The sequence below is a fragment of the Clostridium sp. AF29-8BH genome (assembly GCF_003478145.1).
Classification (GTDB): Bacteria; Bacillota; Clostridia; order Lachnospirales; family Lachnospiraceae; genus Otoolea; species Otoolea fessa.
In genome coordinates, this window is record NZ_QUEL01000001.1 from 1 (window position 1) to 115343 (window position 115343).

The 115343-nt window shown below is 47.1% G+C and carries 91 protein-coding genes, 1 tRNA gene, 5 pseudogenes and 1 riboswitch (1 of these 98 running past the window's edge); of the genes and pseudogenes, 86 read left to right on the plus strand and 11 right to left on the minus strand.

The window, feature by feature from the left end; genetic code table 11:
* The first annotated feature begins 240 nt into the window (after positions 1–240).
* The 6 genes from DWZ16_RS00005 to DWZ16_RS00030 all read left to right on the plus strand — a co-directional run bounded on the left by DWZ16_RS00005 (position 241) and on the right by DWZ16_RS00030 (position 9287).
* Positions 241–711: a hypothetical protein gene (locus tag DWZ16_RS00005; protein ID WP_118522050.1), complete on the plus strand. Its 471-nt coding sequence runs from the start codon at positions 241–243 to the stop codon at positions 709–711.
* 22 nt (positions 712–733) lie between these two features.
* Positions 734–4402: a phage tail tape measure protein gene (locus tag DWZ16_RS00010; protein ID WP_182427266.1), complete on the plus strand. Its 3669-nt coding sequence runs from the start codon at positions 734–736 to the stop codon at positions 4400–4402.
* A gap of 209 nt (positions 4403–4611) precedes the next feature.
* The gene (locus DWZ16_RS00015; protein ID WP_118522052.1) at positions 4612–6435 is read left to right on the plus strand and encodes a hypothetical protein; all 1824 of its coding nucleotides are present in this window, start codon (positions 4612–4614) and stop codon (positions 6433–6435) included.
* Positions 6436–6833: 398 nt separating this feature from the next.
* Positions 6834–7301 (plus strand): hypothetical protein, encoded by a 468-nt coding sequence (locus DWZ16_RS00020; protein ID WP_118522053.1) that lies wholly within the window; start codon positions 6834–6836, stop codon positions 7299–7301.
* A gap of 542 nt (positions 7302–7843) precedes the next feature.
* On the plus strand, positions 7844–8839 hold the full coding sequence (locus DWZ16_RS00025) for a hypothetical protein (RefSeq protein WP_118522054.1): 996 nt from the start codon (positions 7844–7846) through the stop codon (positions 8837–8839).
* Positions 8840–8891: 52 nt separating this feature from the next.
* The gene (locus DWZ16_RS00030; protein WP_118522055.1) at positions 8892–9287 is read left to right on the plus strand and encodes a hypothetical protein; all 396 of its coding nucleotides are present in this window, start codon (positions 8892–8894) and stop codon (positions 9285–9287) included.
* 427 nt (positions 9288–9714) lie between these two features.
* Here DWZ16_RS00030 and DWZ16_RS00035 read toward each other — a convergent pair.
* Positions 9715–9785: transfer RNA gene (locus tag DWZ16_RS00035), tRNA-Trp, on the minus strand.
* Positions 9786–10277: 492 nt separating this feature from the next.
* On the opposite strand from DWZ16_RS00035, the gene DWZ16_RS00040 reads away from it, so the two are divergent.
* Together DWZ16_RS00040 and DWZ16_RS00045 are read left to right on the plus strand one after the other, a co-directional pair.
* Entirely contained in the window at positions 10278–10520 is a 243-nt protein-coding gene (locus DWZ16_RS00040; protein ID WP_107000009.1) for an HPr family phosphocarrier protein, read from the plus strand.
* Positions 10521–10875: 355 nt separating this feature from the next.
* The gene (locus DWZ16_RS00045; RefSeq protein WP_118522056.1) at positions 10876–13314 is read left to right on the plus strand and encodes an ATP-dependent DNA helicase; all 2439 of its coding nucleotides are present in this window, start codon (positions 10876–10878) and stop codon (positions 13312–13314) included.
* Here the strand turns inward: DWZ16_RS00045 and DWZ16_RS00050 are convergent.
* On the minus strand, positions 13250–14173 hold the full coding sequence (locus DWZ16_RS00050; protein WP_022359290.1) for a LysR family transcriptional regulator: 924 nt from the start codon (positions 14171–14173) through the stop codon (positions 13250–13252). The genes DWZ16_RS00045 and DWZ16_RS00050 overlap by 65 nt on opposite strands.
* 139 nt (positions 14174–14312) lie before the next feature.
* Between DWZ16_RS00050 and DWZ16_RS15705 the strand changes: the two genes are divergently transcribed.
* The 13 genes from DWZ16_RS15705 (at position 14313) to DWZ16_RS00100 (ending at position 28051) form a co-directional block, all read left to right on the plus strand.
* Positions 14313–14450, plus strand: coding sequence for a hypothetical protein (locus tag DWZ16_RS15705; RefSeq protein ID WP_243021869.1), 138 nt, complete (start codon positions 14313–14315; stop codon positions 14448–14450).
* 80 nt (positions 14451–14530) lie between these two features.
* Positions 14531–14866, plus strand: coding sequence for a sigma-70 domain-containing protein (locus tag DWZ16_RS15710; protein ID WP_243021870.1), 336 nt, complete (start codon positions 14531–14533; stop codon positions 14864–14866).
* 6 nt (positions 14867–14872) lie between these two features.
* Positions 14873–15529 (plus strand): histidine phosphatase family protein, encoded by a 657-nt coding sequence (locus tag DWZ16_RS00060; protein ID WP_118522057.1) that lies wholly within the window; start codon positions 14873–14875, stop codon positions 15527–15529.
* 139 nt (positions 15530–15668) lie between these two features.
* Positions 15669–19433: a phosphoribosylformylglycinamidine synthase gene (locus DWZ16_RS00065; RefSeq protein ID WP_118522058.1), complete on the plus strand. Its 3765-nt coding sequence runs from the start codon at positions 15669–15671 to the stop codon at positions 19431–19433.
* A 376-nt stretch (positions 19434–19809) separates the two neighbouring features.
* Positions 19810–20913: an N-acetylmuramoyl-L-alanine amidase family protein gene (locus tag DWZ16_RS00070; protein WP_118522059.1), complete on the plus strand. Its 1104-nt coding sequence runs from the start codon at positions 19810–19812 to the stop codon at positions 20911–20913.
* Between the two features lie 235 nt (positions 20914–21148).
* Positions 21149–21550, plus strand: a complete 402-nt coding sequence (locus DWZ16_RS00075; protein WP_243021871.1) for a hypothetical protein — start codon at positions 21149–21151, stop codon at positions 21548–21550.
* On the plus strand, positions 21529–21648 hold the full coding sequence (locus DWZ16_RS15715) for a DUF3783 domain-containing protein (protein WP_243015286.1): 120 nt from the start codon (positions 21529–21531) through the stop codon (positions 21646–21648). Before DWZ16_RS00075 ends, DWZ16_RS15715 begins: the two co-directional genes overlap by 22 nt.
* 52 nt (positions 21649–21700) lie before the next feature.
* Positions 21701–23209 carry a polyphosphate:AMP phosphotransferase gene (pap, locus tag DWZ16_RS00080; protein ID WP_118293202.1) on the plus strand — a complete coding sequence of 503 codons (1509 nt, stop codon included), beginning with the start codon at positions 21701–21703 and terminating at the stop codon, positions 23207–23209.
* A gap of 178 nt (positions 23210–23387) precedes the next feature.
* Positions 23388–23522: a hypothetical protein gene (locus tag DWZ16_RS16370; protein ID WP_270228412.1), complete on the plus strand. Its 135-nt coding sequence runs from the start codon at positions 23388–23390 to the stop codon at positions 23520–23522.
* Positions 23523–23635: 113 nt separating this feature from the next.
* Positions 23636–24901, plus strand: a complete 1266-nt coding sequence (locus DWZ16_RS00085) for an NAD(P)/FAD-dependent oxidoreductase (RefSeq protein WP_118522154.1) — start codon at positions 23636–23638, stop codon at positions 24899–24901.
* Positions 24902–24924: 23 nt separating this feature from the next.
* Entirely contained in the window at positions 24925–25602 is a 678-nt protein-coding gene (gene cmk, locus DWZ16_RS00090; RefSeq protein WP_118522060.1) for a (d)CMP kinase, read from the plus strand.
* Positions 25603–26242: 640 nt separating this feature from the next.
* On the plus strand, positions 26243–26470 hold the full coding sequence (locus DWZ16_RS00095) for a hypothetical protein (protein WP_118522061.1): 228 nt from the start codon (positions 26243–26245) through the stop codon (positions 26468–26470).
* A 189-nt stretch (positions 26471–26659) separates the two neighbouring features.
* Positions 26660–28051, plus strand: a complete 1392-nt coding sequence (locus DWZ16_RS00100) for an RsmF rRNA methyltransferase first C-terminal domain-containing protein (RefSeq protein ID WP_182427267.1) — start codon at positions 26660–26662, stop codon at positions 28049–28051.
* Here DWZ16_RS00100 and DWZ16_RS00105 read toward each other — a convergent pair.
* A complete protein-coding gene (locus DWZ16_RS00105) occupies positions 28048–28935 on the minus strand; it encodes an RluA family pseudouridine synthase (RefSeq protein WP_118293609.1) in 888 nt (295 codons plus the stop codon). The genes DWZ16_RS00100 and DWZ16_RS00105 overlap by 4 nt on opposite strands.
* Before the next feature lie 212 nt (positions 28936–29147).
* On the opposite strand from DWZ16_RS00105, the gene purE reads away from it, so the two are divergent.
* The 8 genes from purE (at position 29148) to DWZ16_RS00145 (ending at position 36719) form a co-directional block, all read left to right on the plus strand.
* Positions 29148–29660, plus strand: a complete 513-nt coding sequence (purE, locus tag DWZ16_RS00110) for a 5-(carboxyamino)imidazole ribonucleotide mutase (protein ID WP_022359211.1) — start codon at positions 29148–29150, stop codon at positions 29658–29660.
* 38 nt (positions 29661–29698) lie between these two features.
* Entirely contained in the window at positions 29699–30730 is a 1032-nt protein-coding gene (gene purM / locus DWZ16_RS00115; RefSeq protein ID WP_118522062.1) for a phosphoribosylformylglycinamidine cyclo-ligase, read from the plus strand.
* Positions 30724–31317, plus strand: a complete 594-nt coding sequence (gene purN / locus DWZ16_RS00120) for a phosphoribosylglycinamide formyltransferase (RefSeq protein ID WP_118522063.1) — start codon at positions 30724–30726, stop codon at positions 31315–31317. Before purM ends, purN begins: the two co-directional genes overlap by 7 nt.
* Before the next feature lie 10 nt (positions 31318–31327).
* A complete protein-coding gene (gene purD / locus DWZ16_RS00125) occupies positions 31328–32602 on the plus strand; it encodes a phosphoribosylamine--glycine ligase (RefSeq protein WP_118522064.1) in 1275 nt (424 codons plus the stop codon).
* A gap of 190 nt (positions 32603–32792) precedes the next feature.
* The gene (gene rbr, locus DWZ16_RS00130) at positions 32793–33332 is read left to right on the plus strand and encodes a rubrerythrin (protein WP_107000364.1); all 540 of its coding nucleotides are present in this window, start codon (positions 32793–32795) and stop codon (positions 33330–33332) included.
* A gap of 567 nt (positions 33333–33899) precedes the next feature.
* Positions 33900–34973, plus strand: coding sequence for a C40 family peptidase (locus tag DWZ16_RS00135; RefSeq protein WP_182427268.1), 1074 nt, complete (start codon positions 33900–33902; stop codon positions 34971–34973).
* Positions 34974–35009: 36 nt separating this feature from the next.
* Positions 35010–35465, plus strand: coding sequence for a ribonuclease Z (locus DWZ16_RS00140; RefSeq protein WP_118522066.1), 456 nt, complete (start codon positions 35010–35012; stop codon positions 35463–35465).
* 165 nt (positions 35466–35630) lie between these two features.
* Positions 35631–36719: a DNA/RNA non-specific endonuclease gene (locus tag DWZ16_RS00145; protein ID WP_118468083.1), complete on the plus strand. Its 1089-nt coding sequence runs from the start codon at positions 35631–35633 to the stop codon at positions 36717–36719.
* Positions 36720–36811: 92 nt separating this feature from the next.
* On the opposite strand, the gene DWZ16_RS00150 is transcribed toward DWZ16_RS00145, so the two are convergent.
* Positions 36812–37729: a helix-turn-helix domain-containing protein gene (locus DWZ16_RS00150; protein ID WP_118467825.1), complete on the minus strand. Its 918-nt coding sequence runs from the start codon at positions 37727–37729 to the stop codon at positions 36812–36814.
* A 124-nt stretch (positions 37730–37853) separates the two neighbouring features.
* Here DWZ16_RS00150 and DWZ16_RS00155 point away from each other — a divergent pair, with 124 nt between their 5' ends.
* From DWZ16_RS00155 to DWZ16_RS00200, 9 genes are all read left to right on the plus strand, one after another.
* Positions 37854–38825: a DMT family transporter gene (locus DWZ16_RS00155; protein ID WP_118522067.1), complete on the plus strand. Its 972-nt coding sequence runs from the start codon at positions 37854–37856 to the stop codon at positions 38823–38825.
* Between the two features lie 312 nt (positions 38826–39137).
* Positions 39138–39485, plus strand: a complete 348-nt coding sequence (locus tag DWZ16_RS00160; protein WP_117796340.1) for a TnpV protein — start codon at positions 39138–39140, stop codon at positions 39483–39485.
* Positions 39486–39737: 252 nt separating this feature from the next.
* Positions 39738–40142, plus strand: coding sequence for a DUF1016 N-terminal domain-containing protein (locus DWZ16_RS00165; RefSeq protein WP_118522068.1), 405 nt, complete (start codon positions 39738–39740; stop codon positions 40140–40142).
* Between the two features lie 262 nt (positions 40143–40404).
* On the plus strand, positions 40405–41004 hold the full coding sequence (locus DWZ16_RS00175) for a hypothetical protein (RefSeq protein ID WP_182426629.1): 600 nt from the start codon (positions 40405–40407) through the stop codon (positions 41002–41004).
* Between the two features lie 126 nt (positions 41005–41130).
* The gene (locus DWZ16_RS00180) at positions 41131–41790 is read left to right on the plus strand and encodes a TetR/AcrR family transcriptional regulator (RefSeq protein WP_233430187.1); all 660 of its coding nucleotides are present in this window, start codon (positions 41131–41133) and stop codon (positions 41788–41790) included.
* Between the two features lie 192 nt (positions 41791–41982).
* Positions 41983–43737, plus strand: coding sequence for an ABC transporter ATP-binding protein (locus DWZ16_RS00185; protein ID WP_118293602.1), 1755 nt, complete (start codon positions 41983–41985; stop codon positions 43735–43737).
* A gap of 1 nt (position 43738) precedes the next feature.
* Positions 43739–45478: an ABC transporter ATP-binding protein gene (locus tag DWZ16_RS00190; protein WP_118467829.1), complete on the plus strand. Its 1740-nt coding sequence runs from the start codon at positions 43739–43741 to the stop codon at positions 45476–45478.
* Between the two features lie 254 nt (positions 45479–45732).
* A complete protein-coding gene (locus DWZ16_RS00195) occupies positions 45733–46584 on the plus strand; it encodes a tyrosine-type recombinase/integrase (RefSeq protein ID WP_243021872.1) in 852 nt (283 codons plus the stop codon).
* Positions 46585–47028: 444 nt separating this feature from the next.
* On the plus strand, positions 47029–47493 hold the full coding sequence (locus DWZ16_RS00200; protein ID WP_118293600.1) for an Hsp20/alpha crystallin family protein: 465 nt from the start codon (positions 47029–47031) through the stop codon (positions 47491–47493).
* 150 nt (positions 47494–47643) lie between these two features.
* Here the strand turns inward: DWZ16_RS00200 and DWZ16_RS00205 are convergent, their stop codons facing one another.
* Together DWZ16_RS00205 and DWZ16_RS00210 are read right to left on the minus strand one after the other, a co-directional pair.
* The gene (locus DWZ16_RS00205) at positions 47644–48213 is read right to left on the minus strand and encodes a hypothetical protein (RefSeq protein WP_118293599.1); all 570 of its coding nucleotides are present in this window, start codon (positions 48211–48213) and stop codon (positions 47644–47646) included.
* Positions 48214–48430: 217 nt separating this feature from the next.
* Positions 48431–49681, minus strand: a complete 1251-nt coding sequence (locus tag DWZ16_RS00210) for a cell wall hydrolase (protein WP_243017089.1) — start codon at positions 49679–49681, stop codon at positions 48431–48433.
* Positions 49682–50084: 403 nt separating this feature from the next.
* On the opposite strand from DWZ16_RS00210, the pseudogene pfkB reads away from it, so the two are divergent.
* The 9 genes and pseudogenes from pfkB to DWZ16_RS00260 all read left to right on the plus strand — a co-directional run bounded on the left by pfkB (position 50085) and on the right by DWZ16_RS00260 (position 61350).
* Positions 50085–51003: pseudogene (gene pfkB, locus DWZ16_RS00215) on the plus strand (1-phosphofructokinase).
* 93 nt (positions 51004–51096) lie between these two features.
* A complete protein-coding gene (locus DWZ16_RS00220; protein WP_118467831.1) occupies positions 51097–53106 on the plus strand; it encodes a PTS fructose transporter subunit IIABC in 2010 nt (669 codons plus the stop codon).
* A 93-nt stretch (positions 53107–53199) separates the two neighbouring features.
* A complete protein-coding gene (locus tag DWZ16_RS00225; RefSeq protein ID WP_118467833.1) occupies positions 53200–53457 on the plus strand; it encodes an HPr family phosphocarrier protein in 258 nt (85 codons plus the stop codon).
* Between the two features lie 80 nt (positions 53458–53537).
* A complete protein-coding gene (gene ptsP / locus DWZ16_RS00230) occupies positions 53538–55163 on the plus strand; it encodes a phosphoenolpyruvate--protein phosphotransferase (protein WP_118492003.1) in 1626 nt (541 codons plus the stop codon).
* Between the two features lie 80 nt (positions 55164–55243).
* Positions 55244–55990 carry a DeoR/GlpR family DNA-binding transcription regulator gene (locus DWZ16_RS00235; protein WP_117796346.1) on the plus strand — a complete coding sequence of 249 codons (747 nt, stop codon included), beginning with the start codon at positions 55244–55246 and terminating at the stop codon, positions 55988–55990.
* A gap of 420 nt (positions 55991–56410) precedes the next feature.
* Entirely contained in the window at positions 56411–57226 is an 816-nt protein-coding gene (locus tag DWZ16_RS00240) for an AAA family ATPase (protein ID WP_022359195.1), read from the plus strand.
* Positions 57216–58409, plus strand: a complete 1194-nt coding sequence (locus tag DWZ16_RS00245) for a vWA domain-containing protein (RefSeq protein ID WP_117796347.1) — start codon at positions 57216–57218, stop codon at positions 58407–58409. Before DWZ16_RS00240 ends, DWZ16_RS00245 begins: the two co-directional genes overlap by 11 nt.
* A 90-nt stretch (positions 58410–58499) precedes the next feature.
* Positions 58500–58584, plus strand: a riboswitch (NiCo riboswitch).
* 105 nt (positions 58585–58689) lie between these two features.
* Entirely contained in the window at positions 58690–59580 is an 891-nt protein-coding gene (locus tag DWZ16_RS00250) for a cation diffusion facilitator family transporter (RefSeq protein WP_118467837.1), read from the plus strand.
* A gap of 408 nt (positions 59581–59988) precedes the next feature.
* Entirely contained in the window at positions 59989–61350 is a 1362-nt protein-coding gene (locus tag DWZ16_RS00260) for a L,D-transpeptidase family protein (RefSeq protein WP_118522156.1), read from the plus strand.
* A 443-nt stretch (positions 61351–61793) separates the two neighbouring features.
* Here the strand turns inward: DWZ16_RS00260 and DWZ16_RS00265 are convergent, their stop codons facing one another.
* Entirely contained in the window at positions 61794–62417 is a 624-nt protein-coding gene (locus DWZ16_RS00265) for a hypothetical protein (RefSeq protein ID WP_118482364.1), read from the minus strand.
* Positions 62418–62956: 539 nt separating this feature from the next.
* On the opposite strand from DWZ16_RS00265, the gene DWZ16_RS16375 reads away from it, so the two are divergent.
* From DWZ16_RS16375 to DWZ16_RS00305, 9 genes are all read left to right on the plus strand, one after another.
* Positions 62957–63091, plus strand: coding sequence for a hypothetical protein (locus DWZ16_RS16375; protein WP_412693966.1), 135 nt, complete (start codon positions 62957–62959; stop codon positions 63089–63091).
* Positions 63088–64581 carry an L-glutamate gamma-semialdehyde dehydrogenase gene (pruA, locus tag DWZ16_RS00270; protein ID WP_412694249.1) on the plus strand — a complete coding sequence of 498 codons (1494 nt, stop codon included), beginning with the start codon at positions 63088–63090 and terminating at the stop codon, positions 64579–64581. Before DWZ16_RS16375 ends, pruA begins: the two co-directional genes overlap by 4 nt.
* Before the next feature lie 659 nt (positions 64582–65240).
* Complete coding sequence (locus DWZ16_RS16380) at positions 65241–66629, plus strand: dihydrofolate reductase (RefSeq protein ID WP_412694250.1); 1389 nt, start codon at positions 65241–65243, stop codon at positions 66627–66629.
* Positions 66630–66720: 91 nt separating this feature from the next.
* A complete protein-coding gene (locus tag DWZ16_RS00280; RefSeq protein ID WP_118491812.1) occupies positions 66721–67611 on the plus strand; it encodes a sulfide/dihydroorotate dehydrogenase-like FAD/NAD-binding protein in 891 nt (296 codons plus the stop codon).
* Positions 67611–69008: an NADPH-dependent glutamate synthase gene (gene gltA, locus DWZ16_RS00285; RefSeq protein ID WP_118482366.1), complete on the plus strand. Its 1398-nt coding sequence runs from the start codon at positions 67611–67613 to the stop codon at positions 69006–69008. Before DWZ16_RS00280 ends, gltA begins: the two co-directional genes overlap by 1 nt.
* A 20-nt stretch (positions 69009–69028) precedes the next feature.
* Complete coding sequence (locus tag DWZ16_RS00290; RefSeq protein WP_333489810.1) at positions 69029–70375, plus strand: MATE family efflux transporter; 1347 nt, start codon at positions 69029–69031, stop codon at positions 70373–70375.
* A gap of 114 nt (positions 70376–70489) precedes the next feature.
* Positions 70490–71182 carry an iron-sulfur cluster assembly scaffold protein gene (locus DWZ16_RS00295; protein ID WP_022359683.1) on the plus strand — a complete coding sequence of 231 codons (693 nt, stop codon included), beginning with the start codon at positions 70490–70492 and terminating at the stop codon, positions 71180–71182.
* Between the two features lie 174 nt (positions 71183–71356).
* Complete coding sequence (locus DWZ16_RS00300) at positions 71357–72367, plus strand: GGGtGRT protein (RefSeq protein WP_022359682.1); 1011 nt, start codon at positions 71357–71359, stop codon at positions 72365–72367.
* A 230-nt stretch (positions 72368–72597) separates the two neighbouring features.
* Positions 72598–72921 carry a DUF3870 domain-containing protein gene (locus DWZ16_RS00305; RefSeq protein WP_022359681.1) on the plus strand — a complete coding sequence of 108 codons (324 nt, stop codon included), beginning with the start codon at positions 72598–72600 and terminating at the stop codon, positions 72919–72921.
* 149 nt (positions 72922–73070) lie between these two features.
* Here DWZ16_RS00305 and DWZ16_RS00310 read toward each other — a convergent pair.
* Positions 73071–74476: pseudogene (locus DWZ16_RS00310) on the minus strand (amidophosphoribosyltransferase).
* 444 nt (positions 74477–74920) lie between these two features.
* On the opposite strand from DWZ16_RS00310, the gene DWZ16_RS00315 reads away from it, so the two are divergent.
* From DWZ16_RS00315 to DWZ16_RS00370, 11 genes are all read left to right on the plus strand, one after another.
* Positions 74921–75871 carry a polysaccharide deacetylase family protein gene (locus tag DWZ16_RS00315; protein WP_107000344.1) on the plus strand — a complete coding sequence of 317 codons (951 nt, stop codon included), beginning with the start codon at positions 74921–74923 and terminating at the stop codon, positions 75869–75871.
* 71 nt (positions 75872–75942) lie between these two features.
* The gene (locus DWZ16_RS00320) at positions 75943–76833 is read left to right on the plus strand and encodes a S8 family peptidase (protein ID WP_022359678.1); all 891 of its coding nucleotides are present in this window, start codon (positions 75943–75945) and stop codon (positions 76831–76833) included.
* Positions 76834–77195: 362 nt separating this feature from the next.
* Complete coding sequence (gene recA, locus DWZ16_RS00325; RefSeq protein WP_022359677.1) at positions 77196–78272, plus strand: recombinase RecA; 1077 nt, start codon at positions 77196–77198, stop codon at positions 78270–78272.
* 65 nt (positions 78273–78337) lie between these two features.
* On the plus strand, positions 78338–78976 hold the full coding sequence (locus DWZ16_RS00330; protein ID WP_147353394.1) for a regulatory protein RecX: 639 nt from the start codon (positions 78338–78340) through the stop codon (positions 78974–78976).
* 220 nt (positions 78977–79196) lie between these two features.
* Positions 79197–80744, plus strand: a complete 1548-nt coding sequence (gene rny, locus DWZ16_RS00335; protein WP_107000340.1) for a ribonuclease Y — start codon at positions 79197–79199, stop codon at positions 80742–80744.
* 597 nt (positions 80745–81341) lie between these two features.
* On the plus strand, positions 81342–82139 hold the full coding sequence (proC, locus tag DWZ16_RS00345; protein ID WP_118522157.1) for a pyrroline-5-carboxylate reductase: 798 nt from the start codon (positions 81342–81344) through the stop codon (positions 82137–82139).
* A gap of 55 nt (positions 82140–82194) precedes the next feature.
* Positions 82195–82767, plus strand: coding sequence for an NUDIX hydrolase (locus DWZ16_RS00350; protein ID WP_118293596.1), 573 nt, complete (start codon positions 82195–82197; stop codon positions 82765–82767).
* Between the two features lie 165 nt (positions 82768–82932).
* Positions 82933–83541, plus strand: coding sequence for a hypothetical protein (locus DWZ16_RS00355; RefSeq protein ID WP_118523674.1), 609 nt, complete (start codon positions 82933–82935; stop codon positions 83539–83541).
* A gap of 316 nt (positions 83542–83857) precedes the next feature.
* Positions 83858–84751: a site-specific tyrosine recombinase/integron integrase gene (gene xerA / locus DWZ16_RS00360; RefSeq protein WP_333489811.1), complete on the plus strand. Its 894-nt coding sequence runs from the start codon at positions 83858–83860 to the stop codon at positions 84749–84751.
* A gap of 135 nt (positions 84752–84886) precedes the next feature.
* Complete coding sequence (larA, locus tag DWZ16_RS00365) at positions 84887–86212, plus strand: nickel-dependent lactate racemase (RefSeq protein WP_118491860.1); 1326 nt, start codon at positions 84887–84889, stop codon at positions 86210–86212.
* The gene (locus tag DWZ16_RS00370; protein ID WP_227589629.1) at positions 86212–86625 is read left to right on the plus strand and encodes a sodium:solute symporter family transporter; all 414 of its coding nucleotides are present in this window, start codon (positions 86212–86214) and stop codon (positions 86623–86625) included. The genes larA and DWZ16_RS00370 overlap by 1 nt, the downstream gene beginning before the upstream one ends.
* 40 nt (positions 86626–86665) lie before the next feature.
* Here the strand turns inward: DWZ16_RS00370 and DWZ16_RS00375 are convergent, their stop codons facing one another.
* On the minus strand, positions 86666–87151 hold the full coding sequence (locus DWZ16_RS00375) for a hypothetical protein (protein WP_118522069.1): 486 nt from the start codon (positions 87149–87151) through the stop codon (positions 86666–86668).
* Between the two features lie 150 nt (positions 87152–87301).
* A pseudogene (locus tag DWZ16_RS00380) lies at positions 87302–91556 on the minus strand (acyl-CoA dehydratase activase-related protein).
* A 351-nt stretch (positions 91557–91907) separates the two neighbouring features.
* On the opposite strand from DWZ16_RS00380, the gene DWZ16_RS16385 reads away from it, so the two are divergent.
* The 17 genes and pseudogenes from DWZ16_RS16385 (at position 91908) to DWZ16_RS00460 (ending at position 110241) form a co-directional block, all read left to right on the plus strand.
* Entirely contained in the window at positions 91908–92201 is a 294-nt protein-coding gene (locus DWZ16_RS16385) for a hypothetical protein (protein WP_412694251.1), read from the plus strand.
* Position 92202: 1 nt separating this feature from the next.
* Positions 92203–92748, plus strand: coding sequence for a hypothetical protein (locus tag DWZ16_RS16390; protein WP_412694252.1), 546 nt, complete (start codon positions 92203–92205; stop codon positions 92746–92748).
* A 178-nt stretch (positions 92749–92926) separates the two neighbouring features.
* A pseudogene (gene pyk, locus DWZ16_RS00390) lies at positions 92927–94362 on the plus strand (pyruvate kinase).
* 411 nt (positions 94363–94773) lie between these two features.
* Entirely contained in the window at positions 94774–96039 is a 1266-nt protein-coding gene (locus DWZ16_RS00395; protein WP_118467901.1) for a diaminopimelate decarboxylase, read from the plus strand.
* 169 nt (positions 96040–96208) lie between these two features.
* The gene (locus DWZ16_RS00400; protein WP_118472097.1) at positions 96209–96649 is read left to right on the plus strand and encodes an RbsD/FucU domain-containing protein; all 441 of its coding nucleotides are present in this window, start codon (positions 96209–96211) and stop codon (positions 96647–96649) included.
* Positions 96650–96663: 14 nt separating this feature from the next.
* Entirely contained in the window at positions 96664–97755 is a 1092-nt protein-coding gene (locus DWZ16_RS00405) for a sialidase family protein (protein ID WP_118472096.1), read from the plus strand.
* 499 nt (positions 97756–98254) lie between these two features.
* The gene (locus tag DWZ16_RS00415) at positions 98255–98986 is read left to right on the plus strand and encodes an MFS transporter (protein WP_118481821.1); all 732 of its coding nucleotides are present in this window, start codon (positions 98255–98257) and stop codon (positions 98984–98986) included.
* Between the two features lie 404 nt (positions 98987–99390).
* The gene (locus DWZ16_RS00420) at positions 99391–99933 is read left to right on the plus strand and encodes a TRAP transporter small permease (protein ID WP_118467909.1); all 543 of its coding nucleotides are present in this window, start codon (positions 99391–99393) and stop codon (positions 99931–99933) included.
* Entirely contained in the window at positions 99926–101221 is a 1296-nt protein-coding gene (locus DWZ16_RS00425; RefSeq protein WP_118467911.1) for a TRAP transporter large permease, read from the plus strand. Before DWZ16_RS00420 ends, DWZ16_RS00425 begins: the two co-directional genes overlap by 8 nt.
* A gap of 50 nt (positions 101222–101271) precedes the next feature.
* Positions 101272–102360, plus strand: a complete 1089-nt coding sequence (gene dctP, locus DWZ16_RS00430; protein ID WP_118467912.1) for a TRAP transporter substrate-binding protein DctP — start codon at positions 101272–101274, stop codon at positions 102358–102360.
* Between the two features lie 128 nt (positions 102361–102488).
* Positions 102489–103010, plus strand: coding sequence for a PfkB family carbohydrate kinase (locus tag DWZ16_RS16395; RefSeq protein ID WP_412694253.1), 522 nt, complete (start codon positions 102489–102491; stop codon positions 103008–103010).
* Complete coding sequence (locus DWZ16_RS16400; protein ID WP_412694254.1) at positions 102956–103390, plus strand: PfkB family carbohydrate kinase; 435 nt, start codon at positions 102956–102958, stop codon at positions 103388–103390. The genes DWZ16_RS16395 and DWZ16_RS16400 overlap by 55 nt, the downstream gene beginning before the upstream one ends.
* A gap of 29 nt (positions 103391–103419) precedes the next feature.
* Positions 103420–104256 (plus strand): sugar phosphate isomerase/epimerase family protein, encoded by an 837-nt coding sequence (locus tag DWZ16_RS00440; protein ID WP_118467916.1) that lies wholly within the window; start codon positions 103420–103422, stop codon positions 104254–104256.
* Between the two features lie 168 nt (positions 104257–104424).
* Positions 104425–106488, plus strand: a complete 2064-nt coding sequence (locus DWZ16_RS00445) for a hydantoinase/oxoprolinase family protein (protein ID WP_118467918.1) — start codon at positions 104425–104427, stop codon at positions 106486–106488.
* 1 nt (position 106489) lies between these two features.
* Positions 106490–108268: a hydantoinase B/oxoprolinase family protein gene (locus DWZ16_RS00450; RefSeq protein WP_118522070.1), complete on the plus strand. Its 1779-nt coding sequence runs from the start codon at positions 106490–106492 to the stop codon at positions 108266–108268.
* Positions 108265–109263: an SIS domain-containing protein gene (locus tag DWZ16_RS00455; RefSeq protein WP_118472095.1), complete on the plus strand. Its 999-nt coding sequence runs from the start codon at positions 108265–108267 to the stop codon at positions 109261–109263. The genes DWZ16_RS00450 and DWZ16_RS00455 overlap by 4 nt, the downstream gene beginning before the upstream one ends.
* Positions 109264–109503: 240 nt before the next feature.
* Entirely contained in the window at positions 109504–110241 is a 738-nt protein-coding gene (locus tag DWZ16_RS00460; protein WP_118467923.1) for a GntR family transcriptional regulator, read from the plus strand.
* Positions 110242–110486: 245 nt separating this feature from the next.
* On the opposite strand, the pseudogene DWZ16_RS00465 reads toward DWZ16_RS00460, so the two are convergent.
* Positions 110487–111514, minus strand: a pseudogene (locus DWZ16_RS00465) (3-deoxy-7-phosphoheptulonate synthase).
* Positions 111515–112062: 548 nt separating this feature from the next.
* Between DWZ16_RS00465 and DWZ16_RS00470 the strand changes: the two are divergent.
* Both DWZ16_RS00470 and DWZ16_RS00475 read left to right on the plus strand, forming a co-directional pair.
* A complete protein-coding gene (locus DWZ16_RS00470; RefSeq protein ID WP_117796365.1) occupies positions 112063–112551 on the plus strand; it encodes a TRAP transporter small permease in 489 nt (162 codons plus the stop codon).
* On the plus strand, positions 112552–115343 hold the 5' portion of the coding sequence (locus tag DWZ16_RS00475) for a TRAP transporter large permease subunit (RefSeq protein ID WP_118472093.1). 571 nt of this gene lie beyond the right edge of the window; only the first 2792 of its 3363 coding nucleotides appear in the window; the start codon lies at positions 112552–112554; its stop codon lies off the right edge, out of view. It begins immediately after the preceding gene.

Sequence of the window (115343 nt, forward strand, 5' to 3'; positions counted from 1 at the left end):
GTAGTTGATTTTTTAATACCCAAAAACAAGGAATAACAGGAACGAAAGGAATTAAATAGAATCAAATGGAGTTAAATCGAGGAAATATAATTAAATACAATAACACTTTATATACAGTTGTAGCAGTAGTATTCAAAACTGCATATCTTCAAAAATCAAATTCCACCAAGGAACAATACGACTATACATTAGAAGAAATAAAAGAGTTCTATCATGTGGAATTTTTCAAGGAAAATAAAAATGTCAAATCTAAAAGTACAATTAAAAAATCTGAACATATCTAAGTTAAAAACTTCCAATGGAATCACGGTTAAATCAGAATTACAGAAACACGCCCGTATTTTAGCAGATTGTATCATGCGTCAATTAGATGCTGTCTATGATTCATACAATCCGAAAATATACCAGCGTACCTATGAACTGTACAATTCTATATACATTGATGATCGATTATTTGTTAAGGTATCATCCACAGGAGCATCGTTATCAATCCGTGTTGGTTTTGATGATGGGGCATGGCATACGGGACTGGATGGAAAAGATGTAAATACCGCTGTTCTTTTAAATGAGGGATGGCAAACTTCCGGCAAATTTAAAGATGTTCCATATTTCGGGTACAGGAAAGCAACCCATTTCATAGAAAAAGCGGTGGAAGAGTATAGGAGAAGTGTTCAGAATCCATTTAACGTAAAAATAAATAAAGAATACTGATACAGTAGAAAGGATGGTAAAAATGAGTAATGTTGATATTGAATTATCGACTGGTTTGAATATCGATCAATCAGTCCAACAGATTAAAACAGATATAGCATCTGTTCAAAAACGGTTAGATTCAGCCGGAATAAAAATATCTTTAAAAGCAGAAATCCTCGATGAGGAATTAAAGAAAAGTCTTAGCAAGATTGGAAATATGAACGAAACGGCGGTCATTGGTAAGAAGATGGGCGATAACCTTGCTACGAACCTTATCAATGCGTATAATATCAAGTCCAAGGAAGCTACAGAACAGGCGAAACAATTTAATTCTTCCTTATCTAATACAGGAGCGGCAAAGAAGCTAGATCAATATTTAAAAGAACTTCCGGCGGATCTTGACTATCTGGAATCTAAATTCCAAGGTGCTAAATTCAAAATGCCGGAAGAAACAGTACAATCCTTTGCTTCTATGCGTTCTCTGCTATCTCAAATCAACCAGACAGATGATCCGACACAGAAGATTGCCCTGTACAATCAGTTGTCAGAACAGCTCAATAAGACAACACAACAGTACAAACAGCTTACACAGGAGCAGAAAAACTCTGCATCTGCATCGAAATTACAGGACAGCAAGAATCTGTTTGGAACCAAAGTTAATACTTGGATGAACCAGAACACGGCTGCTGCCAAAGCGTTCTCTGATAGGCTTTCAGACCTTAAATCTAAGCTATCCAGCGCCGATTCTACAGAGTTTACCCATTTAAAGGCAGAATTTCAGTCTATTCAAGCAGAAGCAAAGCAAATGGGTCTTACAGGCTCTAAAGCGGCACAACAAATGAAATCGGAATTTCAAAGCGCGGTAACGAGTGTTATATCACTGACTGCGGCGTTCCAGACATTCAAACAAATGGTTGGTACTGCAAGAAATATTGACGATGCTCTGTTTAATTTGCAGGTTGCGACAGGTCAGACCAGAGAAGAGACAAAAGGACTGATTGATACATACAATCAGATGGCGAAAGAATTAGGTTCTACCACAACACAGATTGCTGAAGGTGCGGATGCTTGGTTAAGACAGGGTAAAAGTATTGAAGAAGCAAATATTCTTATCAAAGATTCTATGATTCTCTCTAAAATCGGTATGATTGACGCGTCCGATGCTACGGAAGATTTGACCGCTGTTCTGAATGGTTATAAAATGTCTGCTGAATCTGCATTAGCGGTTGTTTCAAAGCTAAGTGCAGTAGACCTCGAATCAGCTTCCGATGCAGGAGGACTGGCAGAATCAATGAGTAGAACTGCTACGTCTGCGAGTCTGGTTGGAATATCACTGGATCAGCTGATCGGTATCATTGCAACACTGAAGGACGTTACACAATCAGGGGATGAAGAAATCGGTAATGCGGTTAAATCCATTGTTGCAAGGTATTCCCAAATCAAAGCAAATAAATTTGTGGACTATGAGACAGGAGAGGATCTGTCAAATGTAGAATCTGTCCTTGGGAAAATCGGTGTGAAGATTCGTGATAACCTCACTGATTATCGTGATCTTGGGGATGTACTACAGGATGTGGCAGAAAAATATTCTTCATTGAATGACGTGGAGAGAAACGCTGTCAATACAGCAATGTTCGGTACATATCAGCAAAATAAAGGTGCAGTCCTTCTTTCTAACTGGGACAAGGTGCAGAAACTTACACAGGTATCGGCAAATTCCAGTGATGAAGCATTGGAGAAGTTCTCTGCATATACCGATACCGTTCAAGCGCATATCAATTCTCTGACTGCCTCCTATGAACATCTGGCATCTGTGATTGCAAATAGTGAGTTCCTTAAAGGTGCGACAGATGCGGCATCTGGATTCTTGGATGTAATTTCTGCGTTGATTGACAAGCTGGGTCTGTTATCCGTTGCCACAGGAGCAATTACAGGTGGTGCGGCATTAAAAGGTATCAATCTGGGAGCATTTGATAACAATGGTTCTGGAATTACATTCCTTGGTAAGACAATGGAAGAAATGCAACAGGCATCAGCGGCAGGAGAGAAATTTGGTGGTATTTTCACATCTAAAGTCAAAGAACCAATCGCTAATGCTCAATCTGTTATTTCCAATTATAATATGCTTGTTCAGAAACAGTGCGTCAGTCAAGAAGCGATCAATAAGTTGACCGATGATATGGATATGAAGAAATATCTTTCCAGTCTGAAAGGCACAGAAGCCGGTATGGAAGGATATACCAATGCACTGAATATGACAGCGGCGGCAAGTCTGAAACTGAAATTACAGACGGTTGCTTTAAATATGGCTCTGAATATGGGGCTCACAGCGGCTATCTCTGCGGCAATCTGGGCGATAGGTACTGCGTATGATGCAGTTGCCAATAGGACTGAAAATCTGAAAAATGCGGCAAATGAAGCATCCGATGAGTATGAGGAACTGAAATCAGATGTAGAATCCATCAATGATAAACTGAAAACCACGGGTTCACGGATCGATGAATTAAATAGTAAGGATCATCTGTCTTTCACGGAGCAGGAAGAACTAGATCGTCTGAAAGAAACCAATGAGGAGTTGGAACGGGAGCTTCGGAATAAGAAAGCATTATTGAATATCGCGGAAGATGATGCACATGATAAGGCGGTCAATTATTTCAATTCCAAGCCAAAAGGTATGACCCGTTATACAGGATGGGATGAAACACAGGTTGAAGCTGGAAATGAGAGATACGGAACGGCAAAAGAAGATGTTTATTCTGGTTCACAATTAGACGTTGCGAAACAACAGCTTGAAGATTATAAATCCTTATTGGAAGAACAAAAACAGGTAGAACAGGAGATTCTTGATTTCCAGACAGAGCATCCGAAAGATTATATGAATATGGATGCCTATACCGATTTGGAGATGCATTCCAAGTATGTGAAAGACCAGCTTTTTACTCTTAAATCTACCCTAAGTGATACCATGACCGATTTTCAGAAGTTTGATGGTAGTCTGGATGTAGAAAAAGATAAGGAATTACTGGGTATTTTGAAAGAAATATCCACGCTATTTCAGCAGTTATTTGGTGGAGTATCACCAGAAGAAGGGTTCAAATCTGTATGGGATAGTGATTCTTTCCGATCCCAAAAAGAAGAATTGGAAAAGATGGCGAGTGCTGGCACACTGGATGAATCTACCTTATCTAATAACGAACGATATCGTCAGTTGTTGGATGCTACGGGTAAGACAGCCAAAGAAACGTGCGACCATATCTATTCATTGGTTCAAGCGGAAAAAGAACAGGGCAATGTAAGCGCACCATTTACTAAGTCAGAAATGATTTCTCAAATCAATAGTCTGTCAGAGGGATTCGAAGAGCTTGATAAGGTTATGACTTCTATCAAGAAGAAAGATGATGTATTTGATTATTCTATTCTTGATAATAAGAATTTCAAAGAAAATTTTTCTGGTTTCACAACAGAGTATAATGATTTTGTCAATACGGTTTCTGAAAATCCTAAAAATATTCAAGCCTGTCAGGAGGCATTTGATAATCTTGCTACTGCTTTTCTTTATAATTCTGATGTATTAGATGGATTAAGTGATGATACGGCTAATGTAACAACTAAGTATCTGGAACTTATGGGGGTTCAAAACTCCGAGGAGATCGTATCTGCAAATTTGGCAGCTACTCATGCCGAGCTGCTTGGAATGCACAAGATTTAACTAATGCTACAGCGGAAGAAATTCAACAATTAGCTGCTGAATCAGAACAGACGGAGGTAGGAAGACAAGCTTTTGCTGCTTATATTGCTCAAAAATTAATTAATAGTGTAATTGACACCTCTGGAGATATTTCAGCTTTAGCCGCAGAAGTTTCTCAATTAGGAATTAGCATAAATGCATGGAGACAATATTACGCTGCGAAAAAAGATATGGCTGCATTAGCTGGCGCAACACAGCAAACGGATGCATCTGGTTATAAAAGCAAATCTGTAATGGTTGATAGAGCTACTGGTAATGCATTAACTTTAAAAGACGGAAAATATTATAATGCCGATGGAACATTACATAAAGGTGCAAAATATAGTCGTGTTATATCCAGTTTAGCAGAAAAGCAAATCCAAAAAACTGCGACCAGTTTTGAAAAAAATTTACTAGCTGATATTGCTCCTGTAAAAGGATATACTGGACCAAAATCTACCAATCCAAGTGTAAGTAAAGGTTCTGGTGGTGGAGGTAACAAAGGAAAATCAGATCCAAAAGAAAATTCTACAATCGACTGGATTTCCAGAAGTGCAGAACTACTAGAACGTAAGAGCGAAGAATTGAAAACTGCCATTTCCGATACATGGACTGCATATACAGGACTATCAGAAGAAGATATCAAACGTGTACAGGAGTTGTTCTCTCTTCCATTTGATCCTAACTCAAATGAAGCGCAGGAACTTTTAGATTATGCAAATAGACTAGGTATCAGTCTGGAAGAACTAAAAAATCTTTCTGAAAACAATGGACTGGAAAGCAGACAGAGCCTTTATCAACAGTTGATGGTAGTGGATCAATCCCGTTTAGACCAAGCAAATCAATCACTTGACTATTATAAGCAGTCTTATGAAGAGCTGGTTTCTAAAGTACCAGAATACAGAGATAAGATTGAGAATGGTGGTATTGATATTGAATCCATGACAGGGGATCAGAAAACAAATGTCGAAAATGCCATGAAAGCATATGACAGTTATCTTGATTCTCAAAAGAATGCCAAGGAGATTCAGAAACAACTTCGTGAAGATAAGAGCAGTTATTATGAACAAATCATTGAACAGGCTACCAAAGAGAATGAACGCCTAAGTAGCAACAATGATTTAATTCAGAAGCAGATTGATTTACTGAAAGCACGTGGAAATATTGTCGATGCGTCTACCTATGAGACGATGATCGGCAATACCAGAACACAGATCGGCAATACCAAATCTGTTATCAAATCCCGTAAGAAAAAGCTAAGTGCGGCTATGGATGAAGGTCTGGAAGTCGGGGACGAAGAATGGTATGAACTGACAAAGAGTATTTCGGATGCAGAAGGAGAGCTTCTTGATCTGGAAGAACAACAGGCGGAATACAATAAGCAACTCAAAGAAATGCCTATTACAAATATGACAACCGTCATTAATATGTATAAGGATATTTCTACTGCTATTCAGAACTGGGGTGCTGAATTAGAAGCATCTGGTACTGCTCTTACAGCAGATTATTACCAAGAACTTATCAAGAATGGTTCCACTATCATCAGTGAGTATAAAGAACAGGCTGGAATTATTAAAGATGTTATGGATACTTACGATGTTGGTTCTGATAACTGGAATGAGTTATACAGTCAGCTTCAGAATGTCAACGGCGAAATGTCATCCATGATTCAAAATCTGAAAAAATGGAATGAAGAATTACTTCAACTTCCATTAACTAAGATTAGCAATTATTCTTCTGATTTGAATACAGTCAAGGATGCTCTGACTGCTTTACAAGATGATTATACAACTGTCATTAGTGCTGTTACAGGTGCGATTGACGATGAGACAAAAGCCATCCAAGACCAGCAAAAAGAGTTCCAGAAGAACATTGAGAAACAGAAAGACGCTATTCAAGATAAGATTGATCTGTTGGATAAGCAGAACACGAAACTGCAATTACAACAGGATTTAGAACAGAAACTCTATAATTTACAGATTGCTAATACGCAGAAAACGGAAAAGGTGAAATGATTGCCTTCTTTCACAGTAATGTGATTGCAATAAAAATAGCTATAACGGTTAATATCCGATGGGACGGACAAGACCGTGGAAAGATTGAATTTAGATAAGAAAAAGCATAAATATATATATTCTCTCAAAAATGGAATCGAATATACGTTTTGTGGTTTACAAATCCAAATTATTGTGTATAATAAAGGTAAGAATTAGTTGATAGTTCTGGTAAGCCGTGGATAACGGTTAGAATATTATCCAACTGTATGTTTGTCTCCGTGAATGACGGGACTAAAATGTAGAATATCATTCAACTGTATGTTTATCTCCGCGGATAACGGGATGTAAAAGTAGAATATTATCCAACTGTATGTTAGAAGGAGCCTTGATTGGCTCTTTCTTTTTAGGAGCAAAAGATGAGATTAGTAAAAATATCAGACAGTTTCTTTAATGAATGTAAAAAACATAGCGTACATAAAGAATTATTATTTAATGAAGATGGTCGTCCAAGTGTTTTACTTATTAGCTTAAAATATAAAGAACAATATAGGAAATTTGTTGTACCAATGCGTTCTAATATATCACCGACTACTCCTAAAAATCAATACTTGCCATTACCACCTAATTCAAAAACAAAGTTACATCATTCACATGGAATTCATTATATTAAAATATTTCCAATCATAGATAAATACGTTCAAACATATTTGATAAGTGAACCATTTGATTTAATGATAAAAAATAAAATTGATGATAATGAACCTATTATTGTACAAGCTTGTCAAGATTATTTGAAACAATGCGAAAATGGCAATAAACATTTTATGACTCCTGACATAGATGGAATAATTCATATGCTCGATTCTCAAGAAGACACCAACTAAGGTGTCTTTTCTTATGTCTAAATTCAAAATCCTTAGAGACTGTAACGGTTGCATGAGTAATCATATAACCTTCGCTATTCCCCTACTCTTCTAAGAAGACAAGAGGGTGAAGATCCAGTCCGATCTCACAAAATAATCCCAAATAAAAGAAATGTGAGAATACGCCAGAAATGACGTATCGCCATATTAATATATGGTCAGTAGGTCGATGACCGAAAGTAACAGAATGAACCCGTAACGGCGAGATTGTCTACGAGACGAACACAGACAATATTCGTAACGCACAGAAAGAATTCCAAGATGCTGAATTTGCAAAAACAAAGAATGATCTGCAAGAAGAGTTAGATGCTCTCAATAAACAACTGGATGATTACAATGATAAGGTTGACGAACAGCTCGAAGCCTTAGACAAAATCAAAGATAAGTGGTCTGAGATTGCCGAGAATGTAACCAAGGCTCAAAATGCTACTCTTGCTACTGATTATCTTGGTTCTGGTTGGAAAGATAAGGTTCTATCTGGTAATGATAATGACATTTATACTGTGTTTAAGAATCGGTATGAACAGAATGCTTCTCAACTGAAAGCGTATGAGGATCAGATTCAGTCTACAGAGAGAATCTATAATCTTCTGAATAGTTATATTGAAGCGTATAAGGCTGGTACTATTACAGCGAATGAAGCACAGACACAGATTCAAATACTTTTAAATCAACTTAATAAAGGTCTGATTTCTGCTGATGCTAATCTTATGAATGTCCTTCAATACAGCAAAGATGTAACGGGTGCTTCTGGTTCCAGTGCGGAACAAGTTCTTGCTGGTATTAAAGATGATTTGAAAACATCTGGACAAGATTTACTTGCTTCTCTACGTCAGTATGAAGAAAATTCCAAATTAATTGGAGAACAGACTACCAGTTGGCAACAACTTACAAAAGATGTATCTGAGATGTTGAGCGTTCTAAAAGATGTTAAGAAAGCACTAAAAGAATCTGAACGTGATGATGATGACGAAGATGAGGATGACGATTCTAGTTCCAAAAAGAAACATCATAGTAAATCTGATGGACCTGGAAAGAGCGCTTGGTCTAATAAGGACGAAAACAATGGACCCGGTGCAGAAATTAATCGTAAGAAAGCTGGCATCGCTCACAGTGGTTTGGAAGCTGGTGTTGTAGGAAAAAGTACCGAGGACAGTGAAGAAGCATGGATGAAGTCTATGGGATTGAAAGCACTTGATCCTAAAGAGTATCCATACATCCTCAAGGCTGGTGAACAGATTGTAAATGCTGAACAGCGTCATAGATTGATTTCAAATGTGGATAAAGGATATGGACAAGCCTACGCAGATGGATTGAAGAGGGGCATAGAAGCTATGTCCAAGAGCAGTACACAGGTCAATAATGCGTCCTACACTGTGAATGCACCGATTGATAAAATTGTACTTCAAAACGTGCAAGATCCAGATGGATTTGCCAAAGCATTGTATGAAAATTTTAGTCTTGTAATGGCACAACAATTTTCAAAGTTTAAATTTTAGTTGATAGGTGGTGGGGATTCTTGCCACCTTATTTATATAGGAGGAAAAAATCATGGGTAAAATTGAAATGATTCCATGTATGGAATATACAGAAAATAATATGACAGAGCGTTTCTGCAAGGGCGATATTGTCTATTGCGGAACAGAGGACAGGGAATGTCTTGGAACAATCATTGAGATAGGGTTAATACCAGAAGAAGAGGACGGCGAGAAAGCAATCATGGTTGTAATTGATACTTCTTCGGGCAAGTGGAGCAGATCGTATGAATATGTCAAGCCAGAGGAGATTGTGTTCATGAGAAGAGTGACGCTGGATGAAGAACAGAAGCAAGAAGAAAAAGTAGAAAAAAAGCCATGCTCACTGATTGGGTCTATGAGAGGGGCTTATGGCAGAGATGAAAATTATCGGAATGGGCTAATGGATAATTTGCTAGGTATAAGAAAATAGTAATTGTAACAGGGCAGGAGTGGAGAAATGCTTCTGTCCTTTTATAATAAGTAGAAACACCTTTTTTACAGTATAATGATGTACAGGAGATTTTATCTTGTAGAAAAGTGAAAGTCTATGATATAATCAAACAGAAGTTCGTTTCAAAAAACATGATAGGAAAATCAGTGACAAATCAGTGACACTTCAGTGACAAATCAGTGACATTTTAATACTAAAACAGATAGGATTAAGTGGTATTAGATAAGAAAGATCTCAAGAATGACGAGCTGAAAATGATTACAGGATGTGCGCTTAGATGACAAGAAAACGTTGAAAAGCCTTTATTTACAAGCAATCACGCGCCAATCTCACGAACGTTCGACTTGAATGTTTAAAAAACAAAAACGCCAATGACTCATCTCTGAATCACTGACGCCTTTAGAAGCAGGGGAAGAGGGATTCGAACCCCCATTAACGGTTTTGGAGACCGTTGCTCTGCCATTGAACTATTCCCCTTCGCTGCTGACTCAGTTATGATATCATAGCCATAACGAAAAGTCAACAATTTTTTTATAATTTTTCATTTTTTTGATTTAATATATTTTTTTCCATTTATTAAGTATCATTCATCATTTTATATGGAAACTAGAGATCAGGATAATTTGGTAAAAGAGAATTTGTGTGCTCATGCTGGGTGGAAAATCACAATGAATATTTAGTTCAACTGCCCAAAAACAATCCGCTAAACCATTTGATGTATATAAATAATGACAATATATCATGAAATGAATACGACGATAGTTCTAGACGTCGGAATATTTTACCAAGAAACACGCTGCTTTTTTGGTAAAAATCATGTATTAAAAATATGCGGTATAAAAGAAATCAAATTGACATTCGACAAAAATCATGCTATAAACACTGAATAAATCTTTATGGTTTTAAATGTGCCTAAAAAACGGAGGGAAAAATTCTGTTGGTACATTCAGGAAAAAGGAGTTGTTTATTATGAAACAGAGAAAAATTATGCTGAAAACGATAGAAGATGCAAAGAAATTTGTCAATGCTTCTATGAAATGCGATTTTGATATTGATGTTTTTTATAACCGTGTTGTCATTGACGCCAAGTCGATTCTGGGAGTTATGAGTTTGGATCTGACACAGATTCTGACCGTTGAGTACACGGGCGAGGATGCAGAGTATGAGGCGTTCCTTGACACGATGGAAGCGGACAATGTGACAGCGGCATAAAAGGGCTGGAAGGCTGGTTCAAGTGGAACATAGATATCATAGATATTTTGGAAGGATATGTATGGCTCGAATCGGCATGATGAAAGAAAAGTTGATAGTACGAAAATAAAGAAAGACTGCGGGTGCCGGAGAGAAGATGGTGTCTGCAGTCTTTTTGATAGACATATATATGTACTCTCGGAGTCTTTCTGCACGTGCTTTTGTGGCTGATTTTCCGCCAGCCGCACCCGAATTTCATCAACGTACGCACCGCGTACGCCTCAGAAATTTGGGCACAACTGACAAAAAATCATTTCACAAAATCAAGCACAGAAAGATTCCGAGAGTACATGTACGGGGAAGGGAGGAACCACACATGGAGCTGACCGGCAGGCAGATACGGATCTCCGTCCGCAATCTGGTTGAGTTCGTTCTGCGTTCGGGGGATATTGATAACCGGCGCACGGCGGGTGCACAGAAAGAGGCGATGTTAGCTGGAGGACGGATGCACCGGAAGATACAGCGGCGGATGGGATCAGGGTATCAGGCGGAGGTGTCGCTGCGCCATTCGGTGGAGGAGGACGGATTCCAGATCGTGGTCGAGGGGCGTGCGGATGGAATCATCCGGGATGGAAAAGATGTCACGATCGATGAGATCAAGTGTGTTTACCAGGATGTAAACTGTCTGGAAGAAGCGGTTGGCGTGCATATGGCGCAGGCGCGCTGTTATGGCTATATCTATGGATTACAGGAAGCGCTGGACGAAGTGACACTGCAGCTCACCTACTGTAATCTGGAGACGGAGGAGATCCGCCGCTTTCAGGAGATCCAGACGATGAACGAACTTTCTGAATGGTTTGCTGGTCTGATCCATGAATATGTCAAATGGGCGCGTTACCTCTATCACAACGGGCTGCGACGTGATGAATCAATCAAAGCGCTCGAATTTCCCTATCCGTACCGGGCGGGACAGCGGGAGCTGGCTGTGGCGGTTTACCGGACGCTGGAGCGCGGGCGCAGGCTGTTTGTCCAGGCCCCGACCGGGATTGGAAAGACACTTTCGACGGTATTTCCGGCGCTTAAAGCGATCGGGGAAGGACATGGGCAGAAACTCTTTTACCTGACGGCGAAGACGATCACGCGGACGGTGGCGGAAGAGGCGCTGGCGATTTTGCGGGAACGCGGGCTGTATTTTCGTTCGGTCACGATCACGGCAAAGGAAAAGTTGTGTATTTTGGAAAAACCGGTGTGTAATCCGGAAATGTGCCCGCGTGCGAAAGGGCATTTTGACCGTGTCAACGATGCGGTGTATGAAATTTTGCATCAGGAATTTGGAATTACGCGTTCGGTAATTTTAGAGTATGCGGAAAAATTTCAGGTCTGCCCGTTTGAGTTCTGCCTCGATATTTCTTCGTTTGTGGATGGGATCATCTGTGATTATAATTATGTCTTTGACCCGGATGTGCGCTTGAAACGTTATTTTGCGGATGGGGCGGAGGGGGACTATTTCTTCCTGATGGATGAAGCCCACAATCTGGTATCGCGCGCGCGGGAAATGTATAGTGCTTCTATTATAAAGGAAGAAGTGCTTTTGACGAAAAAGGTACTGGGACATCGTGCGCCGGCGTTGGGGCGGCAGCTTACAAGGTTAAATAAGGCGCTTCTGGGGATGAAGCGGGAGTGCAGCGGCTACCAGGTGCTCAAGGATGCCGGACATCTGGTTTCAGTGTTAAACGGTGTTTTTGGAGAAATGGAAAAGTATCTGGAAAAGCCGGGCGGGGAAGATGGGCGGGACACGATTCTGGATTTTTATTTTTCGGTGCGACATTTTTTAAATATGTATGAGCGGGTCGATGAGCATTACAGGATTTATACGGAACTTCTGCCGTCCGGCGAATTTGTCATCCGGCTTTATTGTGTCAATCCGATTGAAAATCTGGCGCAGTGCCTGTCGCAGGGGAAAGCGGCGGTCTTTTTCTCGGCAACGCTTCTGCCGCTCCGGTATTACCGGATGCTTCTGTCGGATCAGGAGGAGGACTATACGGTCTATGTGGCGTCCCCGTTTCCGCAGGAGCGGCGTCTTCTGCTGGCGGCGACGGATGTGACGAGCCGGTATACGCGGCGCAATGAGACGGAATACCGGCGGGTGCTGCGGTACATCCAGACGATGGCAAGTGTGAAAAAGGGCAATTATATTGTGTTTTTTCCGTCGTATCAGTATATGAACCGGGTACGTGAGGTGTGTGAAGGGGAATATGCGTATCAGAATGTTGAATTGGATGATAATGAAAAAATGAAAAATCATTCCGGGAAAAACGGAAAAAGCATGGAAATCCTGGTCCAGGATTCTCACATGACCGAGGAGGAACGGGAAGCATTTTTACAGAAATTTTCTCCCGAACGAACAGCTGAACGTGATACCTCCCTGGTGGCGTTCTGCGTGATGGGCGGTCTGTTTTCGGAGGGAATCGATTTGACAGGCGATCGGCTGATCGGCGTGATCGTGGTCGGAACCGGGCTCCCGATGGTATGCACGGAGCAGAAAATTTTGCAGGGATATTTTGAAGAAGAGGGAAAAGATGGATTTGCATATGCCTACCAGTATCCGGGCATGAATAAGGTACTCCAGGCGGCAGGGCGGGTCATCCGGACCGCGTCCGATCAGGGCGTCATCCTTTTACTGGATGACCGGTTCTGGCGTCGGGAGTATCGGGAATTATTTCCAAGGGAATGGAGCGATGTCAAACGGGTCAGTCTTTCGTCTCTGGAGCAGGAGCTTCAGGCATTTTGGAGCCGTTTTCCAGAAGTTCAATAAATTCACGCGATGCCTGTGAGATCGGCATTGTCTCATTGTGGACGACGACGAGCTGGCGCGGCGGCAGGGCTTCAGTCAGGGTCAGGGCATAAAGTTCTTTTTCGCCAGCCGGGAGACAGAAATCCGGGACAAATGCGATGCCGAGACCGATGCGCGCCAGATCGATGAGCAGATCGTTGCTGCTTAATTCAATCTCCGGTACGAGGTCGAGCTGGTGCTTCTGGAACATGTTGTGCAGAAATTCGCTGGTGGTACTCTTGCGATCCAGCATGAGGATTGGGAGTGCCTGCAGCTCGCGCAGTGTAACCGGGCGGTCTTTCATCGGAAAATAGGTCTCATTGGCGACGAATATATCGTTGAATTCGCGCAGCACATGGATATTCTGCGTTCCACCGAGCCCGGAGTTTGGATAGTTCGTCAGAATAAAATCGACCTGACCGTTGTCCAGAAGCCGCGCACATTCGATGGAGGTACGGTTGGTAACCTTGATGTGGATATTCGGGTAACGCTTGTGAAATTCGCTTAAAAATGGCACCAGATAATAGCGGCAGATCGTATCGCTTGCGCCAATGCGTAGCTGACCGCCGTTTAAGCTGTTAGAGTCGAGCAGCTGGTTTTCGCCCTGACGGATCAGGTTCATCGCCGGTTCTACGTGCTTGAGTAGGATCTCGCCTTCCGGGGTAAGCTGTACTTTTTTTGTGCTGCGGATGAAAAGAGTCTGGTTCAGTTTCTTCTCCAGTACCTTGATCGACTGGCTGACCGCCGACTGGGAGATGAAAAGCTGCTTAGATGCCTCGGAGAAACTTAACGTCGAGGCTACGTGGTAAAATACTTTATATAATTCATAGTTGATATCCATTTATTAGTCCTCCTTATAGAACTGTATTCAGTGTAACATGATTGGAGGGCGGAGTCAATAATGATTGTATCTGTGTCTTGTTTGTGATAAAATGACGGAATCATCTTAGAAGTATGTATTTTTTAGGAGGGAATACCACATGGAATCTAATACATTTTATGATATTTACTTAGAGGAACTGAAAAATCTCCCGCAGGGCACGCCGGAGGAGGAAACAGCGCTTCTGAAAAAACTGACGGAGGGGGACAAGACAGCGGCTTCCCGTCTGACGGAGTAAAACTGGCGAAGGCGGTTCAGATCGCGGAGGAGTACCACGATCGGGGACTTCCGGCGGGCGATCTGGTGCAGGAGGCAAATATGGCGCTGTTTCTGTTCGCAAGCGAGTACGAAAACGGTGATTTCGACGCGCAGATGGAGAAAAAGGTGCGTGCGGCGATCGAGGATGCGCTGCAGATTCAGAACCGCGAGACGAAGATCGAGGAGGAGATGGCGGCGCGTGTTAATGTCCTCAAGGATATTTCTGCGAGCATGGCGCGGGAGCTGGGACGTGAGGCGACCCTTGCGGAATTGGCGGAGCGCATGAAGATGAGCGAGGATGAGATCCGTGACATCATGAAGCTGACGATGGACGCGATGAAGGTCAGCGGTCAGGCGGCAGAGATGGCTCAGAAAGAGATAGATGAACAGGAGTAATAGAAAATGCTGTTTTATTTGGTACGCCACGGTCAGACCGACTGGAACCGGGCGGGAAAGATACAGGGAACGACGGATATTCCGCTGAACGAAACAGGACGGCAGCAGGCGGAGCAGCTTGCCACTGTCCTGAAAGAAAGGAGCGGCTATCCGGCGGAAACGCGGATCGATGCGGTCTATGCCAGCCCGCTTGCGCGTGCATTCCAGACGGCGGAGATCCTGGCAAAGGAAGGAAAATTACCGCTCCGCCGCCTGACGGGGCTGCGGGAGCGCGATTTTGGATGCTGGGAAGGCAAAAGCTGGCAGCAGGTGGAAGCAGAGTACCCGGATGAATTTCATCTGTGGAGGGAACAGCCGATGGTCGGCATCCCGTCCGGCGGAGAATCAAGAAAATCCTGCGAGGCGCGGAGTGAACGGGCGATCCGACAGATTTTGGAGGAGACAGCCGGGGATGCGGTGATCGTGGCGCACGGTGGGATCCTCGTCTTTTTGATGAATTATCTGCTCCGTTTCCATCGGGATCCGCAGGAGATCATTGTGGCGAATGCCAGTCTGTCGGTTGTTTCGTATGACCGTTCGACGGGGATGGGAAAGCTGCTTGCACTGAATGAGACAGGGACGTTGGAACAGCAACCAATAAGATGTGTTAATAAAAAATATTAAATATATTAATTTTACTAATCTATAAAAATTGTGTATGATAAAGGCAGATGCTAGAAGAAGGCATTTGCCTTTTATGCTAAAAAATGAATGTATTTTACAGAACATGAAACATTAAAATACGAAAAAACAGGAGGAAAACATGAGCGTAAGACGTATTTTCGTTGAGAAAAAACCGGAATTTGCCGTATTGGCTCACGATCTGAAAGAGGAGATCGCAAGCTATCTGGGGATCGACACGATCACCGATGTCCGCGTACTGATCCGCTATGATATTGAGGATGTATCGGAGGATGCATATCAGAAAGCGCTGATTACGATCTTCTCTGAGCCGCCGGTTGATTTTGTCTATGAGGAGGCATTCCCGTCCAAGGAAGGCGATACGATCTTTTCCGTTGAGTTCCTGCCGGGACAGTTCGATCAGAGAGCCGATTCCGCAGAACAGTGTGTGAAACTTCTGAATGAAGAGGAAAATCCGGTGATCCGTTCCGCGACAACTTATGTTATTTCCGGAACACTGACCGCGGAGCAGATCGAGGGCATCAAGTCCCTGTGCATTAACCCGGTGGATTCCCGTGAGAATAACAACGCAAAGCCGGAAACGCTGGTAACGGTATTTGAGCAGCCGGAGGATGTCAAGATTTTCGATGGCTTCTGCGGTTATGGCGAGGCAGAGTTAAAAGAACTCTACGATTCCCTGAACCTTGCGATGACGTTCAAGGATTTCGAGCATATCCACAACTACTTTAAGAACGAAGAGAAGAGAGATCCGTCTGTGACCGAGATCCGCGTGCTGGATACATATTGGTCCGATCACTGCCGTCATACGACCTTCCAGACTGAGTTAAAGGACGTTACCTTTACAAAGGGCGATTACAATGAGCCGATGGAAGCTTCTTACAAACAGTACCTGGCAGATCGCGAGGTTCTCTACAAAGATCGCGATGACAAGTTTGTCTGCCTGATGGATCTGGCTGTTCTCGCTATGAAGAAGCTTCGCCGTGAAGGCAAGCTGGAGGATCTGGAGGAGTCTGAGGAGATTAATGCGTGCAGTATCGTAGTTCCGGTTACCATCGACGGCAAGGAAGAAGAGTGGCTGGTAAACTTTAAGAATGAGACCCACAACCATCCGACCGAGATTGAGCCGTTTGGCGGCGCTGCCACCTGCTTAGGCGGTGCTATCCGTGACCCGCTTTCCGGACGTACCTATGTATATCAGGCTATGCGTGTGACTGGTGCGGCTGATCCGACCCGTCCGATGTCGGAGACACTGCACGGCAAACTTCCGCAGAAGCGCATCGTAAAGGATGCAGCACATGGCTACAGCTCCTACGGTAACCAGATCGGTCTTGCTACCGGCTATGTAAAAGAGATTTATCATCCGAATTATGTGGCAAAACGTATGGAGATCGGTGCTGTTATGGCAGCAGCTCCGCGCAAAAACGTCATCCGTGAGACTTCCGATCCGGGCGATGTAATCATCCTGATGGGTGGACGTACCGGCCGTGATGGTATCGGCGGCGCAACCGGTTCTTCCAAGGTACATACCGAGGAGTCCATCGAGGTCTGCGGCGCAGAGGTTCAGAAGGGCAATGCACCGACCGAGCGTAAATTACAGAGACTGTTCCGCCGCCCGGAGGTCAGCCGTCTGATCAAGAAGTGTAACGACTTTGGCGCCGGCGGCGTGTCGGTAGCGATCGGTGAGTTAGCTGACGGACTTCAGATTGACCTTGACAAGGTTCCGAAGAAATATGCAGGTCTGGACGGAACGGAGATTGCGATTTCCGAGTCACAGGAGCGTATGGCTCTGGTGGTAGACCCGAAAGATGTTGATAAGATGCTTGCTTATGCAGCAGAAGAGAACCTGGAGGCAGTTCCGGTTGCCGTTGTTACCGAGTCCCCGCGCCTGGTTCTGAACTGGAGAGGCAAGACGATCGTAGATTTAAGCCGTGCATTCCTGGATACCAACGGTGCTCATCAGGAGACAACCGTTACCGTTGAGGTTCCGACCAGGGAAGGCAATGTATTTGATAAACAGGAAGTAAAGGATGTCAAAGAAAAATGGCTGTCCATGCTTTCTTCCTTAAATGTATGCTCCCAGAAGGGTCTGGTTGAGATGTTCGACAGCACCGTGGGCGCAAGCAGTGTATTCCTGCCATATGGCGGCGTTCACCAGATGACCGAGACACAGGCGATGGTGGCAAAACTGCCGATGAGCGAGGGCAAATGCGATACTGTTACCATGATGAGCTACGGCTATGATCCGTACCTGTCCAGCTGGAGCCCGTACCACGGCGCTACTTACGCAGTGCTGGATTCTGTTGCTAAGATCGTGGCAAACGGCGGTGATTTCCACAAGATCCGCTTTACCTTCCAGGAGTACTTCAAACGTATGACGGAAGATCCGAAGAGATGGGGCACACCGTTCTCCGCTCTGCTCGGTGCTTACAGTGCGCAGCTCGGATTTGGACTTCCGTCCATCGGCGGCAAGGACAGTATGTCCGGCAGCTTCTATGATGAAGAGCACGGAGAAATCGATGTACCGCCGACACTGGTTTCCTTTGCAGTTGATATTTCCGATACCAAACACGTGGTATCTCCGGAATTTAAGAAAGCGGGCAGCAAGATTGTTCTCTTTACCATCGAGAAAGATGCACATGACCTGCCGGTTTACAGCCAGATCATGGATGGTTACGAGAAAATCTACCGCGATATGGAGTCTGGAAAGATTATTTCCGCATATGCGGTTGAGGGTGCTGGTGTGGCAGAGGCTGTCAGCAAGATGGCATTTGGTAACCGCCTGGGCGTAAAGATTGAGCACAATGTAGATCCGAGAGACTTCTTCGCCGCTGGCTGGGGCAATATCGTCTGCGAGGTTCCGGATGGCAAGGTAGGCGAGCTGTCCATCCCGTACACTGTGATCGGTGAGGTAACCGACAAGGGAACCTTCGAGTATGGCAGTACCATGATCTCTATGGAAGAGGCTCTGAAAGCATGGACCGGAACCCTGGAGAAAGTGTTCCCGACCGCTTCCGGCGCACCGATGAAGGCAGCAGAAGAGACACTTTACAATACCGATAAGGTATATGTATGCAAACATAAAGTGGCAAAACCAACCGTATTTATTCCGGCAATGCCGGGTACCAACTGCGAGCTGGACAGCGCGAAAGCGTTTGAGGCAGCCGGAGCGGAGACGATTGTGCGTGTATTCCGCAACCAGAATGCATCCGATATCCGTTCTTCCATCGAGCAGTACAAAGAGGATATCAAGAAATCCCAGATCATTATGTTCCCGGGTGGATTCTCCGCAGGTGATGAGCCGGATGGTTCGGCTAAATTCTTCGCTACGGTATTCCGCAACGAGGCGATGATGGAGGAGATCGACAAACTGCTTCATGACCGGGATGGCCTGGTACTGGGTATCTGCAATGGCTTCCAGACATTAATCAAACTGGGACTTTTAACCGGAGGCAAGATTGAGCCGCAGAAAGCAGATTCCCCGACTCTGACAACCAACAACATTGGACGCCACATTTCCCGCATGGCATACTTAAAGGTTGTATCTAACCTGTCCCCGTGGCTCAGAAAAGCAGAGCTGGGAGGCGTATACTGCAATCCGATGTCCCATGGTGAAGGACGTTTCGTAGCCAACGAGGAGTGGCTTGCAAAACTTCGCGCAAATGGTCAGATCGCGATCCAGTACAGCGATCCGAACGGAAACTTATCCGTCAGCGAGGAGTGGAACCCGAACGGTTCCTACCAGTGCATCGAGGGTATCACAAGCCCGGATGGACGTATTCTTGGTAAGATGGGTCACAACGAGCGCTGCTGGAGCGATACAGGCATGAATATCTATGGAAATCAGGATATGCAGCTGTTTGCTTCAGGTGTGGAGTATTTCAAATAAAATGAACACCTGCTTTTAAGCAAGGTAGAAATAGACCGGACCGCAGAAATCTGCCCCGGTCTATTTTTTGTGCGATAGAAAATTCCTTGGAATTCCCCATCACACAAAAAGGTACATTCTTTTTATGTCACAGAAAATAGCAATTATGATATAAATTTTATCATTGACGAAAATGTCAGAAAACCTTAAACAAAAAGTTATTCTCAGGTAATAAAAGTGTGCTATCCTGTCAATAACAGAAAACAGACATTTACTTCAAAAAACAAGGTAAAAATTTTGAAAATACCGACAGTTTATTTTGACGCAGGCAGATATGTTTGTTATAATGGAAACAAGAGTTTGTACGCGAGAGTACATTAAAAAAGGAGGATGGGATATGAGACATAACCTGAAGGCAGCGGCGGTTTCCGCTCTTGCTATCATGGCGGCACTGGCGATGAGTATTCCGGCATACGCGGCTGACAAAAAGATCTCGGAAGTTAAGTTCCGTGTCAATGCGAAACCGGAAGCGGGCGACAGCATCGGGGATCCGGATGTACAAGTTACGAAGGGTAATGTTGAGATTACCGAGCAGGAGTTTGACAATGACGACAGCGAGTGGGAGAGAGGTGATAAGCCGGTCATCTACCTGACGATCGAGGCAAAGGACGGTTATCAGTTATCCGGCACAAAGCTTTCTGCAACCAAGTCGGCTTACAAAGTTACGAAGCGATCTGGCGATAAGAGCGAGTGGAAAGTTAAGATTACGATGTCAGCTGTTGACGGCGATTTGGATACGGTCGAGGATCTTAGCTGGAGCAATCGTACCGCAACCTGGGACAGTGTATCGGATGCAAGCAAGTATGAAGTTAAGCTGTACCGCAACAGCTCTACCGTAACGACTGTTACAACCACAGGCACAAGCTACAATTTCTACCCATACATGACGAAATCCGGCGATTATACCTTTAAGGTACGCGCGGTTGACGGAAGCGACAAGGGTGAGTGGAGTGATGAGTCCGATGAATATTATATGAATTCTTCAGATGTGTATACAGGTACACCTCCGACCGATAATTCTTCTGGTGGTTCCACTCCGGCAAATGCGAATGGTCAGTGGGTAAACAGCATTTACGGCTGGTCTTACTACATCAATGGTGTACCGGTTAAGAATAACTGGGTATATGTTGATAATGAGTGGTATCATCTGAATGCAAACGGCTTCATGGATACAGACTGGATCTATACTGATAATAACTGGTTCTATTTAAACCCAGTATCCGATGGTACGAGAGGCAAGATGCTGACCGGCTGGCAGCAGATAGGGCCGTACAAGTATTATCTGAATCCGGTATCCGACGGCACCCGTGGTGCAAGAAAGACAGGCTATCAGTTCATCGATGGCGCATGGTATCTGTTTGACCTGAATAGCGGAGCACTCTGGACAAATATGGTAGCTCCGAACGGTATGGTAGCGGATGCAAATGGTGTTCTTCACTAAGGAGCTATCTGGCAGCAGACCGGAAGAGGATCTGAAATGCGGAAACATACATAAATGAAACAAAAATCAGACAGCGGCAGACAGCGGACGAGCGAAAGCAAGTGGCTGATGCCGCTGTTTTTTTGTTTTTCTTGCACAGAAGGGGAGAAAAAGGATATAATAGAGAATCATATTGAGAAGCCGGAGAATTGATGAGGCGGGAATAAGAAACAGAGAGGAGAATCGATAAATTACGATGAAACCAACTGTATTATTGTATAATTTTACTGATTCCAAAAGAAAAATGAAGGTGCAGCAGGCGCTTATGCCACTGGGATTCCGTTTAAGGGCAGTGAAAAAGGAGGAGTACGGGCTGCCGGTGGGCGTGCTGGCTGGCGTGAAAGGACTGGATGAGGATGTCCTCAAGGAAGCCGGACAAGCAATAGAGGCTGTGGAGGAAACGCAAAAAGAAGAGTCCGCTCAGAAACTGGCAGACGGGAGGCTGCAGCGAGAAGTGCCGGAGAACGATTCTTCCAGGAAAATGGATTTCTCAGATGAGATGGCGATCATGGCAGGCTTTTCTTCCGCCAGATCGATGCATTTATCCACGCACTCCGAAAAAAGGGAGTCGGACGGATCGATTATAAAGCAGTCCTGACACCGTATAATATGAAGTGGGATTCGGTACAATTATATGAAGAGATCAAAAAAGAGCATGAGATGATGACGGGGAAAGGTAAAGACGAAGCATTGTGATGCCATGGGATTGGTGAAAGGTCATTTTACTGCTTGATGTGGAGGTGGAAAGATGCTGGAAAAAGTTGATTTGAATAAATCAGTGGATAAGGAAAACTACAAGAAGCTTCGGGAAGAGATGGATGTGAAGCTGGGAGAATTGCAGCGCGCCTGTAAGGAGGAAAAGATCCCGGTTGTCATCGTATTTGACGGATTCGGGGCAGGCGGTAAGGGAACGCAGATCAACCGCCTGATCCAGCCGCTGGATCCGCGCGGCTTTGATGTTTATGCGAGCCGGGAGACGGGGGAGGAGGAACGGATGCGTCCATTTCTCTGGCGGTATTGGACGAAGACACCGGAAGATGGACGTATGATGATCTTTGACAAGAGTTGGTACGATAAGGTTACCGTTGACCGGTTTGACAAAGAGACGAAGCGGCAGGAGCTAAACGGGGCGTTCCGGGATATCCTTTCATTTGAAAAGCAGCTGGCAGATTCCGGCATGATTCTGATCAAATTGTTTCTGTATATTTCCAGGGACGAGCAGAAAAAGCGCTTTAAACGGCTGGAAGAAAGCAAAGAGACTGCGTGGCGTGTGACGGAGGCGGACTGGAAGCGCAACAAGGATTACGATACATTTCTGGAGATGAATGAGGAAATGCTGCAGCGGACGGATACCGGGTACGCGCCGTGGACGATCGTGGAAGCGACTGATAAAAATTATGCGGCAGTCAAGATTTTATCCACCGTCACAGACCGGCTGGAGTATGAGCTGAACCGCCGCCGAATGGAACGCGAGGAAGGGGCGGTGCATCCGCCGGTCAAACTTCCAGATGAGCGGTTTAAAAATGGCGTGCTTTCCGGCGTGGATCTGACGAAAACGCTGACACGCGAGGAATATAAGGAACGTTTGGATAAGCTGCAGAAAAAGCTGGAGGTGCTGCACGGCGAGCTGTACCGGCTGCGGATTCCGGTGGTGATCGGCTTTGAAGGCTGGGATGCGGCGGGAAAAGGCGGTGCGATCCGGCGCCTGACAAGCCACCTGGATCCACGCGGCTACAAGGTCAATCCGACGGCGGCACCGAATGATGTGGAGAAGGTACACCATTATCTGTGGCGTTTCTGGCGGGAGATGCCGAAAGCGGGGCATATTGCGATCTTCGACCGCACCTGGTACGGGCGTGTGATGGTGGAGAGGATCGAGGGCTTCTGCAGTGAGGCGGACTGGAAACGGGCGTATCAGGAAATCAATGAGATGGAAGAGCACATGGCGAATTTTGGCGCGGTGATCGTGAAATTCTGGATTCATATTGATAAAGATGAGCAGGAATGCCGCTTTAAGGAGCGCATGGAGGATCCGGCAAAACAGTGGAAGATCACGGACGAAGACTGGCGCAACCGTGAAAAATGGGACGCATACGAGCAGGCAGTCAATGAGATGCTGGTGCGGACCTCTACCACCTATGCCCCGTGGACGATCGTAGAAGGAAATTCCAAATATTACGCGCGCGTCAAGGTGCTGGAAACGGTTGTGGAGGCCATGGAGGAGAAGATCCGTGAGGTAAAAAAGCTGCGTAAGTGATAGAAAAAAGCGGGCTGTCGATTTGGCAATCATGTGTGGAAATATGCAGAAGCGCGGTTGCAATTCTTCGTAAGATACAGTAAAATCAATATTTAAAGAAAATAGACGGCAATTTAAAAAATACAAACATTTGTCTAAACTTTGCATTAAGTGTAACGATAGAAAGGAAGCGGACAAAATGGAGCAGACAGCAAAAGAAAGCACGCTTGCAATTATGGCAGAGCATGCCGGGGATCCAACTCCGATGGAATTATTTCATATGCATGTGAAGCATGAGGGAATCAATACAAAATCGAAAGACGAAGCGCTTTGATGAGCAGGGACGCTGCATTTTCGCCTGTTTTAAAGAAGAAGTCGGCGGATTTGCGATTCACCTGGTACAGGATTGATAGCACCAAGCGATATAAAAACGAAAAGGATAGCAATATGAAAAAAATAATCGTGATCGGCGGCGGGGCAGCCGGTATGGCGGCTGCGATTGCGGCGGCGGAAAATGGCTGCGCGGTAACGATCTATGAAAAGAATGAGAAACTGGGAAAGAAAATCTATATCACGGGAAAAGGGCGCTGCAATGTGACGAATGACTGTGATATGGAAGGGCTGTTTGACAGTGTTGTGACAAACAGCCGCTTTTTGTACAGTGCATTTTATGGTTTTACCAATCAGGATATGAAGGATTTTCTGGAGGCGAACGGCTGTCATGTTAAGGTGGAGCGCGGCAGCCGTGTCTTTCCGGTGTCTGACCGAGCGTCGGATGTGACATCGGCGCTTGCAAGACGGCTGCGGGAACTGCGCGTGAAAGTAGAATTGAATCAGGGAGTCCGGGAACTGTGGCTGGAGGATGGTGTATTAAAAGGTGTGATTCTGGCGCAGGGCGGTAATGAGCGTGGAAAAAAGGACTCCTACATAGCTGCGGATGCGGTGATCGTGGCGACGGGCGGTCTGTCCTACCCGACGACCGGCTCAACCGGCGATGGTTACCGGTTTGCGAAGGCAGCAGGGCACAAGGTAACGGAACTTTCGCCGGCGCTTGTTCCGTTTGAGACGAAGGAAGATATGAAAGAGCTGCAGGGACTTTCTCTGCGGAACGTGGAAGCTGCTGTTTTAAATGGAAAGAAAGAGGTTTACCGTGAATTTGGCGAGATGTTGTTTACCCATTACGGCGTTTCGGGTCCGGTACTCTTGAGTGCCAGCAGTTATGCGGCGAAAAAACTGAAAAAAGGTCCGCTGACTCTGATGATCGATCTGAAACCGGCGCTTTCCATGGAACAGCTCGATGCACGGATTCTGCGCGATTTTGAGACGGAGAAGAATAAACAGTTTAAAAATGCGGTGAACCACCTGTACCCATCAAAACTGATACCGGTCATAATTCGCCGCAGCGGCATTGAGCCGGACAAGCAGGTCAACGCCGTGACGAAGGAAGAGCGGAGACGGCTGGCGGAGGTGACAAAGCATTTTACCCTGACGCTGACCGGGCTGAGGGGTTTCAATGAGGCGATCATTACCCAGGGCGGTGTGACGGTAAAAGAAGTTAATCCATCCACGATGGAGTCAAAGAAGCTTCCAGGGCTTTATTTTGCCGGGGAAGTGCTGGATCTCGATGCAGTCACGGGTGGCTACAACTTACAAATTGCGTGGTCGACCGGCGTTCTGGCAGGACGGAGCGCAGCGGAAAATCATGAATTATAACGATATGAAAAAGGGGAAACGAAATGCCGATTAATATAGCGATTGATGGACCAGCCGGGGCTGGGAAGAGCACAGTGGCAAAGAAGCTGGCGGAAGATTATGAATATATTTATGTAGATACGGGGGCGATGTACCGGGCGATGGCATTGTATTTTCTGCGCCAGGGCATCGACAGCCATGATGAGGCGGCGATCGGACGCGCCTGTGAGACGGTTTCTATTTCACTGGAATATGAAAATGGGGTCCAGCAGGTTTATTTAAATGGGGAGAATGTCAGCAGCAAGCTTCGGACGGAGGCAGTTGGAAATATGGCTTCGAATACCTCTGTCTATGCGCCGGTCCGCAAAAAACTGGTGGAGCTGCAGCGTGAATTAGCCGGACGCCGGGATGTCGTGATGGATGGCCGGGATATCGGAACGGCGGTTCTGCCGGATGCGACCCTGAAAGTATATTTGACCGCGAGCAGTCATGTGAGAGCCGAACGCCGTTATAAAGAGCTGAGCGAACGCGGGGAAAGCTGTTCCCTGGAGGCGATCGAGCAGGATATCATCGAGCGCGATTACCGCGATATGCACCGGGAATTGTCGCCTCTCAAGCAGGCGGAGGACGCCATTTTACTGGATACTTCTGCGTTGAATTTTGAAGAGGTAATGCGGGAGATGGAGAAGCTGGTTGAGGCGGCAAAGAAAAAGCAGGCATAAGACTTTAATTTAGAAAATGTGTAACAGTTCAGTAGGTCTGCGCATTTACTGCGCTGACCGTACGAAAACATGGGCCAGCAGGCAAAAATCCCATTGCCGTAGGCAATTTTTGATGGATTTTTGCGCGTGACTGTGAAGGTACTGAACAGTTACGTCCTATGAAACAAAATACGCTCCGCGAGGATGCACAGTGATTCTGTATGGAATATGTCAGCTTCGCTGATCAGAATCACGCACCAGGTCTCACGGACGGTTCACTGATCTGTGGATATTTTGATATGGGGATGTTTTAAAATCATAAAAGGGAATGCGGATGATTCGGTGCAGGGCGGAATGAAGGAAAAAACAGCCAGAACAGTACGCCAGCGGTTAAGGTCAGGCAAATTTCCATGGCACTGTTGATGATTCCCGATAAAATCCAGCTGTCCAGACAGAAGACGGATGAAATCCAGAGGAGCAGAAGGCAGAGACGCCCACGGGTAGCAGGAGAATCCAGAGAGTGAGTCAATTTGCTGAAAAAGGCAGTATTGGAGGTCCTTTGGGAATAACGGACAGGAGCTGGGGACGAAAAATAGAGCTGCAAGCTTAAATAAAACAGATTATAAAGAAATAACAGCGCAGCCGCCAGCGCCAGAAGCGTGTGAAGGATAGCACAGACTGGGAGGTGCTCCGGGGCATAGGGCAGCAGGGCAGCGGCAGTGAGGAGAAGCAGGCAGCATTTTGCCTGGCGGGGGCGGTACAGGGAGAGTTGGGAGTAGAAAAAGCCGCCGCAGAGCAGGCACCAGAGAAAAAATTCCCCACGCCGGTGCAGTGCAATGCTGATGCTGGAAAAATTGGAGGAAAACAGATTGCATCCGCGTGTGAGTGAGAAACTAAAAAATGGGAGGAGAACGAACGTAAATATCCATCGAATCATGAGGATAGTGTGGGAAAATGGGGCGGAAAAGATACTGGAAAGAAGAGGCAGAAATAGTTGACGGAATTGCTGTTTATGTAATAGTATTATTATTTAGGAAAGATGAATTATATGTTTGATTAAGAAGGATAATACAAAACCATGATAAATTTACCAGCAGCATTTACTGAACGTATGAAACAGATGCTCGGCAGGGAGTACGATGCGTTTATCGCCAGTTATGATAAGGAGCGCTCACAGGGACTGCGCGTGAACGGACTGAAAGCGGATCCGGCTGAATTTGCTAAGACGGCTCCATTTTCTCTGAATCCGGTTGCGTGGGCGGCGGAGGGATTCGCTTATGGGGCGGAGGAGCGTCCGGGGCGTCATCCGTACCACGATGCGGGCGTTTACTATATTCAGGAGCCGAGCGCGATGATTGCGGCTTCGCTTTTAAACCCGCAGCCGGGGGAAATGATTCTGGATCTCTGTGCGGCACCGGGCGGAAAATCGACGCAGGCGGCGGCGAGATTGGGCGGAGAAGGACTTCTGGTGAGCAATGAGATCCATCCGGCGCGTGCAAAGATTCTCTCGCAGAATATCGAGCGCATGGGAATCCGGAATGCGGTTGTGACAAATGAAGATTCCGGGCGGCTGACGAAGTATTTTCCGGCATTTTTTGATGGGATCATCGTGGATGCACCGTGTTCCGGCGAGGGAATGTTCCGCAAGGATGAGACGGCGGTCACGGAATGGAGCCCGGAGAATGTGCATCGCTGTGCTGGGCGGCAGCAGGAGATTCTTGAAAATGCGGCGATGATGCTGAAACCGGGCGGACGGCTGGTGTACTCCACCTGTACGTTTGCGCCGGAGGAGGACGAGCAGGCGATCGGACGTTTTTTAGAGGCACATCCAGAGTTTGCGCTAGAGGAAACGCCGGACTATCCGGGACTTTCGCACGGCGTTCCAGCCTGGGGGGCGGGCGTGACGGATGGAATCGAGAAAACGGTCCGTATCTGGCCGCACCGGACCGAGGGAGAAGGCCATTATGCGGCACTTCTTCGAAAAACGGGCGAGCCGGAGAGCGTGAAGCGTAAATATCCGGCTTCGATGAAGGACAAGAAGCTTCTGGCAGTCTATGAGGATTTCTGCAAAGAGATATTTATTGAGCCGAAGAAATGGACAGCGGACAGTACGATGACGATGTTTGGCGATCAGCTTTACCGGACGCCGGAGGAGATGGTCGATTTTAAGAGGCTGCGGGTGCTTCGCCCGGGGCTTCAGATGGGAGAATTTAAGAAAAACCGTTTTGAGCCGTCCCACGCGCTGGCACTTGCCCTGCATCCATCGGAGGTAAAACAGAACGTGAACCTGTCTGCCGACGCGCCGGAGACGGCGGCATACCTGCGCGGCGAGACGATCCAGCTTTCTGAGGAAGACGCCGGAAAAGGCTGGTGCCTTGTGAGTGTGGACGGGTATTCGCTCGGATGGGGCAAGAAGAGCGGCGGGACGCTGAAAAACCATTATCCGAAGGGACTGCGGAAGCAGTATTAATAGAAGAAGGAAAAATCCTCCGGCATCGGAGCCGTAAACTCCATTGCTTCCCCAGTGATCGGATGCCGGAATGCCACCGTATAGGAGTGAAGCGCCTGCCGTCCGATGAAGCGGTAATCCGGGTTGTATAGAAAATCCCCTAAAAGTGGGTGCCCGATGGCTTTCATGTGGACCCGGATCTGGTGGGTGCGCCCCGTTTCCAGGCGAAGCCGGACGAGGGAGCAGCCGAGATCGTCCCGGTAATCAAGACACCGGTAATGGGTAACGGCGTGTTCCCCATGATCCATATCGATGCAGCGTTCGATGGTGGAACCATCTTTTCGGGCGATCGGCAGATCGATAGTGCCAGATTCTTCTGGTTTACCGGCAACAATCGCGAGATATTCGCGGCGTATCTCTTTTTTTGCAGTCATGGCGGAGAGAAATGCGCCGCTTATTTTATGTTTGGCGATCAGCAGAAGACCGGTGGTGTCTCGGTCTAAGCGGTTCACGGCACGGAACACGAAATGTTCGCCGCGCGAGGCAAACCGGTACGCGAGAGCGTTTGCCAGCGTATTTTCATGGTGTCCCTGGGATGGGTGGACAGGCATTCCGGTGGCTTTGTTGAGTATTATGAGATCTTCGTCTTCATATACTATATCGATCGGAAGATTGACCGGAAGAATATCTGAAGAAACGGGTTCGTCCGGGAGAAAGAGCGTCAGGGTGTCTCCGATCTGAAGCGGTGTGTTCAGCCAGGACGGTGTTCCGTTCAGGCAGATCTGCTCAGGGTTCTGTTTGAGCTCGATGAGGATGCGGCGGGAATATCCGGCATCGCGGAGGAAGGCGCCGATGGTGTCAGCTTTGTTTTTATTTGTAATAGTGTATGATAATGTCCGTTTCATTTAGGGAACCTCTTTGTAATCATTGTGATGCCAATAAGGATAACATAAAAGCAAGGAGGCTGCAATCTCATAGTATTTTTTGAAGGATTCTCGAAACCCTATTGACTTGCGATCAAAAACCTAGTATCATTACTAATAAGTAAAGCTGTTTTTATTCAAATTACTTATAAGTAGAACTAATAAATATAATGCAGAGAAAAGGAGAATGAACGATGGCAAAAGTAGGAATTGTAATGGGAAGCGATTCGGACATGCCGATCATGGCACAGGCAGCAGATTTTCTGGACAAGATGGGGATTGATTATGAAATGACAATCATTTCTGCACACCGTGAGCCAGACATCTTTTTTAACTATGCAAAATCCGCTGAGGAGAAAGGCTTTAAGGTTATCATTGCAGGTGCTGGTAAGGCAGCGCATCTGCCGGGTATGTGCGCGGCACTGTTTCCGATGCCGGTGATCGGTATTCCGATGAAAACCTCGGATTTAGGCGGAGTTGATTCTCTGTATTCGATCGTACAGATGCCGTCCGGTATTCCGGTTGCGACGGTAGCGATCAACGGCGGCAAGAATGCGGGTATTCTGGCAGCCAAGATTCTGGCAACTTCCGATCCGGAGCTTTTAGCAAAATTAAAAGCATACTCTGAGGAGATGAAGAACGAAGTGGTCGGTAAGGATGAGAAATTACAGAAACTGGGACATAAAGAGTATCTGGCACAGAAATAAATATTAAAAATATAAACAAGGACATACGGAGGAAAACCATGGATTACAAGAATTCCGGAGTAGATATTGAGGCTGGTTATAAGTCGGTAGAACTGATGAAAGAGCATGTAAAGAAAACGATGCGTGAGGAAGTGCTGGGAGGTCTGGGCGGCTTTGCCGGTGCATTCTCCCTGGCAAAGATTAAAGAGATGGAAGATCCGGTTCTCTTATCTGGTACGGACGGCTGTGGTACCAAGGTAAAACTGGCGATCATCATGGACAAGCATGACACGATCGGTATCGACGCGGTTGCGATGTGTGTCAACGACATTGCATGTGCAGGCGGCGAGCCGCTGTTTTTCCTGGACTATATTGCCTGCGGCAAGAACTATCCGGAAAAGATCGCGGATATCGTAAAAGGCGTTGCAGAAGGCTGCTTACAGTCGGAGGCAGCTCTGATCGGCGGCGAGACAGCCGAGCATCCGGGACTGATGCCGGAGGAAGATTATGATCTGGCTGGTTTTGCTGTCGGTGTGGTTGATAAAAAAGACATGATTACCGGCGAAAACCTGAAACCGGGTGATGTACTGATCGGTATGGCATCCACCGGCGTTCACAGTAATGGTTTCTCCCTGGTCCGCAAGGTATTTGAGAAGGAACTCAACAAAGAGGGACTGGAGACCTACTATGAGGAGTTGGGAACCACGCTTGGCGAGGCACTTCTGGCACCGACCCGTATCTATGTAAAGGCGCTGAAAGCAGTGAAGAATGCAGGCGTGACTGTGAAAGCGTGCAGCCATATCACTGGCGGCGGCTTCTATGAGAATGTTCCGCGTATGCTGAAAGACGGCGTCCGCGCAGTCATCAAGAAAGACAGCTATCAGATTCCGCCGATCTTCGGTATGCTGGCGAAGAAAGGCGATATCGAGGAGCACATGATGTACAATACCTACAACATGGGTATCGGCATGGTCGTAGCAGTCGATGCGGCTGATGCAGAGCGCGCGATGGAGGCAATGAAGTCCGCTGGCGATACACCGTACATCATTGGTTCTGTTGAGGCAGGAGAAAAGGGAGTAACATTATGCTAAGAGTCGTTGTAATGGTGTCTGGCGGCGGTACAAATCTGCAGGCAATCCTGGATGCGGTTGATAACGGCAAGATCACGAACGCAGAGATTGCAGCGGTTATCAGCAACAATGAGGGTGTTTATGCGATTGAGCGCGCGAAAAAACACGGTGTCCCGGCGTTTGTTGTGACTCCGAAGGCGTATGAGACGCGAGATGCATTCGATGAGGCGCTTTTAGAGACCGTCAAGGCGTGTAAGCCGGATCTCATCGTTCTGGCTGGATTTCTTGTGAAGATTCCGGCGGCGATGATCGAGGCATACAGAAATAAAATTATCAATATCCACCCGTCCCTGATTCCGTCCTTCTGTGGCGTCGGCTATTATGGACTGAAGGTGCATGAGGCGGCACTGGCGCGCGGCGTCAAGGTGACGGGCGCGACGGTTCACTATGTGGATGAGGGAACCGATACCGGTCCGATCCTCTTCCAGAAAGCCGTAGAGGTGCAGCCGGATGATACGCCGAAGACGCTGCAGCAGCGCGTGATGGAACAGGCAGAGTGGGTACTGCTTCCGCAGGCGATCGATGCGATTGCAAACGGAAGAATATAAGGAGAAGAACATGAAAGTTTTAATCGTTGGCAGCGGCGGACGTGAGCATGCGATCGCATGGAAAGTAGCTCAGAGTCCGAAGGTAGATAAAATTTATTGTGCACCGGGCAATGCGGGAATTGCAGAGTATGCAGAGTGTGTGCCGATCAGTGCGATGGAATTTGATAAGCTGGCGGCATTTGCAAAAGAGCATAAGGTTGACCTGACCGTGATCGGCATGGACGATCCGCTGGTTGGCGGTATCGTGGATGTGTTCGAGGCACAGGGACTGCGTGTATTTGGACCGAGAAAAAACGCGGCGATTCTGGAAGGATCAAAGGCATTTTCCAAGGATCTGATGAAGAAATACAACATTCCGACCGCAGCCTATGAGACTTTTACCGATCCACACAAGGCGCTGGAATACTTACAGACCGCTAAGATGCCGATCGTTTTGAAAGCAGATGGTCTGGCACTTGGAAAAGGTGTTCTGATCTGCAATACTTTAGAGGAAGCAGAGGCAGGCGTCAAGGAGATCATGGAGGACAAGAAGTTTGGTTCTGCCGGCAATCAGATGGTCATCGAGGAGTTCATGACAGGACGCGAGGTTTCTGTCCTTTCCTTCGTCGATGGCGATACGATCCGCATTATGACCTCCTCCCAGGACCACAAGCGGGCGCTGGACGGCGATCAGGGCTTAAATACAGGCGGTATGGGAACCTTCTCACCAAGCCCGTTCTACACAAAAGAAGTAGATGAATTCTGCAAAAAGTACATCTATCAGCCGTCGGTTGACGCGATGAAGAAGGAAGGACGTATCTTCAAGGGAATCATTTTTTTCGGTCTGATGCTGACCGAAGATGGTCCGAAGGTGCTGGAATACAATGCTCGTTTCGGCGATCCGGAGACACAGGTTGTCCTGACGCGCATGAAGAACGATATCGTGGAAGTCTTTGAGGCATGTATCGACGGAACCCTGGATCAGATCCAGCTGGAATTTGAGGACAATGCGGCAGTCTGTGTTGTTCTGGCGTCGGATGGTTATCCGGTGAAATATGAAAAAGGTTTCAAGATTCACGGTCTGGAGAAATTCAAAGACACGGACGGTTACTATGTATTCCACGCGGGCACGAAGTTCGATGAGGACGGCGACATCGTGACAAACGGCGGTCGAGTGCTGGGCGTTACTGCAAAGGGCAAAGACCTGAAAGAGGCGCGCGCCAACGCATACAAGGCGACCGAGTGGATCAATTTTGCTAACAAATATATGCGCCATGATATCGGGCATGCGATTGATGAGGCGTAAGGGAAGCGGAAGGTAGTAGATTCCTATTTAGAAAAGAAACGGGGATATCAGATTTGAACGTCTGATATCCCTGTTTTTGTCTGGATGTTGGAAAAAAATGCTTTTGAAAAACATATTAAAAACATTCAATCGTGATATAATAGAAAGAAAAGATGATCTGTTTTCATGCAATTAAAAGGAGGACAACGCAATGGCTAATAAATATGCAGGAACCCAGACGGAAAAGAACCTGAGGGAGGCTTTTTCCGGCGAATCACAGGCGAGAAATAAATATACCTATTTTGCATCCAAGGCAAAAAAAGAGGGATTTGAGCAGATTTCCGCCCTTTTTTTAAAGACCGCAGACAATGAGAAAGAACACGCAAAGATGTGGTTTAAGGAATTAGACGGCCTGGGAAATACCGCAGAGAATCTGGCATCTGCTGCAGACGGCGAGAATTATGAGTGGACAGATATGTATGATGGATTTGCCAAGACGGCTGAGGAAGAGGGCTTTCCGGAGCTGGCAGCGAAATTCCGTATGGTAGCGGAGATCGAAAAACATCATGAAGAGCGCTACCGTGCCCTGCTTCACAATGTGGAAGCGCAGGAAGTATTTAAGAAGAGCGAAGTGAAGGTATGGGAATGCCGCAACTGCGGTCATATCGTAGTAGGCGAGAAAGCACCGGAAGTTTGTCCGGTATGCGCGCATCCGCAGGCTTATTTCGAGGTTCATGCGGAGAATTACTAAATCTGGGGACTCAATCGTGGAAGCAGATGCCTTTTGTGGGAATGTGAGACGCAAGAGGTAGTTCTGGATTTGGTATGTGATTGAGTATAAGTAATGTGAGTTAGAGTGGATATGCCATGGACGGCGAGGATCTGATGGATTTGCTGGTCAGTCAGCTGGGGCACTTTCGGAAACGACGAGACGCCAGCTGAGGGTGCTGCCGATTCCTTATTGTGTATAAAAAAGGAAGATGCATCATATAAAAGATACGAAAATTAAGCAGGCTGTTTTGGAACAGTTCATATGAGATCGTCTTTTTTATCATTCGCACCAGATGTTTCGAAGGAACAATGCCGGGTAGAACATTGGATTGACACAGGAAATGCGCCAGGAACAGTAAAAATGACGCCGGAAGAAATTGAAAATTTGAATGCACGGATTTTACGGACATCTGGAACGGAAATGCATGATTTGAAAAATGAAGCCTTTGCCAAAGAAGAGAGAGTTGTTTATGATAAATGGTGTGGAAATTTCTTATCATTTGGGATACAGGGGATAAATTGGACTGTGCGTGATGCTCAAAATTGCGTGAATAAAAATGTTCATATCAAATATGGAATCGCGACTTCACAGGGGTTGATCAAACAGTTTCCGATGGAGACTTTTTTAGCCGATGAGGAGGATCCATCCGATCCGGAGTGGGATGAGGCAGCACTTTGTCTCTGTATGGTCGGGGAACCGCTTTTGATTTTGGGTTCGGTGCAGGAGGAGAGTTATCTGTATGTCCGGAATGAATGCAGCGAGGGCTGGATATCGGCAGAGTCGGTGGCAGTCTGTCGGAACCGGGCGGAATGGCTGATGGCGGCATTTCCGATCCATCCGTTAGTAGTGACAGGGGACATGGTCTGGCTGGAAGCAAGTGCGGTCTATCCGGGAACCAGTGCATACCGGCTTCGGATGGGTACGGTGTTGGAATTGTGCGTGGAAGAAGGAATCCCAGAGATAAAAGAAACAATAGAAACAAACAGAATAAAAGGGACAGGAGCGCTAATAGAGACAACAGAAGCACAGGCAGAACAGAGGGTACAGAACAGACTGTCTTGGAATAATTACATCGTCTGGCTTCCATGCCGCGCTCCGGATGGCAGTTTCTTCCGGCAAAAAGGATTGATTCCGATGAGCCGGGACGTATCGGTGGGATATTTGAGCTTGACAAATGAGGAGATTATTAAACAGGCGTTCAAGTGTCTGGGAGACCGCTACGGCTGGGGCGGAATGCTGGAGAGCCGGGATTGTTCTTCCTATATCCGGGAAGTGTACCGCTGTTTTGGATGGATCCTGCCTCGCAATACGACCGGTCAGCTGCAGATGCCAGTTAGAAAAATAGAGCTGGCGGGGCGGCGCTGCTCAGAAAAAAAGCAGATTTTAAGAGCATTAGAACCGGGCACACTTCTATATTTTCCGGGACATGTGATGATGTATCTGGGATATGAGAATGGCAATTTTTATGTCATAAACGATGTGAGCAGGCTGGTGAAAGAAGGAGAAACGATGCCGGTGCGTGTACGATCGGTGATTGTCAACACGCTGGCAGTCAGGCGTCCCAATCTGCGGACTTGGATGGAGGAGCTGACGCTTGCTTTGATTCCTTGGGAAACATGAAACGTACAGCAGATAGAAAAAGGGAGAAAAAGAGAGATGAAGATAATTGTATGTGTGGATAATCAGAACGGCATGATGTTCAATCACAGACGGCAGAGCCAGGACCGCGTGCTTAGAAAGCGTATTATGGAGCTGACAGGTGGGAAAAAACTGTGGATGAATGCATACAGCCAGAAACAGTTTTTACAGGTGAATGGAAATATGCCGAAAGAACAGGAAAAATCCGGGCAACTGGGGCAATCTGGGCAGATTCAGGCAGATGAAGCGTTTTTGGAAAAGGCGGGGCCGGGAGAGTACTGTTTTGTCGAGAACAAGGATGTTGTTCCGTATGAGAGCCGGATCGAAGAAGTGATTCTTTGTCATTGGAACCGGGATTATCCGGCAGATATGTATTTTAAGATGGATCTGGGCAGCTGGAAGCTGGCAGAAACGCAGGAATATGCGGGTTCCTCGCATGAGAAAATCACAGAAGAGCGGTATGTGCGCAGGTAAAAAATATACATAAAAAGTAAGTACAATATAAAAGAGTAAGAAAAACATAAAAAACAAGTCAAATATAAAAAAGAGCCGGTTCTGCACCTGAAAACCAGGCGCCAGAACGCGCAAATCTACATGGCTCTGAAAGGGATAGGCTTAAACGGAAAGGCAGAAATTCATATGAGAAAATTGAAAATGTGGCTTCTGGGGCTGGCTGCAGCGGCGATGCTGTCTGTTTCAGCGTGCGCGCAGGAGATTCCAGAGGAAAGTCTGAATGGAAACGGAAGTGTCAGCGCGGAGGAAAATCAGGCGGAAAGTGCGGACGGAGATTCGCAGGCGGTGTCATCGTCAGAAAATGGTGGAAACCGTGTATCTTCTGCTTCGGGAACGTCATTTAATCTGGCGGATGTACCGGCATATTCTGGTCAGCCGTATGTGGCGGTCAATGGAAATGTGCCGTATTTTACCGATGCGGACCTGACGGATGTATCATTTGAGAGTTACAGTGATCTGGACAGCCTGGGGCGCTGCGGCGTGGCATATGCCTCGGTTTCGCAGGACACGATGCCGACGGAGAAGCGCGGCTCGATCGGGGAAGTCAAGCCGACGGGATGGCATACGGCGAAGTATGACAATGTGGATGGAAAGTATCTCTATAACCGCTGTCATCTGATCGGCTACCAGCTTACGGCGGAGAATGCCAATGTCAAAAACCTGATTACCGGAACCCGCTATCTGAACGTACAGGGAATGCTGCCATTTGAAAATCTGACAGCCGATTACGTGAAAGAAACCGGAAACCATGTCATGTACCGCGTGACACCGGTTTTTGAGGGCAATAATCTGGTTGCCTCCGGCGTCCTGATGGAGGCGGAATCCGTCGAGGATCAGGGCGAGGGAGTGCTGTTCTGCGTGTACGTCTATAATGTCCAGCCTGGTATTGCGATCGATTATGCGACAGGAGAAAGCTGGGCGGACGGTTCTGGAAGTGCGGGAAGCACAGCCGGACAGGGAACGGCTGGAAATGGCAGCAGCCAGAATCAATCGGCTGGATCGGGAGCAGCTGGTTCGTCGGGAGGCGGCGCTGGATCCTCTGGAAGCAGCGCGACGGTTCAGACCTACATTCTCAATACCAACTCGAAAAAATTTCACCTTCCAAGCTGCACATCTGTCACCCAGATGAAGGCGGCAAACCGGCAGGAATTTACCGGTACGCGCGATGAAGTGATTGCACATGGATATGAACCATGTAAGAACTGCAATCCCTGATAAAACAGGGATGCAAAGTGTCTCGTTTGTGCTGTGTATGGAAAGAATCGGATGAGAACACGGTTAAGGAAGTTTCAAGAAGAGGCAATTCCTTAAAGAAAAGTTATAAGAGAAATTTTCCGCTTACGATACGCCCCCGGTGTACATCCGGTCAGGCGTTTGAAACAGGAAGAATAGTAGCTTTGTGTTGTAAAGCCGGAGCTTTGGGCAATTTCCGCGATAGATAGGCGGGAGTTGTTCAAAAGCTCCTGGCTTTTTTTGATCCGGTATTCAAGGAGATACTGGAAAATCGTGATGCCAGTCATCCGTTTGAAAAAACGTTCACATTCTTCCGGACAGAGGCAGACTGCGTCAGAGATCTCGCGCAGGGTGATTTTCTGCGAGTAATGCGCCTGCAAGTAGTGGAAAATCTCTTTCAGGCGGCTGTTGGCGGCAGAAGTATCGCCGCGTTTATTGAACGTGGATTCGTCTTGACGGAGAAAGCGCCAGGCGATGATCCAGAGGGAAAACAGGATACCATATACCTGAAACGAGCTTTCAGGTGTGTGATTCTCTGAAAGCTGTAAAATACGGCAGATGGAGTCCGTCAGCAGAGAACCGTCGGGTGTGAGGGCGTCAAACTGGAAAAAAGACAAGGTTTCCTCATTCAAAAGGGGCAGAACCATCGCATCCGACAAAGCAGCCCCGCTGGCAGCAGTCAGAAGCGCCGGGGAAAAATTGATGCAGTAGTAGGAGGAATCCGGCGTCAATGGCAAAGCGCTGTGGACGAGCCGTCGGTTTAAAAAAATACCGCAGCCGGACGAAATCGGGAATCTGGAACCAGGCGTCTGAAAACAGACCTCGCCGCGCTCGACCAGGCAGAACTGGAAATCTTCATGCCAGTGCCAGCTCACAAGCTGATAAGACGGATCGGAAAAGTCGGTTCGGTACACCGAAACCGGAAAATCCGGGAAAATACGAATCAGGTTTTCCTCCCGGTCAGAATTTATGGAAAGATAGTTTGTAATCATAATAACCTCAATATAATGAAAAAACAAGCCGATATTTTTATATATAAATAAAGATAATACCGATATAATGATAAAGTCAATGAAAAAGAACGAAACTCATAAAAGAATAGTGGAGAAATGAAAGATGTTAAAAAGGAATAGAGATGGAAAGAATCAAATGAACATCAAGGAGTCGAATCATGCCACAGAAAAACAGGCATCAAATTCCACAGAAGTTCCTTCTTCGTCTGCCCGCCTCGGCGCTCTCTGCTGCATGATCGGCGCGACTAGCTGGGGATTTTCGGGAACATGCGGGGAGGCACTGTTTTCATCCTACCCGATCGATGCGGCGTGGGTGACGGCGCTTAGAATGCTGGGGGCGGGGACGATTCTTCTGCTTGCTGCCGCTGCGAAGGGAAAATTGCCGGTGCGGGCACTGGTTCAGGATAAGAAAGCGATGGCTCAGATGGTGCTGTTTTCGTTTCTGGGATTGGTGCTGTCCCAGTATGCGTACTTAAATGCAATCAAATGGACCAATTCGGGAACGGCGACGGTGCTGCAGAATTTATCGATTATCTTCGTGGCGGTCTTTGTATGCGCGGCAGAACGTACATTGCCCACGAAACGGACGTTTTTCTGTATCTGTCTGGCATTCTTTGGAGTCTGGCTGATCGCGACGGGAGGAAGACTGGACGGCATGGAACTGACGGCGAAGGGACTTTTCTGGGGAATCATGGGAGGTGTCGGCGCAGCTGCGTATTTCCTGCTTTCAAAAAATCCGGTGAAGCAGTGGGGAAGTATTCCTGCAACCGGGACGGGAATGTTTATCGGCGGCGTGCTTTTATCGGGAGCCGTCCGCATTTGGGAAGTTCCGGCGGGGCTGGACGGTCATGCCGCATTTTATCTGGGTGTGCTTGTGATACTGGGAAGTGCGGTTGCGTATACTCTTTTTTTAAAGGGAGTTTCTTTAACGGGACCGGTGCGCGCTTCGGTGCTTGCCTGCCTGGAACCGCTGACGGCGGCGTGCCTGTCAGCGGTCTGGCTGAATTCCGTTTTTACACCGGCAGAGTTGATTGGATTCGTCTGTATTCTGGCGACGGTTTTGATTATGAAATAGTATAAGAATAATATTAGAGATTTACTTTTTTAACAACACTTTGCAAGAATTCTCCTATCCTCTTTAGTGTGGCAGTATCGATAGAGAGAAAAAGGATTGATAATTTCACAAAATATTCACAAATAATTAGCACTCACCTATTGATAATGGAAGTCGATTTTTGTTCTGTCTTGTGTATCCTAGAAGTGCCTGTTTTACAGGCTTTCCGGGGCATCAGCCATTTTGTCTGGTATTGTAAAGCAGTGTCAGATTTGTCGTAAATGTCGTAAATTTGTGGTCAAAAAAAGATGAGAAATGGAGAGTGCTAATAAAATGAAATTAACGTATACAAATGTAAATGGATATCTAATCCCGAATCTCACCTATAAATCCGGTGAACAGATGGAGCAACTTGGCAAGTATGGTTTTCTTCGCAGAGATTATCTGAAAAACCATCGAAATTCAACTTATCAGGTGATGCTTCTGCAGGACACCATTGGAGAGCATCTTCTGGAAGTGGACAAGGCAGCCAGAGAATGGGAAAAGGTAATTCTGAAGCAGTTAGAAGAAAAAGAACCACTGCCGGATAAAGAAGCAGATCAGATGACCTGGGTAAGAGCTGTTAATCAGCACAGAGCGATTGCGGAAGAAATTATTCTCAAGGAATTGATTTATGTTTAAATGAAGGTGATGAGGTCGTGGAATGCGACCTCATTATTATATGTGACCATGAAAAAGCAGTAGGCAGAATGAGAAAAATAGGGTAATATAACAGTAAGCAGTTGGGACAGTTTTGAAATGCCAATTTGGCATTTCAAGTTATAGAAGGGGATCGATAATGAAAAAAGAGATATTAATAGCAGATAATATTGATAATATTTATGATGAAATAAATGCGTTAATCAGGGAAAAGAAAACTAATGTAAAAAAGTTGTGAATGATGCCATTATTTCTCTTAATTGGGGAATTGGAAAAAGACTTAGTGTGGAGTTAACTGGAAATAATAAGCCTGAGTATGGAAAAAAGGTTGTTGCAGAAGTCAGTAAACGGCTGGAACAGGAGTATGGTTCGGGATTTGATAAAACATCAATTTCAAGAATGATTAAGTTTTATCAGGAATTTCCTGACTTCGAAAAAGTTGCGACATTGTCGCAACAATTGACCTGGTCGCATTTTGTAGAGATTCTGCCAATACAAGATGAGTTAAAAAGAGATTTTTATGCTGCAATGTGTATGCAGGAAAACTGGTCAGTGCGAACACTGCGTGAAAGAAAAAAATCCATGCTTTATGAACGAACTGCAATATCGAAGAAACCAGAAGAAAGGAAAGAAGAATAGAAATTTTCAATTTAATAATGAAGTGCAGAGAAAGGCGTGAGTCATAGAAATGTGGCTTGCGTTTTTTTCTGTCTGGAAAGGAAGTGAGATAGAATGGCACAGATTTTTCGTGTAGAGAGAACTAAGAATTTTACGGTAATGAGTAATCACCATTTCAAGAATAAGAAGCCAGATTGAAAAAGGGGAAGTCATTGCATGGAGCAAAGATAAATATAACCTGTTCCATCAGCAGGTGAAAGACAGCTTAGTAGCGGATTGTGCAATGGCAGTGTTAAAAGCACTGGAAAATTGTATCAGCAAAGAAAAGTTTAAGGAAAAAATGAAACAGTTTGGATGGAATGTAAATTGGACAGAGAAACGGAAGCACATTACTTTTCAGAACCAGGATGGGAAGAAGGTAAGAGACAGCAATCTGTCAAAAACATTTCATCTGGATATCAGCAAGGAGGGACTAGAGAATGAATTTGATAGAAATAGGAAAAAATCCAGAGATATTGAAATCAGAGAAAGCAGAGCAGCCGAAGAACTTACAAATTATTACAGAGAACTTGACACAGCCATCGCAGCTGCCGGAGGAATCACCGATCAAGCTCAAAGTAGAAAAAGATCTTCTAATGCAGAGTTTCGAGAGAGCGAAAGAGTTCATGCGGACACAGAAAAAGCAGATACAGATGCTGGAAGAAGAGAAACAGACGATCTTGTCCGACAGGCAGAGATTGCGAGAAGAAGTTCGGAAATCAACCGTAGGAATTCAGTGTCTGACAACCGAATTGTCCGAAACGCAGAAGCTGAATCAATCGCTTCAGCAGAGCAACGACGATCTGAGGAACAGAAAATCTGTCTGAATAGAACAGACTTGTAAAACTGCAGAAAGCATCTGCGGAGTGGAAACTGAATACACGAGGAAAATAAAAAATTGAAACACCAAGACTTGACAAATTCCTGTAATGAGTTAAAATATAACAGTGTTATATAGCGCTGTTATATTTTGAAAAGAAGTTTAGAGGATACGAAAAGAATGTCGACGAAAGCAGAAGATACACAGAAAAACATATTAGATACAGCCAGAAAACATTTTCTGAAAGATGGTTTGACAGGAGCATCTTTAAGAAATATTGTAAAAGATGCAGGACTTACTACTGGCGCATTTTACAAATATTATCCGACGAAAGAGGCACTTTTTGATGCACTGACGGATCCTTATATGGAACATATTTATCAGATTTATGACCAGATCGTTGAGGAGTTTGAAAAGCTTTCTGCCAGTGATCAGACAAGGAATATGTCGGATACATCCAGTGATGGGATGGAGCAGATGGTTGATTATATCTATGATCATTATGATAATTTCAGATTATTGTTGAAATGCGGAGACAGTGGAAAATTTGAATTATTCATACACAATATGGTAGAGCGGGAAATGAAGTCCAGCCTGAATTATATGGAAAAGATGAAAGAGAACGGTGTAAAAATACCGATTGTAGAGGAAAGCCTTATGCATATGATCTATACGGGATTTTTTTCATCAGTATTTCAGATCATTGAGCATGATATAGACAGGGAGACTGCAAAGAAAAATGTACATCAACTGAAAGAATTTAATACAGGTGGCTGGGAACGATTGTGGAATATTGAATTTCCAGTATAACTGATGCAGGAATTCTGAATAGGTTATGTGTGTTGCAGGTTCTGGATTTCTGAATAAAGTTCAGACAGGATAATAATATCAGGTGGTTGATGCCAGTAGACCACCTATTTTATTATATGTTGGTTAGCTCGAACTAACAGAAGGTAAAATAATAAAACGAAACAATAAAACGAACGTAAGGAGTGAAAAGATGTGAAAGAAAAAAAGAAGTCGGCAGTCAGCTGGATCCTGACGTGGGCCGGACAAAAAAGAATTGCCTATGTGTGGAGTGTGTTACTTGCAATAGGAAATGTGATTTTTAAGATTTTGCCGTATTTTATTATTGCAGATGTAGTAAAGCTGTTTTTAAATGGTGAAAAGGAGTTTGAAATATATCTTGCAAAAGCGGTTCTGATTGTATTATCGTTTATCATTGCAGAACTGCTTCATTCACTTTCGACAGCATTGTCACATAAAGCAACGTTTGCAGTACTTGCAAATATAAGAAAATCCTGCTGTGACAAGCTGGCGCGGGTACCTCTTGGCTATGTGAAAGACACACCTTCCGGTACATTTAAAAATATTATGGTGGAAAGAATCGACAGTATCGAGACAACACTGGCGCATATTGTCCCGGAATTCACGTCTAATCTGCTGGCACCGATTGTGATTTTGATTTATTTCTTCCTGACAGACTGGAGACTGGCACTCTGGTCATTGGTGCCGGTTATAGTGGGATTTCTTTCCTATTTTGGAATGATGCTGGATTATAAACCAAGCTTCGAGAGAACGGTTCAGACAACAAAAGATCTGAATGATGCGGCAGTGGAATATATTGACGGAATCGAAGTGATCAAGGCATTTGGAAAGACAGAAAGTTCTTATGCAAAATTTACAAAGGCGGCTATGGCTTATGCAGATTCCTTTATTTCCTGGATGAAACGGTGCTCGATCTTTCATGGACTGATGATGGTGGTCACACCTTATACGCTTCTTACGGTATTGCCGTTTGGGGCACATTATGTAGCTAATGGAACACTTGCGATTTCAGATTTTGTCATCTGCATTATTTTATCACTTGGAGTCGTTGGACCGTTGATCACAGTGGGTTCCTATACAGATGATCTTGGCAAGATCGGAGTGATTGTTGGTGAAGTGGCAGGAATTCTGGAACAGCCGGAGCTTGAACGTCCAGAGAAAAGTAAAAGTGTTCCAAAAGATAACTCCGTTACTCTTGAAGATGTCAGATTTGGTTATCACGACAAAGAAATCCTGCACGGAGTAACTATGGAGCTGAAAGCAGGAACGGTAAATGCAATCGTAGGACCTTCCGGAAGCGGCAAGTCGACCATCGCAAAGCTGATTGCGTCCCTGTGGGATGTGGATTCCGGAAGCATCAAAATCGGTGGAGTTGATGTCAAAGAACTGGCATTTGCAGATTTTAATCGGAAAATTGCATATGTTGCACAGGACAATTATCTGTTTAATGAAACAGTCCGTGAAAATATCAGACAGGGAAATCCAGATGCTACAGATGAACAGATCATCGAGGTGACAAAGAAAAGTGGATGCTATGAATTTATCATGCAGTTGGAGAATGGATTTGATACGGTTGTAGGAGGTGCAGGAGGACATCTGTCAGGTGGTGAGAGGCAGCGTATCTCCATTGCAAGAGCAATGTTAAAGGATGCTCCGATCGTGATCCTTGATGAGGCAACTGCCTACACAGATCCGGAAAATGAGGCAATTCTGCAGAATTCTATCGCAAAACTGGTAGCAGGGAAGACCCTGATCGTAATAGCACACAGACTTTCTACTGTTAAGGACAGTGACCAGATCTTTGTTGTAAATGATGGAAATGTAACAGCACATGGCACACATGAGGAACTTCTGGTGTCATGCCCGCTTTATAAGGAAATGTGGAATGCCCATATTTCTGTAAAAGATACGGTGAAGGAGGGAGAATGATATGTTTGGGATTCTGGCAAAATTCTTTCGTTTTTCAGGCAGGGAAAATGGCAATAAATTTAAACTGTCGATAGTGATCGGACTCATAGAGGCTCTTGCCTCAGCAATGAAGATTCCGGCTATTATGTACATACTGATTGGTCTGCTGAGTGGGAAACCGACAGGAAAATATATTGGAGGCTCCGTTGCGATTATGGTTCTTGCAATTGTAGTCGACGTAATCTGCAAGAGATACTCTACAGTGCTTCAGACAGAGGGAGGATATAATGCAAGTGCTTTTATGAGAATCAAGATTGCAGAACATCTGCGATATCTGCCGATGGGGTATTTCAATTCCAATAGTATCGGGGAAATTTCTTCCATTACAACCAATACAATGGAAATACTTGGCGATGTGGCTGCGAGAGTGGTTATGCTGACAATGCAGGGAATTCTGGAAACATCAATGATCATTCTTATGCTGTTTATTTTTGACTGGAGAATTGGACTGATAGCTGCAGCAGGAGTACTTATTTTCTTTGGGGTCAATTCTGTGATGCAGAATGCGGGTAAAAAAGATTCAGAGCAAAAAGTGGTATGCGATATGGAGCTTGTAAACCAGATCATGGAGTATCTGCAGGGAATATCAGAAGTTAAATCATATAACTTGCTTGGGAAACAGGCGAAAAGATTAAATGATGCAAATGAAGCATGTGAAAAGATCAATACAAAGATGGAAATGCTGTTTGTGCCCTATCATTTTCTGCAAAGTGTGATAACCAAAATTACAGGTGCTGTGATCGTGGCTTGCAGTGCATATTTTTATATTAATGGAACTATGAGTGCGGTTTATGCGATCGGTATGACAATTTCAGCATTTATGCTTTATGCCAGTCTGGAATGTGCAGGAAATTATTCATCTCTTTTACATGTGGTAAGCGTATGTGTAGATAAAGCAAATGCAATATTGGAGCTGGATACCATGGATATCGACGGTAAAGAAATACAGCCGGAAAATTACGATATCAGACTTTCTAATGTTTCGTTTTCTTATGACAAACGGAAGATCATTGATGATATATCGCTCTCTATTCCGCAGAAAACGACGACAGCAATCGTTGGACCATCTGGTGGAGGAAAATCAACACTTTGCAATCTGATTGCCAGGTTCTGGGATGTGGATTCCGGGGAAGTGACACTTGGAGGTGTGAATGTAAAAGACTACAGCATGAACAGTCTGATGAGTAATTTCTCATTTGTGTTTCAGTCGGTGTATTTGTTTGCAGACACCATTGAGAATAATATTAAATTCGGACGCCAGGATGCAAGTCATGAGGAAGTGGTGGAAGCGGCGAAGAAAGCATGTTGTCATGATTTCATCAGCAAACTTCCGAATGGATATGACACAGTGATCGGAGAAGGAGGAGCCACACTTTCCGGTGGTGAGAAGCAGCGTATTTCGATAGCCAGAGCGATTATGAAGGATGCGCCAATCGTCATATTGGATGAAGCAACGGCAAATGTTGATCCGGAGAATGAAAAGGAGCTGATGGATGCAGTAGATGCACTTACAAAGGAAAAAACGATTATTATGATTGCCCACAGATTAAAAACAGTCAGACATGCAGACCAGATTGTGGTTGTTGAAAAAGGAAGAATTGCACAGCAGGGAACACATGAGCAATTAATGAAACAGGAAGGTATTTATAAGAGATTTGTGGATGCAAGGCAGCAGGCGGTAAGTTGGAAACTGGTGCACTGAGAAATAATCTACAGTCGGTGAATATCCAAATTGAATTGTCTGAAAGAGATTTAATTTAAGTTTCGCTAAGTTTCACTTATATAGGCAGAATGAGGGATATTCAATAATGTAATATGAAAAAAGCACTGAAAACCGTTGGATTATGGGTTTTACAGTGCTTTTCCTTTTGCCAAAGAGGAAAAATGCAGTGAATTTAAGTTTTGCTACGTGTTGTGGATTTTAAGACATCTCACGTAAGGACGTTCTTTTCTGCATTGTCAGATGAAGGACTGGCACACAGTACGATCAAAGGTCTTTATGGCTTATTGAATCCCAGTTTTGAACTGACAGTGGAAGATGGGATTATCCGCAAGAATCCAGTAACAGGAACACTTGGAGATTATGGGGCTCCGGCAAAGGAGAAAGAAGCATTGACACTGGAACAGCAGGAAAAACTTTTGAAGTTTGTTGAACAGAGTAATGTGTATAAGCCTCATCTTCCAATGATGCAGGTTATGTTTGGGGCTTGCCTGAGAGTGAGTGAAACCATCGGCTTAACCTGGTCAGATGTGGATATGAAGAACAGGGAGATCCATGTAGGTGGACAGCTTGTGTATTATGAAGGTGATGACGGATATTGTTTCCATGATTCAGAAACCAAAACGGATGCAGGAATCAGAAATATTCCTATGACACAGATGGTATATGATGCGTTCCGTAAGCAGAGAGAACTGAACCTAATGTTTGGTTTACAGAGTAATGTTGAGATAGGTGGACGCAGTGGATTCATCTTTAATATAAAGCATGGACGTCCGATTATGCCAGCGGGAGTGAACAGCTTTCTGAAAAATATTGTTAATGCCTATAATAAAAAAGAAAGCAAATTGGCAGAAGAAGAGAAGCGAGAGCCGGAGTTGATGCCTCCTATTTCATCGCATACCCTTCGTCATACGGGATGTACCAGATTGGGTGAGAACAATGTCAATCCCAAAGTTATGCAGTATGTGATGGGCCATTCAGATGCACAGATCACAATGAATGTCTATAATCATATTTCAGATAAGTCTCATGTGGAGAATGAGATGTCTAAAATGAACCTGCCAGAAACCGTACCTGCTGTGGTATAAACCATAAGTTGTTGTCGTAAAATGTGGTAAGAAAATCAGACGAATATATTTTTCCAAGAATTTGTGGTAAAAATGTGGTCAAATCAAGAAAATCGAGTGCGAAAGTAAGTGAAAAATCCCTGTGAAGTAGTGGCATACGCCATGCACAGCTCGGGAAAGACTTCCCTCGCTGTAGGGCTGTCGCCTATACATTTCCATGAAAGAGCCATCTTTATCAAGCAAGCTTGAAAGATGGCTCTTTCACGTAAATGTGCATGGCTCGTAGCGTTCACAAATTCTTCACAAAAAAATTAGCACTCGCCTCTTGACAGTGCTAATAAGAAGTGCTATAACATAGCCAGAACGAAGGAAGAGGAAGAAAAGAAAAGTTCCCAGACCGTCCCGGTTCCGAAAATGTTGGTAAATAAACATAATGAAATGAAGTTAGAAAAGGAGAGATGACTTATGTTAATGCCGAGTATTTTTGGAGAAAATTTGTTTGATGATTTCTTTAATGATTTTCCGTTTTATGATGATAACGCCGGACAGAAGATAGAGAAAAAGCTGTATGGACGCCATGGACAGAACCTGATGAAGACCGATATCAAGGAAATGGAAGATGGCTATGAGCTGGAGATGGATCTGCCGGGATTTAAGAAAGAAGAGATTTCGATTTCCCTGGAAGATGGTAATCTGACGATTCAGGCTGCGAAGGGACTGGATGAGGACGAGAAGGAGAAAAAGTCCGGTCGTTACATCCGCAGAGAGCGTTACGCAGGTTCCAGTGCGAGAAGCTTCTATGTCGGTGATGATATAACAGAGGAAGATATCAAGGCGGAATTTAAGCATGGTATTTTGAAGATTTTTGTTCCGAAGAAAGAAGCAAAACCGGAAGTCGAGCAGAAAAAATATATTGCGATTGAAGGATAATGTAGAAGAAGCAGTCAGCCGGATTGATGGATGCAGTTGTCTGGCTGTAACGTAGAAAAGAGCGCTGCGGCACTCATGGAGCGGTTTTACCAGAAATGGAAAGCCGGTTTGTGAGTGTTGCGGCGCTCTTTTTCACTATTTTATATCTGATTAGTAGTTAATACCTGTGATACCGATAGATCCCTCTTTGTCCAGACCAAAGGTAACTGCCGGTTTACCGGATGGATCGCCTACGATGAAACCTGCCTTGGTCAGTTCGGTGGAAGAAACATCGGCTGTCTTGACTGCCTCAATCAGCGCGTCGGTAAATACCTTGTCTGCGTCGAGAGCCATAAATTCAGTTCTGTTATTTACGACAATCCCGTCATCGATGCCGATGTAGGACGGATAGACAAGCAGCTCGGCTAAATCGTTCATATTTTTATTGGCGATGATGCTTTGAAGGGATCTGGCAAAACCACGGTAAAGTTCTGTGATTTCTTTTTCGCTCAGAGTCTCGTCTTCTGCATAATCTGCATCCGTTGTCTGGGCGGTTTCTTTTTCTCCGGCAGTAGTTGTTTCGCTGGCATCGCTGCTTTCTGCTGATGTATCGTTTTCCTGTGTGGATTCAGCGGCAGTTGTTTCAGCCGTGGTTGTTTCAGACGGCTGGCTGGAGCAGGCGGTCATGCTGGCGGCTGCGATGAGAGTGGAAACCATCAAGGTATAAATTGATTTTCTCATAATTTCCTCCATTTGCAATCAATGGCTCCCGGAAGCTTTCTGTGCTTAATGTTGTGAGATGATTTGCAGGAAAGACTCCGAGAGTACCTATCAATAAGGTATGGACAGTAGGTGTCCTCTGTCTGTATGTTTGGCTGATATGATTATCATATCATAAGGCGATGGGAATGTATATGAGGTTTAATGTAATGCGTTTAAATCCGCCTTTTTTAGCCTTTTATTTTTTATAGAAACAATTCCCACCAACCACCTGATAGCTGGAGTAGCTGTCGTAGTTTGCTGATTTGGTCGAGGTAAAATAAAGGTAGTCGCCTATCTGATTTTCCCCGGCGAGCGCTGCCTTTGCCGCCTTGGTGGCAGTAGAGGACGGTCCTCTATCGAGATATTTGTCAAGCAGGCCGGAGGTCGCGCCTGGGAACTGTCCGTCCGCGTAGATGACGCTGGAGATGGATTTGCCCCATTTGCCAGATTTGACGCGGTTGACGATCAGACTTCCGACTGCCAGATAGCTTTCATAGGATCCGCCGTTGGCTTCCATCGTGAGGCAGGCGGAGAGCAGATAAACGTCGCTCTCGGAGGCGGAGATCACGTAGGATGATTTAGCGGCTGGTGCAGCCGTGCTCTTTTTCGAAGAGCTTCCAGAATTTCCAGATTTTCCCGAAGTCTGGGAGGAACCTTTAGCCGCGTTTGCTTCTGCCTGCGATTTTGCGGCTGCAATCTGGGCCTCCTCGGCGGCTCTGGATGCCTGCTCAGCTTCTTCAGCAGCCTGCCGTGCCGCCTCCAGCGCTGCCATCTCAGCCTCAATGCTGATTGCGCGTCCTGGCTTAACGCTGATTGTGACATAATCAGAAGAAACGTAACCGGAGGTGTCAACGGAAAGCTGGATTTTGACCCATCCAGTTTCCTGACTCAGTACAGGATAGTAGTCTTCCGCGGCAGCCAGACCGACGATGGCAGAATCCGTGCTGGCTTCCTCACGTACATGGAGTGTCTGTGTGCTGACGGTAGCGATATAGAGACCGAGCTCTTTGGCGAGCGGCTTGATATCATCGCCAAATACAAGATAATCGTCCTTGAGCCATCCCTCCAGCCCACCGGAGCGGATTTTTGTCCAGCCATTTTTGCGTTTTAAAATGGTACCGCCGCCTCCGCGGAAGCAGGTGCCGAGTACCTTGGCATCTGTATCTGGTTTTTCTCTCAGGTTCAGCGCATCATCCACATTGGCGACCGCGAGATTTTCATACGGATCGACCGGCTTTTCTTCTTTGATTTTGGCTTTCGCCGTACTTTTAGCATCGGTGCCGATCTGATGACTGTTTTTTAAGGTGCTGGAAGAAGCGATGGAAGGATCAGAGCCGGCGTTGTTCTTCTTATCAGAAGGTTTAGAGAGGCATAGAAATGCCAGCAGAGCCGCCCCGGCCACAATAAAAAGGATCAGGAAATAGATCGCCATCATTGTTTTATCCATTTTTTTGCGCCTGGAAGAAGCCGGTTTCAAAGGGGAATCGTTCATATCGTATATCCTTTCTGATATAAAAACATCTTGGAAATATTACAAAGATATTACAAAATTCTTCATTTACTATAGCAAATGGGGAAATCCTTGTCAACAAAGGCGGATTTTACGATTAGAAGAGGAGATGAAGCTGAGTAAAAATGATGTTTTTGGAAACACTATTCCATCAGTGACAGCAATCGTTTCTCCGGAATTCACACGAAACAATCAATCAAAAACAATCATAAAAAATCAAAATTGTGCAATATAACCCAAAAAGAGGCAGCATGTTTGTGAATAAGTTTGATTGATTTTGAATGAAAATGATTTTATAATACAGTCAGAATCAATCAAGATAAGAAAGGAATGAAGGCTTATGATTTATACGGTAACCTTTAATCCATCGTTAGATATATTGTGTCAGTGAGCGATTTTAAGCTCGGACTGACCAACCGGACAGATTCGGAGCTTTTGCTTCCGGGCGGAAAGGGAATCAATGTTTCGACGGTCCTTCAAAACCTTGGAATTGCCAATACGGCGTTTGGCTTTACTGCCGGGTTTGTCGGCGAGGAGGTTCGGAAGGAAGTGGAGCAGCTGGGCGTGAAAGCCGAGTTTATTTCCCTGGATGAGGGAGTCTCCCGCATCAACCTGAAGCTGAAATCCATCGACGGGACTGAGATCAACGGTCGGGGACCGAGGATTCCGCGGGAAGCGGTGGATGCGCTGATGACCAGCTTGACCGGCTGGGGGCGGATGATACGTTGGTGCTGGCTGGAAGTATTCCAGCGTCGATGCCGGATGATATTTATCAGAAGATTATGGAGCGCCTGGATGGCAGGGACGTCCGGATTGTTGTGGACGCGACCAAGGATCTGCTGCTCAATGTGCTGGGACACCATCCATTTTTAATCAAACCGAACAATCATGAACTGGGAGACATTTTCGGCGTGAAGCTCTCGGAGCGGGAGGAAGTTGTTCCGTATGCGAAGAAGCTGCAGGAAAAAGGTGCGGTCAACGTGCTGGTTTCGATGGCAGGCAAGGGCGCGGTTCTTCTGGCGGAGGATGGAAGCGTCTATGCGGCGGAAGCACCGAAGGGAACCTTGAAAAATGGTGTCGGAGCCGGAGATTCGATGGTAGCCGGTTTCCTGGCCGGATACGGGGAGAGCGGAGATTATGAACACGCCTTCCGCATGGGACTGGCAGCTGGAAGCGCGAGCGCCTTTTCGGAGCAGCTGGCGACGAAGGATGAGATAAAGAAAGTGTATGAGACCTGTAAAATCACAAAAATCGGATGAGGTTGTATGCAGACATTTTTGAAGCTGGCAGAATGTACTGCCGGATATGCAATGCATACCTGACATTCGGGCATAAATAGGGAGGCAACAGATATGAAGATTACTGATTTACTGGATCCGAGAAGTATATCGCTGGATGCGGCACCCACCAGCAAATCGGAGACACTGGACAAGGCGGTAGAGCTGATGGCGGCGAGCGGAAAGCTGTCGGATGTCGAGGCATTCCGCAAGCAGGTTTATGCGAGAGAAGAAGAGAGCACGACCGGTATCGGCGAGGGGATTGCAATTCCTCATGGAAAATGTGATGCGGTCAAAAAGCCGGGGCTGGCGGCGATGGTCATCAAAAATGGCGTGGATTTCGACTCCCTGGACGGCGAACCGGTCACTCTGCTGTTTCTGATTGCAGCGCCAAATACAAAAGATAACGTACATCTGGATGTGTTGAGCAAGCTTTCCGTTCTCATGATGGACGAGAATTTCTCAGATTCCCTGCGAAATGCTTCTTCGGTGGAAGACTTTCTTTCCATTATTGATAAGGCAGATGCAGAACAGGCAGGCATCGATGAGAGACTGGCGGCTGATTCCGTCGAAGAAGCGGCAGATACAAATGGAGAGAATGCCGCACAAGCAGGTGGTCAGGAGATTCAGGCGAAAAAAGCGGGTGCAGAGACGGAAAAGACAGCCGGACCGAAGATCTTAGCGGTTACTTCCTGTCCGACCGGTATCGCGCACACCTACATGGCAGCCGAAGGCCTGGAAAAAGCGGCACGCGCGAAGGGCTGGAAGATCAAAGTTGAGACGCGCGGTTCAGCCGGAGCAAAAAATGTGCTGACGGCACAGGAGATCGAGGCGGCGGACTGCATCATCGTGGCAGCGGACGCACAGGTGCCGATGGATCGGTTTGACGGAAAACGAGTGATCGAATGTCAGGTTTCGGACGGTATCAGCAAGGCACCGGAGCTTTTGGAGCGCGCGGCGTCCGGGGAGGTACCGGTTTACCACGCAGCATCATCTGGAAACAGCAGCCCGGCAAAGGCAGCCTCTGGCGGCAAATCGGGCAGTGTCGGACACCAGATTTACACGCAGCTGATGAATGGTGTCTCCCACATGCTCCCATTTGTAGTCGGCGGCGGCATCCTGATTGCGATTGCGTTTCTGATTGATGGTTTTAGTGTGGATATGAATGCACTTCCGCTCGACCAGCGTGTAAACTTTGGTACGATTACCCCGCTGGCGGCATGGTTTAAAAATGTCGGCGGTGTGGCATTTGGCTTTATGCTCCCGATTCTGGCTGGTTTCATCGCGATGGCGATCGGAGACCGCCCGGCGCTGGCAGTCGGTTTTGTCGGCGGCATGATTGCTTCTCAGGGAAAATCAGGTTTCCTTGGCGCCCTGGCGGCAGGTTTTATTGCCGGATATCTGATTCTGGCGCTTCGGAAAGCGTGCGAGAATCTTCCAGAGGCACTGGAAAAGATTGCTCCGGTCCTGATTTACCCGGTTGTGGGCGTCCTGCTCATCGGACTGGTTATGAGCTTCGTCGTAGAGCCGGTCATGGGCGCGATCAATATGGCGTTAAACGATGGTCTGAGCAGCATGGGTGGTTCGAGTAAGCTGATTCTTGGTTTTGTGCTGGCGGCGATGATGGCGATCGACATGGGCGGTCCATTCAACAAGGCGGCATATGTATTTGGTACGGCGGCAATCGCCTCCGGCAACTACGATGTGATGGCAGCTGTTATGATTGGCGGTATGACACCGCCGTGTGCGATTGCGCTGGCAACAATGCTGTTTAAGAAGAAATTTACAAAGGAAGAGCGCGAGGCAGGACCGACCAACTTCATCATGGGTCTGGCATTTATCACGGAGGGCGCGATTCCATTTGCAGCGTCCGATCCGGTACACGTGCTTCCAGCCTGCATCGTCGGTTCGGGTGTTGCGGGAGCGATGAGCATGTTATTTAACTGCACACTGATGGCGCCGCATGGCGGAATCTTCGTATTCCCAGTCATGGGAAATCCGCTGTTCTATCTGCTGGCACTGGTGGTTGGCATGGCGATCTCGACGGTACTCTTAGGAGTTCTCAAGAAGAATGTAGAAGAATAGATAAATAATTTTTTTGACGGAATGTGAATCTTTATTAGAAATTTTTTGGTCAAATCAATCAAAATAGGTTATAATGAGAAGGAGAACATCATCATGAAAGAGTTTAAATATACCATTACAGACCCGGAAGGAATCCACGCACGCCCGGCAGGTGAACTGGTAAAGGCGGCAAAACAGTTTACGAGTACGATCAAACTGACGAAAGACGGAAAGAGCGGCGACTGCAAAAAGATTTTCGGTATCATGGGACTGGCAGTAAAGAACGGGCAGGAAGTAACCCTGACCTTTGAGGGTGAGGATGAAGAAGCAGCTTATGAGGCAGTCAGCCAGTTTATGAAGGAAAATATGTAGTTTAACAAAGATGCCGCGATGTAAGGGATTATTACATGGCGGCATTTTTCGACAATGGATCAATGGAAAGGGGAATGGTCATGCAGACGTATCGTGGAAAAAGTGTATTTGGCGGTGTTGCAGTTGGAAAAATATGTGTGTATCAGAAAGGCGAGCAGACCGTAAAGCGGACGAAAATAGAGAATACAGAGCAGGAAAAAGCGCGGTTTAATGCGGCAGTTCAGGAGTCCATCCGCCAGCTCGGCGAGTTGTATGAAAAGGCGGTAAAAGAAGTTGGCGAGGCGAATGCGGCGATTTTTGAGATTCACCAGATCATGCTGGAGGACGAGGACTATCTGGACGCGGTTCAGAATATCATCGATACGCAGGAGGTCAATGCCGAGTATGCGGTTGCGGTGACCGGTGACAATTTCGCCCAGATGTTTGCGGCGATGGAGGACGAATATATGCGCGGGCGCGCGGCGGATGTCAAAGATATTTCGGAGCGGATTGTGCGCGTTCTGTCCGGAGGCGCAGGTCAGGGCATCCATACGGACGAGCCGGTGATTATTCTGGCAGATGATTTAGCACCGTCAGAGACGGTACAGCTTGAAAAGGACAAGGTGCTATCCTTTGTGACGGTACACGGTTCCGTCAATTCCCACACGGCGATCCTGGCGCGTACGATGAGCATTCCGGCTCTGATCGGAACGGACGTGGCGCTCGATGAGACGGTAGATGGGAAATTTGCGATTGTGGATGGTACGAACGGAGTCCTGTATGTGGAACCGGATGAGGAGACATTGGAAACAATGCGCCGCCGGCAGCGGGAGGAACAGGAGAAGAAAGAACTGCTGCAAACACTGAAAGGGCGCGAAACAGTCACTCTGGATGGCAAGAAGATCCGCCTGTATGCGAACATTGGCAACAGCAAGGATCTGGCGTCGGTCATTCAGAACGATGCGGCGGGCATCGGATTGTTCCGCAGCGAATTTTTGTATCTGGAAAAAGAAACATTTCCGACGGAGGAGGAGCAGTTCCAGGTATATAAACAGGTAGCGGAAACGATGGCGGGCAAACCGGTCATTATCCGCACGCTGGACATCGGCGCGGACAAGCAGTGCGATTATTTTGAACTGAAAAAAGAGGAAAATCCGGCGATGGGCTGCCGGGCGATCCGTATCTGCCTGACAAGACCGGAGATTTTCAAGACACAGATTCGCGCGCTGTTTCGGGCAAGTGCCTATGGCAATCTCCAGATCATGTATCCGATGATCACAAGTGTCTGGGAGGTCGAGGCGATTGCGAAGATTGTCGAGGAGGTCAAGACGGAGCTGACCGCACAGAATCTCCAGTTTGGCGATCCGAAGCAGGGCATTATGATTGAAACCCCGGCGGCAGTCATGGTAAGCCGGGATCTGGCGAAAAAAGTGGACTTTTTCAGCATCGGAACGAACGACCTGACCCAGTATACGCTGGCAGTTGACCGTCAGAACCCGGAGCTGGATGCATTTTACGATCCGCACCATCCGGCGGTACTGGCGATGATCCGCATGGTTGTCGAAAATGCGCACGCTGAGGGCATCTGGGCAGGTATCTGCGGCGAATTGGGCGCGGATCTGAGTTTGACAAAAGAATTCCTGAAAATGGGTGTGGATGAGCTTTCCGTATCGCCGGGGCGTGTGCTGCCGATTCGGAAGGTCATTGTCGAAAGCAGCTGCAGTTGATAAGAATATTAAGACAGAGAGAAGTGAAAAATTGAGCTAAAAAAAGTTCAACCACAGCAGAAGATGAAAGGAAAAGAGTCATGCTGACAGAAAAAAGATACGAACTGATTTTGGAACTTCTGGATAAAAAGAGGAGTGTGACAGTTCCTGAGATTAAAGAGGTGCTGGGAGTTTCGGAATCGACGATCCGGCGGGATCTGAATGCGCTTGACAAGGCGGGGCGCCTGACCAAGGTGTTTGGCGGCGCGGTGTCCTCGGACGGGACATTTACGGGAACCGAGCCGTCAGTGGCACAGAAGATGGAATTGCAGCAGGAGGAGAAAAGGAGAATCGCCCAGTTTGCGGCGGGACTTATCCAGCCGGATGATTTTGTCTATCTGGACGCGGGCACGACGACCGGGTATATCTTAGACTATCTTCCGGCGCGCAGCGCCACGTTTGTGACGAATGCGGTATCACATGCCAAACGGCTGGCAGCCGCCGGAAACCGCGTAATTCTGATTGGCGGTGAGTTAAAGGGCACGACGGAGGCGGTCATCGGAAGTCAGGCGATCCTGATGATCCAGAGCTATCATTTTACAAAGGGATTTTTTGGAACCAACGGCGTCAGCAAGCGCCACGGTTTCACGACGCCGGATCCGAATGAGGCATTAGTCAAGCAAGAGGCGATGCGCCAGACAGAGCGCTGCTATGTGCTGGCGGACAGCCAGAAATTCGGCATGGTAAGTTCGGTGACGTTCGGGGGGTTTGAAGAAGCGACGATCCTCACGGAGACAGAGCCGCCGGAAGGATTTAGCGGCAGCAAGAATATCCGGGTGGCAAAGTAGAATAGTGAGCAGTAACAATCGTGTTTTTCTAATGAAATCCTAACATATATACGATTTGACAAACTATTAGAATATTGCTATATTATGATGATACCAGGGTCAAAAGGTCAGAAGTTCGACGCAAGCTTGCTTGCAGGAGAATTTTTTGACCTTTTGACCCGCCAAAACATGAGTAAGTAGCCATTTTTCAAAGAAAAATGAGCGAATTACGAATGGTTTTGAAGATTGCGGGAGCATATAGTGCGGAGCATCTGGTATCGCAAATCAATAGGGTGGCAAACGGGCAGGATTATGTATGACGATCGAGAGGAACGATGGATCCGAACCGATCGCAGTCAGCATGGATCCTGAATCGTTATGCTGCCCTTGTTAGTGTTTACAGTTATGTAAAAGGAGAACTTTCTAAAAGGAGAATTTACCATGCAGCAATTTCACGGCAGTGACGAATACATCGCTTCGGATGAACTGATCCGCAGCGTTAACATTGCGGCGGCGCTCAAAAAGCCGCTCTTAATCAAGGGAGAACCGGGCACTGGAAAGACGATGCTCGCGGAGGCGATTGCCAGATCCCTCGATATGGAACTTTTGATCTGGAATATTAAATCGACGACCCGCGCACAAGACGGTCTTTACGTGTACGATACGGTACAGCGTCTTTACGACAGCCAGTTTGGTGCGGATGGCGTTGATGATATTGCCAGATATATCCGCCTCGGAAAGATGGGAGAGGCATTTGAGAAGGAAAAGCAGACGGTTCTTTTGATCGATGAGATCGATAAAGCGGATTTGGAATTCCCGAACGACCTGCTCTGGGAACTTGACAAGATGGAATTTTACATTCCGGAGACGGGAAAGACTGTCAAAGCGAAGCACCGTCCGATTGTGATTATTACCTCCAATGCGGAGAAGGAGCTGCCGGATGCGTTCCTGCGCCGCTGTATCTTCCATTATATTGCATTCCCGGAGCAGCCGATGATGGAGAAGATCATCAAGGCACATTACCCGGATCTCGACCAGAAGCTGATCGACGGCGTGCTGGACGCCTTCTACCGGGTGCGCGATCTGCGCGGCCTGCAGAAGAAGCCGAGTACCTCCGAGGTGTTGGACTGGATTCAGGCGCTTGTGATCGGCGGCGTGCCGGTGGAGAAGCTGGAAAAGGAGATCCCGTTTGCGGGGGTACTCTTAAAAAAGACAGAGGATTTAAAGCTGGTGGAGAATAACCGATATGTTTACTGATTTTCTGTATCTACTCCGTTCTTACGGGATGAAGACGAGCCTCAATGAGTGGAACAGCCTGATGGATGCGCTGGAAATGAACCTGAACGACGCGAGCCTGACGGAGTTTTACTATATGGCGAGGGCGGTTCTGGTCAAAAAAGAGTCCGAATATGACAAATTTGACCAGGCATTTCTGGCATATTTTAAAAATGTGCAGACGTTTGAGGAACTTCCGAAGGAGGTCTTAGACTGGCTTGCCAAGGCGCACGCGCAGACGCCGTATGATAAGGATGAGGTCGATGCGCGGTTTGCGGGACTTGATCTGGACGATATCCGTAAAATGATGGCGGAACGACTGAAAGAGCAGCATGAGCAGCACCACGGCGGCAATAAGTGGATTGGAACCGGCGGTACGTCGGCATTTGGACATTCCGGTTACAGCCCGAAGGGCATCCGCGTGGGCGGACCGGGCAAAAACCGGAGCGCGCTGCAGGTGGCGGAACAGCGGAATTACCGCGATTTCCGCGACGATGCGGTTATCCAGATCCGGCAGTTCCAGGTGGCTCTCAAAAAGCTGCGTCTTTTATCCTGCCGTGAGGATGGACCGAAAACGGAACTCAATGTGGAGAAAACGATCGAGAAGACCTGTGACGAAGGCGGACGTCTGGAGCTCGTCATGGAGCGCCCTAGAAAGAACCAGACGAAGCTCCTGCTTCTGATGGATAGCGGCGGGTCGATGTGGGCATATGCGGATCTGTGCAACCGGCTGTTCCAGGCGGTCAATCAGTCGTCCCATTTTAAGGATTTGAAGATTTATTATTTCCACAACTGTTTCTACGATCAGCTGTTTACGACGCCGTCCTGCTCCTGGCGGGATAAGATCTCGACCGAGTGGGTCTTTCACAACCTGAAACCGGAATACAAGGTAATTCTGGTCGGGGATGCGTCGATGGCGCCGTCGGAACTTCTGTACCGCGGCGGCAGTCTCGACTATTTCCACAGCAACGAACGGACGGGCATTTACTGGCTGCAGGAGATGCACCGGCGTTTTCCGTCGGCGATCTGGCTGAACCCGATGCGGGAAAATAACTGGGCATATGCCTACGGTGCGTACACGATCAGCCTGATCCGAGATGAGATCCCGATGTTTCCGCTGACGGCGGCAGGGCTTGAGGCTGGGATTAAGGAATTGAAGAAATAAATTATGGAAGAAAGGGCGTTTCCCGATATTGACAACTAAGTAAACTTGTGCTATTATTCATCATAAACTCTTTGCACTGCATATCAAACTACAGTACAAACTGAGCAGACCGTGAATATCATGGGGTCGGGTCGCAGAAGCGACAGTGGAAGTTAGTTTCATCCACGGGACAGTAGTTACTCATACTGGTTCGTGGGTGTTTTTTTATACTTTTTTACGGGTTAAACCGCAGCACCCACCTATCGTTAGTGCCATGAGATATTTTTTGGAGGTAACGAATATGAAACAGAACGATTTTCAGAAGGTGGCAAATCAGGTGTCTTTTGTAACGATAGTAGTGAACATCCTTTTGTCGTTTATGAAGCTGTTAGCGGGTGTGTTCGCACATTCGAATGCGATGATCAGTGACAGTATCCATTCGGCGTCCGATGTGTTCAGCACGATGATCGTGGTGATTGGAATTAAGCTGTCGTCCAAACAGCCGGACAAGGAGCACCCGTATGGACATGAGCGGATGGAGTGTGTGGCTGCGATTGTCCTCTCGATGGTTCTCTTTATGACAGGTCTGGGGATTGGCGTGGAGGCGCTTACGGACGTGCTCAAGGGAGAATACAGTCACCTGCAGGTTCCGGGAATGCTGGCGCTGGCAGCGGCTGTTATATCCATTGTCAGTAAAGAAGCGATGTACTGGTACACCCGATATTATGCGAAAAAGATTGATTCCAGCGCACTGATGGCAGATGCATGGCATCACCGTTCCGATGCGTTTTCCTCGATCGGTGCGCTGGTCGGAATCGTGGGCGCGAGAATGGGATTTCCGGTCATGGATCCGATCGCGAGCCTGGTTATTTTCGTCTTTATCGTGAAAGCAGCGTATGAGATTTTTAAAGATGCGATGGATAAAATGGTCGATCATTCCTGTGATGAGAAGACCGAAGAACAGCTGCGCGCCTGCGTTCTTCAGAATCCAGATGTGGCGCGGATTGACCTGCTTCAGACGCGGATCTTTGGCAATAAAATTTATGCGGACATTGAGATTGAGGTAGACGGTTCCATGCCGCTGCGGGAGGCGCACAAGATTGCCGAGTTGGTGCATAACAGCATTGAAAAGACATTTCCGAAGGTAAAACACATTATGGTGCATGTCAATCCGGAAATTGACCGGAAATAGAAAGAAGGACTGCCGCAGACTGGCATATTTCCTTTTAAGCAGACCAAGATAACAATAAAAATCTTGTTTACTTAGAAGAGGGCATGCCAGATGCGGCGGTCCTTTTGGCGCTTTTGGGAACATGAAAATTTTAAACATTTTTAAGGACGTCCTGAAAGTTATACTTCCCATTTGCAATGAATACCATCATACTGCAAAATGGAAAAACTGCAATCATGAATATGGAAAAAATGAAAGAAAAAAGGAACCGTTAAGAAATTCTTACGAATTGGATCTTTTGACGATCTTTTTTAGAATCGGTCTGGACTTTTTTTCCGACTCTGCTATAATAAGGATTCAGAATCCATACATGCAGGTCGCAGCCGGATGGCGCGGCAGAGAGGTTTGTGAAAAATGAAAAATAAAAGTATGAGTATACTTAAAATGACTGGTGCGGCAGCTGCACTAGTGCTGATGTTTGCACAGCCAGTACTGGCAGATGGCAGTTTTGCAAATGGAACAAGTGTAAATGGCGTCGCAGTCGGCGGAATGAGCAACGAGGAAGCGAAGGCAAAGCTGGAGCAGAATTACGGTTCTTATAAATTAACGATTAAAGAACGTGGAGGCAAGACAGAAGAGATCACCGCAGCGGAGATCGGCTATAAAGTAGTGATTACAAATGAGCTGCAGGCAGCGATTGACCAGCAGGCAGCAGGGGTAGCTGGAGCAGGAGCGCTGACGATCGCGATGCCGCTTTCCTGCGATCAGACGATGCTTGCAAACCGCATTGCTTCCTTAAATTGTATGTCAGATAGTGTAGCACCGACGGTAGATGCCCATATATCCGCCTGGGAAGAAGGAAAAGATTTCACGATTGTTCCGGAAGTAAAGGGAGAATCTGTGGATAAGGCAAAGGTACAGACGGCGATCAATGCGGCGATCGCCTCCGGCATGACAGAGATCGATCTGGAAGCATTGGGATGTTACACACCGCTCCAGGTGACTTCCGGCGATGCATCCTTAAAAGCACTCTGCGCCCAGATGAACCAGGCTAAAAATGCGACCATCACCTTCCATATCGGTGATGCGACCGAGACACTGTCCGGTACTGAATATGTCAGCTGGTATACAGGCGGCGAGAATGGTGTCATTACTGTAGACCGCGATAAGGCAGCTGCTTACATCAAGGCGCTGGCAGCGAAATACGACACAGCTGGAACTACCCGTACTTTCCATACCACTTCCGGAAAAGAGGTAGCCTTGACAGGCCCTTATGGATGGAAGATTGACCAGACTGCAGAGACAGACAACCTGGTTCTGATGGCGCAGACAGGTATCAATCAGGAACGTGAAGTCCAGTTCTCCCAGCAGGCAGCCAGCCATTCAGACGCAGACTGGGGCAATACCTACGCAGAAGTTGATTTCGGCGCCCAGCATGTATATATGTACGAAAACGGCGCCCTGACTTGGGATGCTCCGTGCGTAACCGGAAACGTATCCAAAAACTACACAACCCCGGAAGGTATTTACAGCCTGACCTACAAGCAGGCCGACCGCGTTCTGCGCGGCGCCAAACGGGCAGACGGCACATATGAATATGAAAGTCACGTAGACTATTGGATGCCATTCAACGGCGGCATCGGTTTCCATGACGCAAGCTGGAGAAGTAAATTCGGCGGAACCATCTACCAGTATTCCGGCAGCCACGGCTGCATCAATCTGCCGGTTGATAAAGCAAAACTTCTCTACGAGAAAGTATACAAGGGAATGCCAGTTCTCTGCCACAACTAAACGTCTATTCTAATTGCTCATTCAGCAATTAGAAGAAGGACTAGCAGTGACGGCATTACTTTATTAGATAATAAGATAAGACAGTAGATGTCAGCTAAAATCATAAACACAATACTGTCATAAAAAAAGATCCTACGTCGTCATCCAGCCGCATTCATGCGCTGGATGACACCAGGATCTTAAATTTTACCAAGTTATCATCCAATAAACAGGAGAAAAAGCCGCCCGGGCAAAAATGAAATTTTCGAGACTGTGGATTTACTTGGCAGATTCGGATTTGATGTTGAAAGAAACCGCAACAAACTTGCTTTGTGAGGATTTCTTTCTGTTTTTAATCAAACCGAAGATGCCTAGAAAATCCCAGTCCTCGAAACCTGATCATTTTTGCCCGGGCGGCTTTTTCTCCGTCCCATCCACGACAATCAAATTATTTAGCTATCTATTTATTTCCCTTCCCCAATAATCAATTCTTCCCCATACGGCAAAGTCTTGATCCAGTCACAGAATGTATGCCACTCCGCCAGCTTATGATCCTTTCTGGCATAATAAATATTAATCAGTGTCTCATAATTAAACGAACAAGTCCGCATCTGATTATAACTGCTCGGCAGCAGCTGGATCATATCATACCAGTCATCCTTATTCTTTGTCTCCAGATAACGCAGGCGGATTTCCTCCAGCTTGGCGACAACTGTTTCCATAAATGCGCGTGTTCCGGCTGTCATGTGGTCGCAGCTGAAATCGTCCATCGAAAACGGTTTGCTGGCGATTTTGTGCATCGTGCTGGTTGAATTGGCGACGGTCGCTACTTTATAAGTATCATATTCTTTCCACCAGTAGAGAGGTGCGGTCACATCGACTGAGACAAATACCTGGCGCAGAAACTTGCGGTGGTCGCTGCCTGCTTTGCGGAGACGTTTCGCAAGGTCGAGATCATTCGGTCCCAGTTTATATTTGCCATTCTCATCATAAAAGCTGTCCATCCGTCCCCAGCTGTTCATCGGATTGCGGGCACCGCGCATGGCATTTTCCAGATTCATGACGCTGGTACGTTCTAATTTAAGCATAATCAAACTCCTTTTTCATATAAGTGAATTATTTTCAGGATAAACTCACTTTTGTGAGTTGTTTCAGGCGGGATCAGTATACCACAAAAACCATGTCCCGTAAACAAAGCATAAAAAAACATACAGAATTACAAGAATCGATAGTTACTGTTCCCGGGTGGGCACTTTTGGAAGCGAAAGTGCCGTAAGAAAACGTGGTGGCAGCAGGAATTTGCCGTATTTAAATGCGAAGCCACGGCAAATTCCGTTACTGGGCACGTATGCGTGAACAGTAAGATCGATAAAAATTACAATCCAAAACAGAATACAGGAAAAAGCAAAGATATTATGCGATATGCACAGAAAAACATAATGAAAATATGTATTTTTAAATATGAAATAGTATTGACACAAAATGAAAAACGTGCTAATATTTAGCCATAGAAATTCATTAATATGAAAAATAACAAGAAAGAGTTAGATTTAATGAAAATAAAGCGAAAAAAGTTTTCATATCATAATCACGAATGAGACAAAATGTCAAAAAGGAGAGATGAACAATGAGCAATGGATATTTCAAAGTAGAGATGCCGAAAAATGAGCCGGTAAAAGCATATCTTCCAGGAAGCCCGGAGAGAGCCAGCTTAAAGAAAGAACTGGAGCGCCAGTCCGCACAGGTTGTTCAGGTTCGATGATCATCGGTGGTAAGGAAGTTTGGACAGAGAGAAAAACCAAAGCAGTTATGCCGCATGACCATGCTCATGTAATCGCAGAAGCAGCTTCCGGCGGTGAGAAAGAGTTAAAGGATGCAATCGCAGCGGCTCTGGCAGCTAGAAAAGCATGGACCGAGATGCCGATGGAACACCGCGTATCTATCTTTTTAAAAGCAGCTGATTTAATCGCTGGTCCGATGAGAGATAAAGTAAATGCAGCTACCATGTTAGGACAGAGCAAGACCGCATATCAGGCTGAGATTGATACCTGCGAGCTGATTGATTTCCTTCGTTTCAACGTATACTACTTACAGCAGATTTATGACAGACAGCCGAACAACACACCGAATGTTTGGAACCGCATCGAGTACCGTCCACTGGAAGGTTTCGTAACCGCGATTTCCCCATTCAACTTCACATCCATCGGTGCTAACCTTCCGACCGCTCCGGCGATCGCAGGTAACGTAGTTCTCTGGAAACCGGCTACCACAGCAGTTCTTTCCAACTACTATGTAATGCAGGCCCTGATGGCTGCAGGACTTCCGGCAGGTGTTATCAACTTCGTACCGAGCCGTGGTTCTGACATGAGCAAGTACGTATTAAGCGATCCGAATCTGGCAGGATTCCATTTCACAGGTTCTACCGAAGTATTCAGCGGTGTTTACTCCTTAGTAGGCGAGAACATCAAGAAATACAAAACATATCCGCGTCTGGTTGGCGAGACTGGTGGAAAGGACTTCATCTTTGCTCACAATTCCGCAGATGTACCGGGTCTGGTAGCAGCTCTGACAAGAGCATCCTACGAGTATCAGGGACAGAAGTGCTCCGCAGCTTCCCGTGCATTTGTTCCGGCAAGCATCTGGCCGCAGGTTAAAGAGGGTATGCTGGCAGAGATTGAGAAGATTAAAATTGGCGATATAACCGATTTCAGAAACCTGATGGGCGCTGTTATCGATGCATCCGCATTCAAGACCAACAAAGAGTACATCGACTATGCAAAAGCATCCGAGGATGCAGAAGTTATCTGCGGCGGATACGATGATTCCAAGGGATATTTCATATATCCGACCCTGATTGAGGCTAAGAAGCCAGATTTCAAGACTATGGTAGAGGAAATTTTTGGACCGGTTATGACCGTATATGTATATCCGGATGACAAACTGGATGAGACTCTGGCAAGCTGCGATACCGCAACGTCCTATGGTCTGTCCGGAGCAATCTTTGCAGATGGCCGAGAAGCTATCGTTAAGATGGAAGATGCACTTAAAGGAACAGCCGGAAACTTCTACATCAACGACAAGCCGACCGGTGCAGTTATCGGCCAGCAGCCGTTCGGTGGTGCAAGAGCATCCGGAACCAACGACAAAGCCGGCAGCGAGATCAACATGTATCGCTGGTTAAGCCCGAGAACCATCAAAGAACTCAGAGTACCGTGCCTGGATGTAACATATCCGTACATGGTTGAGGCATAAGCAGTGCAAAGCAGGGCAGTAAGACAGGAACGTTGTGCTTGCCCATAAGGAACTGTCTTGCTGGACTGATTTATAGGGCGCAGCCCGTCCAGCGAAAAAGCGCAGCTTTTTTGAGCTGGGGCACTGAGCACGCTGAAGCCACTGAGCATGCTGGGGCGCAGCTCTTCCCCATAATTTACTAAATTAAAACCAACCACCCAGAGGATCGGCGCTGATCCGGAATCTGTGTAACGAAACACACGATTTCATATCGGTGCCGATCCTTTTTATAATTTAGAAAATCTGTCCGAGTATCCCAGCCACACCCGCTCAGATATTGTTCCGTTTGTTTGGAATGAAATTGCGGCATTCTGTTATTAAAAATCCCATTATGTTACTGCTCACACATGTGTGCCCAGCAACGGGATTTTGCCGATGCTGCGCATTCCAAATCGGCAAAATCTGCTGCGAGAACTGTATCGTACGGAATTTTCAGTTCAGAAAATTCCTATTTGTGAACAGTTACCCTATTATTCCTTACATTCATCTGATTTGAACCAGTCCTTGTATTTTTCATAAAGATCCAGTAAAATCAAATACGAAATATGGATTTGAGGATTTGTTTTTGTTCAAATTTTCTCGGTTCGATTTTAAATTCAAACAAAAAGGATGAGAAAGCAATGACGGTGATCGATGTATCTGGCTGCGGAAGCGGTGCGGTGTTTTTGATAAAGGGAAAAGCCAATCTCCTGTTCGAGGCGGGGATGGCGTATGCTGCCGATCAGATGGTGGAAAATATAAAAAGAGAACTAGGCGATGCAGAGTTAGACGCGGTTCTTTTATCCCATTCCCATTATGATCATGTAGCGGGGCTTCCGGCGGTGCGGAAAGCATGGCCGGGGGTGAAAACATATGCTTCCGAGCGCGCAAAAGAAATTTTAGTGAAACCGGGCGCTTTGAAGACGATCCGGCGTCTAAGCGGCGAGGCGGCAGAAGCGGCGGGGCTTCCATGGGATTCGGAATATGACGATGCAGATTTACAGATTGATGTATCGCTGGAGGACGGCGAGACGATCGAACTGGGCGACCATACGATCTACGCGTTTGCGACGATCGGCCACACGAAATGTTCCATGTCTTACCTGATTGACGATGAGTTGATGCTGTGCAGTGAGACGGTAGGCGTCATGGGGCATGATGGGAGTTATATGCCGTCGTTTTTGGTAGACTATAAGGCGGCAGAAGAATCGATCGAGTATTCATCGGAATTGGATGCAAAAGAGATTATTTTAAACCACTATGGCTTTGTCAGTGAAGCGGATAAGGCGGCGATCTGGGATGTCCTGATGCAGAAGCTTCGTGACAGCCGTAATGCCATGATTGATATTATGAACCGGTTCCCGGAAGAAGAGGCGGCGCTTCGGGAGATGGAGCGCGTGTTCCATTCTCATGTAGATAAGAAAGAACAGCCAGACGAGGCATTCTATATCAATGCGGCGAGCATGATGAAGACACTCAAAAGACAGTTTCCGGAACGGTTTCCGAGACATTTTCAGCTGATTGCGGCAGTGGATCGGAACTGGGGTATCGGCAATAAAGGGCAGATGCTGACGGTGATCCCGGCGGATCAGAAATTATTCCGGCAGGAAACGATGGGAAAAATCATCGTGATGGGCTATAAAACGTTTCTGACCTTCCCGGCTCAGCGACCGCTGGATGGCAGAATCAACCTGATTTTGACAAAAAAGAAGGCTCTGAGCGTAAAGGGGGCAGAGATCTGCCACAGTGTCGAGGAGACGCTGGTGCGGATTGACGAGCTGAAACAGGAAAAACATCTGACAGATGTAGACGTCGTCATCATCGGCGGCGAGTCGGTTTACCGGCAGTTCCTTCCGTTCTGCGACACAGCGCAGATCACCTGGATTGATTTTTCCTATGTGGCAGACACACACATGGTTGATCTGGAGAAAGAAGGCTGGGAACTGGTAAGACGAAGCGGCGAGCAGACATTTTTCAATTTGTGCTATGAATTCAGGGAATATCGGAAGCTGGAAAAGGAATCGCTCTAAGGTTGTCAAAAATAGGACAAAGTGGTAAAATAATTGAGAATTCTGAAAAGTCAAACAATAAAATGTTCATATAACAGTAAGGAGGAATAGAATGTACCCGATTTTAAAAGCTGAAAAACTGGCAGATAAGATTTATCTGATGGTTGTAGAAGCACCGCGTGTAGCGCGTGCATGTGAGCCGGGCGAATTTGTCATCGTCAAGATGGGCGAAGAGGGCGAGAGAATCCCGCTGACCATCTGTGATTTTGACCGTCAGGCAGGAACGATCACGATCGTATTCCAGACCGTGGGAGCTTCTACCGAGAAGATGAGCACCCTCAAGGCTGGGGATGCATTCCATGATTTCGTAGGACCGCTTGGAAATCCGTCCGAGTTTATTCATGAGAATATAGAAGAGCTGAAAAAGAAGAAATACCTCTTCGTAGCCGGCGGCGTCGGTGCGGCTCCGGTTTATCCGCAGGTAAAATGGATGCATGAGCACGGCATTGATGTAGATGTTATCGTAGGTTCTAAGACCAAAGATCTGCTGATTCTGACCGAGGAGATGGAGAAGGCAGCCGGAAACCTTTACATCACAACCGATGATGGCAGCTTTGGCATTAAAGGTATGGTTACAGGTGTCATCGAGGATTTAGTTGAAAAACAGGGACGCAAGTACGATGTCTGTGTTGCAATCGGACCGATGATCATGATGAAATTTGTCTGCCTGCTGACGAAAAAACTGGAGATTCCGACGATTGTCAGCCTGAACCCGATCATGGTAGATGGAACCGGTATGTGTGGTGCCTGTCGTGTCACCGTAGGCGACCAGGTCAAATTTGCCTGCGTAGACGGACCGGAGTTTGATGGACATCTTGTTAATTTTGACGAGGCGATGGAACGTCAGAGAATTTATAAGACTCAGGAAGGCAGAGCGATGCTGCGCTTGAAAGAGGGCGATACTCATCACGGCGGATGCGGACAGTGCGGAGGTGACAAATAATGGAAGCAAAGAGAGATATGATGAAAAAGGTGCCGGTCAGAGAGCAGGATCCGAAGGTACGTGCGACTAATTTTAAAGAGGTATGCCTCGGCTATAATATGGAAGAAGCAGTTGCGGAGTCTGAGAGATGTCTGAACTGTAAAAATGCAAAATGTATCGCTGGATGCCCGGTTTCCATCAATATTCCGGCGTTTATCCAGGAAGTAAAAGCGGGAAATATTGAGGAGGCAGCGAAAGTCATCGCACTTTCTTCGGCACTTCCGGCAGTCTGTGGACGTGTCTGCCCACAGGAATCCCAGTGTGAGGGACAGTGTGTGCGCGGTATCAAGGGCGAGGCGGTTTCCATTGGTAAACTTGAGCGCTTCGTGGCAGACTGGTCCCGTGAGCATGGTTTTGTACCGGCAGCGCCGGAGAAGACAAACGGAAAGAAAGTAGCAGTCATCGGCTCCGGTCCTGCAGGTCTGACCTGTGCAGGCGATCTGGCAAAACTGGGCTATGAAGTAACCATTTTCGAGGCACTTCATGAGCCGGGCGGAGTATTGACCTACGGCATTCCGGAGTTCCGTCTTCCGAAGAGCGGCGTTGTACAGCCGGAGATCGAGAATGTCCGCAAGCTGGGCGTTAAGATTGAGACAAACGTAGTTATCGGAAAATCTATCACAATCGACGAGCTGATGGATGAAGAAGGTTTCCAGGCAGTCTTCATCGGTTCTGGTGCCGGACTTCCGAAGTTCATGGGTATTCCGGGTGAAAATGCCAACGGCGTATTTTCCGCAAATGAGTACCTGACCAGAAATAACCTGATGAAGGCATTCCGCGATGATTATGACACACCGATCATGGAATCGAAGAAGGTAGTTGTAGTCGGCGGCGGAAACGTAGCGATGGATGCGGCAAGAACGGCTCTGCGTCTCGGTGCAGAAGTTCATATTGTATATAGAAGAAGTGAGAAAGAGCTTCCGGCACGTGTGGAGGAAGTACATCACGCAAAAGAGGAGGGCATCCATTTTGACCTTCTGACCAACCCGGTTGAGATTCTCGAGGATGAGAACGGATGGGTCAAAGGCATCGTATGCCGCCATATGGAGCTTGGCGAGCCGGATGAATCTGGAAGAAGACGTCCGATTGAGGTGGTCGGTTCTGATTTCACGATCGATGCAGATACCGTTATCATGGCGCTGGGTACTTCCCCGAACCCGCTGATTTCCAATACGACCAAAGGTCTGGAGATCAACCGCTGGAGATGTATCGTGGCGGATGAGAGCAATGGAAAGACAACGAAAGAGGGCGTTTACGCCGGAGGCGACGCAGTGACTGGCGCGGCTACGGTTATTCTCGCGATGGAAGCCGGACGAGCAGGTGCAAGAGGCATCGACGAGTATCTTTCTGCAAAATAATGAAATCTCATCATGTAGATTTGCTGAATGAAGCAATCGCCCCGGCACTGACCCGGCTGGCGCTTCCGATCATGGCGACCTCTCTGGTTCAGATGCTTTACAATCTGACTGATATGGCGTGGATCGGACGCCTCGGGGCAGGCGCCGTCACGGCGGTGGGATCGGCAGGTATGTATACCTGGTTTTCACAGGGATTTGCGATTTTGGCGAGGACGGGCGGTCAGGTAAAGACCGCCCATTGTCTTGGTGCGGGAGAAAATGACAGTGCGGCGCAGTATGCGAGAGGTGCGCTGCAGTTGGGAATTTTGTTTGCCGTGCTGTATGGGCTGGTTTCGCTCTTTGGAGCCAGTCGGTTAATTGGATTTTTTAAATTAAACAGCCCGGAGGTGATTGCACAGGCAGAATGGTATGTGCGGATCGCCTGTGGGCTTGTGATCTTTTCTTATCTAAATGCGATCTTGACCGGACTTTTGACGGCGGCGGGAAACAGCCGGACACCGTTTATCGTCAACGTGGCGGGGCTTGTCTTCAATGTTGTGCTGGATCCGGTGCTGATCTTTGGAATCGGACCATTTCCGGAACTGGGAGTCAGCGGAGCAGCGGCTGCGACGGTCACGGCACAGGCGCTCGTAAGCCTCCTGTTTTTCAAGGCAGTCCTGCGGGAAAAGGTGCTGTTTCCGCATCTGCGTCTCTGGGTGCTGGTTCCGGTGAAGGTTTGGAGGGAGATCGTGAGGATCGGTGTGCCGTCGGCGGTGCAGAACCTGATTTACGCAGGAATTTCGATGATTCTGACCCGCCTTATCACCGGATGGGGTGATCTAGCAGTGGCGGCACAGCGTGTTGGCAGTCAGATTGAATCCGTTTCCTGGATGGTCGGAGATGGCTTTTCGGCGGCAGTCAATGCATTCCTCGGACAGAATTATGGGGCGAAGCGGTATGACCGTGTGCGCCGCGGCTATTTCTGTGCGATCGCGATGACGGCGGCGTGGGGACTCTGCACGACATTTTTGCTGATCGGAATGGCGCGTCTGTTGTTCTCGATCTTTTTGCAGGAAGAAGAGGTCATGGCGATCGGCGTCAATTACCTGCGGATCGTGGGACTGAGCCAGATGTTTATGATGGTGGAACAGACCTCGATCGGTGCGTTTTCCGGTCTGGGGCGGACGCTGTATCCGTCGATCGTCAGCGTGACCTTTACCTCCGCGCGCATCCCAGTGGCGGTGTTGTTGTCCTCTGTGATGGGACTTAGCGGTATCTGGTGGGCGTTAAGTATTTCCAGCATGGTAAAGGGATGTATTCTGTTCGTTAGTTTTGTCGTGTTTTTGTATGTTTTTTTGGAGAGAAAGAAAGATGAGAAAACCGTCTGAAAAGTTACAAAAAACATATGGACGAATTGAGAATTTCGTGAGATAATAGGGACAGGATTGATGTGATAAAATTAACAAAGTACAAAATCCAATCATTTCGAAAGGAGTCTTATAATGATTTATTCACAAGAAGTAGAAAATATGTGTCCAGTAGCCCAGGGCGTAAATCACGGCGCTGCTCCGATCCCGGAGGAGGCAAAGTGGGTTAAGTCCAAAGAAGTAAAGGATATTTCCGGTTTAACACACGGTGTTGGCTGGTGTGCGCCGCAGCAGGGTGCTTGTAAGCTGACCCTGAATGTTAAGGAAGGTATCATTCAGGAGGCTCTGGTAGAGACGATCGGATGTTCTGGTATGACCCATTCTGCAGCGATGGCAGCAGAGATTCTTCCGGGAAGAACCGTACTGGAAGCATTAAATACAGACCTTGTCTGTGATGCAATCAACACCGCCATGCGTGAGCTGTTCCTCCAGATCGCATATGGCAGAACGCAGAGTGCGTTTTCTGAAGAGGGGCTTCCGATTGGTGCCGGCCTTGAAGACCTTGGAAAAGGACTCCGCTCTCAGGTAGGTACGATGTACGGAACTCTGAAAAAAGGTCCGCGTTACCTTGAGATGGCAGAAGGCTATGTAACAGGAATTGCACTGGATGAAGAAGATCAGATCATTGGTTACCAGTTTGTAAACTTAGGTAAGATGACCGACTTCATCAAGAAGGGCGACGATCCGACCACTGCATATGAGAAGGCAAAAGGTCAGTACGGCCGTGTAGACGATGCAGTTAAGATTATCGATCCGAGACAGGAATAATCGTTATTGTACATAGATAGGAGTTTTCTGAACTGAAAATTCCGTACGATACATTTCTGACATCGGAGTTTGCCGATTTGGAATGCGAAGCATCGGCAAAATTGCGTTGCTGGGCACGTATGCGTGAACAGTAACAAATAATCACAGGGTACATAGTTAAGGAGGAACATCACAATGGCATTATTTGAATCATACGAGAGACGAATTGACAAGATCAATTCCGTATTAAATAGCTATGGCATTGCTTCGATCGAAGAAGCTGAGAAGATCACGAAGGATGCCGGACTGGATGTATACGATCAGGTAAAGAAGATCCAGCCAATCTGTTTTGAAAATGCGTGCTGGGCTTACACGGTAGGCGCGGCAATCGCAATCAAGAAAGGCTGCCGCAGAGCTGCCGATGCGGCGGCAGCGATCGGCGAGGGACTGCAGGCATTCTGTATTCCGGGTTCCGTAGCAGATCAGCGTAAAGTAGGTCTGGGACATGGAAACTTAGGTAAGATGCTTCTGGAAGAAGAAACCGACTGCTTCTGCTTCCTGGCAGGTCATGAGTCCTTTGCAGCCGCAGAGGGTGCGATCGGTATCGCAGAGAAAGCAAATAAAGTTCGTAAAAAACCGCTTCGCGTTATCTTAAACGGTCTTGGCAAAGATGCGGCTCAGATCATTTCCCGTATCAACGGCTTTACATATGTAGAGACAGAGATGGATTATTACACAGGCGAAGTGAAAGAACTGTGGAGAAAATCTTACTCCAAGGGACTTCGTGCGAAAGTAAACTGTTATGGTGCAAATGACGTTACCGAGGGTGTAGCGATCATGTGGAAAGAGGGCGTAGACGTTTCCATCACCGGTAACTCCACCAACCCGACCCGTTTCCAGCATCCGGTAGCAGGTACATATAAGAAGGAATGCGTAGAGAAAGGCAAGAAATACTTCTCCGTAGCATCCGGCGGCGGTACAGGACGTACCCTTCACCCGGATAACATGGCAGCAGGTCCGGCTTCTTACGGTATGACTGATACCATGGGACGTATGCACTCCGATGCACAGTTCGCAGGTTCTTCCTCTGTACCGGCTCATGTAGAGATGATGGGTCTGATCGGTATGGGTAATAACCCGATGGTCGGCGCTACTGTGGCGGTTGCGGTAGGAATTGAGGAAGCTGCGAAGGCTGGGAAATTCTAAAAAATATTGATTTTTCAAGATCCGTCCGCAGCCATTCGGCATCCGTAAAAATAATGTGAGAGCGTTTAGTTTCTTCTGTTCCTTTTACGATGTATTGTAATCCTACATATTTTATATGGTTCCGAGGAAGCGTAGCTTGTACCTTTCCTAAGAACATGGTATCATAAAACCAGTATATGGATGAAACTGCTTTTATCAAGGTAGTTTCGAAGAAAAGGGGAAACGATATAATGTATAAGGATGATACGATTCTGGTTGTAGGTCAGGCGAAACCGAGCAAGGAGGACGCGATTTACAGCCTGCACGGAGAGTTTTATGTGAGTTTTGTAGTAGAACGGGCGACGGGAAAGATTCTTGATCTGGAGTGCAATACGATTTTGTCGGTGACGCGCAATTTTGTTGTGTCGATGCTGCTTGGAAAGAGTTTGAAAACGGATTTGGACGAGATGCAGCAAAGTATCCGGGAAAGGTATTTTGCACTGACTCAGAAGCCGCTCATTGCCTGTCTGAAGGACGCACATAACCGTTATATGATGGTGACAGGGCAGAAGTGATGTGGGTATTGGCGGTGTGCTTGTATAAACTATAAAGGCACGGTGCTGATAAAACGATTGGCAGAGAATTAACAGAATAAAGATGGCAGCTCATCAGCAGAAATTGATGGGCTGCCATTTTGGTTATCATAGAAACGTATTCTACAACATTATTCTTTTCCGTTCCAGCAATATGTACACAGCTTGCACGGTTCCAGACCAATCGATTCGATTAAATCGTCGAGGCGGTGGAACTGCAGGGAGGTAAAGTTTAAGCGTTTACGGATTTCTTCGACCATTTCCTTATAATTCTGGCTGTCTGGGTTTGCGTAATCATCCAGAAGCTCCGGGGAAACATTGTCGCCCTCACGGTCGCGGATGATGCGGCGTGTGATGAGATCCAGCTCGGAATTGGAGCGGGAGAAGTTCAGATATTTACATCCAAACAGCAGCGGCGGACAAGCCGGACGGATATGTACTGCTTTGGCACCGCTCTGATACAGGAATTCGGTTGTTTCGCCGAGCTGGGTGCCGCGGACGATGGAATCGTCGATTAAGAGCAGGCTCTTGTCGCGGATCAGGCGTCTACCGGGATCAGCTTCATACGTGCGATCAGGTTTCTCTGGCTCTGGGTGGTCGGCATGAAGGAACGCGGCCAGGTTGGGGTATATTTAATGAATGGACGGGCAAATGGAATGCCGGATTCATTGGCGTAGCCGACTGCATGCGCGATACCGGAATCTGGGATTCCGGCTACCAGATCGGCGTCGGACTGATCGCGTTTGGCAAGCATACGACCGCAGTGGTACCGCATTTCCTCGACGTTGATTCCTTCGTAGCAGGAGGTCGGATAACCGTAGTAAACCCACAAGAAAGAACAGATTTTCATTTCCTTGCGAGCCGGGCTGAGTACCTCTACGCCGTCGGCGTTCATGCGGACGATCTCGCCCGGTCCCAGTTCTTTGTAGTCCGTGTATCCAAGGTTGATGTATGCAAAGCTTTCAAAGGAAACACAGAACGCACCATCTTTGCGTCCGATGATCGCCGGGGTACGTCCGAGGCGGTCACGGGAGATATAGATGCCCTCCGGGGTCAGCAGGAGAATGGTCATGGAACCCTTGATTTTTTCCTGTGCCAGTTTCAGACCTTCAACAAGGGAATCTGCCTGACTGATGATGGCGCCGACCAGCTCGGTTGCATTGATCTTGCCGCCGCTCATTTCCATGAAATGAATATGCCCTTTCTTAAATGCTTCCTGAATCAGCTCTTTTTCATTATTGATCTTGCCGACTGTGGTGATGGCATAGCTTCCTAAGTGCGACTGAATTAACAGAGGCTGCGGTTCCATATCTGAGATACAGCCGATGCCCATGTTACCCTGCATTTCATCGACATCGTGCTCAAATTTTGTACGGAACGGGGAATTCTCGATATTGTGTATAGAACGGCTGAAACCGTTTTCTCCATAAACCGCCATACCACCGCGTCGTGTTCCCAGATGGGAATGATAGTCCGTACCAAAAAAAAGATCCAGTGTACAGTTTGTTTTTGATGTGACACCAAAAAATCCGCCCATTTGTTACTTCCTTTCAACTCTTTTGTCAATAAACTCCATGTGTTACGTTGCACGCGTTGTGATGCGTAACGACATCATTTTTATCATATCATATATTAGGTGTATTACACAATATGAAATATTTATTAAAAATACTTATGAATATTCTTTGGAACTGTTTACAGGCACATTTGGGATCGAAAGCGTCATAAGAGAACGTGGCGGCAGCAGGAATTTGCCGTATTTAAATGCGAAGCCACGGCAAATTCCGTTACTGGGCACGTATGCGTGAACACTAACCTTGTCAGAAAAATGTAAGAAGTAAAATGGGACGAAGTGTTCTTAATAAAGGAAGAGTGTGATATAATAAAACCATTGTACGTGAGTATGTCACATGGTCGGCTGTTCCGGATTGCATCGGAATGGCAGAAGAAAAAGAAAACAATTTGGAGGTTTTGGAGCGGTATGAGAAAAACATGGAAAATGAGAGCAGCAGCACTGTTACTTACGGCGGTCTGTACGGTAGGGGCGTCGTTTGCGGCGTATGCGGATGATGTGCCGTCCGGACCGGCATCGGATATGGAGCTGATTCAGAGGCGAGAGCAGGCGTCCGGTTCCCAGAATGAGGCGGGGGATGCACAGACGGCTGCTGGCAGCGAGAATCATGCTGGCGCAGCGGAAGGACAGCAGACAACAGAGAACCAGGAGACAGGAAATAACGGACAGACTGCTTCTGAGACACAGGGAACGGAGCAGGGGGACAGCCAGGTTCCGGATGGAATGGTAGCCAGCGGCGGTCGTTATATCGATCCGAATGCACCGATGGTGGCACTGACCTTTGATGATGGTCCGTATGCCCCGGTTGGAAACCGCATCATGGACTGCGCGGAGCAGTACGGCGGCCGTGTGACCTTTTATGTGGTCGGAAACCGTGTGAATTCCTATAAGAGTGAGATTCAGCGGATGTATGCCAATGGGCATGAGATTGGAAATCACACGCAGGATCACAAGTATCTCCAGAAGTTAGGCGCACAGGAGATTCGTCAGCAGGTGGAGGCCTGCAATCAGGCGGTTGCCGCGATCACAGGCGAGGCACCGAAAACAGTCCGTCTTCCGGGCGGTGGAAAAAACAGCACTGTGCTTGCCAATATCAGCCAGCCGATCGTACTCTGGAATGTGGATACGCTGGACTGGAAGACACGCAATGCGGCTTCATCGGTGCAGACCGTGTTAAACCAGGTAAAAGATGGCTCGGTGGTTCTGATGCATGAGCTTTACAATGCTTCCGGTGACGCGGCAGTCACGATCATTCCGGCGCTTGTGGAGCGCGGCTATCAGCTGGTGACGGTCAGTGAGCTGGCGCAGTTCCGTGGTGGACTGGCAGGCGGAACCGTCTATTACAGCTTCCACAAATAACAGGCTGCATTCACATACGGCGAAAGCCCCCATATTCTAACAGTAAGGGAAGAATATGGGGGCTTTTTCCTGTGAACCGGGCGAGAGAATGGATTCATTGCAATGAGGCGTACAGACGAGGACTGACAGGAAAAGGCGTCGGGGTGGCGATCCTGGACACAGGGGTATTTCTGCATCCGGATTTGGAAAATTGCGTTTACGGATTTCGGGATTTCCTTAAGAAAAAACAGCAGCCGTATGATGACAATGGGCATGGAACGCATGTGGCAGGGATGATTGCCGGCAGCGGCACGGCGTCGGCGGGACGCTATCAGGGTGTGGCGCCAGGGGCGCAGCTGGTCTGCCTGAAAGTGCTGGATCAGAGGGGAAATGGGTATGTATCGGATGTGCTGGCAGGGCTTCGCTGGGTGCGCCAGAATGGCAGCCAGTACGGGATCCGGATTATCAATATATCGGTTGGCTCCTTTACACCGAAGGGAATGAGCGAAGATTCGGCGTTGGTGCGCGGTGTCGATGCGGCGTGGGATGCCGGGTATGTGGTCGTGGTGGCAGCGGGAAATAATGGTCCAGCCGCGCACACGATCACAACGCCGGGGATCAGCCGGAAGGTCATCACGGTGGGATGTGCGGATGATGACCGGGAGGTAGAGGTGGCAGGCAGCCGGATGGTGGACTATTCGGGGCGGGGTCCGACGGACGCCTGTATCTGCAAGCCGGACATTGTGGCGCCTGGATCACGGATTGTGAGCTGTAACCTGCGGCGGAACGGGTACCGTTTTAAAAGCGGGACGTCCATGTCTACGCCGCTTGTCGCGGGGGCGGCGGCGCTTTTGCTGGAGCAGAACCCGGACATGACGAACCGGGATGTGAAGCTTCGCTTTAAAGAGCGGGCAGTGGATCTGGGGCTGCCGCGCAACCAGCAGGGCTGGGGAGCGCTGGATATCGGGCGGCTGTTAGAGTAGAAGCGGGGCGGTGCCAGATGACGTGTACAGGCAGACATTTTTGCAACGGAAGGTTTTGTGTGAACAGTAATGGTGGCAGCGTAACTGTATCGTACGGAATTTTCTGAACTGAAAATTCCGTACGACACAGTTCGGGTAGCAGCTTTTCTCAGCAAAATAATAGACAGAACCAGCCGGAAAATGATATAATTGTAGATACTTTGAATCGCAGAATCAGGTTATAGATCCGGCAGCATCCTGCAGTGCGTCCGGGGGAAAACCAAAAGAAAACAGTTGACATTTACAGCCGGATCCGCTATGATAGAACTAAGTTTAGAACATTTGTTCGTGATTGGCCGCGGAGCGGCGTTTTGGAGGGAAAGATGAATAAAGAAGACAAGCTGAAAGCATTGGATGCTGCGTTGACACAGATTGAGAAAGCATACGGAAAAGGCTCAGTGATGAAGCTGGGTGATTCTGGTGCGAATATGAATATAGAGACGATTCCGACCGGCTCCCTGAGCCTGGATATTGCACTGGGACTGGGCGGTGTTCCGAAGGGACGAATCATCGAGGTATACGGACCTGAGTCCAGTGGTAAGACGACGGTTGCCCTGCATATGGTGGCAGAAGTACAGAAGAGAGGCGGTATCGCTGGATTTATCGATGCAGAGCACGCACTCGATCCGGCATATGCGAAGAAGATCGGTGTTGATATCGATAATCTGTATATCTCCCAGCCGGACAACGGCGAGCAGGCTCTTGAGATTACCGAGACGATGGTGCGCTCCGGTGCGATCGATATCGTGATTGTGGACTCGGTTGCCGCACTGGTTCCGAAGGCAGAGATTGACGGCGAGATGGGTGATTCCCACGTAGGTCTGCAGGCACGTCTGATGTCGCAGGCACTCAGAAAGCTGACCGCAGCAATCAGCCGTTCAAATTGTATCGTTATTTTTATCAACCAGCTGCGTGAGAAGGTTGGTATCATGTTCGGAAACCCGGAGGTTACGACCGGTGGACGGGCACTCAAGTTCTATTCTTCTGTCCGCATGGATGTCCGCCGGATTGAGTCTCTGAAGCAGGGCGGCGAAGTAATTGGAAACCGTGTCCGCATCAAGGTTGTGAAGAACAAGATTGCTCCGCCATTCCGTGAGGCAGAGTTTGATATCATGTTCGGAAAAGGTATTTCCCGTGAGGGCGATATCCTGGATCTGGCGGCGAAGGAGAACATCGTGGAGAAGAGCGGCGCCTGGTATGCTTATGAGGGCAGCAAGATCGGTCAGGGACGCGAGAACGCGAAGAATTTCCTGGCAGCAAATCCGGAAATCTGCCTTGAGATTGAGAACAAGGTACGTGTCAAATACGGACTTTCCGAAGACACGATGATGCCGGAGGCGTCCAAGGAAGCACCGACGGAGCTTCCGCCGGTAGGAGTGGACGCAGAGGACGAAAAATAGAGTAAAATCCTGTTACAGGGCACATATGTGTGAACAGTAACAGGAAAAGTTACAGCTGGCAACGTGTGAACTGTAGCTATGAAAAGGGGCTGTATATGCGGATTGAACGCGTAGAATCCCTGGATAAGAGAAAGTGCAAAGTTTTCACGGATGAGGACTTTGCCTTTCTTTTATATAATGGGGAATTAGAAAAATACGGTGTCTGTGAGGGCGCGGTTTTGGAAGAAAGAACGGAGAGGGAGCTTTTGGATCTTTTAAGCCGCCGGGCACATGAGCGGGCGCTGAATCTTTTGAAGGTGCAGGACCGGACGGAAGGAGAAATGTGCCGCCGCCTTTTCCAGGAAGGGTATCCGGATTCGATCGTGCAGGAGACGATTGGATTTTTGCAGGAATATCATTTTGTGGACGATGCCAGATATGCGGCGAATTACCTGCAGGTTCATGGAAAGCGGAAAAGCCAGGCGGAATTGAAGCTTTACCTGCAGCGAAAAGGCATATCGCGCGAGATCATCCGGGAGCAGCTGGAAGAGACAGAACATGATTCGGGCGAGGCAATCCGCGTCTTGCTTGAGAAGAAGCATTACAGGGCGGGAGAGACAGCGCCGGAGGAGGAAAAAAAGATCATTGCCTATCTGATGAGGCGGGGATTTTCATGGGAAGATATCCGGAGAGAGATGAAGGAGCAGGAGGATGCACTTAGTTGACTTTCAGGCGCAGAGTCATTTACCAAAGATAATTTTGAATGGATTCTGTTTCATGATTGTGAACGTGCAAATGTATTATAAAACAGAACAGAACGCTGTCTAAAGGTGTCCCAGGAAGCTGGTTAGGAAGCGCTTATTCTGCTTGACATACTGTATAAAACCGTTTAAAATTATAGTATTGTATTTTCGTACAATGAAAACTAAATAAGGAGGTGCTCCTGTGTCACAAGTAATAATTGCGGTTATCGTTACAGGTGTTATTGTAGCAGCTATTACTTGGGTCGTTGCGAACCAGCATCGCCAGAAGACATATGAGGCGAAGATTGGAAGCGCAGAAGAACGATCCAGGGAAATAATAGATGAAGCATTGAAAATTGCTGAGACAAAGAAGCGAGAAGCTCTCCTTGAAGCGAAGGAAGAGTCGTTAAAGACAAAGAATGAGCTTGAGAAAGAAACAAAGGAAAGAAGAGCTGAGCTTCAGCGCTATGAAAGACGTGTACTGAGCAAAGAAGAAAACCTGGACAAAAAAGCAGAAGCGATGGAAAAGCGTGAAGCGGGTATGAATGTCAAGGAGGAGGCACTTAAGAGAAAGACTGCGGAGGCAGAGGCTCTCTATGAGAAAGGTATGCTGGAACTGGAGAAGATCTCCGGTTTAACCTCTGAACAGGCAAAGGAATATCTGCTGCGTTCCGTGGAAGAAGATGTAAAGCATGATACGGCGAAGCTGATCAAAGATCTCGAGGCGAAAGCTAAAGAAGAAGCAGAGAAGAAAGCCAAGGATTATGTGGTGACAGCGATTCAGCGCTGTGCTGCGGATCATGTGGCTGAGACAACCGTATCAGTCGTACAGCTTCCGAATGATGAGATGAAGGGACGAATTATCGGACGTGAGGGAAGAAATATTCGTACACTGGAGACTCTGACGGGCGTGGAACTGATCATCGACGATACGCCGGAGGCAGTTGTCCTGTCTGGCTTCGATCCAATCCGGAGAGAGGTAGCGCGTATTGCACTGGAACGTCTGATTGTGGATGGACGGATTCATCCAGCCAGAATCGAAGAGATGGTAGAGAAGGCACAGAAAGAAGTGGAAAACATGATGCGCGAGGAGGGCGAAGCGGCTCTTCTGGAAGTTGGCATTCATGGTATCCATCCGGAACTTGTCAAGCTGCTTGGTAAGATGAAATTCCGGACAAGTTACGGTCAGAATGCATTGAAGCATTCGATTGAGGTTGCACAGTTAGCCGGACTTCTGGCGGCTGAGGTGGGCGTCGATGTACGGACCGCCAAACGTGCAGGTTTATTACATGATATTGGAAAGGCAGTCGATCACGAGCAGGAGGGAACCCACGTAGAACTGGGTGTGGCGCTCTGTAAGAAGTACAAAGAGTCCGCAACCGTTATCAATGCAGTGGAAGCCCATCACGGCGATGTAGAGCCACAGAGCTTGATTGCATGTCTGGTACAGGCAGCTGATACGATTTCAGCGGCACGTCCAGGTGCGAGACGAGAGACTCTGGAAACATATACCAACCGTCTGAAACAGCTGGAGGATATCACGAACTCCTATAAGGGTGTTGATAAATCCTACGCAATTCAGGCAGGTCGTGAGGTGCGTATCATGGTTGTACCGGAACAGGTCAGCGACGATGATATGGTTCTGATGGCGAGAGAGATTTCAAAGCGGATTCAGGAAGAGTTACAGTATCCGGGACAGATCAAGGTCAATGTAATCCGTGAATCGAGAGTTACCGAGTACGCCAAATAAAACCCGGCAGCAGGGCTGCATGGAGTAAACTTGAGCATGAAAATAAAAGTCTTATGGATGAAGATACATTACATTCATAAGACTTTTTTGTTTCATGGGGAATTGCGTCCTATGAAACAAAAAAACGCTCCGCGAGGATGCGCACTCGCGCGAAGAAGAAACATGTCGCAAGCGACCGCGCGAGACGCCCGAATGTGCCAAGGCACATTCTTTACATCTTTTTTGAGAGAGAAAGAAAAACAGAAAAATACAGGTTTTTTTCATGAAGCGGAAAACGGAAACTCTGTTTTTCGGACAGACTGAAAATTTGCATGAGCAGGGTAAAATAAAGGGTCGTGAGCGTGAAGGCAGGCGGAGAAATTTTGCTTGCAAACTGTCCAAAAGACGAGTATTATAGCATGATAGAGTTGAAAAATAGTGATTATTTAGCAGCTTCATGCATTTATTGTGGCGTAATGGTAAGAAGATTGAACCGTTACCAAGATGCTGAATAGAAAGCCAGATGTGGCTGTTGGAAAGAGCAGCTGCAGTCAGACAACAAATGGAGGATCATCCGGCAGGGAAGTGCCGGATGGCAGATGGAGGGAGACAAAGATTATGGCGAAAATTGGTTTTATCGGAATGGGAAATATCGGCTATGCGATCATGCGAAGCCTGCTGAACAAATATAAAACGGAAGATATCACTTTTACGGATCTGAACCGCCGGAGAGTGGCACAGATAGAGAAAGAGACAGGTGTCAAGGCGGTTGACACAAACCAGGATTGTACGGAAAATGCAAAATATATCGTATTAGCTATAAAACCGCAGTTTTATGACAATGTACTGGCAGATATCAAGGACCATGTAACGAAAGAAAATATTATTATTTCGATTGCACCGGGTATCACGATTGACAGTGTCAACGAGAAGCTGGGCGGTGACCGCCGTATCGTGCGTGCGATGCCGAACACGCCGGCGCTGATCGGCGAGGGTATGACAGGTGTCTGCTACGACAAGAAGCTGTTTGAAGAGACAGAAAAGCAGATGATCAGCAATTTCTTTGAATCTTTTGGTATGATGGAGATCGTTCCGGAATATATGATGAATGCGGTTGTATGTATCAGTTCCAGTGCACCGGCATACATCTATATGTTCATCGAGGCGCTGGCAGATGCGGGCGTTAAGTACGGCATGCCGCGAGATGTGGCTTACCGGATGGCGGCGCAGGGCGTTGTCGGCAGTGCGAAGATGGTACTCGAGACCGGCAAGCATCCGGGCGCGCTCAAAGATGATGTCTGCTCGCCGGGCGGCACGACGATCTATGCGGTCAGCGTCCTGGAGGAGTATGGTTTGCGGAATGCGGTTATCAAGGCATGTGACGCATGCTATGAGAAGTGCATCGACCTGAAATAGTGAAAAAATGTTGAAAAAGAACCCAGAAGGAACCTGGATATAAGGGTGAGAAAATATGGAACAGAAAGTAGAAAAGCAGGCATCGCTGGAGTCCGTGCCGGTCAAACGCCTGAAACGAGAGTTAAAATATCAGGGAACCATCTTGAAAATGTACGAAGATACCGTCGAGGTAAACGGACATCAGGCAAAATGGGATTTTATCCATCATGACGGCGCGGCAGCGGTGCTTCCGGTTACGGAGGATGGAAAGATTCTCATGGTGCGTCAGTACCGCAATGCGCTGGACCGCTATACACTGGAGATTCCGGCTGGTAAGCTGGATTCGCCGGATGAGGCGAAGATTGACTGCGCGTACCGCGAGCTGGAGGAGGAGACGGGCTACCGTTGTGACCATCTGGAATATCTGATGAGCGTCAACACAACGATCGCGTTCTGTGATGAGGCGCTGGATATTTTTCTGGCACGCGATCTCAAGAAAACCCATCAGCATCTTGACCCGGACGAGGAGATTGAGATAGAGGCGTGGGAACTTTCCGACCTTTTGAAACGGATCTACGCAGGAGAACTGACGGATGGAAAGACTGTGTCCGCGATTCTGGCGTATGCCTGCAAAGCAGGACAGAAGTAAAAATAAGGATCAGCGAAGCACTGTAAGCATCTGTGATGAAATAAATATATGGATTAAACGCTGAAAGACGCATGAAGCTAACAGCATATAGAGGCAGATATAAACGCATATTATAAAAAACACTGAATACAGATAAGGTAACAAAGGAATAGGCAGGGATTGCATGTGAAAAGGAGATTCCGGCTTCCGGCTTTAAGTACCTGGGATGTATCAGTGTTTTTTTGGATCCTTGGGATTGTATTGGGGACGATAGCAGCCGTTTGTTTTCAAATTTCGTCCGGGAGCGGACATGCCGGGCTGGAAAGTGTGCTGGCAGCGAGGCTTGGACAAGAAATTGGAGATCCATCGGGTGCCGGGTGGCATCTAAACGCCGGAATGAAGGCAGCCAGCCGGGGAACTTTGTTTTTTCAGGTCTGGCTGCAGCGGTCAGGGATGGCGCTGATGCTGTGGCTGGCAGGTATGACGCCGGTCGCATGCCTGGCTGCGTGGGGGGCTTGTCTCGTCTTAGGTCTGGAGCAGGCATGGCTGCTGGCAGGATTTACTGGCTGGGGCGGTTTTTGGGGACTGCCTGTATTTGTGGCAACGTTATTTCCACAGGTGGTGTTTTATATTCCTGTGTTCTGGCTGCTTCTTTCCTGGGCGCTTGCAAAGGAGAGGCGGATACGGACGGCTGGATTTTTAATCCTTTTATTGGTGCTGGGGATGGGAACAGCGCTGGAAGTGTGGCTGAATCCTGGTTTTGTATCATTACTGGTCTCACACTGCCCATTTTAATGGGGCTGTCCGAATAAAAATATAATTCAAAATTTACAACATATGGGGGTGGAAAAAGTGGACGCACCATATGTTGTATTTTTATGTAAATCAGTCGAAAAATGTAGGAAAAGTGGGGAAAATTATGTTTGATTTTATGGGAAAATGTAGATATAATGATACCTGCGGACGATAAAAGCCCTGTTTGTGGAGAAGAAGGTAAGTTGCAGATAGGGTGAGAAAACCTCAGGAGAATGGATGGTTCGGATGGAGAAATCGATAGGATTACCGCGGAACGATATTTGTCCTGCAGGCTGGGGGGTTGGCAGAAAATGCCGTGAATAAAAGAATGGCGGAAATGGTTACGAGAATAGATTGGGGAAGTATGAGAGGGGAAGTAGACAGATTTGAACAGTACCTGCGGGAGGTAAAACAGGCATCGGAAAATACCGTACAGTCATATCGGAGAGATCTGATGCAGATGATTACTTATCTGGAGGAGAAAGAGATCCGGGAGGCGGCGAAGGTGACAAAGACCAGCCTGCATGGATATATTCTTCATATGGAAGAGCAGGGAAAGGCGGCTACCACCATTTCACGGATGATGGCGGCGATGAAAGCGTTTTTTAATTATGAATGTATGCAGGCATGCATCCGGCGGAACCCGGCGGAAAGTCTGCATGCGCCGAAAGTGGAGAAAAAGGCGCCGGTGGTCCTGAGTGTCGATCAGGTATCAGCGCTTCTGGCACAGCCATCCGGGCATACACCGAAGGAGATTCGGGACAAGGCGATGCTGGCTCTTTTATATGCGACCGGAATCCGGGTGTCAGAGCTTATAGGGATCCAGATGGAAGATATCAATATGAACATTGGATTTCTGGTCTGTCGCGACGGGGAGAGGGAGCGGACGATCCCATTTGGACGTTCGGCGAAAGCAGCGCTGGAGGAGTATTTGGAACATGCGAGAAACGAGCTGCTGCGTGGAAAGGGATCGGACTATTTCTTTGTCAACTGTACGGGCGGCGCGATGAGCCGGCAGGGATTCTGGAAGATTATCAAATATTACGGCGAGAAAGCCGGGATTGAGGAAGATATCACGCCGCACACGCTGCGCCATTCCTTTGCGGCGCACCTGATTGCGAGAGGTGCAGACATGCGGGCAGTTCAGACGATTCTTGGACATTCGGATATGGCGACGACGCAGATGTATGCGGCGTACCGGGAAGATTGAAAAATATCATATAAACTATAAAAATAAAGCACCTGTTTTGTGAAAGACTTGACAAAACAGGTGCTTTATTATATACTTTAGTGGTTTAAAGCGCAAACGTTTAACGCAGATGAGGAAATGTGAAGGAGAAAGACAATGGAGCAAGTACATTTAAAGTACGGAACGTCGGCGGTCGATTTTGAGATTGACGGTGCGAAGAGTGTAAAATACCTGTATGAAAATAAGATGCGGGTCATTGAAGATATAAAAGCAGAATTTTTGCATTGTGTGACGGATGGTGTGATTGGCACGAAGCCGTTAAAGGAGTTGATTGCACCGACCGATCCGGTTACGATCGTGATCAGTGATATGACGCGTTTCTGGATGCGTCAGGACGTGATTTGCGAGCTTCTGGTAAAATATCTGCACGATGAGATGGGCGTGGGATATGACCAGATTGCGGTTGTGGTTGCACTGGGAACACACCGCAAGAATACGGCGGAGGATCGCAGAAAACTTGCAAGCGAGTTTGTCTACGACCATGTAGCGAGCGTGACTGACCATGACTGCGATGCGCCGGATCTGGTATACATCGGTACGACGTCCTTTGGAACGCGTGTATCGGTCAATCCGCTGGCAGTCGGCAGAAAGGTCATCTGCATCGGCGGTACGGTGCACCATCTGATGGCAGGCTACGGCGGCGGAAGAAAGAGCATCGTTCCAGGTATTGCTTCCCGTGAGACGATCCGCATGAACCATGAGCGTGCGCTGGATCCGGAGAAACCGATGACGGATGTGCGTGTCGGTAGCGGTCTGGTGGAGAACAACCCGATCAACCTGGATATGCGAGAGGCAGGTGCCATGGTACATGTTACGTTCGGTATCAATATCGTGGTAGATACGTCTTCCCGCCACAGCGGTTTATTCTGTGGTGAGTTTGACAAGGCATGGCAGGCAAGCTGCAGTTATGTACAGAAGGGATACGGACTGCCGATCGACTATCAGGCAGATGTCGTAATTGCAAGCTGCGGCGGTTTCCCGAAGGATCTGAATTTTTATCAGTCCACCAAGACGCTGTTTAACGCATCGAGAGCGGTCAAAGAGGGCGGTACACTCATTATGCTGGCGGAATGCCCGGAGGGAAGCGGTTCCAGGGATTTCTTCGATTGGATTAAGCCTCTCTCTAAGGGATGCCTGGATGAGGCACTGCGTGCGTCTTTCACCATCGGCGGCTATATTTTCTACGCAGCCTGCGAGTCCATCCGTCGTTCGAAGACGCTGCTTCTGTCTTCCATGGAGCCGGAGCTGGTTCGGGATATGGGCGTAAGATCGTTTAAAGATATGAAGGATCTGCTGGCAGAGGTAGACTTTAACGGAAAAGATGTATATGTAATTCCGTACGGCGGAAGCGTGCTCCCGCAGACAAAGGAAGCCTACGAGCGTATTTGCCGCGAGGCAGAGGAAAATGGAGGCGCGAAGTAATGAATATTCCGCTGCTAATTGTTATTTTATATGTGCTTCTGCTGTTTGGCATCAGTATCTATGTGTCTTACAGCCAGAAAAAGGATTCAGAGAACTTCCTTTTATATAAAGGAAAAAATAATGCGTTTGTCGTGGCAGCTAGTATCGCGGGTCTGGCGATCGGCGGCGCTTCGACGATCGGTATCGCGGAGAACGCCTTTACCGTGGGGCTGTCGGCAGGCTGGTATGATACAGCATGGGCGATTGGCGCGGTTGTTTCTTCTATGCTGGCAGTCCGTTACCTGCGTAGAAGCCAGTACACGACCATCAGCGGTCTTGTAAGGGACCTCTATGGCACAAAGACGAAAATAGAAGAGCCCAAAATAGAAGAGTTTAAAGTAAAAAAGAACGTCAAATCCAAGCGAAAAACTTAGAATTTGACGTTCTTTTTGCATATTTATATTCGATTCGATGCTACTCAACCGTCCCGGCGTCTTTGATATAGGAAATGAAACTCTTCTTGATCGAGGTCACGATTTCTTTGCATTTTGCATATTCTTCGCTGTCGCTGGTATACTGCTCGTCGTAGTGCGGATCCAGAATGAAGATCTTGTTGCCGCAGAAGCCTAAGATGGTGCAGCCGTTTAAATCGCGGTAATGCGTGTCCTCAAATGCGAGAATGCGGAAGAGAAGTCCGCCTCCGTTGGCTTCATAGGCTGTTTTTTCATATACCTCGTAGGAATCCCCGCTCGGAACCATGATGAGTTTCGAAAATGCCTGAGATGGAAGTTTGAATGAAAAATCGTCGGTAATTACTTTGGAGCCGGTCAGCTCGATGGAGAGGTTGTCCGGGTCCTCCTGAGAAAAACTCACAACCTGTGCGGAATAATCAGCTGCATAAGACGGCGTCACGTAGAGAGCCGCAGCCAGAGCCGCGCAGAGGAATAATTTTGATTTCATCCTGAGATCTCCTTTTAGTCTGTCTTTTTGTTCCCCTATATAGAAGATAGGCTATGGAATCCACAGCCTATCTTAAACTCCATATAAATTTATTATAGCACAGACGTCTTTAAAAGTCAGCTGGAAATTTTATCCAAAATCAATCCAAAATCATCCAATTCTTGACTCCTTTTTCCTTTCTGGCAGGTTCTTCTGTGCGGTGGAAAGCATCAGTTTGATACGGTTCAGCTGATTGACTTCGCTGGCACCCGGATCGTAGTCTACGGCGATGATATTCGCCTCCGGATGGCTGGCGCGCAGTCCTTTGATGACGCCTTTTCCGACGATGTGGTTTGGCAGGCAGCCGAACGGCTGGGTGCAGATGATGTTCGTCGTGCCGCTGTGAATCAATTCCAGCATCTCACCAGTCAGGAACCATCCCTCGCCGGTCTGATTGCCGAGGGAAACGTAATGCTTCGCCATCGACGCCAGATCCTGAATCCGTGCAGGCGGAAGGAAATGTGTGCTGCGTTCCAGTTCGCGGCGGCAGGTGCGGCGGAAATACTCCAGCAGGGAGATTCCCATGTTGCACAGGTGTGCGGTGGAACGTTTGCCGCCCAGATTGTCGGCTTTGAAGTTGCTGTTGTAGAAGCAGTAAAGCAGGAAATCAAGCAGATCCGGCATTACAGCCTCGGCACCCTCGGCTTCCAGAAGCTCTACCACGTGGTTGTTTGCTAACGGGGAGAATTTTACCAGGATCTCGCCGACAATGCCAACCCTCGGTTTCTGGACATCGCGTCTCGGAAGTTCGTCGAAGTCATGGATAATACCGCGGATGTTGCGGTTAAACTCTGCCATGGATAAAGAGTGTTTCTGCAGCGATTTGATGCAGATTGCTTTCCATTTCTCATGCAGGGCATTGGCGGAACCGGCTTTTGCCTCATATGGGCGGGTCGCATAGAGAACCCGCATGAAGAGGTCACCGTAGACAACCGCCTGCATTGCCTTGGTGAGAAGCGGCAGGGTAATCTTGAAGCCCGGATTTGTCTCCATGCCGTTGGCATTTAACGAGATAACCGGAATCTGCGGCATACCGGCGCGCTCTAAGGCACGGCGGATAAAGCCAATGTAGTTGGAGGCACGGCAGCCGCCGCCGGTCTGGCTCATAATAACGGCTGTATGCTCTAAGTCGTATTTGCCGGAGAGCAGCGCATCCATGATCTGGCCAACTACGATCAGGGACGGGTAACAGGCGTCGTTGTTGACGTACTTAAGTCCTGTGTCGATAGCAGTACGGTCGGAGTTCTGCAGCACCTCCAGGTTGTAACCACAGCTTCGGACCGCCGGTTCGATGAGGTCGAAATGGATCGGCGACATCTGCGGGCAGAGGATCGTGTAGTTTTTCTTCATTTCCTTCGTGAAATAAACACGGCTGTATGCGCTGGAAACGATCGGTTTATGGTAGTGGCGCATCTCGCGCACGCGGATCGCGGCGATTAAGGAGCGCACACGGATACGTGCGGCGCCGAGGTTGTTGACCTCGTCGATCTTGAGCAGCGTATAAATTTTGCCGGAGCGGGTCAGAATATCATTGACCTGATCAGTAGTAACTGCATCCAGACCGCATCCGAAGGAGTTGAGCTGGATCAGATCCAGGTTTGGCTGTGTCTTCACATAGGAAGCTGCCTCGTAGAGGCGGGAGTGGTACATCCACTGGTCGGTGACGATCAGCGGACGGTCAACGCGTCCTAAATGGGAGACGGAGTCCTCGGTCAGCACGGCAAAACCGTAGGAAGTGATGAGTTCCGGAATACCATGGTTGATCTCCGGATCTACATGGTACGGTCTGCCTGCCAGCACGATGCCGTGGTGTCCGGTTTCTTTTAACCAGGCGATGACTTCCTCGCCCTTCTTTTCCATATCCTGACGGGAGGCGATGAGTTCCTGCCATGCCTTGTGAGCGGCGGCGCGGATCTCCTTCTCCGGGATCGACTGATCCCTGGTAAATTCTTCGACCAGACGTTTTGTCAGGATTTCCTCATTTGTAAATGCCATAAACGGATTCCGGAAATGTACCTTGTGATCCGTCAGGGATTCTACGTTGTTTTTGATGTTTTCCGCGTAGGATGTGACCATCGGGCAGTTGTAGTGATTTCCTGCTTCCGGGGTTTCGTTGCGCTCGTAAGGAACGCACGGATAGAAAATGTAGGTCAGTCCCTGGCGGATCAGCCATTCGATATGACCGTGCGCGAGTTTTGCCGGGTAGCATTCGGATTCGCTCGGGATCGATTCAATACCAAGTTCGTAGATCTGTCTCGTCGATTTTGGGGACAGAACGGTGCGGTAACCCAGTTCCCTGAAGAAGACCGCCCAGAACGGGTAGTTTTCATACATATTCAGGACACGCGGGATGCCGACGGTACCGCGCGGCGCCAGATCGGCGGTCAGCGGTTCATAATCGAACATACGGTGGTATTTATAGTCAAATAAGTTCGGAATGTCTTTTTTCTGTTTGTTGCCGCCCAGACCGCGCTCACAGCGGTTGCCGGTAACGAACTGACGTCCGCCGTCGAAACGGTTGATCGTCAGGACACAGTGGTTTGTACAACCCTGGCAGCGCGCCATCGTCGTCTTGTAGGTCAGGCTTAAGATCTTGTCGATCGGCAGCATCGTGGTTGTCTTGGAAGCATCGTAGCGCTCACGGGCAATCAGAGCCGCACCGTAGGCACCCATGATACCGGCGATGTCCGGGCGGACTGCCTCACAGCCGGAGATCTTCTCAAAACTGCGGAGAACCGCATCGTTGTAGAAGGTACCGCCCTGCACGACCACGTGTTTTCCGAGGTCGGAGGCATTGGTAATCTTGATAACCTTAAACAGGCATTTTTGATGACGGAGTAAGCCAGTCCGGCAGAAATATCTGCGACGGAAGCTCCCTCTTTCTGCGCCTGTTTGACGTTAGAGTTCATGAAAACAGTACAGCGGGTACCGAGGTCGGTCGGATTTTTGGCAAAGAGCGCCTCTCTGGCAAAATCCTGTACGCTGTAATTTAATGATTTAGCAAATGTCTCGATAAAGGAGCCGCAGCCGGACGAACAGGCTTCGTTGAGCTGTACGCTGTCTACGGTGCCGTCCTTGATCTTGATGCATTTCATATCCTGGCCGCCGATATCGAGGATGCAGTCTACATCCGGCTCAAATGCCGCCGCTGCGTAGTAGTGGGAGATCGTCTCGACCTCGCCCTCATCCAGCATCAGGGCAGACTTTAAGAGCGCCTCGCCGTAACCGGTGGAGCAGGAATAAGCGATCTGTGCTTTCTCCGGAAGCTGGTCATGGATCTCCTGCATCGCACGGATCGCCGTCGCCAGCGGGCTGCCGTTGTTGTTGCTGTAGAAGCGGTATAGAAGAGAGCCGTCCTCGCCGACGAGCGCCACCTTGGTTGTGGTGGAACCGGCGTCAATGCCGAGGTAGCAGTTGCCTTCGTAGGTCGCTAAATCACCTTTTTTGACATCATGACTTGCATGGCGGGTCCTAAATTTTTCATAGTCAGCTTCATCAGTAAAGAGGGGTTCCATCCGCTTTACCTCGAAATCCATCTTGATGCCGTGGGACAGCCGTTCGATCAGATCGTGCAGGCTGGCAGTCGTCTTCGGATCAGAGTTCATCGCCGCGCCGATCGCCGCAAACAGATGCGAGTGATCCGGGGCAATGATCTGGTCCGTCCCCAGATTCAGGGTGCGGATAAATGCCGCGCGCAGCTCCGAGAGGAAATGAAGCGGTCCACCGAGAAACGCAACATTGCCGCGGATCGGCTTGCCGCATGCCAGACCACTGATGGTCTGGTTGACAACCGCCTGGAAAATGGAGGCGGACAGATCCTCTTTGGTTGCGCCTCATTGATGAGGGGCTGGATATCCGTCTTGGCGAAAACGCCGCAACGCGCCGCGATCGGATAGATTGCCTTGTAATTTTTCGCATACTCATTAAGACCGGATGCGTCCGTCTGAAGCAGCGAAGCCATCTGGTCAATAAAAGAGCCGGTGCCTCCGGCGCAGATTCCGTTCATACGCTGGTCAATGCCGCCGGTAAAATAAATAATTTTCGCATCCTCGCCGCCAAGCTCGATGGCAACGTCGGTCTGCGGGGCATAATCCTTCAGGGATGTGGCAACCGCTACAACCTCCTGAACAAATGGAATGCCCAGATGCTTAGAAAGTGTTAAACCGCCGGAACCAGTGATGACCGGCTCGACGGTCAGTGCGCCAAGTTTCTCTTCACCCTCACGGAGCAGGTCCGCGAGCGTCTCCTGTATGTTTGCAAAATGACGTTTATAATCGGCGAAAAGAAGCGTACCGCCGTCTTCAATAATAGATACTTTAACCGTTGTGGAACCGATGTCGATTCCTAATTTTTTACAGGAATTCATGTACAATCGGGGCAGTGCCCTTCCCTCCTTTGTATTACACATGTATTCGGCTATACTTTAACATAGAATAAGGAAGAAAACAATCGGTAGGGTGCGTTAAAAAGATGCTAAAAATGTGCAAAATTTGTTAATATCGCGCATAATGGGAGAAGGGCGTTCCTGTACAAGGAAAGGCATTTTCTGCGTGGAAAATACCGCTTTTTCTGAGTTGGAATGCAGCCATTATAGAGCGCAGGCGGGTACTTTTGGAACCGAATGTGTCGTAAGATAACGTGGTGGAAGCGACAATATAATTTGACAAAGAATCCGCCGCTCTCTATAATGAAAGGAAAACGGCAAAGGATGTGAATTATGAATTTTTTTAGAAAATTAGAGCGCAAATTCGGTCGGTTTGCGATCCCGAATCTGATGTACTATATCATCATGATGTATGCGGCTGGATTTGTGATGAGCCTGTTTAATCCGTATTTTTACGTGCAGTATCTGGCGCTTGATGCAGCGGCGATCCTGCGGGGACAGGTATGGAGAATCGTGACCTTTCTCGTATGCCCGCCTCAGTCGGGCGTCCTCTTTGCGCTGCTCGCGATGTATCTCTATTATTCGATTGGATCGACGTTGGAACGCGTGTGGGGACCTCCGATTTAATATGTTTTTCTTTATGGGCGTGCTGGGACACATCATTGCGGCATTCCTGGTGTACGGTGTGACCGGCTTTTCGGTGCCGATGTCCCCGTATTACTTAAATGAATCGCTGTTTCTGGCGTTTGCCTGCACCTTCCCGGAGATGCAGTTCCTTCTGATTTTCATTCCGATCCGGGCGAAATACCTTGGAATGATGTACGGAGCGCTTCTGGTCTACAGTTTCTTAACGGGTGGCATTATCGCGAAAATTGAGATTGTTGTTTCGATGCTCAATTTTATCATTTTCTTCCTGATGACGCGTAACTACCGGAAGATCAGCCCGAAAGAGGCGGTTCGCAAGCAGAAGTTCAAAAACGAGATGCAGAAAGCGCAGATCCAGAAAATTTCCCTGACCCGCCACAAATGCGCGGTCTGCGGACGTACCGAGAAGGACGATCCGAACCTGGAGTTCCGCTATTGTTCGAAGTGTGCGGGAAATCTGGAATATTGCATGGATCATCTGTATACGCACAAACACGTGACCGAAGAAGAATTGAAAGATTCTAAATAGAATCAGGCGGTGGATTGTTTTTTAGCAGGGGAGTAACTGTTCAGCAGGTCTGCGCATTTACTGAACAGTTACGCAGGGGATTTAAATAGGCTGGATAAAGCATACAAAAGAGCCTATAAATGATTCGCTGATGGGAAAATTCTTAAAAAAATGACAGAATATGAGGAGGAATAACGGCATGAAAAAGACAAAGATTGTCTGCACAATGGGACCAAACACCGATAACCGGGAGATTATGAAGGAGTTGGCGTTAAATGGCATGGATGTCGCACGTTTTAACTTTTCGCATGGCGATCATGCGGAGCATAGACATCGTTTGGAGATTCTGGAAAGTGTGCGCGAGGAGCTGGGGATTCCGATCGCATCGCTTCTGGATACCAAGGGACCGGAAATCCGTACCGGCAAATTAAAAGATGGAAAGAAAGTGACGCTGAAAGAGGGCGATCTGTATACTCTGACGACCGAGGAGATTGTGGGGGATGAGACACGCGGCTACATCAACTATGCGGGGCTGGCGGAGGATGTAAAGCCGGGCGACCGCATTTTGATCGATGATGGCCTGATTGAGCTGCACGTGCGGGAGGTCAATGGAACAGACATCGTCTGCCGGATTGAAAATGGCGGCGAGCTGGGCGAGAAGAAGGGTGTCAATGTACCGGGAGTACGGGTCAAGCTTCCGGCGCTGACCGATAAAGATAAGGAAGACATTCGTTTCGGCGTGGATGCAGGCTTTGATTTTGTGGCGGCTTCGTTCGTCCGCAATGCCGATGCGATCCGCGAGATCCGGGAGATTCTGGATGAAAAAGGTTCTGCTATGCAAATTATCGCGAAAATCGAGAATGAAGAAGGAATTGAAAATATTGATTCCATCATTGAGGCGAGCGACGGCATCATGGTAGCCCGGGGCGATATGGGCGTGGAGATACCGGCAGAGAAGGTTCCGCACATTCAGAAGATGATCATCCGCAAGTGTAACTTAGCGTGCAAGGTCGTTATCACGGCGACCCAGATGCTCGATTCAATGATCCGCAACCCGCGACCAACGCGTGCCGAGGTATCGGATGTGGCGAATGCAGTGTATGAGGGAACCGATGCGGTCATGCTGTCCGGCGAGACGGCGATGGGAAGTTACCCGATCGAGGCAGTCCGCATGATGAGCCAGATCGCCGAGGAGTCGGAGAAATATCTGGATTATATGTTCTACCAGAGAAGAAAGGTATCGGCGGAAAATCTTCGAAATATATCTAATACGGTATGTTATTCGTCCGTAGCGACCGCCTCCGATCTGGAAGCGCCGGTCATTGTGGCGCCGAGTGTCAGCGGATTTACGACGAGAATGCTTTCGAAATGGCGTCCGAAAGCATTGATCGCAGGACTTTCCCCGAGCATGACGCTGTCCGCCAGATGCAGCTCTACTGGGGTGTTAAGCCATTCCATGCAAAACGCGCCGAATCGACGGATGCGCTCTTATTTGCATCGGTGGAATTGCTGAAAGAGAAAGGTATCGTCAAAGAGGGTGAGATTGTGGTTGCAACCGCGGGTGTGGTGACACGTGCCAACCGCCATGAACCGGTAGCTGATACGAATATTATGCGTGTAATGGTGGTAGAGTAGAAACTGGATTCTGCGCCTGAATCTGTGCCCGGTTCATAGATGTATCTGGAAAATGATTCAATTTGTCCGGAGTTTGTGTCCTGGCGGAGAAAAGGAGAAAAATACCAGTTACTGTTCACAGGTAGGCACTTTTGGAACCGAAAGTGCCGTAAGAAAACGTGGTGGCAGCAGGAATTTGCCGTATTTAAATGCGAAGCCGCGGCAAATTCCGTTACTGGGCACGTATGCGTGAACAGTAACAAATACCGCCCATTTGTGGGCGTTTTTCGGGAAATCAGTTGATAAAACACGGTTTTTGGTGTATAAATAGTAGCAGGACAAAGGAGTCTGGGCGTGCCGGGAGTAGTGTATGTTCCCGGTAGTCCAGACTTTTTAGTTTTATATGTAGATTTTAGTTCGGAGGATGTAAAAGTGGAGAAGAAACCATTTGTAACACGGGAGCAGCTGGAGGAGATCAAGAAAACATACCCGACACCGTTCCACCTGTATGATGAAAAGGGAATCCGCGAGAATGGCGAGCGCCTGATGCGTGCATTTTCCTGGAACAAGGGATTCAGAGAGTATTTTGCTGTAAAGGCAACACCGAACCCATTTGTAATTGATATTTTAAAGAAACTTGGATGCGGCGTGGACTGCTCTTCGCTGACAGAGCTTATGATGGCAAAGGCGATGAAGTACGATGGCGAGAAGATCATGTTCTCCTCCAACGATACACCGCCGGAGGAATTCAAGATGGCTGCCGAGCTGGGCGCGATCATCAACCTTGATGATTTTACGCACATTGATTTCCTGGAGAAGACGATCGGTTATATTCCGGAGACGATCAGCTGCCGTTACAATCCGGGCGGACTGTTCAAGATCAGCAATGATATCATGGACAACCCAGGCGATGCGAAATACGGTATGACAACCGAGCAGTTATTTGAGGCATTCAAGGTGTTGAAAGCAAAAGGTGCGAAACATTTCGGTATCCATGCTTTCCTTGCAAGCAATACGGTTACAAATGAGTATTATCCGATGCTTGCGAAGGTATTATTTGAGGTGGCGGTCAAGCTGAAAGAAGAGACCGGCGCAGATATTAAATTTATCAACCTGTCTGGTGGCGTTGGCATTCCTTACCGCCCGGATCAGGAGCCGAACGATATCTTTGCAATCGGCGAGGGCGTCCGCAAGGTTTATGAGGAAGTTCTGGTTCCGGCTGGCATGGGCGATGTAGCGCTTTATACAGAGATGGGACGTTTCATGCTGGCGCCGTATGGCTGCCTTGTGACAACGGCAATCCATGAGAAACACACCTACAAAGAGTATATCGGTGTGGACGCGTGTGCAGTCAACCTGATGCGCCCGGCGATGTACGGCGCATACCATCACATCACGGTCATGGGAAAAGAGAACGAGCCGTGCGACCACAAATACGATGTAACCGGTTCCCTGTGCGAGAACAATGATAAATTTGCGATTGACCGGATGCTTCCGAAGATTGATATGGGCGATATCCTTGTCATCCATGATACCGGCGCACATGGTTTTTCGATGGGCTACAACTACAACGGAAAGCTGCGTTCGGCTGAACTGCTCCTGAAAGAGGATGGTTCCGTGGAGATGATCCGCCGGGCAGAGACACCGAAGGATTATTTTGCGACCTTTGATTTCTGTGATCTGTTTAAGAATATTTAGTCCATAAAAAATTGAAAAAGAACGGATTCTGTACAAGATGTGACAGAGTCCGTTCTTTTTATGCCATATTTTATCGAAAGCATTGACTTTTTTTGTTCTTTCCTCTATACTTATCATATAACGTAATGACATTATATAACATAATGCTGCAAAAAGGAGGAAGTAGTATATGATTAAGAACACGGTGATTAACGCAGAGCTTGGATATGCATTAGCCACGGCCCGCCATAAGGATGCAATTGTGATTTGTGATGCTAATATGCCGATTCCGGATGGCTGCAATGTAATTGATGTGTCACTGATAAGAGGAGTTCCAACCCTTGAACAGACGATGTGCGCAATCATGAACGACCTGGTGGCAGAGCGTTACGAAGTGTTTGAGTTAATGCCCCAGTATAATGATGCTATGTATCAAAAGATTCAGTCGCTGCTACCGCAGCTGCCTGGCGGAACCATCAGCCAGGATCGCTTAACGGAAACGATGCAGAAGGCCAAAGTCGTAGTGCGTACCGGTGATTTTGGCAGCTGCTGTACGATGGTATTATATTCAGCCTCCGGAATGGATAAATATGTAAAACAATATGACTGTTCTTTTTCACTGGAGAAGTAAGATAGGAGGACCATATGGCAGAAAAAAAATATACCCGGATTGTGGTAGAAGAAAATAATGAGCATGGTTTTGATTCCTATCGCGTACCGGGAATCGTGACAGCCTCCAATGGGGATTTGCTCCTGACCTATGAAGGAAGAAAAGGTGGAGGAAACAGCCGAACTCTGTTTTTAAGAAGATATCGCATGATAGGTGAAACGATAGAGCCAATCGGCGAGCGGGTTACGATGGTTTCTCCCAAAGACGATGAGCTGATTCATAATCCCTTGTTAATAGCAGCAGCGGAGGGAAAGCTCTATTTTTTCTGGTGTCAGGATTATAAGAGATTATTTTTGAAAGAAAGCGATGATAATGGTGTTTCATTTGGAACGGAAAGGGAGTTGACATCCCTGATTGACGGATTCCGGAAAGAATGGCCGGTTACATTGTGGGCGATTGCACCTGGTCATGGAATAAGCAAAAAAGATGGGACACTGATACTTCCATTGTGGCTGAGCCGTGGGGAAAATGCCCATCTCCCAGCTTGTTTTGCATGTCTATCCAGTCAGGATCAAGGAAAAACATGGAGATGCAGCAGTGTAGTTCCGGCGGGAAACGGGGTTGGCGATCCCACAGAAAGCTCCGTGGCAGAACGGAGTGATGGAACACTGCTTGCAACCATGCGCCATGAAATTCCGGGAGTCAGAAGAAGAGCTTTTTGTGAAAGCAAAAAAGAGATAGATGGGGAAGATACTATACGCTGGGGAGAACCCTGGTTAAATCAAGAACTTCCGGATCCAATCTGTGGAGGCGCTCTTTTGTCACTGTCAGATGGGAAGATGGCTTTTGTTAATTGTGCCTATGGAGATGAACCGGCGCTGGAACGGCAGAAACAGGGAGAGTCTGTTCGCTGGAGTCTTGACGCTCGTCAGAAGCTCACGATTCGGCTTAGTAAAGATGATGGTGTTACATGGAACGATGGACTTATGATAGCAGAAGAAGGGGGAGCATCGGATCTTGCAGGAAAGGATGCGATTGCTTGCTTTTACGAGGAAGGCTGGCAGGATGGAAACTGTATTTTTAATCAGAGATTATCGCTGGCGGTTATTCCTTTGGTTTTGTTATGACTGGGGCGGGAAAAGATACATTAGTGAAAGGGAAAAGGAGCTGTACTGTTCTGTTTTTTTCGGCTTATTTTATTTATTATGCGGTCTATTGTGTCTTTTCGAGTTTCATCGTTTTGTTTTTAACAGAGCAGGGCTATAGCGCCACAGTCTGCGGAATTATTACCAGTTTGACATTTTTGGCCAATCTTTTGATGGAACCGGTGGGAGGCTATATAACAGATACATTTCTGCCCACCAGAAGATACCTTTTAGTTTGTATCGGTATCGTATCGATGGTGTGTGCTTTTTGCACAAAATTCATGAACCAGTCATGGCTGCTTCTGCCGGGGCTGGTTCTGGCAGCCGGATTGGCCTATCCCTTTAGTCAGCTGATGGATGCCTGGGTTAATTTAAGTAAGGAAAGTTATCCGGGATTGATATACAGCCGGATTCGTGCCGGTGGTTCCATTGGATTTGCAGTGATGTCAGTGATTGGAGGATTTTATTTCAAACACTGGGGATGGAATCGTTATTTTCAGATGCAGATTCTTTTATTTCTTATGATGATTCCATTTCTCATCCTGCTTCCGGATACCAGGCTTGGCAATCATCGAAAGAAAGGGGAGGCAGAGAAAAGTCTTTCGTTTGTTCAGGCGTTTCAGCAATTGGTAAAAAGCGTCGTTTTTTGTTTTGTTTAACAATAAGCACTCTTTATTGGTTCAGTCATCGGCCAGTTGGCAGCTTCCTGTCATTGATTATTGCGGAGCGTGGAGGAGATGCGGAATTATTTGGAAATGTTTGTGGAATAGGAGCTGCAGTAGAGTTTTTGAGTCTGCTTTTGTTAGCCTATATTGGAAAAAAGAAAACCTATCCGGCCCTCTGGGGGATGGCAGCAGCTTTGGGCACAAACCTGCTTCGTCCGATTTGCTTTCAGCTTTTTTCGGGTGAGTGGTCTCTTTATCTGGGGCAGATTCTTCAGTCCGTCAGTTTTGCCCTTTATATGAGTGCCAGCGTAGAGTGTTTTGCGGAAACATCGGATGAACGTCTGAAAAGCTTTAGTATTTCCATTGGTCTAACCATCAGCAGTGTGATCGGAACCGTATGTGCAAACATGGCAGGGGGGAAGCTGTGCGATCTGTTTTACCCGGAATTCTTGATTCTCTTTAGCTTTTTGTTGGGAAGCATGAACCTCCTATTTTTTATTCTTGTTTTTTTAAAAGAGAGGCTTGACAATAAAAAGATGCAGTGTTAGAATGAGAGACATCAAAAGATTATATAATGTTATAAGATGAAAGTGGAACTGCTCTCCAACGAAGGAGAGAGTTCCACTTTTTGCGTATAATAACGCAAATGAATCAAAAGTTGGCAAAATTTACAAAAAAGAAAGGAGAAAACCTATGATAATATAAAAAGCGACGATGAAAAATAAATTTATACTTGCAAAATGAATCAAAGTATGGTAAAAATAACATAACGATATATGATGTCTTTGAAGGTGTTATAATATAAGGGGATCTGGACGAGTATTTGAATGGATAGGTCGGCCAGAGCAGAGAAAACCAGGAACCCCTTATAGCACATGACATTATATGATAGAAATTAATTTTAAAGGAAGGAGAGTACGTATTCGCAGCAGCGAAGCGCGGCAATTAGAGTATGAAGAAAAGTATCTATTCAATTGGTAAGGCTATGGATAAAGCGAATAGTGTGGTGGAAGTATTTACCGGATACATGATATTCGCTTTTATGGCACTATTGTTCCTTCAGGTATTGATGCGTTTTATATTTAAGCACCCTATATACGGAATTGATGAATGTGTAACAGCGTTGATGATATGGTCCATGTGTCTTGGATGGTGTACCGTTTATTGGGACAATGGTCATGCAGTTCTGGAGTTTATCATGAACCGTATGCCAAAGGCATTTCGCAGAGGAATGTTTACATTTACGAACTTTTTGATTGTTGTGATAAGCTGGGTTTATATTCCGGCATCCTGGCAGCTGTTTCAGATGCAGAAGAAGATGCCTCCCGTTGGAGGACTTCCTATCAGCAAGGGTTATTACTATGCATTGCCGGTTCTGGTGATGGGAGTGATTATGCTGGTAATGTCTGCATATAAGGCAATCGCATTTGTAATTACCGGAGATGAATCCATCTGTGTACCGGTAGAAAAGGAAGGAGGCGGTCTTCTTGACTAATCTGGATCCCTATTTAGCCGTCTATTTTATCACCTTTGTGGTATTAATTCTTCTGGAAGTACCGATTGCATACGCAATGCTGGCTTCAGCGTTTGAATTCATTGTATTTAACCATCAATCATTTGTTATGTTTGCACAGAAAACAGCAAACTCCCTGGCTGATTTCAACATGCTGGCATTACCGGCATTCCTCTTTGTAGGATGCTTTATGAATGAAGTGGGACTAACGGACCGACTATTTGGAATGTTTGAAAAATGGATCGGTCATCTCCCGGGAGGACTTGCACATGCCAATGTATTATCTTCCATGGTATTTGCCGGAATGTCCGGTTCCGCTCTGGCAGATGCCGGAGGACTTGGAACCATTGAGGTAAGTGCGATGTCAAAAGCCGGATACGATCCAGACTTCTCAGTAGCAGTAACGGCAGCATCCGCAGGTATCGGACCGATTATTCCGCCGTCCATCAACTTCGTTGTCTGGGCATTCTTAAGCCAGACCTCCACACTGGCTATGTTCCAGGCTGGTATGGGACCGGGTGTCCTGATGGGCGTGGCCATGATGATCTGGATTCCGATTGCAGTGAAAACCCAGCACATTGCCTGCCCGCGGGCACCGAAGGCATCCTGGGGCGAGCGATTCCACTCTCTGTATACATCACTTCCGGCACTGGGTGGCCCGGCTATCCTGGTACTTGGCATTATGACCGGTATCTTTACTCCTACAGAGTGTTCCGTTGTAGCAGCTATGTATTGCGTCATCCTGGCTATCTGCTTAAAACGTTTCAGCTTTAAGATGCTGACAAAGGCATTAAAGGATACATTAGCCAGCGCGGGTATGTCCATGTGTCTGTGTGCAACCGGTCTTGTATTTAACTGGGTAATTGTAACCAGTGGTCTGATTGGTTTTATGACAACTCTTCTGATGTCCTTAGGAAATAAAATCATCATTCTTTTAGTATTAAATGCAATGTTATTATTCCTGGGCTGCTTTATTGGTTCCATGCAGATTTTGATTATGGTGGCACCGCTTCTTATGAATCTGGCAACGGCTCTTGGTATGAGCTATGTTCAGATGGGTGTTATGGCCGTACTGAATGTAACACTTGGATTAATCACTCCGCCGATGGCACCAGCGTTGTTTGTAACAGCGAAGGCGACCGGTAATAAATTTGAAACTGCACTGAAATATACGGTACAGTTTCTGATCCCGATGTTTATTACACTGATGATTACAACATTCTGGGAGCCGCTGACCATGTTCCTTCCGAGACTGTTAGGATCCATGTAAGAGTAAGAGATTAAGATAGTATAAAGTACACAATTTAAGGAGGAAAGTTTATGAAGAAAAAAATTGCACTTGTCCTGACGGCAGCCATGGCAGTAGGCACATTAGCAGGCTGTGGATCGTCCACTGCACAGACAACCACATCGGAGCAGGCCTCCGCACAGACCACCGATAAGACTGAAGGAGGAGCTGATACAGTAGAAACAAAACCGGCTCCGGCTGGAGCTAAGGTTGTCAAATTCGGTAACTCCGGAGCCATCGGAGAGCCGGCACCGCAGTCCTGTGAAGAGTTCTGTGATCTGGTAAATGATAAGATCGGTGACAGATATTACTTTGAGTTTTATCCCGCAGAGCAGCTTGGCAATGAGACCACGATGCTGGAGAACCTTCAGGTAGGACTGCAGGAGGGCATGATGTGTGCCTTAGATACCCTGGCAACTTATGAATCTGATTTAAACATTCTTTCCATGGCATTTGCATTTAACAATTACGATTCCATGATTAATTACTTAAAGAGTGATGTGGCAGATCCAATCTGGGAGAGCCTGGATAATCAGGGAATTCACGTAGTAAACTTCGAATTCCAGAAGAATCCGCGTATCTTCTTTGCAAACAAAGAGATCAAGAGCCCGAAAGATATGGTTGGCATGAAATATCGTATTCCGAACCTTCCGATCTTTGAGAAAAATGCGAGAGCGATGGGAGCAACACCGGTTGTAGTTGCCTGGTCCGAATATCCATTTGCTTTAATGCAGGGCGTAGTTGACGGTGGTGAGTGTTCGAAAGACTCCTATCGTTCTGCAGGCCTCTATGAGTCTGCAAAATATGTAGCAGATGTGGATTACGCATATCCGGTTGAGCAGATCTGCTTCTCCACTCAGTTCTGGAACAGCTTATCGGAAGAAGATCAGAAAGTAATTTCTGATGCAGCAGCACAGGTAGCTTCTCATCATTCTGAAAGAACTCTCGACAAGTGGGAGGAAGATAAAGAGTGGTTAATTAACGAAGGCGGCGTAACATTCTGTGACATTGATCGCCAGGCATTTATTGATGCAGCAGAACCGTTAGGAAAAGAGCTTCAGGATGAAGGCTTCTTTACAACCAAGGATCTTTATGATCAGACTCGTCAGTTTAATAAATAAGTAAAATTTAAATTAAGAATAATGCTGCCGCTTGGGACAGAACTGCCAGGGAATGGCGGCCTCTTCCAGGCGGCCGCTTTTCGTTTCAAAACAAATTCAATCGATAAAAATACAGGAGGAAACAGAAAATGCTGAAAGTATTAGGTCTTGGAGATAATGTGTGTGATGTATATCTGCATACCGGAACCATGTATCCGGGTGGTCAGGCAGTAAATTTTGCGGTATATGCAAGAATGCTGGGAGCAGAATCGGATTTTATGGGAGTATTTGGAAAGGATGCAGTAGCGGATCACGTGCAGGCATCTTTAGATGCACACGGAGTCGGACACAGTCATTGCCGCATCTATGAAGGAGAAAATGGCTTTGCCAGAGTAACCCTTGTAGATGGAGATCGTGTATTTAAAGGAAGCAATAAAGGTGGTGTTCTGCAGCAGCATCCAATTTATCTGGAAAAAGAGGATTTGGAATATGCGGATGGTTTTAATTTGATTCATACAACCAACAATGGGTTTACCGATGGGCTGCTTCCAGCCCTGCATGGACTTTCTCCCTTGGTAGCTATGATTTTTCGTATCGCTGGAATGAGGAAGACAGGGTGGAACGTGTATGCCCATATATTGATTTTGCATTTCTATCCTGTAGTGATCTGAATGATGAGGAGACAGAAAAACTGTGCCGGAAGCTGTATGAAAAGGGATGCAGTGTGGTGACAGCTACCCGTGGAAGTAAGGGAGCAACGGTTTTTGATGGGGAGCGGTTTTATTGCCAGCTGCCGGATTATGTCACTCCGGTGGATACCATGGGAGCCGGAGACAGCTTTGCCACTGCTATGCTGATTACCATCTTGAAAAAGCTGGAAACACAACCGGAGGGAAGCTGGAAAAACAGTGAGATAAGGGCAGAGATACTTCCGGAGGCATTGAAAGCGGCAGCTGTATTTTCAGCAGGAACCTGCTTGAAGAATGGTGCCTTTGGAGACGGTGTGCCGGTACCGAAGTCTGAGCATGACCGGATTTACAGAGAATTATAAAAACAAAAATAAAAAAGGAAGTGAGGGTCATGGTGCAGATATCAAAGGAACGATTTGCACTGGGGAGCTATCAGTATCTGCGGTATCCGTTCGAGTACTTTCTGGATACGGCTGTTTTACTGGGAATGCAAAATGTGGAACTCTGGGCAGCAGGTCCGTCCTTCTGTCTGGATACGATGGACGAAGCGCAGCTGAAAGAAAAAGCTGCTCAGATTCGGAGCCGTGAGCTTTCAGTATGCTGTATCACGCCGGAGCAATGCCAGTATCCGGTCAATCTGGCAGCAGAAGATGAAAAAATACGTGAATATAGCATACGCAATTTTGAACGTGCATTTTATGCAGCAGAAATATTGAACTGCCCAAAGGTGTTGGTTTCAGCTGGATGCGGTTATTTCAACAAACCAGTGGAGGATGCGTGGAAGCGGAGCGAAGAGAGCCTGCATCGTTTGTCAGAAAAGGCTCAGAAAATGGGTATTTTACTTGTGCTGGAGACATTGACACCTCTGTCTTCGAACGTGCTGAACACGCCGGAGCAGCAGAAAGAGATGATTTCCCTTATGCCTTCAGGAAGCATGAAGCCTATGCTGGATATAGGACAAATGGTTTATATGGACCAGAAGATAGAACGTTACTTAGCCCATGGAGCAGAATTATCACATATTCATCTCCATGATTCCCACCCGGCGGTTCACATGGCCCTTGGGGATGGGGATCTTCCCATCTGTGAATATCTGGATATTCTTGAATCAGCTGGATATAAGGGAATGTATGCGCTGGAGCAGAATGATCCGAGGTATCGCTCTAATCCAAGGCAGGCAGATATACAGAGCATAAGGTGGCTCAAAAAGCATGGAATTTTTGATTGAAAAAGTATTGACAAATGACGGAAAGAAGAGTATGTTATCAGTAAAGGAGATATGACGTTATATAACAATATAAACTGTATGATGTCAATATCCTGAAAAGTCCGGATGGGTAAACGACCATACCCGGAAGGTGCAGCTTGAAAAATACACTACATAGGAGGAAATACTATGTCATATATGATTGGCGTAGACGTTGGAGGAACGTTTACAGATTTTTCTGTTTTTAATCAGGAAACAGGTGAGTTGTTCAATTACAAGGATAGTTCCACACCGGCGGATCCGTCCAGAGCAATTGTAAAGGGCGTTCAGGATGTATTAGAGATTAAGAAAGCAGCTCCGGAAGAAGTTAGTTATCTGGCACACGGTACAACCGTAGGAACGAACGCATTAATCGAGAAGAAAGGTTGCCGCCTTGGCCTTATTACTACCAAAGGATTTAAGGATCTGATGGAAATCGGAACCCAGAGACGTCCTTCTCTTTACAATCTTCAGGCACAGAAACCGTATCCACTGGTTCCGTCCGGTTTAAACTGTACGGTAACAGAGAGAATCCGTTACGACGGAAGTGTTGAGACTCCGCTGGATGAGAACGAAACAAGAGAGGTCGTTCGATACTTAAAAGCACAGGGTGTGACAGCAATTGCAGTTTGTACTTTGTTCTCATTCATTAATCCGGTTCATGAAGAAAGAATTGAAGAGATCATTCATGAAGAGTTCCCGGAAGCATACGTTACGATTTCCAGTAAACTGGCACCGGAGTTCCGTGAGTTCAGCCGTATGAGTACAACGGTTATGAATAGTTATCTGGGACCGGTTATGGAAAAATATGTAAATAATTTCCGTGATTCCATTGCGAAGCTTGGTATTCAGGTAGAGCCCTATGTAACCCAGTCCAATGGTTCCATCATTTCAATAAAAGAAACCATCGACTGCCCGATTAAGACAGCATTGTCCGGACCGAGTGCCGGTGTTATCGCAGCTGCATATATTGGCAAACAGTGCGAAGCAGACAAGATTATTACCTTTGATATGGGTGGTACCAGCGCAGATATTTCCTTAATTGAAAATTATACACCGCAGGTATCGAATGAGCGTTATGTAGAAGGATATCCGGCCAGAATCCCGATGATTAATATTATTACCATCGGTGCCGGCGGCGGTTCCATTGCAAAGATTGATGAAGGCGGTGCCTTAAAGGTAGGACCTAAGAGTGCGGGTGCAACACCTGGACCGGCCTGCTATATGCGCGGCGGTGAGAATCCTTGCGTAACAGATGCCAATATTGTTCTTGGCAAGCTGAATCAGAAGAAGATTCTTGGCGGCAGAATGTATGTAGATATTGAACTGGCTAAAAACGCTGTCAAGACAAAAATTTGTGATAAATCCAATCTGGATATGAAACGTGCAGCGAACGGTATTATCACAGTCGTAAATTCCAACATGGTTCGTGCAATCCGAAGCGTATCCGTAGAAAAGGGATATGATGTCCGCGAATTTAGCCTGATGGCATTCGGAGGCGCCGGCCCGCTTCATGCATGCGAGGTGGCAAAAGAACTGGGAATGAAGGAAGTATTGATTCCGCCGCATCCAGGTACTCTTTGTAGTCTCGGACTTCTTCTGGCAGATACAAAATTCGACTTATCCAGAACTAAGATCATGAATGGTGAAGCCGGAAACTTAGATGACATCAATGAGCAGTTTGATAACATGGTAGAGCAGGGAACCGGTCTTCTGGATAAAGAAGGTGTTCCGGCAGACAGACGTTACTTTGAATTTGCCGTTGATATGCGTTATCAGCGTCAGAACTTTGAGATCAGCATTCCGGTTCCGGCAGGAAAGATGACGGAAGAGACTTTGAAGAAAGCACTGGCTGATTTCCATGCAGAGCATAAGAGAAGCTACGGCTATTGCAAAGAAGATGCGATTGTACAGTTTGTAAGTTATCGTGTATCCGCTATCGGCGTTATCGATAAACCGGACCTGAAAGCAGCAGAGCTTCATCCGGAGGCACCGATTCCAGAACCGATCGAAGTTCGTCAGGTTCTGTTCCAGAACAGTGATGAGTATGTTGAAACACCGGTCTATTTAAGAGATAAATTTGTTCCGGGTCAGTCGATTCCTGGTCCGTGCATCTGCGAACAGATGGATACTACGTTAGTGGTTCCGAAAGGATGGGTCATCCACGTAGATGGATATCACAACTTAAAGATTCATGATGAGGAGGCGAAGTAAGATGGCAAAACAGATTGATACCGTAACAGTTGAGGTTGTCCGCAATCTTCTGATGTCCATTGCTGAGGAGACTTATGGAATTATTGTCCGCAGTGCATATTCTACTAATATGAAGGAACGACGCGATGTGTGTACTGCAGTCATTGACCCGGATGGAAATAGTGTTGCCCAGGTGGAAAGTTTAGCAGCACTTTTAGGCTCGATGCTGAGTGTAGTTCCGAATATTTATGAAAAATTCGGAAAGGAAAATGTTCAGCCGGGTGATATGTATATTGCCAATGACCCGTATCATGGCGGCGGCAATCATCTGCCGGATATCGTAATCGCAGCACCGGCCTTCGTGGGAGATAAACTGGTTGGTTGGATTGCCAATATTGCGCATCATTCAGATATCGGCGGTAAGGTACCTGGTTCTACATCCGGAGATGCAGATAGCTTATTCCAGGAAGGTATCCGAATTCCGGTAATCCGTATCCGCCAGAATGGAAAACTGATTCCGAGTGTTATGGATCTTCTTCTTGATAATACCAGAGTTCCACAGGAAAGAGAGGGCGACCTGACCGCACAGATGTCAGCAAACCTGATCGGTGTACAGAGAATTCAGGAAGCTTATGCCCGTTATCAGGATGATTTGATTGAGTGCATGAAAGAGCTGGTAGGCTATTCGGAGCGCCGTGTCCGTGCAGTCGTTGCAGAACTTCCGGATGGAGAATACAGCTATACCGATTATGTGGATGGCTGCGGTGACAAATATCCGGATCCGCTTCCGATTAAAGTGAAAATCACCATTAAGGGTGATGACCTGACAATTGATTTTACAGGAACCGCTGAGCAGATTAAAGCACCGATCAATGTGCCGTACCCTTGTACGAAAGCAGCCGTATTCTTCTCCATTAAGGCATTAATGGGAGATGATATCCCAGCCAATGAGGGAATTAACCGTGCGATTAAGATCATTGCACCGAAGGGCTGTATCGTAAATCCGACAGAGCCAAGTCCGATTGGTGCACAGATTGACTGCCAGCAGCGAATCCCGGATGCAATTTTCGGAGCATTGGCACCAATCTTCCCGGATACCGTAGTAACCGCTGGTAATGGTGCTTGTACAACCACCATTTTAGCAGGCGAAGGCGCAATCGGAACAGACAGTGTGTTTATTTTCCACGAGGTTATTGCCGGAGGCGGCGGTGCTTCGAAGGAATTAGATGGTTTATCTGGTGTTCAGGTAAACATGACCAATACCTCTAATATGCCGATTGAGGCAACCGAGATGGAGTTCACAAAGATTCTTGCCAGAAAATATGAACTGAAGGAAGATACAGGCGGTGCCGGCCAGTTTAGAGGCGGTCTTGGTATCGAGCGTGAGTTAGAGATGATGCAGGATGATGTGGCATATACCGGATTAGGTGATCGTCATAAATTCCATCCATGGGGATTAGATGGCGGTAAAGAAGGCGCTGCCGGTGCATTCTACCGTGTAACTCCGGATGGAACTATCACAAAAATGGGACACAAGACAACCAGTTTTCCGTTAAAGAAGGGCGATATCATCCGGGTTGAAACTCCTGGTGCAGGCGGATATGGTGATCCGATGAAGCGTGAGCCGGAAAAGGTATTAAAGGATGTCATTGAGAAAAAGGTGTCTGTAGAGGCAGCGAAAAAAGATTATGGTGTGGTTGTTGTGTCAGATGGAGTTCATTATCAGGTAGACGAACAGGCAACCAAAGCCTCAGAGGATAAGATACGGCAAAACGTAAGAAAGAGAGGATTAATTCTATGATTAAAGGTATGCAGGAAGTCATCGATGTGATGACAAAAGCCAAAGCAGATCTGGATAAAAATGGCGGATTAAAACAGGTTATTTTCGTGGCTTGCGGAGGATCCTTTGCATCCTCCTATCCGGCACGGTTTCTGTTAAATCAGGAGAGTTCTCTGCGTGTTCAGGGATATAACAGCAGTGAGTTCGTGAATGCAACTCCGAAGAATGTAGATAAGAATACACTTGTGATTGGAACCTCCACTAAGGCAACGGCAGAAACCGTGGAAGCATTAAAGGTGGCAAAAGAAAAAGGCGCCGTTACGGTTGGTTTATCCGGATATGCAGATTCTCTGACAGCGCAGACGGCTGATTATTATATTACCTACTATCATGCAGATGAGTGGTATAAGGATCCAACCTTGGTTCATTACAACAGCCAGGGCACGGCGTTAAAGATTGCGTTCTGGCTCTTAAAAGAATATGACAATTATGAGGCATATGACAAGGCTCTGGAAGGATTCGAGAAGCTGGAAACAATTTACGGAAAAGCATATACAGATGTACGTGCGGAGGCAGCTAAATTTGCCATGACCTACAAAGATGATACTGTATGGAATGTAATGTCAAGTGGTGCAGCCTGGGAGGTATCCTATTCAGATGCATTCTGCTTCTTTCAGGAGATGCAGACCGTACACTGTGTTCCGATTCATTCCGGTGAATATTTCCATGGTGCTTTTGAAACCTGTGACAAGGATCTTGCCATTCTCCTGTTCAAGAGCATTGGACGTACAAGACCGGTGGATGAGAGAGCAGAGCGCTTCTTAAATCAGTTTGGCGGCCATCATTGGGTTATCGATGCAGAGAAGCTTGGCTTAGGCGAACTGGATGAGAGAGTCGCAGAATACTTCAATTCACTTCTGTTCCATCCGATTTCCAAGCAGTTTATTTCAGCAATGGCAGATGTGAGAATGCATCCGATGACATATCGCCGTTATATGTGGAAATTTGATTATTAATAGTTGATGTAAAAACAAAAACATAATATGAAAGCAGGCCTGCAATCGTGTAGTTATTGTGGGTCTGCTTTTTTCTTTTTTTTATACCGAGTAAAAATAATGCAATTTCTTTGTTAAAATAACGAAAAAAGCTTGTAATGGAACAATACAAATAGTATGATAGTGTATATAACATTATATATCATTTTGACTATATAGATGTAGGGCTCAATTATTATAAAGAATGAAAAGGAGAAGGGTATGGAGATAAATACAAATCCAAACAGCATAGTTCCATTATATGCACAGATTGTGGAGAGTTTGAAACGAGATATTGAGAATGGGGTTTATAATGCAACGGAACGAATTCCGGCAGAGGCAGAGTTAGCAAAACAGTACAATGTGAGCCGGATCACAGTTCGGCGTGCAGTGGATGATCTGGTGAGCCAGGGCCTTGTGGAAAAGAAGCAGGGAAAAGGAACCTTCATCTGCCGACAGAAATTCGCGAAGGATATAAAAAATCTCCAGAGCTTTTCAGAAATGTGCCGTCATATGAATATGAAGCCTGGGGGACAGATGCTTGAAAATAAGCTGGTTCTGGCAGATGACAAGATTCAAAAACAGTTAAATCTGGAACCTGGATCCTATGTAGTTTATATTTCGCGTCTGCGTACAGCGGATGGGGAACCGGTAGCCATTGAGAAGAACTATTTCCCGGTAAAATATTCCTTCCTTCTGGAAAAGCAGTTTAATGATAATTCTCTGTTTGAGTGCCTGCAGGAAGAAGCCAAGGTAAGAGTTGCTTCTTCAGAGAAGCGGATTGAATTATGCCGGGCCACAGCTGAAGAAGCAAAACTGATGAAAGTTAAGAAGGGAACTCCGCTTCTTTATATTAAGAGTGTGACATATACATATGATAGAGAGCCTCTGTATGCAGGAGTACAGCTTTTTAATGGCGAAACCTGTTCTTTTTATGTATGTGAATCAATTGAACAATAAACCTAATATTCATTAATGCAGCAAATCGGATTTTTATTGCATCGAAATGGTGAATCTTAAGAATTTCTTCATAATTTATTTAAAGAGAATACAAACATTTTGGAGATAGGCATGATATACTATAACCATAATAAATGCATGATACAAAAGATTTAATCCTTTAACCTTTTTGAAATCCGAATTCCTAACGAAAAAAGTCCGGCGGAGCTTTTCCACCGGACTTTTTTTCTGCATATTTCTATATTTTACAATCCTTCAGCCATTTCATACAGCAGACGCTCGGAATCATCCCATCCCAGACACGGGTCGGTGATGGATTTTCCGTAGATGTGTTCGCCAACTTTCTGGTTGCCTGGTTCGATGTAGCTTTCGATCATGACGCCTTTGACGAAATTACGGATATCGTCGGAGTGACGACGGCTGTGGAGTACTTCCTTGACGATACGGATCTGCTCCATGTATTTTTTGTTGGAGTTGGAGTGGTTTGCATCGATGATGCAGGCCGGATTCTTCAGATCACGCTCGTTGTAGAGGTCTAAGAGCAGCTTCAGGTCTTCGTAGTGGTAGTTCGGCAGGCACTGGTCATGCTTGTTGACAGCACCACGCAGGATGGTGTGGGTCAGCGGGTTGCCCTGTGTCTTTACTTCCCAGCTGCGTAGATGAACTCATGACCGTGCTGTGCTGCGTGTACGGCGTTCAGCATGACGGAGAGTGCGCCGCTGGTCGGATTCTTCATGCCGACCGGTACGTCGATGCCGCTGGCAACGAGGCGGTGCTGCTGGTTCTCAACGGAACGTGCGCCGACTGCAACATAGGACATAACGTCGGAAAGGTAGGTCAGGTTCTCCGGGTATAGCATCTCGTCTGCGGTCGAGAAGCCGGTTTCTTCGATCACACGCATGTGAAGTTTGCGAATCGCGATCAGACCCTGGTATAAGTTTGGCTTACCTTCCGGATTTGGCTGGTGTAAAAGTCCCTTATAGCCGTCACCGGTTGTTCTAGGTTTGTTGGTATAGATTCTAGGAACCAGAATCAGTTTGTCCTTCACTTTCTCCTGTACCTTGGCAAGACGGTTTACATAATCAATAACCGCATCTTCCCGGTCAGCAGAGCACGGACCAATGATGACAAGAAACTTGTCGCTGTCGCCTGTAAAGACGTCACGGATAGCAGCGTCCTTTCGAGCTTTTTCTGCGGCCAGCTCCGGTGCCAGTGGAAACTGTGCACGAATCTCGTCCGGGGTCGGCAGCTTGCTGACATATTCAAATCCCATGAGTTTTATCCTCCTGTATTGTCTAAAAGATTTTCGCACTTTAAAGCGTATGATGTTTATTATAGTATAGAAAAATCAAATCATCAATAGGTTGAGGGAAAAGAATTTTATTTCTTTTATGCTATTTTTATGTGGCTTTTATAAAATAGACCGTAGTCTATAAAAATGGTTGACGTATTTATTAAAAAAGTGTAGAATATATTCCATATCAGCAATATTTAATTTTAGTTTGATATAGTTCCATATGAAAACGGAACCGTTCATGCCTCGATTGACTGAGAGCAAGGGCGCGGCGGTCACTGTTTTTGTACGAATCCCGCACAAGCGGGAGCAGCGTTTGTTTGTTTGGTGCTGCATATGTTTGCGTGTTTTCCGAGAAAAACAGAACATTTAGCAGAAATCTGGCACTTCATTCGTCCCTATTATCTGGGGGCGTTTTTTTATGCCTTAGGAAATTGTGTCCTATGACACAAAAACGTTCAGATGAATGCGTACAGCCGACAGAAATGTGGAAAAATGAGATACTTATTTTAGGAGGAGAGCGCAGTATGAATGGATATAAAAAGCTGATGGATATTGTGGCGATGGTTGAGAAAACCGTGCTGGTAGTCACGATGCTCCTGATCCTTGTACTGACGGTGGGAAATGTATTTTCCCGTAAGGTGATTCACCAGTCCTGGTCCTTTACAGAGGAGCTGGTTGTTGCCATTTTCGTATTAATTACGCTGCTTGGCGCGGCGCTGTCTGCGCGTGAGGGCGGATTGGTAGGCTTAAATCTGGTAACAGAGCGTCTGCCGAAATCAGCAAAGAAGCCGGTTGTGATTCTGATTACGATCTTTTCGGTTCTCTTTATGGGAATCTTATTTTACTATGGCATGGACAAGGTACTGGCGCAGCTTGCGAACCAGAAACGTACCTTTGTGCTGAACTGGCCGGAGTGGATCTTCTGGTCCTTTGTACCGATCGGTTCGGCGTGCATGATTCTTCATTTTATCGAGTTCTGTCTCGATGAGTGTACGAAAAAGGAGGACAAATAAATGGTTAGCGCAGTTCTTTTTATTACCTTTTTCGTATTATTGGTGCTGAATGTGCCGATCTCCGTCTGTCTGGGACTTTCTTCCGCAGCGGCGATCCTGTATTCCGGTACTTCTTTAACGATTGTAGCGACGAATATTTACTCCGGCATCAGTAAATTCCTGCTGCTGGCGATTCCGTTTTTCGTATTATCCGGAAATATCATGGCGAAGGCGGGGATTTCCACGCGCCTGATCCGTTTCGTTGACACCTGTGTCGGTCACAGAAAAGGCGGCATTGCGAATGTGTGTATCATCGTAGCCTGCTTCTTCGGCGCGATCTCCGGTTCCGGTCCGGCGACGGTAGCGGCCCTGGGTGCGGTCCTGATTCCGGCGATGATAGAGCGGGGCGGTTTCTCCGCAGCCTTCTCGACGGCATTGATGGCAACTTCCAGTTCCATCGCGATCGTCATCCCGCCGAGTATCGCGTTTGTCGTATACGCGTCGATCACAGGTGTTTCCATCGGAGATATGTTTATGGCAGGCATCATTCCGGGTATCCTGATGGGTCTGGCTCTGGTAGTTGTCGTTATGCTGGAGGTACGCCGCAATCATGTCGTGCCGTCCAACGTAGAGAAAGCATCCGCAAAAGAGCGCTGGAACGCATTTAAGGATGCATTCTGGGGATTTTTGATGCCGGTCATTATTCTGGGCGGTATCTACGGAGGCATCTTTACACCGACCGAGGCGGCAGCCGTATCCGTTGTGTACGGTCTGTTTGTCGGTATGATTATTTATAAGGAAGTAAAATTTAAAGACCTGTGGGAAATTCTGATTGATTCGGCAAAGACCACCGGCGGCATCATGCTGATCGTAGCGTGTGCGTCGCTGTTCTCCTTTGTCTGCACCCGTTTCGGTATTTCGACGGCTGCTTCCGAACTGTTAGCAAGAGTGGCAGGCAACCAGTTTACTTTCTTGCTGATTTGTAACATTATTTTCCTGATCGCGGGCTGCTTTATTGATGCAAATTCTGCGATGTACATTTTCATCCCGATCATGTTGCCGGTCTGCAAGGCACTGGGCTACAACGTGATCGCATTTGGTATCATGGCAACGGTCAACCTGGCAATTGGTCAGGTAACACCTCCGGTCGGTGTCAACCTGTTTGTCGCGATCGGCATCAAATTAAGAGACGGTATCCGCGTAACGCTGCAGGAGATTTCCAGGGCAGTCGTTCCGATGGTAGCCGCTTCCATTGTTGTTTTACTGATAATTACTTATATTCCGCAGATTTCGACCTGTCTGCCGGCGGCACTGGGAAGTGCGGCAGCCATTGAAAATGGCGAGACAGCCGGAGGCGACAGCGGAACCACCCAGACAGACAATGACGATTTCAACACGATCGGCGATTACAGCGATCTGGATTGGGCGGATATGACCTGGAACTTTACGTGTTCCACAACCGAGACAAGCACCTGGGCACAGGCGGGACGCAAGTTTGGCGAGCTCATGGAGCAGGCGACCGGCGGCAAGGTCAAAGTAGATGTTTACGCAGCCGATCAGCTGACCGGTGGAAACCAGTCTGAGGGCATCCAGGCACTGATGAACGGCGATCCGGTGCAGATTTCGATGCACAGCAACCTGATTTATTCGGCATTTGACCCGCGGTTCAATGTTGTATCACTGCCGTATCTGTTTGATTCTGTTGAGACAGCGGATGCAGTCTTAGATGGTCCGGCGGGCGACAAGCTGGTTGAGCTCCTGGAAAGCTATGGCCTGCATTGTATGGGTATGGCGGAGAATGGTTTCCGTCAGCTGACCAACAGTGAACATCCGGTTCGTTCCGTGGAAGATTTGAAGAACCTGAAGCTGCGTGTGGCTGGTTCGAACCTTCTGATGAAGTGCTATGAGCTGTGGGGCGCAGATGCGACCAATATGAACTGGTCCGAGACGTATACGGCGCTGCAGCAGGGCACGGTAGACGGGCAGGAGAACCCGCTTCCGGCGATTGATGCGGCGAGTGTACAGGAAGTACAGAAATATGTTTCCCTGTGGAACGCAAACTATGACTGCCTGTTCTTCTGCATCAATCAGAAGCTGTATGACAGCCTGACACCGGAGCAGCAGGCGGTTGTTGATGAGGCAGGCCGTAAGGCAGTTGCTTACGAGCGTGAGATCAACCGTGCAGGCGATGAGGAGATTCTGGATCGCTGGCAGACTAAGAACGGTGTGGAGGTGCTGAAATATGAGGATCTCGACATCGAATCCTTTAAGAAAGCAGCTGAGCCGGTAACGGAATGGTTTATCGGAGAACTGAAAACCCAGGGCTTTGATGATGCAGAGGATCTGGTAAACACCTTTACTGAAAATGCGGCTAGTGCAGTTAAGACGGCGGGCATTGAAAATTCTTCGACCTATCAGGTGGAAGATCACAGTGACCTAAACTGGCCGGAAATGACCTGGAACTTTACGTGTTCCACGACAGAAACCAGTACCTGGGCACAGGCAGGACGCAAGTTTGGCGAGCTGATGGATCAGGCAACGGGAGGCAAGGTCAAAGTAGATGTTTACGCAGCGGATCAGCTGACCGGTGGAAACCAGTCCGAGGGCATCCAGGCGCTGATGAACGGAGATCCGGTGCAGATTTCGATGCACAGCAACCTGATTTATTCGGCATTTGACCCGCGTTTCAACGTGGTATCGCTGCCGTATCTGTTTGATTCAGTGGAGGACGCCGACGCGAAGCTGGACGGCGAGGCAGGTCAGAAGATGGATGAGATTCTTTCTTCCTATGACCTGCATTGTATGGGTATGGC

Coding starts and splice junctions, on each gene's coding strand:
- DWZ16_RS00440 (WP_118467916.1), top strand. CDS start 103,420: ATGGTGCAGATATCAAAGGAACGATTTGCACTGGGGAGCTATCAGTAT.
- DWZ16_RS00145 (WP_118468083.1), top strand. CDS start 35,631: ATGAGAAAATTGAAAATGTGGCTTCTGGGGCTGGCTGCAGCGGCGATG.
- DWZ16_RS00015 (WP_118522052.1), top strand. CDS start 4,612: ATGGCTGCATTAGCTGGCGCAACACAGCAAACGGATGCATCTGGTTAT.
- DWZ16_RS00060 (WP_118522057.1), top strand. CDS start 14,873: ATGCTGTTTTATTTGGTACGCCACGGTCAGACCGACTGGAACCGGGCG.
- proC (WP_118522157.1), top strand. CDS start 81,342: ATGGCGAAAATTGGTTTTATCGGAATGGGAAATATCGGCTATGCGATC.
- DWZ16_RS00315 (WP_107000344.1), top strand. CDS start 74,921: ATGAGAAAAACATGGAAAATGAGAGCAGCAGCACTGTTACTTACGGCG.
- DWZ16_RS00210 (WP_243017089.1), bottom strand. CDS start 49,681: ATGGATAAAACAATGATGGCGATCTATTTCCTGATCCTTTTTATTGTG.
- purE (WP_022359211.1), top strand. CDS start 29,148: ATGGCAAAAGTAGGAATTGTAATGGGAAGCGATTCGGACATGCCGATC.
- DWZ16_RS00235 (WP_117796346.1), top strand. CDS start 55,244: ATGCTGACAGAAAAAAGATACGAACTGATTTTGGAACTTCTGGATAAA.
- DWZ16_RS00400 (WP_118472097.1), top strand. CDS start 96,209: ATGATTAAGAACACGGTGATTAACGCAGAGCTTGGATATGCATTAGCC.
- DWZ16_RS16370 (WP_270228412.1), top strand. CDS start 23,388: ATGGAGCAGACAGCAAAAGAAAGCACGCTTGCAATTATGGCAGAGCAT.
- DWZ16_RS00200 (WP_118293600.1), top strand. CDS start 47,029: ATGTTAATGCCGAGTATTTTTGGAGAAAATTTGTTTGATGATTTCTTT.
- DWZ16_RS16385 (WP_412694251.1), top strand. CDS start 91,908: ATGAATTTTTTTAGAAAATTAGAGCGCAAATTCGGTCGGTTTGCGATC.
- DWZ16_RS00010 (WP_182427266.1), top strand. CDS start 734: ATGAGTAATGTTGATATTGAATTATCGACTGGTTTGAATATCGATCAA.
- DWZ16_RS00150 (WP_118467825.1), bottom strand. CDS start 37,729: ATGATTACAAACTATCTTTCCATAAATTCTGACCGGGAGGAAAACCTG.
- purM (WP_118522062.1), top strand. CDS start 29,699: ATGGATTACAAGAATTCCGGAGTAGATATTGAGGCTGGTTATAAGTCG.
- ptsP (WP_118492003.1), top strand. CDS start 53,538: ATGCAGACGTATCGTGGAAAAAGTGTATTTGGCGGTGTTGCAGTTGGA.
- larA (WP_118491860.1), top strand. CDS start 84,887: ATGGAGCAAGTACATTTAAAGTACGGAACGTCGGCGGTCGATTTTGAG.
- recA (WP_022359677.1), top strand. CDS start 77,196: ATGAATAAAGAAGACAAGCTGAAAGCATTGGATGCTGCGTTGACACAG.
- DWZ16_RS00105 (WP_118293609.1), bottom strand. CDS start 28,935: ATGAAACGGACATTATCATACACTATTACAAATAAAAACAAAGCTGAC.
- DWZ16_RS00065 (WP_118522058.1), top strand. CDS start 15,669: ATGAGCGTAAGACGTATTTTCGTTGAGAAAAAACCGGAATTTGCCGTA.
- DWZ16_RS00160 (WP_117796340.1), top strand. CDS start 39,138: ATGAAATTAACGTATACAAATGTAAATGGATATCTAATCCCGAATCTC.
- DWZ16_RS00260 (WP_118522156.1), top strand. CDS start 59,989: ATGAGTATACTTAAAATGACTGGTGCGGCAGCTGCACTAGTGCTGATG.
- DWZ16_RS00220 (WP_118467831.1), top strand. CDS start 51,097: ATGAAGATTACTGATTTACTGGATCCGAGAAGTATATCGCTGGATGCG.
- DWZ16_RS00045 (WP_118522056.1), top strand. CDS start 10,876: ATGGAGCTGACCGGCAGGCAGATACGGATCTCCGTCCGCAATCTGGTT.
- DWZ16_RS00445 (WP_118467918.1), top strand. CDS start 104,425: ATGTCATATATGATTGGCGTAGACGTTGGAGGAACGTTTACAGATTTT.
- DWZ16_RS00085 (WP_118522154.1), top strand. CDS start 23,636: ATGAAAAAAATAATCGTGATCGGCGGCGGGGCAGCCGGTATGGCGGCT.
- DWZ16_RS00450 (WP_118522070.1), top strand. CDS start 106,490: ATGGCAAAACAGATTGATACCGTAACAGTTGAGGTTGTCCGCAATCTT.
- DWZ16_RS00020 (WP_118522053.1), top strand. CDS start 6,834: ATGAGATTAGTAAAAATATCAGACAGTTTCTTTAATGAATGTAAAAAA.
- DWZ16_RS00040 (WP_107000009.1), top strand. CDS start 10,278: ATGAAACAGAGAAAAATTATGCTGAAAACGATAGAAGATGCAAAGAAA.
- DWZ16_RS00005 (WP_118522050.1), top strand. CDS start 241: ATGTCAAATCTAAAAGTACAATTAAAAAATCTGAACATATCTAAGTTA.
- DWZ16_RS00405 (WP_118472096.1), top strand. CDS start 96,664: ATGGCAGAAAAAAAATATACCCGGATTGTGGTAGAAGAAAATAATGAG.
- DWZ16_RS00140 (WP_118522066.1), top strand. CDS start 35,010: ATGAAGATAATTGTATGTGTGGATAATCAGAACGGCATGATGTTCAAT.
- DWZ16_RS00460 (WP_118467923.1), top strand. CDS start 109,504: ATGGAGATAAATACAAATCCAAACAGCATAGTTCCATTATATGCACAG.
- DWZ16_RS00240 (WP_022359195.1), top strand. CDS start 56,411: ATGCAGCAATTTCACGGCAGTGACGAATACATCGCTTCGGATGAACTG.
- DWZ16_RS00070 (WP_118522059.1), top strand. CDS start 19,810: ATGAGACATAACCTGAAGGCAGCGGCGGTTTCCGCTCTTGCTATCATG.
- DWZ16_RS00175 (WP_182426629.1), top strand. CDS start 40,405: ATGGCAGTGTTAAAAGCACTGGAAAATTGTATCAGCAAAGAAAAGTTT.
- rbr (WP_107000364.1), top strand. CDS start 32,793: ATGGCTAATAAATATGCAGGAACCCAGACGGAAAAGAACCTGAGGGAG.
- DWZ16_RS00305 (WP_022359681.1), top strand. CDS start 72,598: ATGTATAAGGATGATACGATTCTGGTTGTAGGTCAGGCGAAACCGAGC.
- DWZ16_RS00245 (WP_117796347.1), top strand. CDS start 57,216: ATGTTTACTGATTTTCTGTATCTACTCCGTTCTTACGGGATGAAGACG.
- DWZ16_RS00470 (WP_117796365.1), top strand. CDS start 112,063: ATGAATGGATATAAAAAGCTGATGGATATTGTGGCGATGGTTGAGAAA.
- DWZ16_RS16395 (WP_412694253.1), top strand. CDS start 102,489: ATGCTGAAAGTATTAGGTCTTGGAGATAATGTGTGTGATGTATATCTG.
- DWZ16_RS00420 (WP_118467909.1), top strand. CDS start 99,391: ATGAAGAAAAGTATCTATTCAATTGGTAAGGCTATGGATAAAGCGAAT.
- DWZ16_RS15710 (WP_243021870.1), top strand. CDS start 14,531: ATGGCGCTGTTTCTGTTCGCAAGCGAGTACGAAAACGGTGATTTCGAC.
- purN (WP_118522063.1), top strand. CDS start 30,724: ATGCTAAGAGTCGTTGTAATGGTGTCTGGCGGCGGTACAAATCTGCAG.
- DWZ16_RS00250 (WP_118467837.1), top strand. CDS start 58,690: ATGAAACAGAACGATTTTCAGAAGGTGGCAAATCAGGTGTCTTTTGTA.
- gltA (WP_118482366.1), top strand. CDS start 67,611: ATGGAAGCAAAGAGAGATATGATGAAAAAGGTGCCGGTCAGAGAGCAG.
- DWZ16_RS16375 (WP_412693966.1), top strand. CDS start 62,957: ATGAGCAATGGATATTTCAAAGTAGAGATGCCGAAAAATGAGCCGGTA.
- pruA (WP_412694249.1), top strand. CDS start 63,088: ATGATCATCGGTGGTAAGGAAGTTTGGACAGAGAGAAAAACCAAAGCA.
- purD (WP_118522064.1), top strand. CDS start 31,328: ATGAAAGTTTTAATCGTTGGCAGCGGCGGACGTGAGCATGCGATCGCA.
- DWZ16_RS00100 (WP_182427267.1), top strand. CDS start 26,660: ATGATAAATTTACCAGCAGCATTTACTGAACGTATGAAACAGATGCTC.
- dctP (WP_118467912.1), top strand. CDS start 101,272: ATGAAGAAAAAAATTGCACTTGTCCTGACGGCAGCCATGGCAGTAGGC.
- DWZ16_RS00190 (WP_118467829.1), top strand. CDS start 43,739: ATGTTTGGGATTCTGGCAAAATTCTTTCGTTTTTCAGGCAGGGAAAAT.
- DWZ16_RS00030 (WP_118522055.1), top strand. CDS start 8,892: ATGGGTAAAATTGAAATGATTCCATGTATGGAATATACAGAAAATAAT.
- DWZ16_RS00050 (WP_022359290.1), bottom strand. CDS start 14,173: ATGGATATCAACTATGAATTATATAAAGTATTTTACCACGTAGCCTCG.
- DWZ16_RS00205 (WP_118293599.1), bottom strand. CDS start 48,213: ATGAGAAAATCAATTTATACCTTGATGGTTTCCACTCTCATCGCAGCC.
- DWZ16_RS00075 (WP_243021871.1), top strand. CDS start 21,149: ATGAAACCAACTGTATTATTGTATAATTTTACTGATTCCAAAAGAAAA.
- DWZ16_RS16390 (WP_412694252.1), top strand. CDS start 92,203: ATGTTTTTCTTTATGGGCGTGCTGGGACACATCATTGCGGCATTCCTG.
- DWZ16_RS00225 (WP_118467833.1), top strand. CDS start 53,200: ATGAAAGAGTTTAAATATACCATTACAGACCCGGAAGGAATCCACGCA.
- DWZ16_RS00375 (WP_118522069.1), bottom strand. CDS start 87,151: ATGAAATCAAAATTATTCCTCTGCGCGGCTCTGGCTGCGGCTCTCTAC.
- DWZ16_RS00350 (WP_118293596.1), top strand. CDS start 82,195: ATGGAACAGAAAGTAGAAAAGCAGGCATCGCTGGAGTCCGTGCCGGTC.
- DWZ16_RS00280 (WP_118491812.1), top strand. CDS start 66,721: ATGTACCCGATTTTAAAAGCTGAAAAACTGGCAGATAAGATTTATCTG.
- DWZ16_RS00300 (WP_022359682.1), top strand. CDS start 71,357: ATGGCATTATTTGAATCATACGAGAGACGAATTGACAAGATCAATTCC.
- DWZ16_RS00370 (WP_227589629.1), top strand. CDS start 86,212: ATGAATATTCCGCTGCTAATTGTTATTTTATATGTGCTTCTGCTGTTT.
- DWZ16_RS15705 (WP_243021869.1), top strand. CDS start 14,313: ATGGAATCTAATACATTTTATGATATTTACTTAGAGGAACTGAAAAAT.
- pap (WP_118293202.1), top strand. CDS start 21,701: ATGCTGGAAAAAGTTGATTTGAATAAATCAGTGGATAAGGAAAACTAC.
- DWZ16_RS00295 (WP_022359683.1), top strand. CDS start 70,490: ATGATTTATTCACAAGAAGTAGAAAATATGTGTCCAGTAGCCCAGGGC.
- DWZ16_RS00455 (WP_118472095.1), top strand. CDS start 108,265: ATGATTAAAGGTATGCAGGAAGTCATCGATGTGATGACAAAAGCCAAA.
- DWZ16_RS00415 (WP_118481821.1), top strand. CDS start 98,255: ATGGAATCGTTATTTTCAGATGCAGATTCTTTTATTTCTTATGATGAT.
- DWZ16_RS00155 (WP_118522067.1), top strand. CDS start 37,854: ATGTTAAAAAGGAATAGAGATGGAAAGAATCAAATGAACATCAAGGAG.
- DWZ16_RS16380 (WP_412694250.1), top strand. CDS start 65,241: ATGACGGTGATCGATGTATCTGGCTGCGGAAGCGGTGCGGTGTTTTTG.
- DWZ16_RS00265 (WP_118482364.1), bottom strand. CDS start 62,417: ATGCTTAAATTAGAACGTACCAGCGTCATGAATCTGGAAAATGCCATG.
- cmk (WP_118522060.1), top strand. CDS start 24,925: ATGCCGATTAATATAGCGATTGATGGACCAGCCGGGGCTGGGAAGAGC.